This is a genomic window from Streptococcus sp. 1643, assembly GCF_006228325.1.
Taxonomy (GTDB): domain Bacteria; phylum Bacillota; class Bacilli; order Lactobacillales; family Streptococcaceae; genus Streptococcus.
In genome coordinates this window covers 1,459,606-1,574,948 of record NZ_CP040231.1, presented here as the reverse complement: position 1 = coordinate 1,574,948, position 115,343 = coordinate 1,459,606, and the positions used below count along the sequence as shown (strand labels likewise).

Here is a 115,343-nt window from a genome sequence, read left to right as displayed (position 1 = left end):
AGAAAACAATGAAAAGCGCGTGCGAGAGCTGATTGATATGGGATGTTATACTCAGGTTAATAGTTCTCATGTTTTGAAACCAAAACTCTTCGGAGAAACCTATAAATTTATGAAAAAGAGAGCCCAGTATTTCTTGGAACGAGATCTGGTTCACGTGATAGCAAGTGATATGCACAACTTGGAACACAGACCTCCTCATATGGAGGAAGCCTATGATATCATTGCCCAAAAATACAGTGAAGATAAGGCTAAGGAACTTTTTAAGGATAATCCCCGAAAAATAATAATGGATCAATTGATTTAGGAGAAAAAATGAAAGAACAAAATATGATGGAAATCGATGTATTTCACTTGCTTAAAATCCTTTGGAAACGAAAATTGTTAATTGCTTTAGTAGCATTCGTGACAGGAGCAGTAGCATTTGCCTACAGTAGTTTTATTGTGAAGCCGGAGTTTACGAGTACGACCCGAATTTATGTGGTCAATCGTAATCAGGGAGATAAGCCAGGTTTGACCAACCAAGACTTGCAAGCTGGATCTTACTTGGTAAAAGACTATCGTGAAATTATTCTCTCGCAAGACGTTTTAGAGAAGGTTGCGACTGATTTGAAACTAGAACTCCCTCCAAAAGGTCTAGCTAGTAAAATCAAGGTAACAGTTCCAGTGGATACGCGTATTGTATCGATTTCTGTTACAGACCGTGCACCTGAGGAAGCTAGTCGTATCGCCAACTCTTTGAGAGAGGTTGCGGCTCAAAAGATTATCAGCGTCACTCGGGTTTCGGATGTGACAACGCTTGAAGAAGCACGCCCAGCAACATCGCCATCTTCGCCAAATATTCGTCGCAATACCATGGTTGGATTCCTTGCGGGAGCGGTTGTGATGGTTGTCACAGTTCTCCTTGTTGAGATTTTGGATACACGAGTGAAACGTCCAGAAGATATTGAGGACGTGTTGCAAATTGCACTATTGGGAGTAGTTCCAAATTTGGATAAATTGAAATAGGAGAGAAAAATGCCAACGTTAGAGATTGCACATAAAAAACTGGATCAGGCAAGAAAAGCAGAAGAGTACTATAATGCCCTTCGTACCAATATTCAATTGAGTGGGAATAACTTGCAAGTGATTTCTATTACGTCTGTCAAACCAGGAGAAGGGAAATCAACAACTTCTACCAATATTGCTTGGGCTTTCGCGCGTGCAGGCTATAAGACACTGTTGATCGATGCGGATATCCGTAATTCAGTCATGTCAGGTGTCTTTAAATCACGGGAAAAGATTACAGGATTAACAGAGTTCTTGTCAGGCACAACAGACCTATCACAAGGTTTATGTGAAACCAATGTTGAAAATCTGTTTGTCATTCAAGCGGGCTCTGTATCACCAAACCCAACAGCTTTGTTACAAAGTGAAAATTTTGCGACCATGATTGACACCTTACGCAAGTACTTTGACTACATTGTCGTAGATACTGCTCCGATTGGAGTTGTTATCGATGCAGCGATTATCACGCAGAAGTGTGACGCTTCTGTTTTAGTAACTGCTGCTGGTGAAACAAATCGTCGTGATGTCCAAAAAGCTAAAGAACAACTCGAACAAACAAGCAAACCATTTCTAGGAGTAGTTCTAAATAAATTTAATACTTCAGTTGAAAAATATGGCTCCTATGGAGCATATGGAAACTATGGGAAAAAGTAGGGAATCTTGTAGTTGGAGAATTATCTAAGGGGATTATTACAAGGGGGAGTTTTAGGTGAAACAAAACAAGATCATCTATATTGCCTTCAAAAGGTCTATGGATGTATTTATCGGCTTGTTTGGAACGGTATTTATAGTTTTACCCTGTTCTCTGGTCATCTTTATAATCTATAAAATGAAAGGTTACAAAGGAAGTATATTTTTTACACAGTGCAGAGCAGGTCTCAGAGGGAAAAAATTTAAAATCATTAAGTTTAGGTCGATGGTCGAGAACGCAGAAGAAATTCTGATTTCGAATAAGGAACTTTATGAAAAGTATAAAAAGAATAGCTATAAATTGCCACCAAATGAGGATCCACGACTTACAAATATTGGAGATTTTATAAGAAAAACAAGTATTGATGAGGTTCCACAGTTTATAAATGTACTACTAGGTGATATGAGTCTTATTGGTCCAAGACCAATTCTTGAAAATGAACTAGACGAATATACCGAGGATGAACAGGAAATTTTATTGTCTGTTCGTCCTGGGATTACAGGAATATGGCAAGTTTCTGGTAGGAGTGGAGTATATTATCCTGAACGTTGTGAGATGGAATTATATTATCCTAGAAATCAGTCTTTACGGTTAGATATCAAAATCTTCTTTTTGACCATTAGAAGAGTGTTATCCCGTGAAGGAGCTCATTGAGAATTCAAACTGAGTCGGCATAAAGTGAAATATATAAAGATAAAATTGAATACAAAAAGGATATCTTTGGTATTCAATTTTATCTTTTTGGGTCAGGATAGTTTTAGTGAAAATCTATTTTGGCTGGATATTTTTTAATAGAGAATGATTACAATTTTGATTAAAAGGTAGTTGAGCTAGTTATGGATGAAGGGAATTGAATTAGGATATAGAAATGTCTAAAACGTATAGAATCATAGTTGCAACACATAAACGATTTCAAATGCCAGAGGATAAGGACTTGTATATCCCTATCCAAGTTGGTAGTGAAGGTAAGGAAGATTTAGGTTATCAATCAGATAATCAAGGAGTCCATATTTCTCACCTTAATCCTTATTATTGTGAATTAACAGGATTATATTGGGCTTGGAAAAATTTAGAATGTGATTATCTTGGGTTGGTACATTACCGTAGATATTTCACATCAAAACGACACTCATATAGAGAATCAACTAGTATGGATGATATTATTCTTTCAAAGTCAGAAGTTAAAAACTTGCTGTCAAAATATGATGTTGTCGTTCCTAAAAAACGGAAATATTATATTGAAACGCTATACTCTCACTATGCACATACTCACGATGCCAATCATTTAGACGTGACACGCCAGATTGTTAGCGAGTTGAGACCAGATTATATCGATGCTTTTGATCAGGTCATGAAACAACGTAGTGGCTATATGTTCAATATGTTTATCATGTCCAAAGAAAATGTAGCAGCCTATTGTGAATGGTTGTTCCCAATTATCGATGAACTCTATAGAAGATTGGACATTACAGACTATTCTGCTTTTGACGCTAGATTATTTGGTCGTATCAGTGAACGCTTGTTCAATGTTTGGTTGGCAAAACAAGATTTGCGGGTAAAAGAGATTCCGTTCATTTATATGGAAAAAATTGATTTGATTCAAAAAGGGAAGTCCTTTTTACAAGCAAAATTCTTTGGAAAAAAATATGGACAGAGTTTTTAGATAGGGATGAATAATAAGAATGAAATTAGTACTAAAAATAAAATCTGTACCAGAACTTTTGGCCCTTGTTGCTTTAGGGATATTTTTAACGGTTTCGATATTAAATGTAACTTTTTATGCTCGGTATCTGCCTGGAACAGTTTATAAATTAGCGATAGCTTTTTCCCTCTGTCTTTTGGTTATAAAAGAGTCGTTTAAGAGAAAATATGATTATAGAGCTCTCATTGGTTTGTTTGCAACGATTTTAATTTATTTTATAGTAGGGAAAATAACAGCTCTCAGTTCAGAACTTCCTGTAAGTATATTATTTATTTATACTTTACGAGATGTTCCCTTTAAGAAGGTGGCGAAAACTTCATTAGTCGTTAGTATGTGCCTGTTGTTTTTTGTTATCATAAGCGCAAGATTAGGAATCATAACGAACTATGTAGAAATTTCTGGTCCTCGAGTGCGGACCTACCTAGGTTTTAGATATGCTCTATTTCCTTCGATTTTACTGATGAATATAGTTGCTATTGTGTTTTATTTAAAGCAAAACAAAATCCAATACTGGCAATGGTTACTGTTGGCTCTTTCTGTTTATTGGGTATATGATCAAACGGATTCTCGTTTAACATTTTATAGTTCCTGTGTATTGCTGACATGCAGTTTGTTAATAAAATGGTTTCCGAAACTATTTTCAAAGTTAGGATATGTGTTTAAAGCTTTTAAACCAACCTTTATTGTAAATGCAGTTATTAGTTTTTGGATCTCCGTTACCTATCTAAATTCAAGTCATTCTTTTATCAATGATCTTCTTTTTAAAGTGAATCATATGTTAGGTGGTCGGATATACTTGGCTAATAAATCTTTAAATCTCTATGGTTTTGGATTTTTTGGACGACCAGTTTACTGGAATGGGAATGGTCTGACTGTTGAAGGTGTTAGAAACTATCAGACCTATCTGTATGTGGACAATTTGTACGTCCAAATTTTACAGAGATTTGGTCTACTCATCCTGGGATTAATGGTCTCAGTTCTATCTTTGACACTACTTAAAGTCATTAAGAAACGCCAGTGGATTCTTGCTCTGATTTTGATATTAATGAGTTTTCACTCTATGGTTGATGATTTGAATTTGTATCTTCATAACAATATTTTTTGGATATTGGTAGGTGTTTTAATAAACCCGGATTATCAGTTTTCTGATGAAAGCGATGAAGATCTAGGGGGACGTTCGTCTGAAAAAATTGTATAGTGAAATGGTAAGAAGTATTTAACAAGAACATAAAAGAGCATAGACTGGAAAGACGGTTTTATTTCGATTTATATAGGAGGAAAGTATGTCGGATATCAAAATCATTCAAGATAAGATTTTATCTATTTTGAAAGAGTTTATTAATATTTGCGAAGAAAATAACCTAACCTACTATGCTCTAGGTGGGACCTTGTTAGGAGCGGTACGTCATCAAGGTTTTATTCCTTGGGATGATGACATTGATATTGGCATGCCTAGGGAAGATTATGAAAAGTTTAAAAAAATAGCTTCAAATGTCTTGCCAGAAAACTACAAGTTTTTAAACGAAGATACATTAAATTATAAAAAAGCTTTCTCTGTGATCCGAGATGATTCTACAAAAATCATCATGAATTATAGTAAAGAAGAATTGGTAGAGAGTTTGTGGATAGACATTTTTCCGTTGGATGGTATGCCCTCTAATGTTTTAAAGAAAAAAATTCATTCTTTGAGATACTTGTACGCAAGGATGATGGTTCAACTCTCGCAATTCAATAGTTTGGTGAATCAGAAAAAAGAAAATCGGCCATTCATTGAAAAGATAATTATTGCTTTTGCGAATGCTGTTAATATTGAGAAGATTATTTCCTTTACATGGGCTCAGAAAAAATATTTACAAACGATAAAAAAATATTCGTTTGATGAAGCTTATGCAGGAAATTATACGGGAGCTTACAAATTAAAAGAGATAGTACCGAGTGATTACTTTGGAGAACCAGTTCTATTACAGTTTGAAGATCTTAAACTTTGTTGCCCTTGCAAATACAAAGAATATCTAACAGCCATTTACGGAGCGGATTATATGCAATTGCCGCCAGAAGATAAAAGGACTCTTCACCACTACGAGATTATATCACTGGGTGAAAATGAAGGGGAAGTGTAGTTTAAAGATGAAAAAAATCGCTTTAGTGAAATGGATTTTGGATGATTCTGGTGGCGGTGAACGAGTTGCTGTATCTTTGGCAAACGAACTTACAAAAAAGTATGAAGTTCATTTGATTGGAATTACAACAAAGCAGTCGGACCTTTTTTTTAAAATCAATTCTCAAGTAAAATACTCCAATTTTTTTGACCATAGAGTACGTTTGTCTAAGAATATTCTAAAAATCTCAAAAATGTTAAAAAAATATTTCATAGATAATGAGATAGAGGTTGCTTTTGGGATAGGGATATCCGCTAATGTATTTTTATCTTTGTCAGGAATAGGAATTTCTACTAAAGTAGTTTTGTGTGATCATACCAATTCAATTACGGATAATAGAGAATTTTCTCAGAAAGTCCAAAGATATGTTGGGACAAAGTTAGCAGATAAGATTATTACTCTCACGCAAGAAGATCGTGAAAATTATATAAAAAAATACGGCGTTCCTGAGGAAAAAGTTTGCTACATCTATAATTGGAAAGAGGCTTCTTTTTCAGATATCTCCTATAATAAAAATTCAACTAAAATCGTGACGGTTGGTCGTTTTGATTATCAAAAAGGATTTGATTATCTTGTTCAAGTCGCGAAAAAAGTGTTAGCGAAAAGGTCTGACTGGACTTGGGAAATCTACGGTTCCGGAAGTCAAGATGAAGTGGACAAAATCAGAAATTTAATCAACGAAAATGATTTACAGGATAAGTTAGTCATCAAAGGACTCGAAAAAAATCAGGATTTGATTTATGGAGATAAAGGGATTTATGTCATGACATCTCGCTATGAAGGTCTACCTTTAGTTCTACTGGAAGCTCAACAATACAACCTCCCAATTGTTAGTTTCAGATGTCCAACAGGACCAAATGAGATTGTTGAAGATGGAGTTAATGGTTATCTGATTGATTGTTATGATACCGATAAAATGAGTGATAGAATACTTGAATTGATGGAAGATTCGAACTTGCGAAGTTCCTTCTCCAATCATGCCAAGGATAATATGGATAAATTCGATAAGGAAAAAATTCTCAAGCAGTGGATTGAACTAATTGAGACGATTTATGAGATAAGATGAAGGATTGTTTATTAACAATTGTAATGCCTAGTTATAATACTCAGGAGTACATTTCAAAAGGGCTGGAGTCTTTTCAACAAGTGCTTCCGAATGATAAAAATAAATTTGAAGTACTGGTTGTCATGGATAATCAATAATTCTGAAAGGTCGTTAAAGGAACTATATAGAAAGATTGAGTAAAGCTCATATAAATACGTTCCTACGAAAAAATTTGCCAGATTGTCTAACTTAAATTATAGGACTAACTTTGCTTTGGGAATAATTTTTAATCCGATTTTAAATAAATACTCTGAAAAAAAAGAAAAAGAGAGGGGCGTTTAAGATGTTTATCAGCATCGTTGTTCCTGTTTATAATGTTGCAGACTATCTGCATTTTGCGATAGAAAGCTTAATTAAACAGACCTATCAAAACTTTGAGATAATCCTTGTAAATGATGGTTCCACAGATAATTCTCCTATATTATGCGAAGATTATGCAAAGCAATATGAAAATATCCATGTTTTCCACAAAGAAAATGGTGGATTATCTGATGCACGTAACTTTGGAGTGGCAAAAGCCAACTCAGACTGGATTTTCTTTTTAGATCCGGATGATTATCTTGAAGCATATACTCTAGAGTTAATCGTGAAAATTCAGGAAACACACCAAGCAGACTTGATTTCAACAAAGGTAAAAGCTACTTCAAAATATAATGCTTATACTTCTTATCGATTACAAGACTCAGACTATAAAGATTTGGCTCCGATTACAAAAGAAAAGGCTCTGGAACTAATGTTGGATGACAAAGTTGCAACGGTTTCTGCCTGTGCTAAGCTTTATAAAAAAAGCATATTGGAACGCGTTCCATTTCCAGTCGGGAAAATCTATGAGGATTTTTATGTTGTAGCAGAACATCTTGCCTTAGCTGAAAGAATCGTGATCAGTCCACTTGAAACCTACAATTACTATCGTAGGGAAGGGAGTATAGTTCGTTCAACTTTTACTGAAAAAAGATATGAGTTCTTTGAAGCTGTTGCAAAAAATGAGGAAGTTATTAAAAGAGAGTACATTCAGAGTCCAGAATTAAAGCAAGCTTTGCAAGCTAAAAAATTATTAGGTGGTTTTGTAGTAATTGGTGCAAAAGCTGACTCAGGCTTAAAAGATTTTTCAAAAGATAAAGAGTTGTTGAGAGTCGAAATGAGTGACTTGTTAAAAAATAATAAGTTATCATGGAAGATAAAACTAAAACACCTTATTTTTATTTTTAGCCCTAAATTGTATTTGTTGCTACGATAGTCTCGTACATAGATCCAATTTAATTTGCAACAAGTGTCAAAAAAATGTAGGAAAGAGGAAATATGAAAGAAGTTTTTAGAATAATTGACCATTATAAGTATGACCAGTCAAGCTTTTTGTTTTCACTGATTAATTCTAAATTGGATGACTTGAAATGAAAGTATTAAAAAACTACGCCTACAATCTTTCTTATCAGTTATTAGTGATTATACTCCCAATCATTACGACTCCCTACGTAACACGGGTCTTTTCTTCGGATGATTTAGGGACGTATGGATACTTTAATTCTATTGTCACCTACTTTATTCTCTTAGCGATGCTAGGAGTTGCTAACTATGGTACTAAGGTCATTTCAGGACATCGTAATGAGATTAAAAAAAACTTTTGGGGAATCTACTCTCTGCAATTAGGGGCAACAGTTCTTTCTCTGTCCTTATATGCTCTTCTTTGTCTGACCCTTCCCTCTATGCAAAATCCGGTAGCCTACATTCTAGGCTTGAGTTTAGTTTCAAAAGGTTTAGACATTTCCTGGCTCTTTCAAGGGCTAGAAGATTTTCGAAAGATTACTGTTCGAAATATCACAGTTAAACTCGTTGGAGTCATTTCAATCTTCCTCTTTGTCAAATCTGCAAATGACCTATATCTCTATGTTTTTTTGCTAACCATATTTGAACTTTTGGGGCAACTAAGTATGTGGTTACCTGCTAGGGAGTTTATCGGTAGTTCTCATTTTAGCATAGAATATGCTAGGCATCATTTAAAGCCGGTCATATTATTATTCCTTCCTCAAGTAGCTATTTCTTTGTACATTACGCTGGATCGTACCATGCTTGGAGCCTTAGCTTCTACAAAAGATGTAGGGATTTATGACCAGGCCCTAAAATTAGTAAATATCCTTCTGACCTTGGTAACTTCCTTGGGAAGCGTTATGTTGCCTCGTGTCGCGCATTTGTTAGCGACAGGTGATCATAAGGCAGTCAATAAGATGCATGAAATGTCCTTCCTCATTTATAATTTAGTCATTTTTCCGATGATGGCAGGAATCTTGATTGTCAATGATGACTTTGTTCAGTTTTTCCTTGGTCAAGATTTTCAGGATGCACGTTATGCAATCGCCATTATGATCTTCCGTATGTTCTTTATCGGTTGGACCAATATCATGGGAATACAGATACTGATACCTCACAATCAAAATAAAGAATTCATGATTTCAACAACAGCTCCCGCAATAATCAGTGTAGGTTTGAACTTACTATTCCTTCCTAAACTTGGATATATCGGAGCAGCCATTGTTTCTGTTTTGACAGAGGCGTTGGTATGGGCGATACAATTATACTTTACCCGTAGATACCTAAAAGAAGTTCCACTTATCGGATCTTTGACAAAAATTATTCTAGCATCAGCTATCATGTATGGTATCTTGCTAGGTTTAAAAACAGTTATACATTTTTCACCAACCATAAATGTTATAGTATTTGCAGTGCTTGGTGGAATCATTTATCTTTTTGCAATTCTATCTTTGAAAGTGGTAGATATAAAAGAATTAAAACAAATAATTAAAAAATAATGGAGTTAACAATGTACGATTATCTTATCGTTGGTGCTGGTTTGTCTGGAGCAATCTTCGCACACGAAGCTACAAAACGCGGTAAAAAAGTTAAAGTGATTGATAAGCGTGATCACATCGGTGGAAATATCTACTGTGAAAATGTTGAGGGCATCAATGTCCACAAGTATGGTGCCCACATTTTCCATACTTCCAATAAAAAAGTATGGGAATATGTTAACCAATTCGCTGAGTTTAATAACTATATCAACTCGCCAGTGGCTAACTACAAGGGGAGTCTTTACAATCTTCCTTTCAATATGAATACCTTCTACGCTATGTGGGGAACCAAGACACCACAAGAAGTCAAGAACAAGATTGCCCAGCAAACGGCTGATATGAAAGATGTTGATCCCAAGAACTTGGAAGAACAAGCCATCAAGTTGATTGGTCCAGATATCTATGAAAAGTTGATCAAGGGCTACACAGAAAAACAATGGGGACGTTCTGCTACTGATCTTCCACCATTCATCATCAAACGCTTGCCAGTTCGTTTAACCTTTGATAATAATTATTTTAATGACCGTTATCAAGGGATTCCAATTGGGGGTTACAACGTAATAATCGAAAATATGCTAAATGAAGTAGAAGTAGAACTTGGAGTGGACTTTTTTGCCAATCGTCGAGAATTAGAGGCTTCTGCTGAAAAGGTCGTATTTACAGGGATGATTGACCAGTACTTTGACTACAAACACGGGGAGTTAGAATACCGTAGTCTTCGTTTTGAGCATGAAGTTCTAAATGAGGATAACTATCAAGGAAACGCAGTTGTAAACTATACAGAACGAGAAATTCCTTATACTCGTATTATTGAGCATAAACACTTTGAGTATGGTACTCAGGAGAAAACGGTTATTACTCGCGAATACCCAGCTGATTGGAAACGTGGAGATGAACCCTATTATCCAATCAATGATGAGAGAAATAATGCTATCTTTGCTAAATATCAAGAAGAAGCGGCGCAGAATGATAAGGTTATTTTCTGTGGACGTTTAGCAGATTATAAATACTACGATATGCATGTGGTAATCGAACGTGCATTGGATGTGGTAGAGGAAGAACTAGGGAGTATCTAAGAACATCACAGATAAAGGGGAGAAAAGGTGAAATATTATCTGAAGGATTCATTTCTGCATAATGAATACGAAAAGAATGCAGGAAATAAGGCACGAAATGACGTGGAAGCTATTCTAATCTCAGAGGGTTATAAGGGGTTGGAACTCAAGGTTGAGAATTGGTATAAGATGAATTTCTTTAAAGCTCAGCAACACAAATATCGGGCAATCAAGTCTGTGTTTGATCAGTTAGGATCTGGAGATGAATTGCTGATTCAGTTCCCGATTATCCACCATACATTTTTCATCTCACAACTCATTAAGCAGGCGCAAAATAGAGGAGTCAAATTCTATCTTGTGATCCATGATATTGAAACCTTACGTCATGTAGGAAATTCAGCAGTGAAACTTCGTCATAAAGTGAGAAATTACTTCCAAGAGAAGGCGGCTCTTACATCAGTGGATGGCATTATCGTTCATAATGATATCATGAAAAATGCCTTGACAATTCAAGGCATACCATCAGATAAAATGGTTAGCTTGGAGATTTTTGACTATCTGATTCCGAACTTTGAGGAAAAAAGTGTTCCCCAAAAAGAAGAAGCGATTATCATCGCCGGAAATCTAATTCCAACAAAATCAGGCTATCTTTATAATTTGCCAGAACAGCCAGCCTATAATCTCTATGGAATGGGGTACGATGAAAGTCGTGCATTGAAAAATACCACCTACTTTGGTTCCTTTATGCCAGATGACCTCCCAAATGCTCTTCAAGGTAGTTTTGGTTTGGTGTGGGATGGTGATAGTTCAGAAACTTGCAAAGGTTCTTTCGGAAATTACCTACGTATTAACAACTCCCACAAGGCTTCTCTTTATTTGGCTTCGGGCTTTCCTCTAGTTGTTTGGAAAGAGTCTGCCCTTGCGCATTTTGTGCTAGATAAGCAATGTGGTATAGCAATTGATTCTCTACATGACCTCCAAAAGGCACTGGACGATTTGACAGATCAAGATTACATGGAACTGTCGGCTAATGCCAGACAAGTAGGAGTAGCGATTCGAAGTGGAGATTATCTGAAATCGGCCATTTCTAAATTGAAGTAAGAATTTGAAGCTACTCATTGATCAGTTCGTTAGAAAGATTACTTCATTATGAAAGGTATTATTCTTGCAGGTGGTTCGGGAACACGCCTGTACCCACTTACTCGAGCTGCGTCAAAACAGCTGATGCGGTTTATGATAAACCCATGATTTATTATCCTTTGTCAACCCTAATGTTGGCTGGAATCAAGGACATTTTGATTATCTCAACACCATAGGATTTGCCCCGTTTTAAGGACTTGCTCTTGTATGGTTCCGAATTTGGGATCAAGCTCTCTTATGCGGAACAACCTAGTCCCGATGGACTTGCTCAGGCTTTTCTTATCGGTGAGAAATTTATCGGTGACGATAGTGTTGCCTTTGCTTTTGCCAAGCTCATAGTTGAGTTGAGGGGACGTTTGGCCTTGGCAGGAAACTTGCTGGAGTCTACAGGGATTACTTCGACATCACTGTCTTTAAGAATCTCGACAGCAAAGTCATACCAAGTGATATCTTCAGTTGAGTCATTTGATAAGTGGTAGTAGCCAAATGCTTTTTGATTTTCAGTCAAGTAGGTCATGAACTCAGTCAAGGTACGTGTCCAAGTTGGGCGGCCGTGTTGGTCGTTGACAACAGTGAGAGTTTTATGGATTTTGGCTAGATTTTGCATGGTAAAAACAAAGTTCTTTCCATAATTTCCAAAGACCCAAGCAGTGCGGATGATGTAATACTGTGACGTAAGGTTTTCAACGAGTTCTTCACCCATTCGCTTGGTACGTCCGTACTCTGTCTGCGGATCAGGTAGGTCATCGACTTCCCATTCTTGTCCGGCGGGTTTCTTCCCATCAAAGACGTAGTCTGTCGAGATATAGACCAGAGTAGCTCCGTATTTCTCAGAGACCTTGGCTACATTTTCAGTTCCAGTTACGTTGATGGCAAAATCCAGTTCTTTCCCCTCGTCTTCTGCAGCATCAACAGCAGTGTAGGCTGCACAATGATAGACCAGAGTTGGCTTGACTTCAGCAAATACCTTCTCAACCATTTCAGCATTCGTGATATCCATTTCGGCCACATCAACTGCAACATAGTCTACATTTCGTTCATCTAGTAAATAACGTAGTTCGGTACCGAGTTGACCATTTGCACCTGTAATTAATATCATTGTCTTCTCCTTAACTTTTCTTCTATCTAATCATAGCAAAAAAAATGATAAAAAATCTGATTTTCGGCCCTTATTTTGCTGGTTTAAGATATAAAAATATAGTATTAGAGAATCATAATTTTATAATAGAAAACTTATTTTTCAGAATTTACCAAAGTAATTCAAAAATTCTGAAAATTATATTGACATGTTTCTGAAAAGGGACTATAATGGGGTGAAAGTTTTAAAGGAGAAAACAATGAAAAGTTCAAAACTACTTGCCCTTGCGGGTGTGACGTTATTGGCAGCTGCGACTCTTGCGGCTTGCTCTGGATCAAGTTCAAATGCTAAAGGTGAGAAAACATTCTCATACATTTACGAAACGGATCCTGATAACCTAAACTATTTGACAACTGGTAAGGCAGCTACAGCAAATATTACTAGTAACGTTATCGATGGCTTACTTGAAAATGACCGCTATGGTAACTTTGTACCATCTATGGCTGAGGATTGGTCTGTATCTAAGGATGGATTGACTTACACGTATACACTCCGAAAGGATGCAAAATGGTATACATCTGAAGGTGAGGAGTATGCAGAAGTTAAAGCTCAAGACTTTGTAACTGGTCTTAAGTATGCTGCTGATAAGAAATCAGATGGTCTTTACCTGGTTCAGGAATCTATCAAGGGATTGGATGCTTACGTCAAAGGAGAAATTACAGATTTTTCTCAAGTAGGAATCAAAGCTCTTGATGATTATACCGTTCAATACACATTGAACAAGCCAGAAAGTTTCTGGAATTCTAAGACAACAATGGGTGTTCTGGCTCCTGTTAATGAAGAATTTTTGAACTCTAAAGGGGATGACTTTGCTAAAGGTACGGACCCAAGCAGCATTCTCTATAATGGACCATTCTTACTCAAATCAATCGTAGCCAAATCATCAGTCGAGTTCGAAAAGAATCCAAACTATTGGGACAAAGACAATGTCCATCTTGATAAAGTGAAATTATCCTTCTGGGATGGTCAAGATACTAATAAGCCAACTGAAGCTTTCAAAGACGGTAGCTTTACAATGGCTCGCCTCTTCCCAACAAGTGCTAGTTACTCAGAGACTGAAAAAACATTCAAAGACAATATCGTTTATACCCAACAAGATTCTACTACTTATTTAGTAGGCACAAATATCGATCGCCAGTCTTATAAGTACACTTCTAAGACAACAGATGAGGAAAAAGTATCAACCAAGAAGGCACTTTTGAATAAGGACTTCCGTCAAGCTATTGCATTTGGTTTTGACAGAACAGCCTACGCTTCTCAAGTAAATGGTGCAAGCGGGGCTACTAAACTGCTTCGTAACTTATTTGTTCCTCCTACATTTGTACAGGCAGATGGGAAAAACTTTGGGGAATTAGTTAAGGAAAAATTGGTGACCTATGGAGATGAGTGGAGTAACGTAAACTTGGATGATGCCCAAGATGGACTCTACAATCCTGACAAAGCCAAAGCAGAATTCGCTAAAGCTAAGACAGCCCTTCAAGCGGAAGGTGTGAAATTCCCAATCCACTTGGATATGCCTGTAGATCAAACAAATACAACAAAAGTTCAACGTGTTCAATCTTTTAAACAGTCAGTTGAAGAAAATCTAGGATCAGATAATGTGGTTATCGATATCCAACAGCTCCAAAAAGACGATGTTCAAAACATTACCTACTTCGCTGAAACTGCGGCTGGAGAAGACTGGGATATCTCAGATAACGTGGGTTGGTCTCCAGACTATATCGATCCATCTACTTATCTTGATATTATCAAGCCTTCTGTAGGAGAAAACACGAAAACATATCTAGGATTTGATTCTGGGACAAACAACGCTGCGGCTAAGCAAGTTGGTTTAGAAGACTACGAAAAAATGGTTGTGGAAGCTGGTGAAGAAACTACTGATGTTTCAAAACGTTATGAGAAATATGCTGCTGCCCAAGCTTGGTTGACAGACAGTGCCTTGCTCATTCCAACAACTTCTCAAACTGGTCGTCCAATGTTGTCTAAGATGGTACCATTTACACTTCCATTTGCATACTCTGGTAACAAGGGTATGAGCGAAGCCCTTTTGTACAAATATCTAGAAGTACAAGATAAGGCAGTGACAATAGAAGAATACCAAAAAGCTCAAGAAAAATGGTTGAAAGAAAAAGAAGAGTCAAATAAAAAGGCCCAAGAAGATCTCGCAAACCATGTGAAATAACTTTAAAAAAGTGAAGGATTTAGCCATCGACATGATGATTAAGTCCTTTTTGCCTAAATTATTTTTCTAATTTTATCTCCATGATATCTGTAATAGGTTTATTTAGTATAGATATTACAGAATTTTTTAATATTGAAAACACTCATAAAATTTTAAATACGTTATTTACCTCAAATTTATCAGTAAATGAAATCATATAAAATAACTAAAAGAACTTAGAATGCCTTGAAAAAGTAATAAAAAGTCGCTTTCAATTTGCAAGAAGCGCCCGTCTGAAAAAGTGGTAAATGATTAATTTTATATTTTATTTAATATACTCTTAGTGAACTGCACCCCAAAAATTAGATAGCAAAAATCTAACTTTTGGGGTGTTTTATTATGAAATTGAGTTTTGAAGATAAAGTTCAAATCTATGAACTAAGAAAACAAGAACAAAGATTTAGACATCTTTTAAAAAAATTTGGTGAGGATGCTTCTTGTCTAAGGTACATGGTGAAATTAATTGACTATTATGGAATAGGAATCGTCAAAAAAGAAAGGACGAATTTCATCCTTTCTAGATCTAGCTTTTCTTCAACCCACTACAGTTGACAAAGAGCCTTTTTATTTGTATGAATGTCAAAAAGAGAGAACAATATTTGTTCTCTCTTGATGTGTGTTATTCAATCTTTACTACAATTGACAATAAAACAAGTTTTAGTAAATGATTAGACTTGTATTAGAGTTTAGTCTAGACAAGAATATATAACTTTATCATCGAAATTTAAAATTCTTCTTAATGGTTGTACATCTTATTTTAACCAAAAATCATCTAGTTTTTCTTAACAAAGAAGAAGATTTTAGTAATAATTAATGATATGGGCTTTAACCCCACAGTAGATTATGGTTAGATCAGTGATAACACCGTGCTTAAGAGTGCTTGCAATACTTTTAAACTGGGTTTAACTACTGTCTTCGTGGTTGTACTTGGGGTGTTTGATTTTGCACATTAGTTCTTGGGTTTGGTTGTTGAGTATTGTTCTCGCTCGCACCCGAATTTGGAGTTGTTGTACTTGATTGTGTACTAGAAGTCTCTGAAGTTGAGCTAGAGCTTTCAGTTGTCGGACTTTCAGTTGTCGGGCTTTCAGGTGTTTGACTTTGCTGAGGAGCAGGAGTAGTCCACGCAGGACGTGCACCTTTTTTAAAGACGAATTCTCCACCTCTGTAGAGTCCTTCTGGCATAGTCCAGTCGCCAGGATGATCATCTTCAGATAGATAAGTCATCATCGAACGGTAAACCTTAGCAGCAACATAGAAGCCATCACCAACAATAGGAGTCAGGCGGTTCGAGTAACCAGTCCAAACGGCCATTGAATATTTACGAGTATAGCCAACGAACATTTCGTCTGGAGCTACATAACCTGTGTTCTTGACGTAGTTTTCAATCTCATCATCTGTGTAGTTTGATGTACCAGTTTTACCAGCTTGTGGCAACCATGGGAGGTAGGCTCCTCGACCAGTTCCATATGCTAGGACAGTTTTCATCATATCCGTCATCATATAGGCTGTTGTCTCTTTCATGGCACGAGTACCAGGATCAGAGAATTCTTTTGAACTGCCATCACTGAAGACAATTTTGTTGATATACATCGGCTTGCGGTAGATACCACCGTTAGCAAAAGCTGCGTAAGCAGCAGCCATCTTTTCGCTACTTGCTCCATACTTTTTGTTAGATTCAGCTGTATTACTTGAAATGGCATTTGCATAGTGCATATCTGGATAGTCAATACCAAGTCCATTTAGGAAGGTTTTGGCTCTGTCTAAACCAACTTTATTCAAGGTTTCTACGGCTGTAACGTTCCGTGATTGTTGGAGCGCATATTGGATGGTGATATTTCCAAAATAACTTCTATCCCAGTTGTAAACAGGGGTATCTGTTCCAGGATAGTTGTAAGGAACATCATGTACAATCGAAGCAGTTGAATCGTAGATGTCATACTCTAAGGCAGGAGCATAGTCTGTGATTGGCTTCATGGTAGAACCCCAGTCACGGTTGGTTTCAACAGCTTGGTTGATTCCGAAGGAAACATTGCTTGATTGGTGACGAGAACCTAACTGAGCAATAACTTTCCCGTTTGTCACATCCACAATCGTTGAAGCTACTTGCATTTCATCATCTGGATAGTTGACATACTCGTCGGTATTGTAGATATCCCAGAGATGTTGTTGAACTTTAGGATCAACGTTGGTGTAGACATCCATACCAGTCGTTAAGAGGTTGTAGCCTGTTTCTTGTTCGACTTGATCGATCACCTCTTTGAGATAGTTGTCCATGTATGGAGGATAACTATTAGCCGATTTTAGACTTTGAAGTCCGTCTGTGATCGGAGTATTAATCGCTTTTTCATATTGCTCAGCTGTAATGTAACCTTGCCCCTTCATCTCAGAGAGGACGAGATTACGACGTTCTTGAGCAGCTTCTGGATGCGAGTATGGATCATACTGGTTTGGCGCCTGAGGCATCCCGGCAAGGAGAGCCAGTTGAGGAATACTTAAATCTTTGAGATCCTTGCCATAGTAACTTTGGGCAGCTGTCTGCATTCCGTAATTACCGTTTGACATGTAAACCTTGTTGATGTAGTATGTCAAGATCTCTTGTTTAGTCGCTTTTTGTTCTAGCTGAACGGCTAACCAAGCTTCCTGAGCCTTACGAGAAAGGGTTTGGTCAGAAGTTGACGTAGAGAAATAGGTTAACTTGATCAACTGCTGTGTCAAGGTGGAAGCTCCTTGCAGACCTCCACCACCACGAAGGTTTCGTAGGGTAGCACCTAGGATACGGATCGTGTCGATTCCTCGGTGATTAAAGAACCGATGGTCCTCAATCGAAACAATAGCGTTGACCAAATCGGTCGGTATTTCGTTTGCTTGGGCATTGACACGACGTTCCGATCCAAGATCAGCGATAAGCTCGTCATTGCTATCATAGATCTTACTTGACGTTGTAGCAACTAGTTTACTTTCAGAAAGTTCTGGAGCCTTGCTAACATAGTAGAGGAAGAGACCTCCACCAAGCATTACAGCTGCGATAAATACAGTTAAGAGACTGATGCTGACATACTTAGCTATTCGCAGAAAAGTTTGTTTGTTCATCTTGTTTTACCACCTAGTAAATGTTCTTTGATAATGTCGAGATAGGGAATTTGAGGAAAGGCACCCGGCTCAATCCTATATCCATTTTCTCGAATATATCCAAGTGGCATTGACTTCTGTCCCTTATCTTGATGATAGAAACGGATGAGGTCAATAGCCGGCAATAAGTAGGTTTCTTGCTGAGAAGAAAAGTGAAGGAGTACAAAGCAGATTCCTTGCTGGGCAAGGACTTGTTCCATATGCTGGATCTGATGGAGATGAAAATTCTTCATCGGTATCGCATGTTTTTGCCTGGTTTCCTTTGCTTCAAAGTCGATGTAGTATCCATCATAAACCCCTGAATAGTCAGTAGTTGAGGCTTGTCTAAAGTAGGCTTCAACGATCTTGGCTCGACTTCGTTGGGGATAGTCGACACGTACGATTTGGATGGGAGTCGGTTTCTTGTGAATAACAGCTAACCCATGCGACAAATAGTAGTCGTTCGTAGCATTGATCATCTTTTCAAAAGACATTCCCCGATTTGCGAAATTTTTAGTTTGTGACAGGGGTGCTTGTCTCTTTTGAGATGAAATTTTATGTGGATAGTTGACCATAATTCTCCTTATTGGTACAATAACATCACTCTATTATATCATAAATTTACAAAGAAAGGGTTAAAAATGACATCAGCCTTGATTTTAGGCTATTCAGCCTTCGACCTTGGTCTCTTTAATGACAAGGATGTTCGCGTTGATATTATCAAAACAGCCATTCGGAGAGACCTGGAACGTCTAGCAGAGGATGGGGTGAACTGGCTTGTCTTTACAGGGACCTTGGGCTTTGAGTACTGGGCGCTTCAGGTGGCAAAAGACATGAAAGCAAACTATGGATTTCAGCTGGCGACCATTTTTGATTTTGAAACCCATGGCAGTAATTGGAATGAAGCAAATCAAGCGAAATTGAGTGAGTTCAAGCAGGTTGATTTTGTCAAATACGCCTATCCACAATATGAGCACAAGGGACAATTACGCGATTATCAAATATTTCTGCTGGAAAATACAGATACTTGTTACCTTTTTTACGACGAAGAAAACGAAACCAAGTTACGATATTTTTACCAAATGATGAAAAATCAAGCGGACTATGTTACAAGAAGATTAACATTTGAGGACTTGAATGAAATAGTAGAAAATTTTTCTGAAAAGTAAGCCTTTGACCTTGATTTTTACTTGTCTTTTTTTATATAATAATACTAGTAACCCAGAATGGAGAGAGACATGGCAAGTATTATATTTTCAGCGAAAGATATTTTTGAACAAGACTTCGGACGTGAAGTTCGTGGATACAGCAAAGCAGAGGTAGATGAATTCCTAGACGATGTGATTAAGGATTATGAAACCTACGCAGCTTTGGTCAAATCCCTTCGTCAAGAGATTGCTGATTTGAAAGAAGAATTATCTCATAAACCACAGGTAGCGCCAACTCAACCAGACTCTATTGAAGTAACAGCTTCTACTTCAATGACAAACTTTGATATTTTGAAACGCTTAAATCGTCTCGAAAAAGAAGTATTTGGTAAGCAAATCTTAGACAACCAAGATTTATAATTGACTAAGGAATGAGTGCAATTTTTGGATAATCGCGTGAAGAGGTTCTCTATTCATGAGGAAAGTCCATGCTAGCACAGGCTGTGATGCCTGTAGTGTTTGTGCTAGGCGAATCCATAAGCCTAGGGACGAGAAATCGTTACGGCAGTCGAAATGGCTAAGTCTTCGGATAGGTCAGAATAGGCTTGAAAGTGCCACAGTGACGGAGTCTTTCTGGAAACAGAGAGAGTGGAACGCGGTAAACCCCTCAAGCTAGCAACCCAAATTTTGGTCGGGGCATGGAGTGCACGGAAACGAACGTAGTACTCTGACTGCTAGCAGATTTATGCTGTTAGCGGTAGACAGATGATTATCGAAGGAAGTGGTCCTAGTCACTTCTGGAACAAAACATGGCTTATAGAAAATTGCATATAGGTTGGGGCTGAGAAATCTTTCTCAACCTCATTTTTTAAAGTGAATAAGAGAAAGGTCTTGCAAGACTAGAAATGAAAGAACAATTTAATTTAATCGCAACTGCTGCGGCGGGTCTTGAGGCTGTCGTTGGACGTGAGGTGCGGGACCTTGGTTATGATTGCCAGGTTGAAAATGGGCGTGTCCGCTTCCAAGGAGATGTGAAGGCAATCATTGAGACCAATCTTTGGCTTCGTGCAGCGGATCGCATCAAGATTGTAGTCGGAAGTTTTCCAGCTAAGACCTTTGAAGAGCTTTTTCAAGGTGTTTTTGCTCTAGATTGGGAAAATTATCTCCCGCTAGGAGCACGTTTCCCGATATCAAAGGCAAAATGTGTGAAGTCTAAACTTCATAACGAGCCTAGTGTTCAGGCTATCTCTAAGAAGGCTGTTGTGAAGAAATTACAAAAACACTATGCCCGCCCAGAAGGAGTTCCCTTGATGGAAACGGGTCCCGAGTTTAAGATTGAGGTATCTATCATGAAAGATGTGGCAACTGTCATGATTGACACGACAGGCTCCAGTCTCTTTAAACGTGGTTATCGTACGGAAAAGGGTGGGGCGCCTATCAAGGAAAATATGGCAGCGGCCATTTTACAACTATCTAACTGGTATCCAGACAAGCCCTTGATTGATCCAACCTGTGGTTCAGGAACTTTCTGTATCGAGGCGGCTATGATTGCTAGAAAGATGGCTCCTGGCCTTCGCCGTTCCTTTGCTTTTGAGGAATGGAACTGGTTCAGCGATCGGTTAATCCAAGAAGTTCGCACAGAGGCGGCTAAGAAAATTGATCGTGAACTTGAGTTGGACATTATGGGCTGTGATATAGATGCTCGCATGGTGGAAATTGCTAAGGCAAATGCTCAAGCAGCAGGTGTCGCAGGTGATATCACCTTTAAGCAAATGCGGGTACAGGACTTGCGCACTGACAAGATTAATGGCGTTATCATTTCCAATCCACCATATGGGGAACGTTTGTCTGATGATGCAGGAGTTACCAAGCTCTATGCTGAGATGGGACAAGTCTTTGCACCACTGAAAACGTGGAGTAAATTTATCCTGACGAGTGACGAAGCTTTTGAAAGCAAGTATGGAAGTCCAGCTGATAAAAAGCGAAAACTGTATAATGGGACCTTAAAAGTGGATTTGTATCAATACTTTGGTCAGCGTGTCAAACGCCAAGAGGTAAAATAGAAAGGTGAACTCATGAGTAAGAAAAGACGTGATCGTCATAAAAAAGGACATCAAGAACCACAATTCGACTTTGACGAAGCAAAAGACTTGACTGTTGGTCAAGTCATTCGTAAGAATGAAGAGGTTGAAGCAGGAGTATTGCCTGAGGACAGTATCCTAGACAAATACATCAAACAGCACCGTGAAGAAATCGAAGCCGACAAGTTTGAAACTCGTCAGTTTAAAAAAGAAGAGCCAGCTTCTACTCAAAACCTAGAGGAAATGATCCAAGAAGTTCGTGAATCAAGTGAACCTTCTGATCAGGTAGACGATTCAGACGTGGTTGCTGAAGAATCTATTGAAGAGATAGAAAATGAAGAGACTACTCAGTTTGTTCCACCGCTTCAAGATGAAGAAAGTGCTGAAATAGAGCCTCTCGTTTTAACAGAAACAGAGCCTAAGGAAATAAATGAGGAACAAGAAGAGGAGACCTATACACCTCTATCACGTTCGGCTCAAACAGAACCTGAAACAGGCTCTAAGAAGAAAGGTGTCATCATCATTGCTTCAGTAGTCGCTGCAATTCTTGTTCTTGCTGGAACATATTATGTCTATCGTCAAGTGTCTCGTTCAAACCAAGAGATTCAGTCTTCTCAAGCAGCCTCTTCGGATGATCAAGGGACACAAACAGCTTTGAAAGACTTCAATGATCTCTATGATACTTTCTATACAGATGCTAATAAGACAGCTCTGAAAAACAGCCAGTTTGATAAATTGAGCCAATTGAAAACCTTGCTAGATAAGTTAGAAGGTAGCCGTGATTATACACTAGCTAAGTCAAGATATGATAGCCTAGCAACTCAAATCAAGGCCATTCAAGATGTTAATGCCCTCTTTGAAAGCCCAGCAATCACTGACGGTGTCTTGGATACCAATGCGAAAGCCAAAGCGGATGCTAAATTTACAGAAATCAAGACAGGGAACACAGAACTAGACAAACTCTTGGATAAGGCCATTAGTCTTGGTAAGAGCCAACAAACCAGTGCTTCCAGCTCAAGTTCAAGCTCTAGCACGAGTCAAGCAAGCTCAAGCTCAGCTACAGAAAGCAATGCAAGCAGTACGACCCCTTCAACAAGCACTACGGCACCGGCTAGAGACACGAATGGTGGTTTGTCTGGCGATGGGGTTAATCTTCAAAGAAGTGCTAGTCGTGTACCTTACAACCAATCAGCTGTAGACGATAGCAACAACCCTGCTTGGACCTTTGCGGATGGTGTATTGGAACAAGTCCTAGCAACATCACGTGCTCGTGGCTATATCACTGGAAATCAATACATCCTAGAACGTGTCAATATCGTAAACGGAAATGGTTATTACAACCTCTATAAACCGGATGGAACCTATCTCTTCACCCTCAACTGTAAGACGGGTTACTTTGTAGGGAATGGTTCTGGTCACGCTGATGACTTGGACTACTAGGACTCCGTTACAAAATTCTTTCCTTTCATAGGTAAAAATGATAAAATAAAACATATTAAACAAGAGGAGTGTCACATGACAAAAGCTAACTTTGGTGTCGTTGGTATGGCCGTAATGGGTCGTAACCTTGCCCTAAATATCGAATCTCGTGGTTATACAGTTGCCATTTACAACCGTAGTAAAGAAAAAACAGAAGACGTAATTGCTTGCCATCCTGAAAAGAACTTTGTGCCAAGCTATGACGTTGAAAGCTTTGTAAACTCAATCGAAAAACCTCGTCGTATCATGCTGATGGTTCAAGCTGGACCTGGTACAGACGCAACCATCCAAGCCCTTCTTCCCCACCTTGACAAGGGTGATATCTTGATTGATGGAGGAAACACTTTCTACAAAGATACCATCCGTCGTAATGAAGAACTAGCAAACTCAGGGATCAACTTTATCGGAACTGGAGTTTCTGGTGGTGAAAAAGGTGCCCTTGAAGGTCCGTCTATCATGCCTGGAGGACAAAAAGAAGCCTATGAATTGGTTGCGGATGTTCTCGAAGAAATCTCAGCTAAAGCACCAGAAGATGGCAAACCATGTGTGACTTACATCGGTCCTGATGGAGCTGGTCACTATGTGAAGATGGTCCACAACGGTATCGAGTATGGTGACATGCAATTGATCGCAGAAAGCTATGACTTGATGCAACACTTGCTTGGCCTTTCTGCAGAAGACATGGCTGAAATCTTTACTGAGTGGAACAAGGGAGAGTTGGACAGCTACTTAATCGAAATCACAGCTGATATCTTGAGCCGTAAAGACGATGAAGGTCAAGATGGACCAATCGTAGACTACATCCTGGATGCTGCAGGAAACAAAGGAACTGGTAAATGGACTAGCCAATCAGCTCTTGACCTTGGTGTGCCATTGTCACTGATTACGGAGTCAGTATTTGCTCGCTACATCTCTACATACAAAGAAGAGCGTGTACATGCTAGCAAGGTCCTTCCAAAACCAGCTACTTTCAAATTTGAAGGAGACAAGGCTGAGTTGATTGAAAAGATCCGTCAAGCCCTTTACTTCTCAAAAATTATCTCTTACGCACAAGGTTTCGCACAATTGCGTGTAGCTTCTAAAGAAAATAACTGGAACTTGCCATTTGCGGACATTGCATCTATCTGGCGTGATGGCTGTATCATCCGTTCTCGTTTCTTGCAAAAGATCACAGATGCTTACAACCGCGATGCTGATCTTGCAAACCTTCTCTTGGATGAGTATTTCTTGGATGTTACTGCTAAGTACCAACAAGCAGTGCGTGATATCGTAGCTCTTGCTGTTCAAGCTGGTGTACCAGTGCCAACCTTCTCAGCAGCTATTACTTACTTTGATAGCTACCGTTCAGCTGACCTTCCTGCTAACTTGATCCAAGCGCAACGTGACTACTTTGGTGCCCACACTTACCAACGTAAAGACAAAGAAGGAACATTCCACTACTCTTGGTATGACGAAAAATAAGTAGGTCTGCCATGGGGAAACGGATTTTATTACTTGAGAAAGAACGAAATCTCGCTCATTTTCTCAGTCTGGAACTCCAAAAAGAGCAATACCGTGTTGATCTGGTTGAGGAGGGGCAAAAAGCCCTCTCCATGGCTCTCCAGACAGATTATGACTTGATTTTACTGAATGCTCGTCTGGGGGATATGACGGCCCAGGATTTTGCAGACAAGCTGAGTCGGACAAAACCGGCCTCAGTGATCATGGTCTTAGACCATCGCGAAGAATTGCAAGACCAGATTGAGACAATCCAGCGCTTCGCCGTTTCTTACATCTATAAGCCAGTGATTATTGATCAGCTGGTGGCTCGTATTTCAGCGATTTTCCGAGGTCGGGACTTTATCGACCAACACTGTAGTCAGATGAAGGTCCCAACGTCTTATCGCAATTTGCGTATGGATGTAGAACATCATACCGTTTATCGTGGCGAGGAGATGATTGCTCTAACGCGCCGTGAGTATGACCTTTTGGCCACTCTCATGGGAAGCAAGAAGGTCTTGACTCGTGAGCAGTTGTTGGAAAGTGTTTGGAAGTACGAAAGTGCGACAGAAACCAATATCGTGGATGTTTATATCCGTTATCTACGTAGCAAGCTTGATGTAAAAGGTCAAAAAAGCTACATTAAAACCGTGCGTGGTGTTGGATACACCATGCAAGAATAGAAAAGCAGTTGCAGTTGTGTAACTGCTTTTTTTGAGAAATTTCTATATATTGACATACAATAAAGTCTTTGCTACAATCAGTTTTGGAGGATACGTCTAATGAAAATAGTAAAAAAAATGATGCAAATCGCATTAGCAGTCTTTTTCTTTGGTTTGCTAGCAACAAGTGCAGTATTGGCGGATGATACTGATTCAGAAGGCTGGCAATTTGTCCAAGAAAATGGTAGAACCTACTACAAGAAGGGGAACCTCAAAGAAACCTACTGGCGAGTGATTGATGGGAAGTACTATTATTTTGATCCTTTATCTGGAGAGATGGTTGTCGGCTGGCAGTATATACCTGCTCCACACAAAGGGGTTACGATTGGTCCTTCTCCAAGACAAGAGATTGCTTTTAGACCAGATTGGTTTTACTTTGGTCAAGATGGGGTACTACAAGAATTTGTTGGCAAGCAAGTGTTAGAAGCAAAAACTGCTACAAATACCAACAAACATCATGGGGAACAATATGATAGTCCAGCAGAGAAACGAGTCTATTATTTTGAAGACCAACGAAGTTATCACACCTTAAAAACTGGTTGGATTTCTGACGAAGGGCATTGGTATTATTTACAGGAGGATGGTGGCTTTGATTCTCGCATCAACAGATTGACTGTTGGGGAGCTAGCACGTGGTTGGGTCAAAGATTATCCTCTAACCTATGATGAAGAGAAGCTAAAAGCGGCTCCATGGTACTACCTAGACCCAGAAACTGGTATTATGCAAACTGGTTGGCAATATCTAGGTAATAAGTGGTACTACCTCCGCTCATCGGGATCTATGGCGACTGGCTGGTATCAGGAAGGCTCCACTTGGTACTATTTAGATGCTGAAAATGGTGATATGAAAATGGGCTGGCAATACCTTGGTAACAAATGGTACTACCTTCGTTCATCAGGATCTATGGCGACTGGCTGGTATCAGGAAGGTTCGACTTGGTATTATCTACATACAAGTAATGGCGATATGAAGACTGGTTGGTTCCAGGTCAATGGCAAATGGTACTATGCTTACAGCTCAGGTGCTTTAGCAGTGAATACGACCGTAGAAGGCTATTTTGTCAACTATAATGGCGAATGGGTCCAATAATGAAAGAGGCGATTGTGAAGGAAACAATCGCTTTTTTTGTGAAAATATAATAAAATAGATAGGAGAAAATACTACTGTATGAAATGAGACGGTCTTTCCGTCTGGTTAAAGGAAAACATGACAAAAAAAGTTGGTGTCGGTCAGGCACATAGTAAGATTATTTTAATAGGAGAGCACGCTGTCGTCTACGGCTATCCAGCTATTTCTCTGCCTCTCTTAGAGGTGGAAGTGACCTGCAAGGTGGTCCCTGCTGAAAGCCCGTGGCGTCTTTATGAGGAGGATACCTTGTCCATGGCGGTTTATGCTTCGCTGGAGTATTTGGATATCAAAGAAGCCTGCATTCGATGTGTGATTGACTCGGCTATCCCTGAAAAACGTGGAATGGGTTCGTCAGCGGCTATCAGCATAGCAGCCATTCGAGCTGTTTTTGACTACTATCAAGCCGATCTGCCTCATGATGTACTAGAAATCTTGGTCAATCGGGCTGAGATGATTGCCCATATGAATCCAAGCGGTTTGGATGCTAAGACCTGTCTCAGCGACCAGCCTATTCGCTTTATCAAGAACGTAGGATTTACAGAGCTTGAGATGGTTCTATCCGCCTATTTAGTCATTGCAGATACAGGCGTGTATGGTCACACTCGTGAAGCAATCCAAGTAGTTCAAAGTAAGGGCAAGGATGCCCTACCGTTTTTGCATGCCTTGGGAGAATTGACCCAGCAGGCAGAAGATGCGATTAGAAGAAAAGATGCTGAGGGACTGGGACAAATCCTCAGTCAAGCGCATTTACATTTAAAAGAAATTGGTGTCAGCAGCCCTGAGGCAGACTCCCTCGTTGAAACGGCTCTTAGCCATGGTGCTCTAGGTGCCAAGATGAGTGGTGGTGGACTAGGAGGCTGTATTATCGCCTTGGTAGCCAATCTGGATCAAGCGCAAGAACTAGCAAAACGATTAGAAGAGAAAGGAGCTGTTCAGACATGGATCGAAAGCCTGTAACAGTACGTTCCTACGCAAATATTGCCATTATCAAATATTGGGGAAAGAAAAAAGAAAAAGAAATGGTTCCTGCGACCAGCAGTATTTCTCTGACTTTAGAAAACATGTACACAGAGACGACCTTGTCGCCTCTACCGACGGATGCGACTGCTGATGCCTTTTATATCAATGGTCAACTTCAGAGTGAGGCCGAGCATGCCAAGATGAGCAAAATCATTGACCGCTACCGTCCGGCTGGGGAAGGTTTTGTCCGTATTGATACTCAAAACAACATGCCGACTGCGGCTGGCTTATCATCCAGTTCTAGTGGTTTGTCCGCCTTGGTCAAGGCTTGCAATGCTTATTTCCAGCTTGGTTTGGATCAGAGTCAGTTGGCACAGGAGGCTAAGTTTGCCTCAGGTTCTTCCTCTCGTAGTTTTTATGGACCACTGGGTGCTTGGGATAAGGATAGTGGGGAAATCTACCCTGTAGAGACAGATCTGAAACTAGCTATGATTATGTTGGTGCTAGAGGACAAGAAAAAACCAATTTCTAGCCGTGATGGGATGAAACTTTGTGTGGAAACCTCGACGACCTTTGATGACTGGGTGCGCCAGTCTGAGAAGGATTATCAGGATATGCTGGTTTATCTCAAAGAGAATGATTTTGTCAAGGTTGGGGAATTAACGGAGAAAAATGCCCTTGCTATGCACGCTACGACCAAAACAGCATCCCCAGCCTTTTCTTATCTAACGGATGCGACTTATGAAGCGATGGACTTTGTCCGTCAACTTCGTGAACAAGGCGAAGCCTGCTACTTTACCATGGATGCCGGTCCCAATGTCAAGATTCTCTGTCAGGAGAAAGACTTGGAGCATTTATCAGAAATTTTCGGTCAACGTTACCGCTTGATTGTGTCAAAAACAAAGGATTTGAGCCAAGATGATTGCTGTTAAAACTTGCGGAAAACTATACTGGGCAGGTGAATATGCTATTTTAGAGCCAGGACAGTTGGCCTTGATAAAGGCGATACCTATCTATATGAGGGGAGAGATTGCCTTTTCTGATAGCTACCGTATCTATTCAGATCTGTTTGATTTTGCAGTGGACTTGACGCCAAATCCTGACTACAGCTTGATTCAAGAAACGATTGCTCTAGTGGAAGATTTCCTCGTTTATCGTGGGCAAGCCTTGCAACCTTTTTCCTTGGAAATTCGTGGAAAAATGGAACGAGAAGGGAAAAAGTTTGGTCTAGGCTCTAGCGGTAGTGTCGTTGTCTTGGTGATCAAGGCCCTGCTGGCTCTGTATAATCTTTCAATTGATCAGGATCTCTTATTCAAGCTGGCTAGCGCGGTCTTACTCAAGCGACGAGACAATGGTTCTATGGGAGACCTTGCCTGTATTGTGGCAGAAGATTTGGTTCTCTACCAGTCATTTGATCGCCTAAAGGTGGCTGCTTGGTTGCAAGAAGAAAGCTTGGCGACGGTTTTGGAGCGTGACTGGGGCTTTTCTATCTCACAAGTGCAACCGGGCCTAGAATGTGATTTCCTAGTGGGATGGACCAAGCAAGTGGCCGTATCGAGTCAAATGGTCAAGCAAATCAAGCAAAACATAGGCCAGAATTTTTTAACTTCCTCAAAAGCAACGGTATCTGCTTTGGTAGAAGTCTTGGAGCAGGGGAATGCAGAAAAAATTATCGAGCAGCTGGAAACAGCCAGTCAGCTTTTAGAAGGTTTGAGCCTAGATATATACACACCTTCGCTGAGACAGTTGAAAGAAGCCGGTCAAGATTTGCAGGCTGTTGCCAAGAGTAGTGGCGCTGGTGGTGGTGACTGTGGCATTGCCTTGAGTTTTGATGTGCAATCAACTGAAACCATAAAAAATCGCTGGGCCGATCTGGGGATTGAGCTCTTATACCAAGAAAGGATTGGACATGACAACAAATCGTAAGGACGAGCACATCCGCTATGCCCTTGAGCAGAAAAGTTCCTATAATAGCTTTGATGAGGTGGAGTTGATTCATTCTTCCCTGCCTCTTTATGACCTGGATGAGATTGATTTGTCTACAGAGTTTGCAGGTCGAAAGTGGGACTTTCCTTTTTATATCAATGCCATGACAGGTGGGAGTGATAAGGGGAGAGAAATCAATCAAAAACTGGCTCAGGTGGCAGAAGCATGTGGGATTTTGTTTGTGACGGGCTCTTATAGCGCAGCCCTCAAAGATCCAACAGATGCCTCTTTTTCTGTCAAGACTAGCCATCCAAATCTCCTCCTTGGAACCAATATTGGATTGGACAAGCCTGTTGAGTTAGGCCTTCAGACTGTAGAAGAGATGAATCCTCTTCTCCTCCAAGTGCATGTTAATGTCATGCAAGAATTACTCATGCCCGAAGGAGAACGAAAGTTCAGAAGCTGGCAATCGCATCTAGCAGATTACAGTAAGCGCATCTCTGTTCCTCTTGTTTTAAAAGAAGTCGGTTTTGGTATGGATGCCAAGACCATCGAGAGAGCCTCTGAACTGGGTGTTCGAACGGTTGACCTATCAGGTCGTGGTGGCACCAGCTTTGCCTATATCGAAAACCGTCGCAGTGGTCAGCGTGATTACCTCAATCAATGGGGGCAGTCTACTATGCAAGCCCTTCTTAATGTCCAAGACTGGAAAGATAAGGTTGAACTTTTGGTCAGTGGAGGTGTTCGGAACCCACTTGATATGATTAAGTGCTTGGTCTTTGGAGCCAAGGCTGTGGGATTGTCACGAACCGTTCTGGAATTGGTTGAAACCTACTCGATCGAGGAAGTGATTAGCATCATCCAAGGCTGGAAAGAAGATCTACGTTTGATCATGTGTGCCCTTAATTGTGCCACCATAGCGGATTTGCAAAACGTAGACTATATTCTTTATGGCAAACTCAAAGAAGCAAATGGTCAGATCTAAAGAGGTCGGGAAAAGAATCCCGCCCTTTTTTGTATCTCTTTGTCAAGCGCTTTTTCCATCCTCAGACCGAGGTGACTTTTTTGAATTGTGATAAAATAGAAAAGAGAGGATGCAGCTATGAAAAAATTTCAAATCTTTTTATTTATTGAAGCCTGTCTGTTGACGGGGGCTCTGATTTTGATGGTATCAGAGCATTTTTCGCGTTTTCTGCTGATTCTGTTCCTCTTTTTACTCTTGCTCCGCTATTATACAGGGAAAGAGGGCAACAACGTCTTCCTCCTTGTAGCGACTATTCTTTTCTTTTTCATCGTCATGCTCAATCCCTTTGTGATTTTAGCTATCTTTGTGGCAGTGATCTACAGTCTCTTTCTTCTCTATCCAATGATGAACCAAGAAAAAGAGGAGACGGATTTGGTCTTTGAAGAGGTGGTGACAGTTAAAAATGAACGAAACCCTTGGTTTGGCAATCTCCATCATTTCTCTAGTCACCAGACCTGCCAGTTTGACGATATCAATCTCTTTCGCCTCATGGGTAAGGACACCATTCATTTAGAAAGAGTTATCCTAACCAATCATGACAATGTCATCATCCTCCGTAAAATGGTCGGAACGACTAGGATTATCGTACCTGTAGATGTTGAAATCAGTCTAAGTGTCAACTGTCTCTATGGAGATTTAACTTTCCTCCATCAACCCAAGCGAGCCCTTCGCAATGAACACTATCATCAGGAAACCAGAGACTATCTCAAGAGTAACAAGAGCGTCAAGATTTTCCTAACTACTATGGTTGGCGATGTGGAGGTGGTCAGAGGATGAAAAAGCAATCCTATCTATTAATCGGGCTGACTTCTCTCCTCTTTATCCTCTTTTTGACCAATAGTCTACTTGATATTCTTAATCTTGATTGGTCCTATTTGATACAAGATATTGAGAAAACAGAAAAGTTAATCTTCTTAGTCTTGGTCTTTAGCCTTTCCATGACCTTCTTTTTTGTCCTCTTTTGGCGGGTGATGGAAGAAATTTCTCGCAGAAAAATGCAGGTCAATCTCAAGCGCTTGTTAGCGGGGAAAGAGCTTGTTTCTTTTGCAGATCCAGACTTGGAAGCCAGTTTTAAGTCCTTGTCTGGCAAGCTCAACCTCTTGACAGAGGCTGTTCAAAAGGCTGAAAATCAAAGCCTAGTTAAGGAAGAAGCACTCATCGAGAAAGAACGGAAGCGGATAGCACGTGATTTACACGATACGGTTAGTCAGGAGTTGTTTGCGGCCCATATGATTTTATCAGGTGTCAGTCAGCAGGCTTTGAAGCTTGATAGAGAAAAGATGAAGACCCAGTTGCAAAGTGTCGCAGCCATCCTGGAGACAGCCCAGAAAGATCTACGGGTCTTGCTCTTGCATTTGCGACCAGTTGAGTTGGAAGAGAAGAGTTTGGTTGAGGGGATTCAAATCCTCTTAAAAGAGCTTGAGGACAAGAGTGATCTCGAGGTAAGTCTCAAGCAAAATGTATCTAAATTGCCCAAGAAGATTGAAGAACATATCTTCCGTATTTTGCAGGAGTTGATTAGCAATACCCTCCGCCATGCCCAGGCATCTTGCTTAGATGTTTACCTCTATCAGACAGATGTTGAATTGCAGTTGAAGGTGGTGGACAATGGAATTGGCTTCCAGTTAGGGAGTTTAGATGACTTGAGTTATGGACTGCGAAATATCAAGGAGCGGGTCGAAGATATGGCAGGAACGGTTCAACTCTTGACAGCTCCAAAGCAAGGGCTGGCGGTTGATATCCGTATTCCCCTGCTAGACAAGGAATCATAAAGGAGTAGAGATGAAAATTTTACTGGTAGATGACCATGAAATGGTTCGATTGGGCTTGAAAAGCTACTTTGACCTCCAAGGGGATGTAGAAGTTGTGGGGGAGGCGGCCAATGGGGCTCAAGGGATTTCCTTGGCCTTGGAATTGCACCCAGATGTCATTGTCATGGATATTGTCATGCCTGAGATGAACGGGATTGATGCAACCTTGGCTATCCTCAAAGAATGGCCTGAAGCCAAGATTTTGATTGTGACCTCTTATCTAGACAATGAAAAAATCATGCCTGTCTTAAATGCTGGGGCTAGGGGCTATATGCTCAAGACTTCAAGTGCAGACGAATTACTGAACGCTGTTCGTAAGGTTGCTGCTGGAGAGCTTGCTATTGAACAAGAGGTCAGCAAGAAGGTCGAATACCACCGCAATCATATAGAGCTTCATGAGGAACTGACTGCGCGTGAACGAGATGTCCTACAACTCATCGCCAAGGGCTATGAAAATCAGCGCATCGCAGACGAACTCTTTATCTCTCTCAAGACGGTCAAAACCCATGTGTCTAATATCCTAGCCAAGCTTGAGGTCAGCGATCGCACCCAGGCGGCGGTCTATGCCTTTCAGCACCACTTGGTGGGGCAGGAGGATTTTTAGATGAGTCTTGCAGATTTACTTGTGGAGCTAGAAGCGACAAAAGATCCGCATAAAGCAGGCCCCATGGAAGCCTATATGCGCCATCAGTTTTCCTTTCTAGGTGTTGCAGCTCCTGAAAGAAATGCACTCTATAAAAAGTATTTTCCAGAAGCGAAAAAAACAAAGATTATCGATTGGGATTTTGTAGACACTTGCTGGGAAAAGGAACCTAGAGAATACCAGTATGTGGCAGCCAACTATTTGAAGGCCATGCAGTCTTATTTGACGGAGAACGATTTGCCTAAGATTGAGCGCCTGGTCGTGACCAAGTCCTGGTGGGATACGGTAGATATTCTAGATAGAGTAGTTGGGAGTTTGGTGGCTAACCATCCGGAACTTGAAGAAGTGCTTTTAAAATGGAGCCTATCAGACAATATCTGGCTGAGACGAGTCGCTATTGACCACCAGTTGTTAAGAAAAGAGAAAACGAATGTCCAATTGATGGAAAAGATCCTGCTCAATAATCTGGACCAGACAGAATTTTTTATCAACAAGGCCATCGGTTGGGCTTTGCGAGACTACTCAAAAACCAATCCGGAATGGGTAGCAAGCTTCATCGAAAAAAACAAGGAAAGAATATCTGAACTTAGTATCAGAGAAGCCAGTAAGTACCTCTAGAGTCATTGAAAAGCGCATTCATTACTTGAAAATTAACCGTAGTTTATGCTATAATAGACTGTATTTAAAAAATTTTAAGGAGAAATGACAGAATGTCTGTATCATTTGAAAACAAAGAAACAAACCGTGGTGTCTTGACTTTCACTATCTCTCAAGACCAAATCAAACCAGAATTGGACCGTGTCTTCAACTCAGTAAAGAAAACTCTTAACGTTCCAGGTTTCCGTAAAGGCCACCTTCCACGTCCTATCTTCGACCAAAAATTTGGTGAAGAGTCACTTTACCAAGACGTTATGAACGCTCTTTTGCCAAATGCTTATGAAGCTGCAGTAAAAGAAGCTGGTCTTGAAGTCGTTGCACAACCAAAAATCGATGTGACTTCAATGGAAAAAGGTCAAGACTGGGTTATCACAGCTGAAGTCGTGACAAAACCTGAAGTTAAATTGGGTGACTACAAAAACCTTGAAGTATCAGTAGATGTAGAAAAAGAAGTAACAGACGCTGACGTTGAAGAACGTATCGAACGTGAACGCAACAACTTGGCTGAATTGGTTATCAAGGAAGCTGCTGCTGAAAATGGGGACACTGTTGTCATTGACTTCGTTGGTTCTATCGACGGTGTTGAGTTCGACGGCGGAAAAGGCGAAAACTTCTCACTTGGACTTGGTTCAGGTCAATTCATCCCTGGTTTTGAAGACCAATTGGTTGGACACTCAGCTGGCGAAACTGTTGACGTTGTCGTAACATTCCCAGAAGACTACCAAGCAGAAGACCTTGCAGGTAAAGAAGCTAAATTCGTAACAACTATTCACGAAGTAAAAGCAAAAGAAGTTCCAGCTCTTGACGATGAACTTGCAAAAGATATCGACGAAGAAGTGGAAACTCTTGACGAATTGAAAGAAAAATACCGCAAAGAATTGGCTGCTGCGAAAGAAGAAGCATACAAAGATGCCGTTGAAGGCGCAGCAATCGATAAAGCTGTAGAAAACGCTGAAATCGTAGAACTTCCAGAAGAAATGATCCACGAAGAAGTTCACCGTTCAGTAAATGAATTCCTTGGAAACTTGCAACGCCAAGGGATCAACCCTGACATGTACTTCCAAATCACTGGAACTACTCAAGAAGACCTTCACAAACAATACGAAGCAGAAGCTGAGTCACGTACGAAGACTAACCTTGTTATCGAAGCAGTTGCCAAAGCTGAAGGATTTGACGCTTCAGAAGAAGAAATCCAAAAAGAAATCGAGCAATTGGCTGCAGACTACAACATGGAAGTGGCACAAGTTCAAAACTTGCTTTCAGCTGACATGTTGAAACACGATATCACTATTAAAAAAGCTGTTGAATTGATTACAAGCACTGCAACAGTAAAATAATCTTAAAAGATAAAAAGCCCACCTGACTAGGTGGGCTTTCTGCTACACTATTTTCCAAAAATCTCTTTGAGGTCTGCATCTGTAATCCCAATCATGGCTGGGATGCTAGACCAGTTTTCCTCGGTGAGGATGTAGGATAGAGGAGAATCCTCTTGATTTGTTGTTTCGCTAGGGGCTGGGCTGGTTTGGTCAGCTACTTCAACCAGATCCTTGAAGCGCTCAATCAGATAGGTCTTACGGGCAGTCCCGATATGCTTGACTGCATAGTCAAAGGCCTGTAATTCACCAAGAAGGATGAGTTTGCTCTTGGCCCGTGTAATAGCTGTATAGATGAGATTGCGTTCCAGCATGCGCTTGCTGGAACTGGTGATGGGAAGGATGACAACGGGAAACTCACTTCCCTGCGACTTATGGATACTCATGGCATAGGCTAGACGAATCTTGTACCATTCGTTTCGAGGATAGATGACCTCATTGCCATCGAAATCAATGACAATCTCATCTTGTTTGGACTCGGTGTATTTTCCAGGAATCAAATCTGTGATGTAACCTAGGTCTCCATTAAAGACATTGACTTCGGCGTCGTTGACTAGGTGAATGACCTTGTCCCCTGTTCGATAGTGACACTGAGTTGCTTCAAAGCTCACTTGTCCTTTTTGCAGAGGATTGAGCAGGTCTTGCATGAGTTGGTTGATGGCGTCAATGCCAGCAGTTCCTCGGTACATAGGCGCTAGCACCTGAATATCGCGAGCCGGGATACCACTTCTGAGGGCAGCACCGAGGATTTTCTCAATGGTAGCTGGGATATGGCCACTAGCGATTTCAAAGTAGGAACGGTCTGCCTTTTTCTGGGTAAAGTCAGCTGGCAAGATGCCTTGTCGAATCTGACTTGCCAAGGTGACGATAGTTGATTCCTCGCTCTGACGATAAATCCGTTCCAAGCGAGTTTGAGGAATCAGGGGTATCTGGAGCAGGTCAGCCAAGACTTGTCCAGGGCTGACAGAAGGTAGCTGGTCGCTATCCCCCACGATGAGGATTTTACTGTTTGAAGAGATGTTGGAGAAGAGTTGGTTGGCTAGCCAAGTATCCACCATAGAAAACTCATCTACAATGATAAAATCGGCATCCAGATAATCTTCCAGATGGCTGGTATCATCGTCTCCCGTCATCCCCAAATGGCGATGTATGGTCGCGCTTGGCAATCCTGTCAATTCATTCATGCGCCGAGCCGCTCGACCAGTTGGGGCAGCGAGAAGAATAGGTAAGTTACTTTTCTTCTTGAAATCGAGTCCTTCTAAGAGGGCATAAACAGCGATAATCCCATTGATAACAGTCGTCTTACCAGTACCAGGTCCACCTGTCAGGATAAAGACCTTGTTCTGGATAGCGTCACAGATAGCCTGCTTTTGAATGTCATCGTACTGAATCCCCAGTTTTTGCTCGACAGTAGAGATATGCTTGTGAATGGTTTCCAAATCCTGACTTTTCTGCTTTCCTTTTTCAAGGATACGAACCAAGTGACTGCGAATGCCTTCTTCGGCGAAAAAGAGGCTGTTATCAAAGATTTTGGTATCAATCTGCTGGACCTTGTCTTCTTCGATCAAATGAGATAATTCCTGAGCGACTTGGCTGGGATCCAGTTCCACGGGACGGGAAGATTCGAGGAGAGTCAGGGTCTGTTCCAGCAAATCTCGGGCTTCCATATAGGTATCGCCTGTATCCATACATCCCTGAAAAAGACTGTGAACAAGGCCAGCACGGAAGCGTTCAGGAGCCTGACTTTCGATGCCTAGTTCGGCAGCTAATTGGTCAGCAATGGTAAAACCCAAGCCCTTGATATCCTCAACCAGTTGGTAGGGATAGTTTTCGACAATATCCAGCGTTTCTTCCTTGTAAAAGTCTTGAATCTGAAAGGCCAGTTTATTGGGAATGCCGTAGTTAGCTAGTTTTGCCAAGACCATTTCTGTCCCATAGTTGAGACGGAGGGTGGAGACAAAAGCCTCACGGTTTTTGGCAGAGAGTCCAGAAATGCTTTCCAGCTTTTCAGGATGCTCCAGAATTTCGTCTATGGTATTGTCACCATAGCTATCAACGATTTTCTGGGCAGTTTTGAGTCCAATTCCTTTGAAATGGCTACTGGAAAAGTACTTGACGAGGCCCTTGCTAGTTGGTTTTGCCCGCTCATAACGGCTGATCTGCAGCTGTTCCCCATACTTGGAGTGCTGAACGATTTGTCCCCAAAAAGTGTAGTCTTCCCCTTCAATCACGTCCGCCATGGTTCCTGTAACGATGATTTCAAAATCGTCAAAGTCCTCCGCATTGGTATCTTCGATATCTAGGAGGAGGATGCGATAAAAATTACTAACATTTTCAAAAATAATCCGTTCAATGGTGCCTGAAAAATAAACTTCCATAGGTTTCCTTTACATGAGTTCGTGAGAGTTGTACCCTTAGTTTCTTTCAACAAGCTAGGAGACTAAAAGGTCTGCTTCTCGCAATAGAAAAAGAGGCTGAGACTTAGCATTCTCGGCCTCTTCCTTATCTTAAAAAGTTCCGATACGGTTAAGTGGCCAGAAACGGAATTTTGCTTCACCTTTTATATCGCTGGCCTTGAAGGTACCGACATGGCGGCTGTCGCTAGAGACTAGACGATCGTCACCAAGGAGAAGGTATTCGCCTTGAGGGACAGTAAAGCTGAATCTGGTATTGGAATTGACATCGACCGTAAAGGCTTGTGCTTTTTGAGCAAGTTCTCTAAAGTAAACTCCCTTATTGCCTTCAAATCCTTTTCCAGTATAGGTGTTCTGCAACTTTTCTGTTTTGAACAAGTTGAGGTACTCAGCTAGGTAAGGTTCATTCGTTTCTTCACCGTTGATAAAGAGTTTGTCATTTTCGTAGCGGATGGTATCTCCAGGCATGCCGATAACCCTTTTAACAATGTCTTTATTTCCGTCTTCCTCATGCGCAACCACAATGTCGAAGCGGTCAATTGGGAGGTGTTTAACAACGAAGAGAACTTCTCCGTCAGCTAAGGTAGGGTCCATAGAGTGTCCTTCCACACGGACATTGCTCCAAAGAAAGATACGGCTAAGACCGACCAGTGCGATAATCAGGAAGAAAACTCCCCATTCTTTTATAAATGATTTTAAATAGTTCATGGTTTACCTCTATAGAAGTTTTTTGGCTTTTTCAGTATTTTTAAAATGCAGTTTGGCACAGAAACGAAGTCCTTTCATGCCATAGGCTTGAAGGATTTTGCTTGCAACCTTATCAGATGCAGTTCCAGCGCCACTTGGCAGTTGGTAGCCCAGTTCTCGTCCAAGATTTTCCAAGTTTTCGAGGAAGAGGTCACGAGCGATGATGGAGCTAACTGCAACAGCCAGGTATTTTCCCTCGGCTTTTTCTTCTAAGCTAATTTTGTTTGGAAAACGGTTGGCTTCTTGCGCCAAGTACTTGTTATAGTTTTTAGGACTTGTAAAAGCGTCAATCACGATTTTTTCTGGCTGGACTCCTTTTTGAAGGAGAAGAAAGATAGCCTGATTGTGAAGGGCAACCTTTACAGAAACAGCATTGTAACGCTCACCGATAACTTCATTGTACTTGCTAGGTGAAAGGAGGAGCGCTTGGTGCTGGATTTTTTCCTTGAGGATTGGGGCAATCTGACGAATCTTTTGGTCTGTCAGAGTCTTAGAATCCCCCACACCCAGTTTTCGCAAGAAGTCATGCTGGTCAGGTGTTACGAAGGAAGCCACGACAGCCAACCCACCAAAGTAGGAACCATTTCCCACCTCATCGGTCCCAATCATAGGAAAATCTTGACCACTGGTTTCCTCTACAACCTGATAGCCAAAGAAACCGGCGTACTGCTCAGCAGCTTCGCCCTGCAGGAGGACTTTTCCAGAAGTATAGATGGAAACCGTTGCCTGAGGAAAGCGCAAAAAATAGCGGATATAGGGATTTTTACTAGGACTGAGAGCCTTCTGATACTGACTTAAAAAGCTCTGAATTTCCTGTTCACTTGGTGTGAGTGTGATACTTGCCATAGTCTCTATTGTACCACAAAAGCAGGAGAATTGGTAAAAACTGACAAAGTTAGCGAAATTTGGTATAATATCGTGAGGTGAATTTTATGGCAAATCTAAATCGATATAAGTTTACATTCGGAAAAAAGACATTAACCTTGACAACCGAGCATGACAACCTCTTTATGGAGGAAATTGCCAAGGTTGCGACTGAAAAATACCAAGCAATTAAAGAACAAATGCCTGGGGCGGATGATGAAACCATTGCGCTTCTTTTGGCGGTCAACTGTCTGTCTACACAGCTCAACCGTGAGATTGAATTTGATGACAAGGAGCAAGAGTTGTTAGAACTCCGCCACAAGTTGATTGCTGTCAAACAAGAACAGAGCAAGATTGAGGACTCCCTATGATTTCAATCCTACTCTTATTGGTTCTGGCTTGGGGCTTTTACATCGGCTACCGTAGAGGTTTGGTTCTGCAAGTTTATTATTTCCTCGTTGCAGTGATTTCAGCCTTTGTTGCGGGACAGTTTTATAAATCATTGGGAAATTACTTCCACTTACTTGTCCCTTATGCCAATCCTCAGGAAGGACAGGGAACCTTTTTCTTCCCTTCAGACCAGCTGTTTCAGCTAGACAAGGTCTTTTATGCGGGTCTAGCCTATCTTTTAGTTTTCGGAATTTGTTATAGTATCGGACGTTTTGTCGGTTTGTTCCTGCACTTGATTCCAACTAAAAAGCTTGATGCCAAATGGTTGCGTATCGGATCAGGCCTTTTGTCTCTATTGGTAACCTTATTTGTATTGCAAATGGCTCTGACCATTCTTGCAACAGTGCCTCTGGCAGTCATTCAAAATTCACTCGAAAAAAGTATAGTAGCCAAACACCTCATCCAAAGTGTCCCTTTTACGACAAACCTTATCAAACAACTCTGGGTGACAAATTTAATCGGATAAAAAGGGCGGGATTTTTCCTAGCCCTTTGTTTACAGATTGGACGACTAGGTCAAAACCTCTAGTTGCTATAATCTTGTAAACAAGCATACAAGGAAAGAATATGAATACAAAAATACTAGAAACCTTAGAATTTAATAAAATCAAAACCTTGTTTGAACCGCATCTCTTGACAGAACAAGGACTAGAGGAGCTAAAAGGCTTGGCTCCAACTGCCAAGGTGGATAAGATCAAGCAAGCCTTTACAGAGATGGAGGAAATGCAAGCCCTATTTGTGGAGCAACCCCACTTTACCATCCTAGCGACACGTGAGATTTCAGCTGTCTGCAAGCGTCTGGAGATGGGGGCGGACCTCAATATTGAGGAGTTCCTGCTCCTCAAACGAGTCTTGCTTGCTAGCAGAGAGTTGCAAGGTTTTTATACCAATCTCGAAAACGTACGCTTGGAGCAGTTGGCGAGATGGTTTGAAAAACTGCATGATTTTCCACACTTGCAAGGGGGTCTTCAAGCCCTAAATGATGCAGGATTTATCGAAAATTTCGCCAGTGAAGAGCTAGCACGCATCCGTCGAAAAATCCATGATAGCGAGAGTCAAGTTCGAGATGTCTTGCAAGACTTGCTCAAGCAAAAAGCGCAGATGTTGACGGAAGGCATTATCGCTAGCAGAAATGGTCGTCAAGTCTTACCAGTCAAGAACACCTATCGCAATAAGATTGCAGGTGTTGTCCATGACATCTCTGCTAGTGGGAATACGGTTTATATCGAGCCACGTGAGGTGGTCAAGCTGAGCGAAGAAATCGCTAGTCTGCGAGCAGACGAACGCTATGAGATGATTCGTATCCTGCAGGAGCTCTCAGAACGGATCCGCCCTCATGCTGCTGAGATTGCTAATGACGCTTGGATTATCGGCCATTTAGACTTGATTCGTGCCAAGGTGCGTTTCATCCAAGAAAGACAAGCAGTTGTTCCTCAACTTTCAGAGAACCAAGAGATTCAACTCCTTCATGTTCGCCATCCTTTGGTCAAAAATGCTGTCGCGAACGATGTACACTTTGGTAAGGAATTAACAGCCATTGTCATTACAGGTCCCAATACTGGTGGGAAGACCATCATGCTCAAAACCCTGGGCTTGACTCAACTCATGGCCCAATCTGGTTTGCCCATTTTAGCTGATAAAGGAAGTCGTGTCGGTATTTTCGAGGAAATCTTCGCAGATATTGGAGATGAGCAGTCTATTGAGCAGAGCTTGTCTACCTTCTCCAGCCACATGACCAATATCGTAGATATTCTTGGCAAGGTCAACCAGCACTCGCTCTTGTTACTAGATGAGCTTGGGGCAGGTACCGATCCGCAGGAAGGAGCAGCCCTTGCTATGGCTATTCTGGAGGATCTTCGTCTGCGTCAGGTCAAGACCATGGCGACGACCCACTATCCAGAGCTCAAGGCCTACGGTATCGAAACAGCCTTTGTGCAAAATGCCAGTATGGAGTTTGATACAGCCAGCCTGCGTCCGACCTATCGCTTTATGCAGGGAGTTCCTGGTCGTAGCAATGCCTTTGAAATTGCCAAACGTCTGGGCTTGTCAGATGTCATCGTAGGAGATGCCAGCCAGCAGGTCAATCAAGATAATGATGTCAACCGTATCATTGAGCAATTAGAAGAGCAAACGCTTGAAAGTCGCAAACGCTTGGACAATATCCGTGAGGTGGAGCAAGAAAACCTCAAGATGAACCGAGCACTCAAAAAACTTTACAACGAACTCAATCGCGAGAAGGAAACTGAGCTCAACAAGGCGCGTGAACAAGCTGCTGAAATTGTGGAACTCGCTCTAAATGAGAGTGACCAGATTCTCAAGAATCTTCACAGTAAGTCTCAACTCAAACCCCACGAAATCATTGAGGCCAAGGCTGAGCTGAAAAAACTGGCTCCTGAAAAAGTCGACTTGTCTAAAAACAAGGTCCTTCAAAAGGCCAAGAAAAAACGAGCTCCGAAGGTGGGGGATGATATTGTGGTCCTCAGTTATGGACAACGTGGAACCTTGACCAATCAACTTAAGGACGGCCGTTGGGAAGCCCAAGTTGGTTTGATCAAGATGACCTTGGAAGAGAAAGAATTTGACCTTGTTCAGGCCCAGCAAGAAGCCCCAGTCAAGAAAAAACAAGTCAATGTCGTGAAACGTGCATCTGGTCGTGGCCCACAAGCCAGACTGGATCTTCGTGGCAAACGGTACGAAGAGGCCATGAATGAGCTGGACGCCTTTATCGACCAAGCCCTGCTCAATAACATGGCGCAAGTCGACATCATCCACGGTATCGGTACGGGAGTCATCCGTGAGGGCGTCACCAAATACCTGCAAAGAAACAAGCATGTCAAGAGTTTCGGCTATGCTCCACAAAATGCTGGAGGCAGTGGCGCCACCATTGTAACCTTTAAAGGATAGAGAGAAGAAGGATTCACTCTTTCTGAAAAAAGAAGTGAAAAGTCAAAAAATTTCATAGAATATATTGACAAGGGCTAACTTTTCTTGTAGAATAATAAAAAATAAAATACCAACACCGAATGAAGTTTAATAGAAGTGGAGAAAGGTTTGTTTTCCATGACTGTAAATGGACGGAACTCTGGAGAGACCGTAAAGGCACCGAAGGGGCAAGGCAGGTAACTGCTCAAACTCTCAGGTAAAAGGACAGAGCTAGGATAGACCGCTTTTTGGCATTTATCTAAGCATTCCAGAGTACATGTATCTTGCATGTACTCTTTCTTTTGGGGTTGAAAGATAGGAGAAGGACATGTTAGAATTGCTTAAAGCGCTTGATGCTTTTGCTTGGGGGCCTCCCCTCTTGATCTTATTGGTCGGAACGGGTATCTATTTGACCATCCGACTGGGCCTTTTGCAGGTTACTCGTCTCCCTAAGGCCTTTCAGTTGATCTTTACCAAGGACAAGGGGCACGGCGATGTGTCGAGCTTTGCTGCTCTCTGTACGGCTCTAGCAGCCACAGTTGGTACGGGAAATATCATCGGGGTAGCGACAGCCATTAAGGTTGGAGGATCAGGGGCCCTCTTTTGGATGTGGATGGCGGCCTTCTTTGGGATGGCGACCAAATATGCCGAAGGATTGCTGGCCATCAAATACCGTACTAAGGATGCAAATGGAGCTGTAGCTGGAGGACCCATGCATTACATCCTTTTGGGGATGGGAGAAAAGTGGCGTCCACTTGCTATCTTCTTTGCCCTAGCGGGTGTATTGGTAGCCCTTCTAGGGATTGGTACCTTTACCCAAGTCAATTCAATTACAGAATCTATCCAAAATACAGCTCAAATTAATCCAGCTATCACAGCTCTCGTTTTATCTGTTTTTGTAGGGATTGCCGTCTTTGGTGGCCTCAAATCCATATCAAAAGTTTCGACAGCAGTGGTTCCTTTTATGGCTATTGTCTATATTTTAGGAACTCTTACAGTTATTCTCTTTAATATCGAGAAAATCCCAGCCACACTTGTACTGATCTTTACTTCAGCCTTTAGTCCAGCGGCTGCGGTAGGTGGTTTTGCAGGTGCCAGTATTCGGATGGCTATCCAGAATGGTGTGGCGCGAGGAGTCTTTTCTAATGAATCTGGTCTTGGTTCTGCTCCGATTGCGGCGGCTGCAGCTAAGACTAATGAGCCTGTCGAGCAAGGCTTGATTTCCATGACAGGAACCTTTATTGATACTTTGATTATCTGTACTCTGACAGGTCTGACAATCTTGGTAACTGGTGTTTGGAGTGGTGATTTGAATGGAGTTGCCTTGACCCAGTCAGCCTTTTCAACAGTTTTTTCACACTTTGGACCTGCTCTTTTGACCATCTTCCTTGTGCTCTTTGCCTTTACGACGATCCTCGGATGGAACTATTACGGAGAGCGCTGTTTTGAGTTTCTCTTTGGTGTTCGTTTTATCTGGCTCTATCGTGTAGTCTTTGTAGTCATGGTCTTGTTGGGAGGATTTATCGAGTTGGATATGGTTTGGATTATCGCAGATATCGTCAACGCCTTGATGGCTCTGCCAAACTTGATTGCCCTCTTGGTCTTGTCGCCAGTCGTCATTGCTGAGACTAAAAAGTATTTTAAACACTAACCCAATCACACTTTTAGTGTGATTTTTTCATTTCATAGACATTTCCTATCAAGGCGATTGAAAATATATATTATCCAAGGGGGAAATTCTATGATAGACTAAATGACAATAAAATGAAAAGAGGTTTCTTATGACAACATTTACCATCCACACAGTAGAATCAGCACCAGCAGAAGTGAAAGAAGTTCTTGAAACAGTACAAAAAGATAACAATGGCTATATTCCCAACCTAATCGGTCTCTTGGCTAACGCTCCTACCGCGCTTGAAGCCTACCGAACTGTCGGAGCCATCAACCGTCGCAATAGCTTAACACCAGTAGAGCGTGAAGTAGTGCAAATCACGGCAGCCGTAACCAATGGTTGCGCTTTCTGCGTGGCTGGACATACTGCCTTTTCAATCAAACAAATCCAGATGAATGATGATCTTCTCCAAGCCCTTCGCAACCGCACTCCGATTGAAACAGATCCAAAACTAGATACTCTAGCTAAGTTTACCTTGGCGGTCATCAATACCAAAGGGCGTGTAGGAGATGAAGCCCTTAGCGAATTTTTAGAAGCAGGCTACACGCAACAAAATGCCTTGGACGTGGTTCTCGGTGTTAGTCTTGCTAGCCTTTGCAACTATGCGAACAACCTAGCCAATACGCCTATTAATCCAGAATTGCAACCTTATGCCTAGTTCGAATCAGAAAGAAAAAATGAAGGCTGAGCAATCCAGTCTTCATTTTTCTATGCTATTTTAAGCGCTTTTATGCTATACTAATAATAACATGATTATTGGAGGCTAGGATGAAAAAGCTCCCCTTAGTATTCTCTGGCTGTTTATTAGGTTTAGCAGGTGCAGGAAATCTGATTGCAGATACTTTGCCTGTTCTGTCGCATTTATTGAGTCTGACTGGTCTAGTGTTGTGGATTTTCTTTCTTGTTGTTCATCTTTTTAATTGGGAAGAAACCAAGAAAGAATTGACCAGGCCCCCTCTTTTATCTGGGATGGCCACTTTTCCTATGGCTGGGATGATTTTATCGACCTATGTCTTTCGCGTATTCCCTGCTCTTCCTATAGTAGCACAAGGGATCTGGTGGTTTTCATTTCTCTTGGATTTGGCGTTGATTGCTACTTTTACCATCAAATTTGCCTGTCCAGGTCGGAGGGTTAATGCGACTCCTAGCTGGACGGTACTCTATGTAGGGATAGCAGTAGCAGCCTTGACCTATCCTCTGGTAGGCATTATTGAGATTGCCTATGCGACCTTGAGTTTTGGTTTTGTCTTGACCTTCTATCTCTATCCGCTTATTTATAGCGATTTAAAGAAACATCCACTCCCAATGGCCTTGCTTGGACAGGAAGGAATCTACTGTGCTCCCTTTTCTCTACTCTTAGCTTCCATAGTTCGAGTTGGAGGAGCAGGTCTACCGACTTGGCTCTTGATTGTCATGATTTTGGCATCTCAATCCTTCTTTTTCTTTGTTTTAACTCGCTTGCCTAATATTTTAAAACAAGGATTTCAACCAGCCTTCTCAGCCCTAACCTTCCCAACCATTATCACAGCTACTTCGCTCAAGATGGCTCAGGGAATTTTGAAACTTCCATTTCTGGATTATCTGGTATTGGCTGAAACCGTTATTTGTCTCACTATTTTATTCTTTGTCTTGGGTGCTTATCTGATTTGGTTACGAAAAAAGGTCTAGCTAGAAATAGCTAGGCCTTATTTTTATGGTTTGATAACTTCAGCTCCACCCATATATGGACGAAGAGCTTCTGGAATGGTTACAGAACCATCTGCATTTTGATAGTTCTCAAGAATAGCAGCAACCGTACGTCCAACTGCAAGTCCAGAACCGTTCAAGGTGTGAAGGAGTTTCACCTTGCCATCGGCTTCATCACGGTAACGGATTTGGGCACGACGAGCTTGGAAATCTTCTGTATTTGAACAACTTGAGATTTCACGATAGGTATTTTGGGCGGGAATCCAAACTTCCAAGTCATAAGTCTTGGCAGCTGAGAAGCCCATATCTCCAGTAGAGAGCGCAACGACACGGTATGGAAGGTTGAGTTTTTGAAGAATATTTTCAGCGTTTGCTGTCATTTTTTCCAATTCTTCGTATGATTCTTCTGGTTTGGCAAATTTGACCATTTCAACCTTGTGGAATTGGTGCAGACGAATCAAACCACGTGTATCACGACCAGCAGAACCAGCCTCAGAACGGAATGATGGACTCATAGCGGTAAAGTAGATTGGTAGGTCTTTACCGTCAAGGATTTCATCACGGTAGTAGTTTGTCAGAGGCACTTCAGCCGTAGGAATAAGGACATAATTAGTGTCTTTCAATTCAAAAGTATCTTCCTTGAATTTTGGATATTGACCAGTACCAAACATAGAATCATGGTTAACCATGTATGGTGTGATGACTTCAGTATAGCCCTCTTTTCCATGCTCGTCCAACATAAAGTTGTAGATAGCACGTTCCAAACGAGCCCCAAGTCCTTTATAGAAGAGGAAGCGAGCACCAGTAACTTTTGCTCCACGTTCCCAGTCAAGGATACCCAAGTCTTCACCAAGATCCCAGTGAGCTTTTGGTTCAAAGTCAAACTCGCGCGGAGTTCCCCAACGGCGAACTTCCACATTATCGTCCTCATCAGCTCCAACAGGAACGCTGTCAGCTGGGATGTTTGGAAGAGTCGTGGTAAATTCTGTCAACTTAGCATCGATTTCCCCCAATTCAGCATCCAAGGCTTTGACTTCAGCAGATAGGGTTTGCATAGCAGCAATCTTGTCATCGGCATTTTCCTTGTTGCGCTTGGCTTGGGCAATCTCAGCAGAAACTGTGTTACGTTCTGCTTTTAGAGTTTCAACCTTGACCAAGATGTCACGACGTTTAGCATCTATTTCTTTCATCTCATTTAAGATAGCAGCATCTACACCACGTGTAGCTAATTTTTCAGCGACAGCATCAAAGTCTGTACGAATACGTTTAATATCTAACATAAGAACTCCTTTATGAAAAAAGCACACCTGACAAAGCGTTGGAGTGGCAGGGCCACGGTTCCATCCAACTTCACAGGTGTGCACTTGATTGTATATGTAATTGTGAACAACGGTAGAATTTCACCTATCCCTCCTATCTGCTCGCAGCACCCGCAGACTTTCTGAAAGAAGAGGATAACCTACTTATCCGTTGCTATGATTATACTAAAGTTTCTACTTTTTTGCAAATAGATTTTTGAATTTTTGACCAATGGTCTGGAGTAGAGTCGGAAGTTTCACGACCTTGTCGTTTCCTAATTTTTCCCGAGCGATTTTGAGGATAGCACCAGAGTCTTTGGAAGCAAAGAGGAATTTTCCTTGATCAGTAAAGACTTCAAAGTGGCGGCTGATCTTGCGACCACTTACGTTGGCTCCGATTTGCTGAATGCTGGACCAGGGGATTTGGATATATTGTTCGACATTGACATCAGGATAAAACTCTAAGGCTTGATCCCCGACTAGAAATTTTCCAACTTTTCCAGAGATAGAGAGGTAAGATGTCCCAGTGGTTTGGAGGTCAATGACTTGATTGAGTGATTGGGCCATGATTAGTCTTCCTTACTTTCACCGAAAAAGGCATGATAGAGAGCCTTGATGGCTGCTTTTTCTTGCTCTTTATTGACAACAAACATTATGGAAACTTCACTTGAACCTTGGGACATCATCTGGATGTTGATTTTATTCTCAGACAAAGCACGTGTTGCAGTAGCAGTTACCCCGATATGGCTCTTCATCTTTTCTCCGACAATCATAATGATTGAGAGGTCATGTTCGATTTCAGCATGGTCCACTTCAGCTTTTTGAACGAGTTGACGTAGAATTTCTTCTTCTTTGATAGGAGTTAATTCACGGGAGCGGAGGATGATTGAAAGATCGTCGATACCTGTAGGCATGTGTTCCCAACCGATGTTGAGGTCCTCAAGGATTTGCAGAACCTTGCGACCAAACCCGATTTCGCGGTTCATGAGGTATTTAGACATGTTGATGCTGACGAATCCTGAGTCACCCGCAATTCCTACTACTGGGAATTTATCACTACTGTGTTCTAAAACAATGCGTGTTCCTGGGTGGTCTGGGTTGTTGGTATTCTTGATGACAAGAGGAATTTTTCCGCGGTAGGCAGGTAGAAGGGCTTCGTCATGAAGGACTGAAAATCCAGCGTAAGCCAACTCACGCATTTCACGGTAGGTTAATTCAGGAATAGAGTGTGGTTGGTGGATAATACCAGGATGGGCAGCAAAGATACCATCTACGTCTGTAAAGTTCTCATAGAGATCAGCCTTAACACCTGCTGCAATGATAGAACCTGTGATATCTGAACCACCACGTGAAAAAGTACAGATTTGATTTTCCTTAGTCACACCAAAGAAACCAGGGATGACAAGGACTTCGTTGCTATCAGCCAAGCCTTCAATCTTGTCATAACTAGATGGAATGATACGTGCGTTTCCAGGTTCACTTGTGACAACAATTCCAGCTTCTCTTGGGTGAACATAGCGTGCATCGATACCGTTTTGGTTAAAGTAGGCTGCAATCAATTTGGCATTGTTATTTTCTCCAGCCGCTAGGAAGGTATCATAGAGAAATTCATTGTCCTCTATAGGAAGAGTTGCCAAGGCCCGAATACTTTTAGAGATTTTTTCTAAAACAGCAGGTTTTAACCCTAGTTCACTAACCATAGCGGCATAACGGTCAATGATCCAGCTTTGGCTAGCACTGATGTCATTTCCAGCCACATAGTCGCGATAGTATTTAATCAAGGCATCAGTTACCTTAGTATCTTCAGCATTGCGTTTGCCGGGTGCAGAAACAACTACAAAACGGCGTTCTTTATCACTTTTAACAATATTTAAGACTTTTTCTAACTGACCAGCAGAGGCAAGCGAGCTTCCGCCAAATTTTACAACCTTCATAAGGACTCCTCAAGTAAGTATTTTATACGATTATAGCAGAAAGAGGGGCATTTTTCAATGAAGAAAATAACTTCCTATTATAATAGAAGAAAACACTAACTTATTCTGAAAAGCGATAACAGTTTAAAAGTAAGAGTGTCAAATTTTACTCACACTCATAAATGATGGGAAAATAATCAGCTGAGACACTTTCCTTTAGTTTTTCCTTGCCTCTTTATCCAAAAAAAGGTATACTTTGATGATAAAACAATTTCATTGCCTTATAAAAGAAAAGGAGAAGCTATGAATCATATCTTATATCAGATCGTAGATGATCTGGCTATCATTACTTTGAATCGTCCCGAAGTGGCAAATGGTTTTCATATCCCAATGTGTGAGGAAATTTTAGAAGCTTTGACTCTAGCGGAGCAGGATCAAGCTGTGCAGTTCATCTTGATTAATGCGAATGGAAAGGTCTTTTCAGTTGGAGGAGACTTGGTTGAGATGAAACGCGCAGTAGACGAAGATGATATCCCTTCTTTGAATAAGATTGCAGAATTAGTCAATACAATTTCTTTTAAAATCAAGCAAATTCCTAAACCTGTTTTGATGGAGGTAGATGGAGCGGTTGCTGGTGCTGCAGCAAATATGGCAGTAGCAGTCGATTTCTGTCTAGCGACTGACAAGGCAAAATTTATCCAAGCCTTTGTCGGAGTTGGATTGGCGCCAGACGCTGGTGGGATTCATCTCTTGAGTCGTAGCATCGGGGTAACACGGGCTGCACAACTTGCTATGACAGGTGAAGCCTTAACTGCTGAAAAAGCGCTAGAATGGGGCGTGGTATACCGTGTTTGTGAAGTTGACAAATTAGAAAAAACAAGAGAACAAGTTCTGAAAAAATTAAGAAGAGGTTCAGCAAACTCATACGCAGCGATTAAAAAGCTAGTTTGGGAAAGTCAATTTAAGGATTGGCAGAATTATGCTGAATTAGAATTGGAATTACAAGAATCGTTATCTTTAACTGAAGACTTTAAAGAAGGGGTTCGAGCACATTCTGAAAGAAGAAGACCAAAATTTACAGGAATGTAAAAAAATACTTGCACAATTTTTTGAAGTTTGATATACTTCTTTTATCAAATGCTTTGATTGTGAAAGTTTTTTAGAGGGAGGGAAACGATTTGGACTACCAACAAGTAAATGATTATCTAACATCTATTTTTAATAACGTCCTTGTGATCGAGGAGGTTAGCTTACGAGGTAGTCGATTCAAAGACATCTCCATCAAAGAAATGCACACGATTGATGTGATTGGGAAGTTCCCGGAGGCAACGCCAAGTAAGGTTTCAAAAGAACTGATGGTAACTCTTGGGACAGTGACGACGAGTTTGAATAACCTGGAAAGAAAAGGTTATATTGAGCGTATTCGTTCTGATCAGGATAGACGTGTAGTGTATCTGCATTTGACAAAGAAAGGTCGGTTAGTCCATCGTCTTCATAGACGTTTTCACAAGGCAATGGTCGAAAAAATCATCGATGGCATGAGTCCTGAGGAAATAGAAGTTATGGGTAGAGGATTAATCAATCTTTATCAATTTTTGGAGGATTTGAAATAATGGCTTTTGCAAAAATAAGCCAGGTTGCTCATTATGTTCCAGAGCAAGTGGTCACTAATCATGACTTAGCCCAAATCATGGACACAAGCGATGAGTGGATTTCAAGTCGGACAGGAATTAAACAGAGACATATCTCAAAAACAGAGTCTACAAGTGATTTGGCGACAGAAGTAGCTAAGAGCTTGTTGGCTAAAGGGAACTTAACAGCGGATCAGATTGATTTTATCATTGTAGCGACGATTACTCCAGACTCGATGATGCCTTCCACGGCAGCTCGAGTTCAGGCAAATATCGGAGCGCATAGAGCTTTCGCCTTTGATCTGACAGCAGCTTGTAGTGGCTTTGTATTCGCTCTCTCAACTGCAGAAAAGTTTTTAAGTTCTGGACAGTTCAAAAAAGGGATTGTTATCGGGGCTGAAACCTTATCCAAGGCAGTTGATTGGTCAGATCGTTCGACAGCTGTTCTCTTTGGGGATGGTGCTGGAGGGGTTCTCTTGGAAGCGAGCGAAACACGTCACTTCCTTGTGGAAAGTCTCTATACAGATGGCTCTCGGAGCGAGTGTTTGACCTATGGTCAAACGGCTTTGGCTTCTCCTTTCTCAGATCAAGAAGCAGTTCCTGCTTTTTTGAAAATGGATGGACGAGCAGTTTTTGATTTTGCAAATCGTGATGTTGCTAGATCGATCAAAGAAACCATTGAAAATGGTCCAATCGCAGCATCGGAATTGGATTATCTCCTGCTTCATCAGGCAAATATCCGCATTTTGGATAAGATGGCAAAGAAAATCGGCGTAGACCGAGACAAACTTCCTGCCAATATGATGGAGTATGGAAATACCAGTGCAGCAAGTATCCCGATTTTGCTCTCAGAGTGTGTGGAGAATGGTATGATTCGTTTAGATGGTAGCCAGACGATTCTCCTATCAGGCTTCGGTGGAGGTTTGACATGGGGCACACTCATTCTTACAATCTAGGTAATCATGTGGTTAACACATAGTTATAAATTTTTTATATTTTAAAGGAGTCCTATCATGGCAGTATTTGAAAAAGTACAAGAAATTATCGTTGAAGAACTTGGGAAAGACGCATCAGAAGTAACACTTGAATCAACTTTTGATGATTTGGATGCAGATTCATTGGACTTGTTCCAAGTAATCTCTGAAATCGAAGATGCTTTCGATATCCAAATCGAAGCAGAAGATAATTTGAAAACAGTTGGTGACTTGGTTGCCTACGTTGAAGAGCAAACAAAATAATTAACATATTACTAGAAGGAGTTGGGGAAACCCACTCCCTCTTGTTTAGGTAATAGTTTGAAACTCAAATGATAAACTCATCGAACTATTACGTAAGCAAAGAATGATGGAGGCACTATGAAAACACGTATTACAGAATTATTGAACATTGATTATCCTATTTTTCAAGGAGGAATGGCCTGGGTTGCAGATGGTGACTTGGCTGGTGCAGTATCAAAAGCTGGTGGTCTAGGGATCATTGGTGGTGGGAATGCACCTAAAGAGGTCGTAAAGGCTAATATCGATAAAATCAAATCACTTACGGACAAACCTTTTGGTGTTAACATCATGCTCTTGTCACCTTTTGTAGAAGACATCGTTGATCTCGTGATTGAAGAGGGGGTCAAGGTGGTTACAACTGGTGCAGGAAATCCAAGTAAATACATGACTCGTTTCCATGATGCAGGAATTACAGTTATTCCTGTTGTTCCAAGTGTTGCTTTGGCAAAACGCATGGAAAAAATTGGTGCAGATGCAGTTATTGCAGAGGGAATGGAAGCCGGTGGACATATTGGTAAATTAACAACCATGACCTTGGTTCGCCAAGTTGCTGCAGCCGTTTCAATTCCGGTTATCGCAGCTGGAGGAATTGCCGACGGTGAAGGTGTCGCTGCAGGATTTATGCTTGGTGCAGAGGCTGTTCAAGTTGGTACGCGTTTTGTAGTAGCCAAGGAATCTAACGCCCATCCAAAATACAAGGAAAAAATCTTAAAAGCGCGTGATATCGATACGACTATTTCAGCTCAACATTTTGGACATGCTGTTCGCGCCATTAAAAATCAGTTGACACGTGACTTTGAACAGGCTGAAAAGGATGCCTTTAAACAAGAAGATCCAGATTTAGAAATCTTTGAGCAAATGGGAGCTGGTGCTCTTGCTAAAGCCGTTGTTCATGGAGATGTAGAAGGTGGATCCGTCATGGCAGGTCAGATCGCTGGTTTGGTTTCTAAAGAGGAAACTGTCGAAGAAATCCTAAAAGATCTATACTATGGTGCAGCCAAAAAAATTCAAGAAGAAGCCTCTCGTTGGGCAGGAGTTGTAAGAAATGACTAAAACAGCCTTTCTATTTGCAGGTCAAGGTGCTCAGTATCTAGGAATGGGGCGTGATCTCTATGATCGCTACCCTATCGTCAAGGAAACCATTGATCAAGCCAGTCAGGTTTTGGGTTATGACCTACGTGACTTGATTGATAAGGAAGAAGCCAAGATAAACCAGACTCGTTATACGCAGCCAGCTATTTTAGCGACTTCGGTTTCTATCTACCGACTATTGAAAGAAAAGGGTTACCAGCCGGATATGGTAGCAGGATTGTCTCTTGGGGAATATTCTGCTCTTGTAGCAAGTGGTGCCTTGGACTTCGAAGAGGCAGTTGCCTTGGTTGCTAAGCGTGGTGCTTATATGGAAGAGGCGGCGCCTGCAGGCTCTGGAAAGATGGTTGCCGTCCTTAATACTCCAGTTGAAGTGATTGAGGAAGCTTGTGAAACAGCCTCTAAAGTTGGAGTAGTGACTCCAGCTAACTACAACACCCCAAGCCAAATCGTTATCGGTGGTGAGGTGGCTGCGGTTGATCGCGCAGTTGAACTCTTGCAGGAAGCAGGAGCAAAACGACTGATTCCTTTAAATGTATCTGGTCCTTTCCATACAGCTCTTCTTGAGCCAGCCAGTCAGCAACTAGCTGGAGCTCTTGAAGGAGTGAATTTCTCTGACTTTACTTGCCCACTAGTCGGCAATACGGAAGCTGCTGTTATGGAAAAAGATCGAATCCAAGAGCTTTTGACGCGTCAGGTCAAAGAACCTGTTCGTTTTTATGAAAGTATTGCTGTGATGCAGGATGCTGGGGTAACCCACTTTATTGAAATTGGTCCGGGTAAGGTCCTATCATGCTTTGTCAAAAAAATCGATAAAACAGCTCAGCTAGCTAACGTTGAAGACCAAGCAAGCTTGGATGCTTTGTTAGGAAACTAATGATCCCTTCTCCCACAAAATACAACAGGAAACAGGAGAAATAGAATGCAACTTACAAACAAAAATGTCTTTGTAACAGGTTCAAGTCGTGGTATCGGACTTGCCATTGCTCACAAATTTGCTCAACTAGGCGCTAATGTAGTTTTGAATAGTCGTGGAGCAATCTCAGAAGAATTGCTGGCTGAGTTTTCAAACTACGGCGTCAAAGTAGTACCGATTTCAGGTGATGTTTCAGACTTTGCAGATGCCAAGCGTATGGTAGATCAAGCGATTGCAGAACTCGGTTCTGTTGATGTCTTGGTCAACAATGCTGGGATCACTCAAGATACGCTTATGCTCAAGATGACTGAAGAAGACTTTGAAAAAGTGATTAAGATCAACTTGACAGGTGCTTTCAACATGACGCAAGCAGTCTTGAAACAGATGATCAAGGCACGTGAAGGTGCGATCATCAACATGTCGAGTGTGGTCGGTTTGATGGGAAATATCGGACAAGCCAACTATGCGGCTTCTAAAGCGGGTTTGATTGGGTTTACCAAGTCAGTAGCACGTGAAGTTGCCAATCGTAATGTGCGCGTAAATGCTCTTGCACCAGGAATGATCGAGTCAGATATGACAGCTGTTTTGTCTGATAAGGTCAAGGAAGCGACATTGGCACAAATCCCAATGAAACAGTTCGGTCAAGCAGAACATATCGCAGATGCTACAGTGTTCCTGGCTGGACAGGATTATTTGACTGGACAAGTTCTCGCTGTTGATGGCGGACTTAGCATGTAAAAAATAAGGAAAGATATAGGTAAGACAGATGAAACTAAATCGAGTTGTAGTAACAGGTTACGGATTGACCTCTCCTATCGGAAATACTCCAGAAGAATTTTGGAACAGTTTGCAAACTGGAAAAATTGGAATTGGAGAAATCACTAAGTTTGACCACAGCGAATTTGCTGTGCACAATGCGGCAGAAGTCCAAGATTTCCCATTTGATAAATACTTTGTTAAAAAAGATACCAACCGTTTTGACAACTATTCTTTGTATGCCTTGTATGCAGCTCAAGAAGCGGTGACAAATGCAAATCTTGATGTAGAAGCAATCGATAAAGATCGCTTTGGTGTCATCGTTGCTTCAGGTATCGGGGGAATTAAAGAAATCGAAGATCAGGTTATCCGCCTTCATGAAAAAGGTCCAAAACGCGTTAAACCAATGACACTTCCAAAAGCCTTGCCAAATATGGCTTCAGGAAATGTTGCCATGCGTTTCGGAGCAAACGGTATCTGTAAATCAATCAATACAGCCTGTGCCTCATCAAACGATGCCATTGGGGATGCCTTCCGTTCTATCAAGTTTGGTTTCCAAGATGTCATGTTAGTTGGTGGATCAGAATCATCTATCACTCCTTTTGCTATCGCTGGTTTCCAAGCGTTGACCGCCCTATCAACTACAGAGGATCCAACTCGTGCTTCTATCCCATTTGACAAAGATCGTAACGGATTTGTGATGGGAGAAGGTTCAGGGATGTTGGTTCTTGAAAGCCTTGAACATGCTGAAAAACGTGGCGCAACTATCTTGGCTGAAGTAGTTGGCTATGGTAATACCTGTGATGCTTACCATATGACTTCACCTCATCCAGAAGGTCAAGGTGCGATTAAGGCTATGAAGTTGGCTTTGGAAGAAGCAGAAATTTCTCCAGAGCAAGTGGCTTACGTCAACGCCCACGGAACTTCAACTCCTGCTAATGAAAAAGGAGAAAGTGGTGCGATCGTAGCTGTCCTTGGTAAAGAAGTACCTGTATCTTCAACCAAGTCCTTTACAGGACACTTGCTTGGTGCTGCAGGGGCAGTAGAAGCCATCGCTACAATTGAAGCCATGCGTCATAACTATGTACCAATGACAGCTGGAACAAGCGAGTTATCAGACTATATCGAAGCGAATGTCGTTTATGGACAAGGCTTGGAGCAAGAAATCCCTTATGCTATTTCAAACACTTTTGGTTTTGGTGGACACAATGCGGTTCTTGCTTTCAAACGTTGGGAGAATAAATAATTATGAATTTAAATGAGATCAAGGACTTGATGGCGCAATTTGACCAATCAAGTTTGAGAGAATTTTCTTATAAAAATGGAACGGATGAATTGCAGTTTAGTAAGAATGAAGCAAGAATGGCTTCTGAAGCACCAGCTCAAGTTGCTCCAGTGCCAACTACAGTAGCTGCAAATCCAGTAGTTTCTGCCCCTTCAACTCCAGTAGAGAGTGCAGTGGAAGAAGCTCCAGCACCAGCTGAAACGACGGTTGCTCCAGAGGGTGATGTCGTTGAGAGTCCACTTGTAGGGGTGGCTTACTTGGCTGCTGGACCAGATAAACCTGCCTTTGTCACAGTCGGAGACAGTGTTAAAAAAGGTCAGACTTTGGTGATCATCGAAGCCATGAAAGTCATGAATGAAATCCCTGCACCTAAGGATGGTGTGGTGACAGAAATTCTCGTTTCAAATGAAGAAATGGTTGAGTTCGGTAAAGGATTGGTACGCATCAAATGATCGATATTCAAGGAATCAAAGAAGCTCTACCCCATCGCTACCCCATGCTCCTAGTGGATCGTGTCTTGGAAGTGAGCGAGGATACCATTGTTGCCATTAAAAATGTGACCATCAACGAACCTTTCTTCAATGGTCATTTTCCACAATACCCAGTCATGCCAGGTGTTCTTATCATGGAGGCCTTGGCTCAGACTGCTGGTGTCTTGGAATTGTCTAAGCCTGAAAACAAAGGAAAGCTGGTCTTCTATGCTGGCATGGATAAGGTTAAGTTCAAGAAGCAAGTTGTACCAGGTGACCAATTAGTCATGACGGCTACTTTTGTTAAACGTCGTGGTACGATTGCTGTGGTTGAAGCAAAGGCTGAAGTAGATGGTAAGCTTGCAGCGAGTGGTACTCTTACCTTTGCAATTGGAAACTAAGGAGGATCTCCATGTTTCGTAAAATTTTGATTGCCAACCGTGGTGAGATTGCGGTTCGCATTATTCGAGCTGCGCGTGAATTGGGCATTGCAACCGTAGCAGTCTATTCAACCGCTGATAAGGAAGCTCTTCACACACTCCTAGCGGATGAAGCTATCTGTATCGGACCTGGTAAGGCGACAGAGTCTTATCTCAATATCAATGCGATTTTGTCTGCTGCAGTCTTGACAGAAGCAGAAGCCATCCATCCAGGTTTTGGATTTCTTAGCGAAAACTCCAAGTTTGCCACGATGTGTGATGAAGTGGGAATTAAGTTCATCGGCCCTTCTGGTGCTGTGATGGATACCATGGGAGATAAGATCAATGCGCGTGAGCAAATGATCAAGGCTGGGGTTCCAGTTATCCCAGGATCTGATGGTGAAGTTCACACGGCTGAAGAGGCGCTTGCAGTTGCAGAAAAAATTGGCTATCCAGTCATGCTTAAGGCATCGGCAGGTGGTGGTGGAAAAGGGATTCGTAAGGTTGAAAAGGCAGAAGACTTGGTCGCAGCCTTTGAAACAGCATCCAGTGAAGCCAAGGCCAATTTTGGAAATGGCGCTATGTATCTTGAGCGTGTGATCTATCCAGCTCGCCATATTGAGGTTCAGATCCTTGCGGACCAAGAGGGTCATGTTGTCCATCTTGGTGAACGGGACTGTTCACTCCAACGGAATAACCAAAAGGTCTTAGAAGAAAGTCCGTCCATTGCGATTGGCAAAACCCTTCGTCATGAAATTGGTGCTGCAGCCGTTCGTGCAGCAGAGTCTGTTGGCTATGAAAATGCAGGGACGATTGAATTTCTTCTCGATGAAGCGAGTGGCAATTTCTACTTCATGGAAATGAATACTCGTGTGCAAGTTGAACACCCAGTCACAGAGTTTGTTTCAGGTGTCGATATCGTGAAAGAGCAGATTCGCATTGCTGCCGGGCAACCTTTACCTTTCAAACAAGAAGATATTGTCCTACGAGGTCATGCTATCGAGTGCCGGATCAATGCAGAAAATCCAGCATTTAACTTTGCTCCAAGCCCAGGTAAAATTACCAATCTCTATCTACCAAGTGGTGGAGTTGGCTTGCGCGTGGACTCAGCAGTTTATCCAGGTTATACCATTCCCCCTTACTATGATAGTATGATTGCCAAAATCATTGTTCATGGGGAGAATCGTTTTGATGCTCTTATGAAGATGCAACGGGCACTTTATGAACTTGATATTGAAGGAGTGCAAACCAATGCAGACTTCCAGTTGGATCTGATTTCAGACCGCCGAGTTATCGCTGGTGATTACGATACTTCCTTCTTGATGGAAACTTTCTTGCCAAAATACCAAGAAAAAGAATAGACTTTCAAACAGTATGAGAACTAAAAGGGGGAGTTATGGCTCTATTTAGTAAAAAGGATAAGTATATTCGGATTAATCCTAACCGTTCCGTAAGGCAGAAACCACAAGCCAAGCCTGAGGTTCCGGATGAACTCTTCTCCCAGTGTCCTGGTTGTAAACACACCATTTACCAAAAGGATCTTGGGAGCGAACGAATTTGTCCCCATTGTAGCTATACTTTCCGTATTTCAGCTCAGGAACGCTTGGATTTGACGATTGATTCTGGTAGCTTTGTGGAGATGTTTACAGGTATTGAAACTCAAGATCCATTAAACTTTCCTGGCTACCAGAAAAAACTTGCAACAATGCGTGAAAAGACAGGTTTGGATGAAGCAGTACTAACTGGTACAGCTAGCATCAAGGGACAAAAAGTTGCCCTTGGGATCATGGATTCTAACTTTATCATGGCTTCTATGGGAACAGTTGTGGGTGAAAAAATCACGCGCTTGTTTGAGTATGCAACGGTAGAAAACTTGCCAGTCGTTCTCTTCACAGCCTCTGGTGGAGCCCGTATGCAAGAAGGAATCATGAGCTTGATGCAGATGGCTAAAATTTCTGCGGCAGTTCAACGCCATTCCAAGGCAGGACTTTTTTACCTAACTATTTTAACCGATCCGACAACAGGTGGGGTGACAGCTTCTTTTGCTATGGAAGGTGATATTATCCTAGCGGAGCCACAGAGTTTGGTTGGTTTTGCTGGACGTCGTGTTATCGAAAATACAGTTCGTGAGACCTTGCCGGATGACTTCCAAAAGGCAGAATTTCTGCTTGAACATGGATTTGTTGATGCAATTGTCAAACGGAGAGAATTGCCTGAAACAATTGCTAAATTAGTAAGATTGCATGGAGGAAGTCGCGGATGAATATTGCAAAAATAGTCAGAGAGGCACGCGAGCAGAGTCGCTTGACTGCACTTGATTTTGCCAATGGAATCTTTGACGAGTTTATCGAATTGCATGGAGATCGCTCTTTCCGTGATGATGGTGCGGTTATCGGTGGAATTGGCTGGTTAGGTGAACAAGCAGTAACTGTCGTTGGTATCCAAAAGGGGAAGAGTCTTCATGACAACCTCAAACGAAATTTCGGACAACCTCATCCAGAAGGTTATCGTAAGGCCTTACGCTTGATGAAACAGGCAGAAAAGTTTGGTCGTCCAGTTGTGACCTTTATCAATACGGCGGGTGCTTACCCAGGTGTTGGAGCCGAGGAACGTGGACAAGGTGAAGCAATCGCCCGAAACCTGATGGAAATGAGTGATCTCAAGGTTCCAATCATCGCGATTATTATCGGTGAAGGTGGATCTGGTGGGGCCCTAGCTCTAGCCGTAGCTAACCGTGTCTGGATGTTAGAAAACTCAATCTACGCCGTACTTAGCCCGGAAGGATTTGCCTCTATCCTTTGGAAGGATGGAAGTCGTGCTATGGAAGCAGCGGAATTGATGAAAATCACTTCGCATGAACTTCTAGAAATGGGAATCGTAGACAAGGTAATCTCAGAAGCAGGGCTGTCAAGTAAAGAACTGCTAGGTTGCGTTAAAAATGAATTGCGTGTAGAACTAGATAGGTTGCAAGAACTACAACTCGACCAACTTATCGAAGAACGTTACCAACGCTTTAGAAAATACTAAGAAATTTTAAAAGCTAGAACTATGTGTTCTAGCTATTTTGATAATAGAGCATGGATAAACATGAATACTCTAGATAAATAAGAAAATAATCAATGGTATATCCTATATATTGCCCTAATAGAGAGTTTATCATTAGGAGAGAAAGAATGAAAAAGACAATACATTTAGGAATCTGTATGATTTTAATGTTCCTGTACATTTATTTAACGCCATTAGGAGCTATAACTCTAGCTAGGACCTTTGGTTTAGGAATGGACAGCTATATAATCTTCCTAGTTGGAGAAGTGTTGCTTATTTTCTTTTTATTCGTTTTGTGGTTGAAAAAGAAGAAGATGCTCTTTATCTTCGACAAAAAGGGTTGGCGCTGGTCTTATCTCGCTTTCTTGGTAGCTTGTTTCCTTATCTATTCTTTTTTAAATGGATTTAGAATGCAGAATATTCGATTGATTGACTATAGCTTTATTTTCCAAGACCTTCTTTCAGAACTATACTTAAACGGAAGAGAAACGACTCTATCAAGTCTTATATTTTTAATCTTTAACATTTCAATTGTACCTGTTGTTGAGGAGACAATCTATAGGGGTTATTTTATGAATACCTTCTTTCCGAAGTCGGAGTTTTATTTGGATGTGATCTTGTCTTCTTTCATCTTTGGGCTTAGTCACTTAGTTCTATCCCATCGTGACCCCATCAGTCTCCTAATGTATAGTATTCTTGGTCTTCTATTTGCAGTTGCTTATCGAGTTACGGGTAGTCTTCGATTTACCATTGTTTGTCATAGTTTCTATAATGCGATTCCTTATGCTCCGTCGCTCTTATTTTATATCTATTATTTGATTTTTAGATAGTAGGAAGTAAAGAAAAAGTGTTTGATACTTGTCAAACACTTTTTCTAATTTGATGGGAAGATAGAGAAATCTCTTTTATCAATTTCTTATTTCTCAATGAGTAAAGCTACTGTTTAGGATAAAAAATTGACAGTTGAGGAGACGGACTATAAAATAGACAAAAAGATATATACTGTAGATGTAAGCTTACAAAAATTTATTTTAAGGAGCTACTTGATAGGACAGGTACAGAAACATTTACAGTTCTTTCATCTGAGGACTTAGAGCAAGTTTCAGGTGGTGGTATGATTTGGTTAGTTGATGATAGACATTGGCCTTCGCCATATGCATATAGTTTGGCGACAGAATGGAGTACAATACTGAATCATGCGACTAGACGTGCTTATGGTATTGGCTATTGATAAATTAAAGGGGTAAGTATGAAAAAACTAGGGCATTTGGGAGTCTATACATCACTGGTATTTCTATCGGTTTATCTACCAGAGTTAGGGATTATGCATCTAACTAAGTTTTTAGGATGGGGGATAGATGGCTATTCTATCTTTTTAACAGTTGAAGTAATGGCTCTTTTGCTATTATTAATCTACTGGCTCAAAAAGAAAGAGATGCTCTATATTTTTGAAAAAAAGGGTTCAAAGAAGTCAAGATTCTTTTACCTTGTAGTTGCTCTAGTGGCTACTTATTTTGATCGTCAATTGGTGGATGCTTTTCAGTTACAGTTTCATCACCTAATTGATAACAAGTATATCTTTCAAGACCTTCTTTCGATTCTATACTCCAATGGGCAACCAACTTTTCTATCAACTGTTCTCAGTTTTAGTTTAACAGTAATCGTCGCACCTATATTAGAGGAACTGATTCATAGAGGGTACTTTATGAATACCTTCTTTCCCCAGTCCAAGTACTATCTGGATGTTATCCTATCTGCTCTTATCTTTGGACTTAGTCATTTGATCCTAACTCACCGAGATCCTATCAGTTTGATTATTTATAGTTTAGGCGGTCTCTTCTATGCCCTTGTCTACCGATGGACAAAGAACTTAAAAATTACCATCCTGTGCCATAGTTTTTTCAACTTTCTCATTTATGCAAAACCCATCTGGATTTTTGTTTATAATTATATCTATTATCATTTTTTTAGATAGTAGGAGACAAAGAAAAAAGTGTTTGATAATTGTCAAACACTTTTTCTATTTACTGTTCTTCTGTTACAAACTGGCTGAGCAGTCCGTTGATAAAACGGGCAGATTTTTGATCTGAGAAGTCCTTTGCAAGCTCAATAGCTTCATTGACAGCAACCAACTGAGGGGTGTCAAATGAAGTGATTTCAAAGACTCCCAAGCGAAGGAGGTTTCTCTCCACGAGTGTTAAACGCTCGATGGTCCAACCTGCTTTTAAATGCTGTGTGATTTGCTTGTCTAGTTCTTCCTTTTTAGCCTGAACACCAGAAACTAGCTCTGTCAAAAAGGCTGGAAGTTGCACATCCGTATCTTCACGATCATGAGTATAGGCGAAACGACAAGCAGTTTCGACATCCGTACCGAACTCAAGGCTCATGAGAGCTTGAAATGCGCATTTACGGAGTTGGCGTCTAGATTCTAATAGTGGACTAGTCATTGAGGAAGTCCTCGTCAAATAGATCTTTCAATTCTGGTTTTGGTGTTTTATCTGGAACGATACCTGCAACGTGAATATTGATAGCAGCGAGTTCTACATCAGCCATATTGCGGACGGCATCTTTGACAGCTTTTTGGATAGCAACCGCTACCTTAGGAACTTTTACTCCGTACTCTAGGTAGAGGTAGATATCAGCTGTGAGCTCTTCGTCCACGTTTTTAAGATAAACACCACGGCCAAGAGAAAGTTTTGAAAGGGTGTCAGATACTGATTTGTTTGAAAAAGAGTGAACACCCTCTACTTTTGCAGTAGCAATAGCAATGATTTTTTCAAGTACACGTGGGGCGATAACGATTTCGCCAAGTTGTTCTTCAATTCCCATAGAATGACCTCTTTCTAGAGATTAGGCACGAGAAACGTAAGTTCCTTCTGCAGTGTTGATAACGAGTTTTTGTCCTGCTTCGATGAAGTCTGGAACGTTTACGACAAGTCCAGTTTCCATCGTTGCTGGTTTACCAGAACCTGTAACCGTAGCACCTTTGATAGATGGTTGAGTTTCTGCAACTGTCAATTCGACAGTAGTAGGAACGGTAACACCGATCACTTCAGTTCCGTAGAATTGGATCTTCACATCAGAGTTTTCAAGGATGTAAAGCAATTCGTTTTCAACGTTGACTACAGGAATTTCGTATTGGTCGTAAGTTTCTGTGTTCATGAAGTAGGCTGTGTCATCCATTTTGTACAAGTATTGAGCTGGGACAGTCTCGATGATAGCTTGTTCAAATTTTTCCTCTGGACGGTAGCTTGTGTCAAATGTAGAACCAGTACGGACATCACGCAATTTCATACGCATGATTGTGTTTCCTTTACCTGGTTTGTGGTGGCTAGCTTCCAAAACGCGGATCAATTTTCCGTCAGCTGTTTCAAAGGTCATACCAGCCTTTAATTTACTTGCTTCAATCATGTTTTTACCTCTTTAATAAAATAATTTACTCTTTATTGTACCATAAAAGACAACATTACTCAAATGTCAGAAGGAGCTTAATTAGTTGACTGGTACGATATTTCCATCTTCGTCTTTAGTAACGAGGACGTATTTTCCATCGACTTCGATGTAAAAATTCTTGCTAGTAGCTTGCCCAGCATTTTGAGCAGGTGCTTGATTTTGGACTTGTTGGCTTAGTTGACCACCGAGAGTTTGGCCAAGATTCATGCCCATAAACATGTTCATCCCATTGCCATTTCCTTCGTTTGCAGCTGCAGCAATAAGCGCTTCGTTGCGAGCACGGCGTTCTTCGATTTCAATCGTGTTGTACTTCATTGCCACGAGCTCGCTATCAAGCTTGCGAACGATATCAAGACTTTCTTGGTCGTAGCTGAGGTCCTCAAGCAAGATGTTAGTTGCTTCAATCCCGTAGAGACCTGTCCAAACCTTGTTGACCTCTTGTTTAGCGAGTTCGTTAAAGGTGTCTTGGTTGGCATTGAGACTATAGATATCAACCTTGTTTTCGTTGGTGTATTTGGCGATGGCAATCGCAATTTTTGGTGCGATATTTTGACGGAGCGTTCCTTGAGCTACATCTTGGAGAGTAAATGGCTGTCCGTCAGTAATTTGACGGCTAACAGAGCTCACGTAGAAGAGGACTGGGTCTGCTATTTTTACATCAAACAAGCCATAGAAACGGATGTTAAGCAGTTGTTGGTAACGTTCACTGAAGTATTCGACCGCATTTTGTGTGCCGAACTTATTACCTGCAATAGGTTGCATGCGGATAAAGATGATTTCTTGTTGGGTGATGACTTGTCCACCAAAAGAGAAACGGTTTTTAAAGTTTTCCCAAGTGCCTTTTAAACCACCTTTTTCAAGGAGCCAGGCGTTATCACCAGCTTGCCATTCGTGGCTACCAGCTTCGAGGACCTCACCAATGAAGGTACCGTTGTTTACCAAAATAGCGGTATAACCTTGAGGAACGATAACCACACTGCCATCTGACAAGAGGCCTGTATTTTGATTGCTGTGACGAGAACGTCCATCTGGGTCTTTTGTGAGTAATTGTCCCTTGATGGCCAAGGCGTCGCCAGAGACATTATCTGGAAGGACGATGGCTTCCTTGAATTTACTATCATTAAAACTATTTAAGCCTGCTGATAAGGCTGCACGTATAAATCCCATAATTCCTCCTAATTATAAAGCTCGTCTTCATCCACAACATCATAGGTATCCAGTACCCATTGGTTTGGACTGCGAGAGAGATTGGCACCACAGTAGTCGCACTCGCTAACTGCAGAGATTTTCAATGGGGCGCCACAGTTTGGACAGTGGTCGCTCACAACTTCGTCTGGATTGACTGCTTGCGTTTGGCTACCGTGTTGACGGATAAAGTTCAATTGATACACGGTGAAGAGATCTTTTTTAGGGTCTCCTTCAAGGACACGGCGAGTCTCATCGTCAATGACATAGTCACGCAAGGTAGATGACAGGATCACCACTAAGGTGTCGTTTCCGTCAGGATTTTCAATGAACTCCTTGATGCGAACATTTTCGATACAAACTTTCTCTAAAACATTGGTTGTTTTAGCTCGAATATGGTCTTCGAGTTGGGTGCTATGTTGAGAGTAGAGACTGGTACTTTCCAAAGCGCGGACAGAGTTCCAATTTTTCTCAGTCCAGGCAACTTGCAATTTAAGGTAGACTTCCTTAACCCAAGATGTGAAGGCTTCCGCGTCAAAGTTTGGATCTCCGTATTTCAAACGACTAATGGCCAGTGTGTTGTGTTCAACTCGACGATGGAGCGTTTGAGAATCATTACTAGTGTAGGTTGAATTCGAATCTCCAGACTTATTCTGCAAGGATTTGACGATAACAACTAGTATGATTCCTCCGACTAATATGAACATAAATCCTAGATAGGGAGAGCTAGCAGAACTGTCAGAGGATGATCCATATCCAGAGCGGTAGTAGTGGAAAGATGAGCCACCAGAACGACTTCCACCTCCACTTGAGCGGCTACTACTTCTGGAGCTACTGCGGCTGCTCCCTCCACTTCTGGAATGTCCTACACCCGCATCAACGATTTGAGGCACGGATAGAAAAACAAGTAATAAACAGGTCATTAAAAGAGCGTAAAACTTTTTCATGTGTCTCCTAACTATATGATTGAAAAGGTAGCTGTCTAGACTACTGGGTGACTACTAGCGAATTACTCACTTTCTTTCAACTTGGCCAATTCCTGTGCAAGGAGTTTAAGGGCAACTTGTGGATTGGCTTGCCCTTTGGTTGCCTTCATAAGGAATCCTGTGAAGGCCTTGTCTGCGTTGCGTTTGCCTGACTTGAAGTCGGCAACGGCAGCTTCGTTATCCGCAAAGACTTGGTGGATGATTGGAATCAGAACATCTGGATCTGAGATTTGCACCAAGCCTGCTTTTTCCACGTATTCACGCGCGCCACCGCCATTTTTAGCCAGGTGGACAAAGACTTTCTTGGCAATCTTAGAAGAAATCGTACCATCTTCGATGATGGCAATCATTTCTACTAAGTTTTCTGGTGTCAATTCGATTTGTTCCAGTGTTTTGCCTTCAGCATTCAAGAACTGAGCAACTTCACCTTGAAGCCAGTTAGAGACTTGTTTGGCATCACCACCGAGTGCAACAGCTTTTTCAAAGAAGTCAGAAGTGACCTTATTTGCAGTCAACTGGCTAGCATCGTAGTCTGACAAGCCAAGGTCAGCAACGTAGCGCGCACGGCGTTCCTTTGGAAACTCTGGCAGTTCTGTTCGCATTTCCTCAATCCACTCGTCTGAGATTTCAAAGAGTGGTAGGTCTGGTTCTGGGAAGTAGCGGTAGTCTGCAGCACCTTCTTTGACACGCATGAGGATGGTTGCCTTGTTAGCTTCATCGTAACGACGTGTTTCTTGGCGAATTTGACCACCTGAGCGAAGGATTTCAGCCTGGCGTTGGACTTCGTATTCAAGACCCTTACGAACGTTTGAGAAGGAGTTGAGGTTTTTCAACTCAGTCTTGGTACCGAATTTTTCTTGACCATAAGGACGAAGGGAGATATTGGCATCCACACGCATGGAACCTTCTTCCATCTTAACGTCAGAAATGCCAGCGTACTGGATGACTTCCTTTAGGGCAGTTAGATAAGCATAGGCTTCTTCTGGGGAACGCATGTCCGCTTCAGATACAATCTCAATCAAGGGCACCCCTTGGCGGTTGAGGTCAACATAAGAGTAGCCATCTGTACCGTGGGTGTTTTTACCAGCGTCTTCTTCCAAGTGGGCGCGTTCGATACCGATTTTCTTGGTCGTACCGTCTTCTAGCTCCACTTCAATCCAGCCGTTGTAGCCGATTGGCTCATCAAACTGAGAGATTTGGTAGGCTTTAGGATTGTCAGGATAGAAGTAGTTCTTGCGGTCAAAGTGCATCTTCTTATGGATGTCCATGTTAAGAGCGAGTGCAGCCTTGATACCAGCATCGACAACCCCTTTATTGAGAACTGGCAGAACTCCTGGGAAGGACCAGTCAATCACGTTAGTGTTGGCATTTTGGTCATTTCCAAAGTGGGCAGAAGTAGGTGAGAAGATTTTTGAATTGGTGTTGAGCTCTACGTGGACTTCAAGTCCAATGACTGTTTCAAAGTTCATTAGTTATCACCTCCAAAAATCACGGGTTGTTGTTTGTGGTAGTCTGTTGTTGCTTCAAAGGCAGCAGCAACTTGGTAAATGGTTTCCTCAGAGTATTTAGGACCGATCAATTGGAGACCGACTGGGAGACCTTGAGCAAATCCAGCAGGAATAGAAATTCCTGGAAGACCAGCTAAGTTGACTGGGATGGTCAAAAGGTCAGCCAAGTACATGGCAACGGGGTCATGGTTGAGGGAGTCCAAGTCATAGGCAACGCTTGGAGCAGTTGGTCCTAGGATTAAATCGTAATCCGCAAAGACGTTTTCGAAATCTTGGATGATGAGGGTACGAACTTGTCCAGCCTTCTTATAATAGGCATCATAGTAACCTGATGAAAGGCTAAATGTTCCAAGCATGATACGGCGTTTCACTTCTTCACCGAAACCTTGGCTACGGCTGTTTACATAGATTTCATCAAGGTTGCTTGCATCTTCTGCGCGGTAGCCATAACGGATACCGTCAAAACGTTGCAAGTTTGATGAAGCTTCTGATGAAGCAATGATGTAGTAAACGGCAACACCGTATTTTGAGTGAGGAAGGCTCACTTCTTCGACGATAGCGCCAAGTTTCTCAAAATGTTTGGCTGCCTTGATGATTGTTTCTTTAACTTCTGGGTCAATTCCTTCACCGAGGTATTCCTTAGGCAAAGCAATTTTCATGCCCTTGATGTCTTGGCCGATTTTTGAAGTAAAGTCAGCGATGCGGACAGGAGCAGAAGTAGAGTCTTTAGCATCTTCGCTGGCAATCGCATTGAGCAAGAGGGCATTTTCTTTAACAGTTGGTGCAAAAGGTCCAATCTGGTCTAATGAGCTACCGAAGGCAATGAGACCGAATCGAGAAACCGTTCCGTAGGTTGGCTTGAGACCAACGATCCCGTTGAAGGCAGCAGGTTGGCGGATAGAACCACCAGTATCAGATCCAAGAGACAAGCGAACTTGTCCTGAAGCTACAGAAGCCGCAGAACCACTTGATGATCCACCAGGAACTTTGCTGTGGTCCCAAGCATTTTTTGTTGCGCCGTAGTAGGAAGTCTCACCAGAACCACCCATGGCAAATTCGTCCATGTTGGTTTTTCCGACAACAATCATACCCTTAGCTTTGGCATTGGCAACGGCTGTCGCATCAAAGATAGGCTCGTAGTTGTAGAGCATTTTTGAGGCAGCAGTTGTAAGGATACCGTCGGTAGAGATATTATCCTTAACAGCCAGTGGAATTCCAGAAAGGACATTATCCGCGTCAATTCCAGCTTCATCAATGGCTTTAGCTTGAGAAAGGGCTTGTTCTTCAGCGATAGTGACAAAAGCATTGATAGCTTTCTCGCGAGACTTGATACCTTCAAGCGTGGCTTGTGTCAATTCAGTAGCTGAAATCTCCTTAGATACAAGGAGGTTGTGCAAGTCTTCAATAGTTTTGTTATTAAAAGTCATTAGGCATCTCCTCCATCATCTAGGATAGCTGGTACCTTGATATAGTAGTTTTCTTTTTCAGGTACGTTTTTAAACAAGCGGTCACGGTCTGTTCCTTCTTCGGCCACATCAGGGCGGAGTACGGTCTTGCGGTCAGCCATGGTTGTAGTAGGTGCGACACCAGTTGTGTCGACTTCTCCCAGCAACTCAACCATGTCTACAATCTTAGACAAGGTTGTCGCAAAGGCAGCAGTTTCTTCTTCAGAGAATTTTAATTTTGAAAGATTGGCAACGTGTGTTACCTCTTCTTGCGTAATTTTCATCTTGCATCCTTTCGTGAAATGATGATTTTTAGTCTGTTCTATTTTACCATATTTTCCTATAAATAAGGGAGCCAAACTGAAAAGAAATAGAAATTGAAAAATCGCTTTTAATTCGCTATAATGGTTAAACTAGAGAATAGAAAAAATAAGAGTTAGGATAGAAATATGTTCCATCAATTTATCACCAGATCTCAAACGGTTCCTCCTCCCATTTCGCTCTTTTGGTATGGGATTATGATGATCCTATTAGTGCTTTGTATTTATGGAGCACTTGCTTATCACAATAATCCGAAATTTGTTCGCTTGTTTAAGGGGATTCAGATCCTCCAGTTGCTAGCCCTATATAGTTGGTATGTTGGCTTTGGGATTCCATTTTCTAATAGCCTTCCATTTTACCATTGCCGTTTGGCTATGTTTGCGGTGGTTTTCTTGCCAGATAAATGGCGGAGCAAGCAATATTTTGCCCTCTTAGGTGCAAGTGGAGCTGTCTTTGCTTTGGTTTACCCGGTTTTTGACCCCTATGATTTCCCCCATATCACCAGTTTTTCATTTTTGATTGGGCACTATGCTCTTCTAGTGAATTCCTTGTTTTACTTGATGAATCACTATGACAAGACCTTGCTCAAGAAGTATATGATCGTAGCCTATACCTTTATCCTCAATCTCTTTCTAGTTGGGGTAAATCAGGTGACGGGTGGAAATTATGGTTTGTTAAACAAGACCCCTTTTATTCCAGATGCGCCCTTGTGGTTAAAATACCTTCTTGTGTCTGTCATCCTTTCGCTGGCTCTGGTTCTCTTTGATATCTTGTTCAAGAAACGGTGGAAAAAGAGAAATCAGGCGCAATCTGTGCTCTAGCTTGCCTTTTCATCGGATGAGCAATTGAAAAACTCCCCAAAATCCGATATAATGGAGAGTTGAAAGGAATAGTAAAATCCAATGTAAACATCATTCTTAGCTACTGAAACAACTAAAAATAGAAAATCAAAGAAAGAGAACTTATGACTATTCAAGAAGAAATCAAGAAACGCCGTACCTTTGCCATTATCTCTCACCCGGACGCCGGGAAAACAACCATCACTGAGCAGTTGCTCTACTTTGGGGGCGAGATTCGTGAGGCTGGTACGGTTAAAGGAAAGAAAACAGGGACTTTTGCCAAGTCTGACTGGATGGATATCGAGAAACAACGTGGGATTTCGGTCACGTCATCAGTTATGCAGTTTGACTACGATGGCAAGCGCGTGAATATCCTCGACACACCAGGGCACGAGGACTTCTCAGAAGATACCTATCGTACCTTGATGGCGGTGGATGCTGCGGTCATGGTCGTGGATTCTGCCAAGGGTATCGAGGCCCAAACCAAGAAATTGTTTGAGGTTGTGAAGCACCGTGGCATTCCAGTCTTTACCTTTATGAACAAGCTGGACCGTGACGGTCGTGAGCCACTGGACCTCTTGCAAGAACTAGAAGAAGTCCTTGGCATTGCGAGCTATCCTATGAACTGGCCAATCGGGATGGGGAAAGCCTTTGAAGGCTTGTACGACCTCTATAACCAACGCTTGGAGCTTTATAAAGGGGATGAGCGTTTTGCTAGTCTAGAAGATGGAGACAAGCTCTTTGGAAGTAATCCTTTCTATGCTCAAGTTAAGGACGATATCGAACTGTTGCAAGAAGCAGGAAATGAATTTTCAGAAGAAGCTATTCTTGCAGGAGAACTGACTCCAGTCTTCTTCGGTTCAGCCCTCACTAACTTTGGGGTGCAGACCTTCCTTGAGACCTTCCTTAAGTTTGCTCCAGAACCACATGGTCACAAGAAAACAGATGGCGAAATTGTGGATCCTTATGACAAGGATTTCTCAGGATTTGTCTTTAAAATCCAAGCCAACATGGACCCTCGTCACCGTGACCGTATCGCCTTTGTTCGTATCGTATCAGGTGAATTTGAGCGTGGAATGAGTGTCAATCTGCCTCGTACTGGGAAGACTGCCAAGCTTTCTAATGTCACCCAGTTTATGGCGGAAAGTCGTGAAAATGTCACTAATGCTGTTGCAGGTGATATCATCGGGGTTTACGATACCGGTACTTATCAAGTTGGAGACACTTTGACGGTTGGAAAAAACAAGTTTGAATTTGAACCGCTACCAACCTTTACCCCTGAAATTTTCATGAAAGTTTCTGCTAAGAACGTTATGAAACAAAAATCCTTCCACAAGGGGATTGAGCAACTGGTGCAAGAAGGAGCCATTCAGCTTTATAAGAATTACCAAACTGGTGAGTACATGCTAGGAGCTGTCGGACAACTCCAGTTTGAAGTCTTTAAGCACCGCATGGAAGGCGAATACAATGCAGAAGTAGTCATGAGCCCAATGGGTAAAAAGACCGTTCGTTGGATCAAGCCTGAGGACTTGGACGAGCGCATGTCCTCAAGCCGCAATATCTTGGCCAAGGACCGTTTTGACCAACCAGTCTTTCTCTTTGAAAATGACTTTGCCCTTCGCTGGTTTGCGGACAAGTATCCAGACGTAGAGTTGGAAGAGAAGATGTAACTCAGCACCAACAATTGGAACTAAAGTTCCTAATTGTTGGACGCTAGTCGCTATTTGGCGAACTAGCTAACTGCCTTACTAACTACGTTTGGCAAATAGAATCGATTTGCCAAACTCCGTGTCGTAGTGTAAAATAGGTTTACCGAAACGCTTCACTAGGCAAAGTCCGCGAATGGCATCGATTCGTGGACTTTGCCGTCGTAACCACGTTTTACAAATGAAATCGATTTGTAAACTCAGTGTCGTAATCTAACAATCGGTATCCGCTATGGCGGTCTACCTAAACGCTTTACTAGAAAAAGTCCGCGAATGGTTTCGATTCGTGGATTTTTTCGTTGGAAAGGATAGAAAGTTACCTCGGCTACCGGCCTCATTGATTCATTTGTGAAACTGCCTTTAAATACTCTATTCCTAAAAGTCTGTGGATGCTATTGATTCATGGACTTTTTCTATATTTTGAATAAAAATCAATTCCCTGAGTGATTGGAATTATTTGATCAATTTTTAAAGCATTTAGAAATGGTTAAAAATAAATAAAATATATTAACAGAACAATAAAATGGAAATTATATTGAAAAAACAGAATAGATTTGAAATAAAGTCATTTTTGAAATCATTTTCTTTCTTTAGAGCGTGTTATAGATATTGAATTGTCGGTATATTTGGTATATAATAAAAAGATAGTATTTTATAGGTGAATAGATCTTTTTCAAGTTGAGGGGATGAACATGTTTTTTAGACGCCAGAAGGGTGAATATAGAGAAACAGACCGTGTAACTCGGTTCAAATTAATCAAATCAGGGAAGCATTGGCTACGGGCCTCGACTTCCCTTTTTGGCTTATTTAAGGTGATGCGTGGAAGCGCAGATACAAGCCAAGTAAAGATTGAAATGGTCGAAAAGCAAGAAGGTCAGAAGTTGACTGGCTTGGATGTCTTGAAAGGGATAGCAGCTACGGGGACGATCTTAGGTGGTTTTGCTGCGACGCAAACGCGTGTTTATGCCAATGATGCAGTCGCTGTTGAAAAGACTGTCGAATCAAAAGATACCCTGGCGACGAGAGATTCAGTAGTGCTAGGGACGACACAGGATCATCAAGATGCTGCTAGCTTGTCTTTGTCTACCAGTCAAAGCCAGTCATTGTCAGAATTCAATTCGCAGAGCGCCAGTCAATCTGCCTCTACGAGTCAGTCTGTCAGTGCCTCAAGCTCTTCTAGCATGAGCCAGTCGATGAGCGACTCTGCTTCTACTAGTCAGTCCTTTGCAAACAGTCAAAGTGTAACTGCTAGTTCAAGTGAATCCCTTGGGACACAAAATCAAGCGAATAGTAATCTGTCAGAGAGAGCTTCAGTTGGTGTTCAAAGTCAGTACCAAGCAAGTGAGTCAGCTCGGGAGACAGTGAAAGAATCACAACCTTCAAAAGAACTAAAAGCAGTTGATTTTTCTACAGAATCCTTGCCTCAAAGTGAGTCTGGTCTTGTAAAGAATGAAGATGTGACGGCTGAATCGAGTCTGACTATGACTTCTGTAGCCTTGACAGAAAAGCAAAGTGAAGAAAAACGGAAGAAATTAGAGGCCTTGTCTGCTGAGATTGGGCAGTTTCTAGCTCAAGCTCAGGGACTTCCAAACTCTGATGAGGCAATTGCCAAGGCTAGTCTAGCGAAGAATGAGATAGCAGAAGCCTTGAAAGGGGAGGTTTCTGATTTTACTTCTATTTTGAATAAGGCTACAGAAGCTCGAAATAGTATTGCAAATGCTGTGTTACGTGCCAACTCTGGACTTCGTGACAGCAGAAACGGACAAGCTTTGACCCAAGCTTCAAATACCGCTAGCTTCAGAGCTGCTAGGGATACAGAGAAGCCAGAACTTCAGAAAATAACCGTTACAGGTGGCGCAGTTCTAGAAGGACAAAAATTTAAAATTTATCGAGAAGAAAATTTTTCTGCGACCATTGAGTTTACTGATAACAGTGGTCGAATTGAACATGCAAAATTTGTTCCTACTGCTGTTCCCGCGGCCTATCCGGCTACTTCAACTGTTGTCTCATTCACTACGAGTAATGGTCAAAGTATCAGCATGATTGTTCCGACAAATAAACTAGCCAAAGATGGAAATGCTACAGCATCAAATCCTTTCACCGTTTCAATCACGGGTTCTGTTGGAAAAAATCAAGCAGTAAATAGTTTGTGGACTCGTTATGTTTTCACCTATAATCAGGAAGGTAATTTTAGCGGAAATACTACTGACGTAGGTCTTGTAAAAGATTTAACAGCCAACCCTGCCGCAATTCAATTTGAAGTCCATGCTCAGTCTGAAAAGTACGAACCAGCTATCAATGCTGAGGTGAATCGAAACTTTACTCTAACGGCCAATTCAGGGACTGTTTCTGTTGGTGAAGCCAGTCAGTACATCACGAATGCTACAGGGACACCAGAATTACCTACTACAGGAATTACTAAGGGAACTAGAACAACCTATACTTGGAAATCTGGAACCAATACGAATTTGTCTGCTGGACGGCATACTTTGACAGCGGTGGTAACTTATCCAGATGGAAGTACGGATGAAGTAGAGATTCCTATTGAGGTTCGCCCTCAGACACCTAGAATTGAGGAACGGTTCCTTAACGAAAAAGGTGGTCTCACAAATCAAGCGATTACGGTAGATGGGGTTGCTCCAGGTGGGACAGTTACTTTAACAATTGCAGGTGAAACATTTACCAAACAGGCAACGGGGAGTTCTACCAGTGTAACCTTTACTGCAACTGACTTGAAGAAAGTATATGATCTCAATGGAGGACGACTTCCAAGTGGACCAGTGACTGCTAGTACGACAGTAGATGGTTTGGTTTCAGATACATTTAATGGGCAAATCACGCCAAATCAAGCGTCAATTTCAGTAAGTAATAGCCAATCAGCGTCCGTAAGTTCGAGTCAATCGGCTTCAGCGAGCTCGAGTCAATCTGCCTCAGCGAGCGCAAGTCAGTCTGCTTCAGTAAGTTCGAGTCAGTCCGCTTCAGCGAGTGCGAGTCGATCAGCTTCAGTGAGCGCAAGTCAGTCTGCCTCAGTAAGTTCGAGCCAATCAGCGTCAGCGAGTGTCAGCCAATCAGCTTCAGTGAGCGCAAGTCAATCAGTATCTGCAAGTTCGAGTCAGTCAGCCTCAGTAAGCTCAAGCGAATCAGCCTCAGCGAGCGCAAGTCAGTCTGCCTCAGTGAGCTCAAGCCAATCAGCCTCAGCGAGCGCAAGTCAGTCTGCTTCAGTCAGCTCGAGTCAATCGGCCTCAGTAAGCTCAAGCCAGTCAGCGTCAGTGAGTGCCAGTCAATCCGCGTCAGCCAGCGCTAGCCAGTCAGCGTCAGTCAGCTCAAGCCAATCCGCGTCAGCAAGTTCGAGTCAGTCCGCATCGGTGAGCTCAAGCCAGTCAACTTCAGTGAGTGCTAGTCAATCCGCTTCAGTAAGCTCCAGTGAGTCAGCGTCTGTAAGCTCCAGCCAATCAGCATCAGTAAGTTCGAGCGAATCCGCGTCAGTGAGCGCTAGTCAGTCAGCTTCAGCAAGTTCGAGTCAATCGGCTTCAGTAAGCTCCAGCCAATCTGCTTCAACGAGCGCAAGTGAATCAGCATCATTGAGTGCAAGTCAGTCAGCTTCAGCGAGTTCGAGTCAATCTGCATCTTCAAGTGCTAGTCAGTCAGCGTCAGTGAGCGCAAGTCAGTCAGCCTCAGTAAGCTCAAGCCGATCTGCATCAGTAAGTGCCAGTCAATCCGCTTCAGTAAGCTCGAGTCAATCTGCATCATTGAGTGCCAGTGAGTCAGCATCTGTAAGCACAAGTGAATCAGCTTCAGTAAGTGCTAGCCAGTCTGCATCATTGAGTGCCAGTGAGTCAGCATCAGTAAGCTCGAGTCAATCCGCTTCAGTAAGCGCAAGTGAGTCAGCATCGGTAAGTTCGAGTCAATCAGCCTCAGCCAGCACGAGTCAGTCAGCTTCAGTAAGTGCCAGCCAATCTGCTTCAACGAGCGCAAGCCAGTCAGCGTCCGTAAGCTCAAGTCAGTCAGCTTCAGCAAGTTCGAGTCAATCGGCTTCAGTAAGCTCCAGCCAATCTGCTTCAACGAGCGCAAGCCAATCAGCCTCAGCCAGCACGAGTCAGTCCGCATCAGCAAGTGCAAGTCAGTCAGCGTCCGTAAGCTCCAGCCAATCTGCTTCAACGAGCGCAAGCCAATCAGCCTCAGCCAGCACGAGTCAGTCCGCATCAGCAAGTGCAAGTCAGTCAGCGTCCGTAAGCTCCAGCCAATCAGCCTCAGCGAGCGCCAGCCAGTCCGCCTCGGTAAGCTCAAGTCAATCTGCTTCAGCAAGCTCAAGTCAATCCGCTTCATCCAGCGCTAGCCAATCCGCTTCTGTAAGTTCGAGTGAGTCAGCGTCTGTAAGCTCCAGCCAATCTGCTTCAACGAGCGCAAGTGAATCAGCATCATTGAGTGCAAGTCAGTCAGCTTCAGCGAGTTCGAGTCAATCTGCATCTTCAAGTGCTAGTCAGTCAGCGTCAGTGAGCGCAAGTCAGTCAGCCTCAGTAAGCTCAAGCCGATCTGCATCAGTAAGTGCCAGTCAATCCGCTTCAGTAAGCTCGAGTCAATCTGCATCATTGAGTGCCAGTGAGTCAGCATCTGTAAGCACAAGTGAATCAGCTTCAGTAAGTGCTAGCCAGTCTGCATCATTGAGTGCCAGTGAGTCAGCTTCAGTAAGTGCCAGCCAATCTGCTTCAACGAGCGCAAGCCAATCAGCCTCAGCCAGCACGAGTCAGTCCGCATCAGCAAGTGCAAGTCAGTCAGCGTCCGTAAGCTCCAGCCAATCAGCCTCAGCGAGCGCCAGCCAGTCCGCTTCAGTAAGCTCCAGTGAGTCAGCGTCTGTAAGCTCCAGCCAATCAGCATCAGTAAGTTCGAGCGAATCCGCGTCAGTGAGCGCTAGTCAGTCAGCTTCAGCAAGTTCGAGTCAATCGGCTTCAGTAAGCTCCAGCCAATCTGCTTCAACGAGCGCAAGTGAATCAGCATCATTGAGTGCAAGTCAGTCAGCTTCAGCGAGTTCGAGTCAATCTGCATCTTCAAGTGCTAGTCAGTCAGCGTCAGTGAGCGCAAGTCAGTCAGCCTCAGTAAGCTCAAGCCGATCTGCATCAGTAAGTGCCAGTCAATCCGCTTCATCCAGCTCAAGTCAATCTGCTTCAGCAAGCTCAAGTCAATCCGCTTCATCCAGCGCTAGTCAATCTGCCTCAGTAAGTTCAAGCGAATCAGCCTCAGCGAGCGCTAGCCAATCAGCTTCAGCGAGCGCAAGTCAATCAGCATCTGTAAGCTCGAGCGAATCGGCTTCAGTAAGTTCGAGCCAATCTGCTTCAACGAGCTCGAGTCAATCTGCATCATTGAGTGCCAGTGAGTCAGCATCTGTAAGCACAAGTGAATCAGCTTCAGTAAGTGCTAGCCAGTCTGCATCATTGAGTGCCAGTGAGTCAGCATCAGTAAGCTCGAGTCAATCCGCTTCAGTAAGCGCAAGTGAGTCAGCATCGGTAAGTTCGAGTCAATCAGCCTCAGCCAGCACGAGTCAGTCAGCTTCAGCAAGTTCGAGTCAATCGGCTTCAGTAAGCTCCAGCCAATCTGCTTCAACGAGCGCAAGCCAATCAGCCTCAGCCAGCACGAGTCAGTCCGCATCAGCAAGTGCAAGCCAGTCAGCATCCGTAAGATCAAGCCAATCAGCCTCAGCGAGCTCCAGCCAGTCAGCATCCGTAAGCTCGAGTCAATCAGCGTCTGTAAGCACAAGCGAATCGGCTTCAGTAAGCTCCAGCCAGTCAGCATCTGCAAGTGCAAGTCGATCAGCTTCAGCGAGCGCAAGCCAATCAGCATCGGTAAGTTCGAGTCAGTCTGCATCTGCAAGTTCGAGTCAGTCTGCATCTGCAAGTTCGAGTCAGTCCGCATCTGCAAGTTCGAGTCAGTCCGCATCGGTGAGCTCAAGTCAATCAGCCTCAGCAAGTGCAAGTCGATCAGCTTCAGCCAGCGCAAGCCAGTCCGCATCGGTGAGTGCGAGTGAGTCCGCCTCAGTCAGCTCGAGTCAGTCTGCATCGGTAAGCTCCAGCGAATCTGCTTCAGTGAGCGCGAGCCAGTCTGCCTCAGTCAGCTCCAGCCAGTCAGCATCCGTAAGCTCTAGTCAATCCGCATCTGCAAGTGCTAGTCAGTCAGCATCAGTAAGTGCCAGCCAGTCCGCTTCAGCAAGCGTAAGTCAATCCGCTTCAGCCAGCGCAAGCCAGTCTGCATCGGTGAGTTCGAGCCAATCGGCATCTGTAAGCTTAAGTCAGTCTGCCTCAGCGAGCGCAAGTGAATCTGCATCTGCAAGTGCAAGTCGATCAGCTTCAGCCAGCGCAAGTGAGTCAGCATCAGCAAGTGCTAGCCAGTCTGCTTCAGTAAGTTCGAGTGAGTCTGTATCGGCAAGTTCGAGTCAATCGGCTTCAGTAAGCTCAAGCCAATCTGCTTCGGTAAGTTCGAGCGAATCTGCCTCAGTGAGCTCAAGCCAATCTGCCTCAGTAAGCACAAGTGAATCAGCTTCAGCGAGCACGAGTCAATCTGCCTCAGTGAGCTCCAGCCAATCGGCATCAACAAGTACTTCAACTTCTGCAAGTATGCTAGCAGCCGAGTTAGCATTGGAAAGTGCTTCGATCTCAGCAAGTACATCAGTGAGCGAATCTACTTCAACGAGCGCATCACTCTCAGCTAGCATGTTCGCCAGTGAATCGACTCTAGCAAGTACTTCGGTTTCAGCAAGTATGTCAGTGAGCGAGTCAACGTCGATTAGCACTAGTCTCTCGACTTCAGATTCTATTAGTAGTTCTGCATCAGCAAGTACTCTGGCATCTACTTTAACAAGCACCTCTCTCTCAATGGCAAACATTGCAAACCAAGGTCAATCCGCTTCAAGCAAGCCGAGACAAGTCTTACCAAATACAGGAGCGTCGACTTCGGTAGCATCTGCTTTGTTGGGAGCATTGGCAGCTGTGACAGGTATCGGTCTTCTTGCCAAGAAGGATCAGAATGACGATCAAGAAAGTCATTGATAAGATATAAAAATCAATGAATAAATAGTAAAATGGAAAACCTTTGAAAACATGATTTTTCAAAGGTTTTTTCTATATGTGAGAAGGGGAAAATCCTCTTTCGAGTTTGAAATAAACTAGGGGAAAAGGTATAATAGGAAGGTGAGATAATCATCGAAAAAATCAGAACTACAGTAGTAGAAAAGTAGCCAAAAGAATGTGAAAAGAAAAGGGGACGAAATGAAAAAAGAGCTTCAAAAAGCCATTGTACTCGGTGGTGATAATGCATATATGGACAAGATTGAGACAACAATCAAGTCAATCTGTGCCCATAACCGAGCAGTGACTTTTTATGTTTTCAATGATGATTTGCCATCTGAATGGTTTCAGCTCATGGAGAGACGTCTAGAGCCTCTAGCCTCAAAAATCGTCAATGTCAAGATTAGTCATCATGGCTTAAAGGAGTATCATCTTCCCTTGGCTCATCTAAGTTACGCGGCTTACTTTCGTTATTTTATTCCTCAGTATGTCAGCGAAGACCTAGCCTTGTACCTGGATTCGGATATCATCGTTAGATCAAACCTAGATCAACTCTTTTTAGAAGATATGGTGGACTGGCCGGTAGCTGCTGTAGCAGATGCTCTAGTTCCTAGCACTTTTAATTCTGGTGTCTTGCTGATTAATGTGGCCCTCTGGCGTCAAGAAAAGGTGACGGAGCACTTGTTGAGCTTGACAGACCAACTGCATGACCAAGTTTTTGGTGATCAGGGCGTGTTAAATCACCTTTTTGAAGGTCGTTGGAAATCGCTGCCAGCTACCTATAATTTTATGGTTGGTATGGATACAGTGGCTCGAAATTACCAGATGGATTCTTGGTATAGGGACTCTCTTGCTACTGAGAAGACAGCCAAGATTATCCATTATACAGGGGACAAGCCTTGGTACCAAATCAACCTCAATCGTTTGAGGGAGGACTGGTGGTTTTACTACGGACTAGAGTGGCCTGATATCGTCATGAAAAAATGTGATTTCCATAAAGGATTGGCATCTTTAGTTCAAGCTCCCCAGTATGCGACCGCTATTTTTACCAATACATGTCACATAGAGAGAATCGAACACCTGATCCAAGAATTGCCCGATGTAGAGTTCTCTATCCTAGCTCATACCAATTTTGCGCCGGAAATCATGAACTTGCAATCGCATCTGAATGTACGCCTCTATCCTTACTTTAATCCCATGAATGTCAAAAAAGTCTTGGAAAAGATTGACTTTTACTTGGATATCAATCATGAGGATGAAATTGCAAACATTATCCAAGAGGTGCAGCAAAGAGAAATCCCTATATTTGCTTTTGAAACCACTAGTCATGACTCGAGTGGTTACAGTCACGTATACTCACCAGCAGCCGTAGATCAAATGATCGAGTCTATCCGCACGCTTTTGGAATCAAAGAAGCAGTCGTTGTAAACTGAAGGAAACTAAATGAAAAAAACAATTGTTCTCGCAGGAGATTATGCCTATATTCGCCAGATTGAAACAGCGCTCAAGTCTCTCTGCTACCATAATAGCCATGTCAAGGTCTATATCTTTAATCAGGATATTCCTCAGGAGTGGTTCCGCGCTCTCAGACCGATAGTAGAGCAAATGGGCGGTGAATTAGTGGATGTCAAGATGCTTGGCGCCCAATTTCAGATGAACTGGAGCAATAAACTGCCCCATATCAATCACATGACCTTTGCCCGTTACTTTATCCCTGATTTTGTCGAAGAGGACAAGGTTCTTTACTTGGATAGTGATTTGGTTGTGACAGCTGATTTGACGGCTCTCTTTGAAATGGACTTAGGAGAAAACTACCTGGCTGCCGCGCCATCTTGTTTTGGAGTTGGGGTTGGTTTTAATGCAGGTGTACTCTTGATCAATAACAAAAAATGGCGGGCAGAATCTGTGAGACAAGAGCTAGTTGAGTTGACGGAGCGGGAACACCAACATGTGAGTGAAGGAGACCAGTCCATCCTCAATATGCTCTTTCATGACAGCTATGCTCCTCTGGATCAGAACTATAATTTCCAGATTGGTTTTGATAGTGGGGCTGCCTCACATGGACATGAGTTCATCTTCCAGATTCCCCTAGAGCCCCTGCCAGCCATCTTGCATTTCCTTTCTCAAGACAAACCTTGGAACACTCATTCGGTTGGGCGTTTGCGTGAGGTTTGGTGGTACTATCATCTGATGGAGTGGTCGGTCATTACTGAAAAATGGCGTCAGGCTGGAATTGACTATCCAGTCACAGTCTATCAGCCAGCTATGTCTTGTGTTAATTTGACTAACTCCTGGCATCTTGAGAAAATCGACTATCTGGTTCAAGCCTTGCCAGAGGTGCATTTCTACATTGCAGCCTATACAACGATGGCACCGGAACTCATGCTCTTGTCACGTTTTGAAAATGTGACCCTCTATCCCAACACCTTCCCTCTCTTGGTTGAGAAACTGATCCAGCAGACAGATGTCTACCTTGATATTAACCACGATGACAAGTTGAGTGTTGTTTATGACTATATTTCACACTTTGAGAAACCGATCTTGACTTTTGACAATACCCAGTCGCGGGAACTACCTGAAAGTGCCTATGCAGGTATTTTCTCAGCAGAAAGACCGGAAGAAATGGTAGCAGCTCTGACAGCTTATCTGGACGAAAAAACTCACGAAAACTGATATAGAGATTTGAATGTACTAAGATAAAAAGGCTTGATGGGCCTCGTGTGACAGGACAGAAAGATAAAAAGAAAAGGAGGAGCTAGTGAAAGAATTTCGTTCATCGATAGCAGTAAAAAAAGGGATGCACACCCTGTTTTTGCTCTTTATTTATGTGCTCGGGAGTCGTCTGGCTCTTCCTTTTGTTAACCTCAATAGTCGGGATTTTCTCGGAGGAAGCGCAGCCTATTTGGACTTTTCAGTAGCTCTGACTGGTGGAAATCTTCGCAGCCTCTCTCTCTTTTCCATCGGGCTTTCACCTTGGATGTCAGCTATGATCTTGTGGCAGATGTTTTCCTTTTCAAAGAAACTGGGCTTAAACTCAGTTTCTTCGGAAGTTCAGGATAGACGGAAAATGTACTTGACGTTAGGGATTGCCTTGATTCAGGCCTTGGCCTTGACGACAAACCTCCCTGTCCAAGCCCCCTACAATCCCTTCTTGGTCTTTCTCCTCAATACCAGCCTTTTGGTTGCGGGGACCTTCTTCTTAGTTTGGCTGTCGGACATCAATGCGTCTATCGGAGTTGGAGGCCCTGTCGTCATTTTATTGGCAAGTATGGTGGCTTCACTCCCTCAGGACATCATCCAATCGGTCCAAGTTCATAAGATCTCTCCTTGGTTGCTTTTCCTGTTGCTGATACTTGGCGTCCTCTTTACCTATCTCGTCGTTCTCTTTTACAGAGCGCGATACCGCATCCCTATCAATAAAATCGGGCTCCATTCTCGCTTTAAACGCTATTCCTATCTGGAAATCACGCTCAATCCTGCAGGTGGCATGCCTTATATGTATGTGATGAGTCTCATGGGCTTGCCTTCTTATCTCTTGCTCTTGCTTCAACATCTGGATAAGGGCAATCCGCTCTACCCTGCCCTACTGGAGCAGTATGCGATGGGGAAACCCTTGTGGATCTATGCTTATATCCTTATCCTCTTTGTCTTTAGCATTGCCTTTGCCTTTGTTAATGTGAGTGGTCAACAAATCGCAGATCGGATGAAGCAATCAGGAGATTACATCTATGGGGTCTATCCGGGTGAGGATACCAGTCGCTTTATCAACCGTTTGGTTCTCCGATTTGCTCTGATAGGTGCAGTCTTTAACGTTACCTTGGCTGGACTTCCGATATTGTTTGTCTTGAAGGATGAGAGTCTGTTAAAAGTCAGCATGATTCCCGGACTCTTTTTAATTTTGAGTGGTATGTTGTTTACGATTCATGATGAATTGCAAGCGCTCCGACTAAATGAAAGGTATCAGCCACTATTCTAGGAGGTTTTGATGTATTACTTTATTCCAGCCTGGTATGGCAAGGAACGTCCCTGGCATGCCGATTTGACACCTTGGTATTTTTCTCATTTTAAGCTAGAATTTGATGACACCTTCAATCAGATTCGCTTGATGCAACGCCAAGGGGTCCCTGCCCAGGTCCTCCTTTTGTCCTATCAGCCTCATCTTCGCTATTTTCTCCATCGCCAAGGTATTTTAGAAGCACAGGTTTATTCCTTATTTGATGAATTGCAGGATTTTCATGAGATTCGACCACAGATCTTGCAACTCAGAGATATTGAGTGGGATGAGGACTGCGAGTTTGTTTACAGTCCCTTTACCATTCTGGTGCTGAAGGATGGCAAGCCCTATGCCCAGGTAGAGCACGGGATAGAAGGTTTTATCAGTACGATTCAGTATTTCAAGGAAGATGGGTTCTTGTCTGCCAACTACCTGATGGATGATCGGGGGCTGGTTTCCAGTGTGATTTACTACGAAGATGGTCAGGCTATCTACCAAGATTACCTCAATCCCAAGGGACTGTGGCAGTTTAGAGAGCATTTGCAAGATGATGGCCGTATCGAGGTCAATCCTATCTTTGCTTTTCGCTTCCAACAAGAGGCTTACCAAGATATGGGGGAATTGATTGCGGAGTTTTTTGAGAAGAAAATAGCTCAACATCCTGAGGAAGGAGCGACCTATTTTCTGCCTGCGTGTGACCAGCACAATTCTTTCCTTTTAGAACGATTGCCTCACCAAACTACCAAGGTTCTCAGCCTTTTTATCGGACGAAATCCCCAAGAGCAATTACCACAACTGGCAGGTCTGCTGGATAAGGTGGACCTTGTTCTGGTTGACAGGGAGGATACCCTGCGCTTGGCTCAGTCTGCCTTTTCAGAACAAGCAATGAAGTTTCGTCATTTATCGCCTTTTGATACGCGCTTGGAGCTGGGAAAGAGTCAGACTCGGAAGGAGTCGCTTCTCTACTATCAACTGGACTTTGAGCAGGGGATAGAGGACCAGGCTCTCTATCAGGTCTTGCGTTTCCTTTCTGAAAACAAGGATACAGAGCTGGTCTTTGGAGCCTTTGCTGCTAGTCAAGAAGAAATGAAGCGGCTGGAAACACGTGTTTCTGAGATGATTGCAGAGCAGTTTCAAGACCAGGAACTGGAGAAGGAAGTTGATTATCAAGGAGCTGAAAATCCACTTGAGGACAATCGCCATCAGAGCAAGCGCTATTCGTTTGTCAATATGAGGGATGAATCGGAGTTAATCAAGCAGCTGGAATTTGTTCGTTTGATTGTCGATTTGAACAGTCAGCCTCTTCTTTATACTCAGATCGCGGGGATTAGTGCTGGTATCCCTCAAATCAATAGGGTCAAAACAGAGTATGTCAGCCATCAGAAGAATGGCTATCTGTTGGAAAACACTGCTGATTTTGCGCAAGCTGCCCATTACTATCTCGATAGTTTGCAGGTGTGGAATGATGCTCTGATCCATTCGATTGAAAAGATAAAGGAACATACCGGGGAGCAATTCCTAATCAAGCTAGAAAAGTGGTTGGAGGAGGTGACTCATGGAAAAGAAGTATAAGATCTTGCAAATCGGTCCAGAGGATTGGCGAGATACACTTGCCCTACCAGCCCAACTAGACTGGTATCATGTCCCTCCCAACACACCGTCTGCCATCCAGAAAATCATGGATGAGAATGACTTAGATCACTTTCATGCTGTCATTCTCACGGATGGGGCTTATCTAGTAGATTTGCTACCTTTTGCATCTAGCTTGGAACCCTATACAGTTTTCTATCCAGAACAGTTTGCAAGTCAGGATGAAGGTCTTCAAAACCTCATCAAACAGCACTGCATGCAGGCGATGGACCTGTCAGACCGACAGGGCTTTGTTCGAGACCTCTCCACCTCCCTCTTTGAAGGTGGTTATGGGGACAAGCTGAGTCCAGCTACGATACGGATTCATCCGAATTTCCAAGGCTCAGTCTCCTATCAAGGATTTGAGCATCTGGAGTTAGAAGGAGATTTTGGCAAGACCTATACCCAGCTAGCCTCTTGGGCCTATAATCAGACTGTTCAAGCCCTTTCGCCAATCGAACTCTGGCTCGAATATGAAAAGAGTGGACCAGTGGACTTGCGCTTGCGTTTGCGAAAGATCCCAGCAGGATCCATCTCAGAGATAAAACAGGATATTCTCCTTGAGGAAGCAGACTTTGCCTCAGCAATCATAGTGGAGCAAGACTATGATGCTTATCTGAGTATTTCTCTTGAAGCGCGTGGTCAAGGGAAGGTCAACATCGGCAATCTCCACCAACGCTGGAGCCGGAAACAGTTTGGAAAGTTTGTTCTCGGAGGCAATATCCTGCATGACAAAAAACGTGAGGAAATCAACTATTTCTTTCACCCGGGGGATTTCAAACCTCCTCTAGCAGTCTATTTCTCAGGTTATCGTCCGGCGGAAGGTTTTGAGGGTTACTGGATGATGAAGAATCTCAGATGCCCCTTTCTCCTCTTTTCGGACCCTCGATTAGAGGGTGGAGCCTTTTACCTAGGAACTGAGGAGTTGGAAGACAACATACAAGCAACCATCCAACACTATCTAGACTACCTAGGCTTGGATAGAAGTGACTTGATCCTATCTGGGCTGTCAATGGGAACCTTCCCTGCCCTCTACTATGGAGCCTACTTTGAACCCAAGGGAATCGTAGTCGGAAAACCCTTGACCAATCTAGGAACCATCGCACAGCGGGGCCGACTAGAGGCGCCAGGAGTCTTTCCGACTAGCTTTGATGTCTTGCACCTTCAGACAGGAGGAGTGAGCCAGAAAGACATGAAGGACTTGGATCAACGTTTTTGGACCCGATTTAAACAAGCTGATTTTTCCCAGACGACCTTCGGCCTTTCTTACATGAAGGACGAGGATATGGATAGTAGTGCCTATGACCAGCTAGTGGAGACACTTTGTCAGACAGGAGCCAAGATTTTGTCCAAAGGAACCGCAGGTCGACACAATGATGATACAGGAACAAACGTTGCCTGGTTTATTCATTTTTACAAGATGATACTAGAAGAATACGGAAGAGGTGAGACATGATTATCATCAAGAGAGAGGATATTAGGTGGGGTGAGATGGGAGCCACTTATCTTTATGGTAGCCAGATCACCTATCATGCAGACGGTCATGTTACCCTGAAAAATCCTTTGCTGGCTTCAGGTGAAACCCTTAAAACCTGGTTTTCTAGTGTCAATTACCAGGCTACTAGAAGTCAGCCCAGCCTCCCTCTTCTTAAGAAAAATCACACCTACCGTCTCTCTATGAAGATGCAGGTTCAACCAGCCAATGGTCTCTATCTCAAACTGACTTTTTTAAACCGTTATGAGGTAATCATCGAGGAGAAGATTGAAAGACAATTTTCCTTTAGCTTCACCTATCCTGAAGCGGCCTACACCTACCGCCTTTCCTTGATTAGTGCAGGTTTTGAGGCTCTTGACTTTGTTTCGTTTTCTATTGAGGAGGATGCTGGTGTTTAATCGTTTGTATCAGGAAAGACAACTGAGAAAGGTCAAGAAGCTTTTAAGCCAAATCAACGCTCTCAAAGAAGAGATGGCTGCCCTCAGTGATGAGGAAATGGCTGCAAAGACAGAGGAGTTTCGCCAGCGTCTTGCCCAGGGAGAAACCTTGGATGAGCTATTGGTAGAAGCCTATGCCCTTGTTCGTGAGGCCGATAAACGTGTCTTGGGTCTCTTTCCCTATGATGTGCAAGTCATGGGTGCCATTGTGATCCATCAAGGAAATGTGGCAGAGATGAATACGGGTGAAGGCAAGACCTTGACTGCCACCATGCCCCTCTACCTCAATGCCCTAACGGGAAAAGGCAGCATGCTGGTCACGACCAATGACTATCTGGCTAGACGGGATGCAAGCGAAATGGGCCCAGTCTACCAATTTTTAGGTCTAACTGTCGGTCTTCCCTTTTCAGAGGACCCAAAAGAGGACTTGACTGCGGAAGAGAGAAGAAAGATCTACACCTCGGACATCGTCTACACGACCAATAGTGTCCTGGGATTTGACTATCTCAATGACAATCTTGCCTCCACTCGTGAGGGGAAATTCCTGCCTCCCTTTAACTATGTCATCATTGATGAGATCGATGACATTCTACTCGATAGTGCCCAAACTCCCTTGATTATCGCAGGTTCTCCCCGCGTCCAGTCTAACTATTATAGGATGATTGATACCCTAGTGACGACCTTGGTTGAGGGAGAAGACTACATCTACAAGGAAGAAAAAGACCAGGTTTGGTTGACCCGAAAAGGTGCCCAGACGGTCGAAGGTTTCCTAGGAATCGATCATCTCTATAAGGAAGAGTATGCTAGTTATGTTCGGCATCTGGTCTATGCTCTTAGAGCCCATACGCTCTTTACTAAGGACAAGGACTATCTGGTTCGAGGGCAAGAAATGGTCTTGTTAGACAAGGGAACAGGGCGTTTGATGGAAATGACCAAGCTTCAAGGAGGTCTCCACCAAGCTATCGAAGCCAAGGAACATGTGAAGCTCTCTCCTGAAACCAGAGCTATGGCTTCGATCACCTACCAGAGTCTCTTTAAGATGTTTCGTAAAATCTCAGGTATGACAGGAACTGGAAAGGTGGCAGAAAAAGAGTTTTTTGAAACCTATAACATGTCTGTCATTCGCATCCCAACCAATCGCCCACTTAGGCGAATGGACCATCCGGACAATCTCTATGTGACCCTCCCTGAGAAAGTGTATGCTTCTCTCGAAGCTATCAAGACCTACCACGCCAAAGGCAATCCACTCCTGATCTTTGTCGGATCTGTAGAAATGTCCCAGCTTTACTCGTCCTTGCTCTTGCGAGAGGGGATTTCTCACAATGTCCTTAATGCCAATCATGCGGCGCGTGAAGCCCAGATTATCGCAGAGTCTGGACAGATGGGGGCAGTGACCGTTGCGACTTCTATGGCAGGTCGAGGGACAGATATCAAACTCGGTCCAGGTGTTGCAGAATTGGGTGGTTTGATTGTGATTGGTACCGAGCGGATGGAGAGCCAACGAATTGACCTGCAAATCAGAGGTCGTTCTGGTCGCCAGGGTGATCCAGGCATGTCTCAATTTTTCGTATCGCTTGAAGATGATGTGATCAAAAAGTTCGGGCCGTCTTGGGTTCACGACCTGTATCAAGACTACCAAGTGGAAGATATTAGCAAACCTATCCTACTCAAGGCTCGCAAGTACCGCAATCTCGTCAGAAAAGCCCAAGAGGCTAGTGATAGTGCCAGTCGCTCTGCACGCAGACAAACCTTAGAGTATGCGGAAAGCGTCAATATTCAGCGTCAGATGGTCTACAAAGAAAGAGATCGCTTGCTGGATGGGAGCCGTGATTTAGAGCATATCCTTGAGGACATACTGGCAGACTATACCAAACAAATCTCAGAAAAAGCCTATAGCAGCCCCCAAGAACTCTTTCACTTCATCGTGACCAATATTAGCTTCGGGATGAGAGAATTACCAGCTGATTTGGATTTAGCTGATGCAGATCAGATTCGGGAGTTACTAGAGAAAATAATAGCCAAGGAAATCGCAGCTAAAAAGGAAGTCCTCCAACCTCACCAGCTCTATGACTCTTTTCTGAGAATATCCATGCTCAAGGCTATTGATGACAACTGGGTTGAGCAAGTAGACTATCTCCAACAGCTCAGTCTAGCAATCGGGAGCCAGTCTGCTTCTCAAAAGAACCCTATCGTGGAGTACTATCAGGAGGCCTATGCTGGCTTTGAAACCATGAAGCAACAAATCCGTACAGATATGGTACGCAATCTTCTCATGGGGATTGTGGAAGTAACGCCCAAAGGTGAGATTCTCACCCATTTTCCATAAAAAGAGGATCATATGACAATTTACAATATAAATCTAGGAATCGGTTGGGCGAGCAGTGGTGTCGAATATGCCCAGGCCTACCGAGCAGGGATTTTTAGAAGTTTAGACCTAGCATCTAAGTTTATCTTTACCGACTTGATTTTAGCAGACAATATCCAGCACTTAACGGCCAATATCGGCTTTGCGGATGATCAGGTAATCTGGCTTTACAATCATTTTACAGATATCAAGCTAGCACCGACCAGTGTTACAGTTGACGAGGTCTTAGCCTCTTTTGGTGGCCTTGAGAGTCATAGGGAGCAGGATGGCAAGGTCTTGCGCGTCTACTTTTCAGATGAGGATAAGTTTGTGACCTGCTACTTGGTAGACTCGGCTAAGAATCTAGTACAGCATGCAGAGTATGTATTTGGGGGAAACTTGATTCGCAAGGATTATTTCTCCTACAAACGCTACTGTACAGAATATTTCGCGCCTAAAGACCAAGTGGCTAGACTCTATCAACGAAGCTTTTTCAATGAAGACGGCAGCACCGCTTACGATATCTTGCTGACTGAAGGTCAGGAAGAGGTCTATCGATTTAAGGACCGGATTCTGTACGGAAAGCCAGCCCTTATGCGCTATTTTATGCAAAGTTTGAACTTGAGCAAGTCTGATTTGGTCATCTTGGATAGGGAAACAGGGATTGGTCAGGCTGTTTTTGAAGAAGCACAAAAGGCCCATCTAGCAGTTGTCGTTCACGCAGAGCACTATAGTGAAAATGCTAGTAACGAAGACTATCTCCTTTGGAACAACTACTATGAGTATCAGTTTACAAATGCGGACAAGGTCGATTGCTTTATCGTATCCACGGATCGGCAGAAGGAAGTTCTCGAAGGTCAATTTGCCCAGTACAGTCAGCATCGTCCACGAATCGTCACGATTCCAGTTGGGAGCATTGATCAGCTGACGGAGCCTGCTAGGGAACGAAAGCCCTTTTCTCTCATTACTGCTTCGCGTCTGGCCAAGGAAAAACACATTGACTGGCTCGTCAAGGCGGTTATCCAAGCGCATCAAGTCCTCCCTGAGCTCACCTTTGACATTTATGGCAGTGGGGGTGAGGAGTCCCTTTTAAGGGAAATCATCACGGCTCACCAAGCGGAGAACTATATCCAGCTCAAGGGGCATGCAGACCTGGCTCAGATCTATCCCCAGTACGAAGTCTATCTGACAGCCTCAACCAGTGAAGGCTTTGGTCTGACCTTGATGGAGGCAGTTGGTTCAGGCTTGCCCCTGATTGGCTTTGATGTGCCTTATGGAAACCAGACCTTTATCCAGGACGGTCAAAATGGTTACTTGATCCCAAGTTCGGATGACCATGTTGAAACGGCGATTAAAAGATCCTTTGCAGAAAAGATCTGCCAGCTCTATCAGGAAAATCATTTGCCAGATATGAGAATAGCATCTTATGACCTAGCTAGAGAATTTTTAACAGACAAAGTAAGGGACAAGTGGAAGAAAACGATAGAGGAGGTCCTGCATGATTCAACTATTTGATCGATATGGCCAGGAAAGCCGAGATTTACATGAAAGTCTAGAAGCTGCTGGTCTGTCCCATGTCACAGTTGTGATCGAGCCAGACGGCTTTCTCCCAGATGGGATTCTTTCTCCCTTTACCTACTATCTAGGTTACGAGTCGGGAAAAGCTCTTTATTTCAACCAAGTAGGCGTACCTGAGTTTTGGGAGATTGCGGGCAATAACCAGTCGGCGCATATCCTAGAGGATTCTCGGGAGAGGGGCGTGATTCACTATGTGGATGCTCCTCAGGCCCGTCTGATCAAGCAAGTCGACTGGAAGGACCTATCCGGTCGCATCTACCAAGCAGACCACTATAACCGATACGGAGCCTGCTTTGCCAAGACCACCTATAGTGCAGATGGGCAGGCTATCCTGACCAAGTATCAGGATGCAAAGGGACAGGAAATTGTCCTAGAAAATCATGTGACAGGCGATATCCTCCTAACCTTGCCCGGACAAGCCCTGCGCCATTTTAAAAATCGAGTGGAGTTCACGATCTTCTTTTTGCAAGACTTGGGAATCGACACTCGCCACCTTCTCTTTAATACTCTAGCTACCTCTTTCTTGGTCTCATATCATTATCCAGACAAGAGCGGACAGGATATCTTGGTTTGGCAAGAACCGCTAGATGATTGCCTTCCTGGGAATATGCAGCTGCTCTTGGAGCAAGAGGGGCTGAGAGCCAAGCAGATCCTCATACCAGATAAGGCTACCTATGAACAGGCCTTGGCCTTGACCAATCCAGCCTATCATGACAAGTTTGTCCATCTAGGTTATCATTATCAGTTCAAAAGAGAAAACTTCGTTCGACCAGATGCCTTGATCCTTACCAACTCAGATCAGATCGAACATATCGAAACCCTGATTGAGTCCTTGCCAATGGTGACCTTCCGAATCGCGGCAGTGACTGAAATGTCATCCAAATTGCTGACCTTGCTTTCCTATCCCAATGTCGTTCTCTATCAAAACGCCAGTCCGCAAAAGATTCGAGAACTCTACCAGCTGTCTGACCTCTATCTAGATATCAATTACGGAAACGAGCTTTTGGATGCTGTCCGTCAAGCCTTCGAGCACAATATGCTCATCCTAGCCTTTGACCAAACAGCTCATAACAGACCTTACACAGCTCCAGAACACCTCTTTGATGTGCAGGCTGTTGGAGACATGATTGCGAAGATTCAAGAAGCTCTCAGCAGTCTTGACAAGATGGGCCAAGCCCTTGGACATCAAGGTCGTCATGCCAACTATGTGGACTTGGCTACTTACCAAGAGAGGATGGAAAGGATAATAGGGGAAGGACATGACTAAAAAAGATTTATTTTACAAGGATGTCGAAGGACGCATGGAAGAGTTAAAGCAAGGAGCGCTTAAGAAAGAAAAGCCTACCCGAGGAGAAAAGATCAGTAAAACCTTCTCCATTTTACTCGGCTTGCTCATCCTTCTTACCCTGATCTTTACATTATTAGGAATCTTGAGGTGAAATGATGGAAGTTTTGATGATTATAGGAATAATCCTAGCCGTCGCCTTGATTGTCCTGGTTCTCATCCAACCTCGCCAAAGCCAACTCTTTTCCATGGATGCGACTAGCAATATCGGAAAACCAGGCTACTGGCAGAACAACCGCTTGGTAAAAATTGTAACCCTCTTGCTCAGTCTAGCCCTGTTTGTCTTGCTCCTTATTTTTATGATAGTGACCTATCAGTAAGGATGCAGTTCCATTCACAGATGAGGAATACTAAACACGAAAAAAAGATCCAAGCAAATCGGAGGATAGAATGGAAGAACTAATGAATGAAAAAATTATCGAAATCGTGCATTAAACCAACGATATGATTCCAGTAGAGTGGGATGATCTTTATATCAATTTTGAAATAGATAAGACGCTTAGTGGTGGTGTGTATTTTCTTTAAATATAAAGGAGAATATCATTATTACATGGATATTCCATCTTTATTTAACATTTCTGAAGACGACTTTGATAAGGAATTTTTTGAATTATTTGATTTAGGTGGTGAGATGAAGAAGATATTCATCGAGAACGGTCTCGCAGAGTGGTCTGCCTTTACAATTAAGGTGGATGAAAACAATAAAGCCTCTTTGGACTTCGACTATGCACCATGGCTCGAAAGTGGTTTTGGACCAAGTGCTAGAACTTCTTTTTTTCAATATAAATACTTGGGCCAGCAACCTGACAACGAAAAAGAGCTAGAACAGTTCAAGGCAATGGAAGCCTTCCAGCAGGAGCATAATGGCAAATAGAAAGTATAATCATGGAAATAGAAAACACAGTGTCAATTTGGATTGGCAACTTTGATACTAAATTAGAATTAGATGAGTTTATAACTTTGAAATATGATGATGAAGGAGAGGCGATTCCTTCAATGTTTTATCATCAATATAACATTGATATTGATGATATTGATGATTATCTAATTGAAAAAGAAGTTTTTGAAACCAGCTTTACAAATTTGTTTGACATGCTAAAGGGCGCATCCTATGACAACATTATTGTAAAGAATTTAGAGCAAAAAGGCATAAAAGCCAATATCGCACCCAATAATACGTTGATTTTGATATATAATTATCAGTTTGATAGCAATGTTCCACAAACAAGTAACACAGAATTTGTAGCGACTGTACGGTACAAATAATTAGAAGAGTGAAATGAATCGATCTACAATTTTACGGAGTAATTGGAGGGCTTAGATTCACAATTTCTAAAATCAGGAAAGAGGATAAAATGTTAGTAAACTTTATAAAAGTGGCAGATATGCCCAAAGATGTTATTGAAAAATATAAAAATCAAGTTCCAGCTGAGTTGGTTCAAATTTGGCAGGAGGATGGTCTGGGAACCTTTTTAGATGGTTATTTGAAGGTGATTAATCCAGAGGATTATCTTGAACTTCTCCAAGATAGTTATTTCAGAGGAGATGTCGCTTTTCCTATGTTTGTAACAGCATTTGGAGATATTATTACTTGGGAAGAAAATGCCTACGTGGGAATTGTCCAATATAATATTCAGGATTTGGATATTATTTGTAAGGGTATGGATTTATTTATTCGATTTTTAGATAACGAATATATTACAAAAAAATTTGAACTGGATTTATATAGACAGGCTGTGTTAAAACATGGTCCCTTGTCTTATAACCAATGTTTTGGTTTCGTTCCACTTCTAGCATTAGGTGGCTTTAAAGATGTAGACCACATGGATAAGGTAAAAGTCTTGGAACACATTTACCTCATGTACCAGCTGACAGGTGGTGTGATGGACGACTAGGAGTTGCTATTTCTTTATTGAGAATAGTACGAGAGGAAGAACTTCCCTTCCAAATACAAAACACAAGAACCTCAGAGGAAGTCCTCTGAGGTTCTTTGCGTTCTAGTTTCCATATTTCTGGTAAAAATCGACCTTGACCTGGATAAAGGTTTCGGCTTCGCGTAGTAGTTGCAGGAGGGTGGCACGGGTTTCAAACTCCTCACGTGTTTTAGGGAGACTCCGATTGCGGAAGACTTGCAGATAGCGTTCGATGTCATCAAGTAGGTCATGAGCAGGATTGGTCTGGCTTAGCTGGGCAGCAATCTTTGAAAAGAGCTGGGCCAAGATCAAACTCTCACTTGCGGCCAAATGACAGGTATTGATCTGCTGGGCCATATTTCGCAGGATACGACTTTGTCGCTGTCTCATCTCAAAGTAGTGGATGTGATAGTCCGTCTGGTGAAAGAGGTGGTCCGAGTGATCCAGGTAGACCAGTTTGAGGGCTTCATCGAGGAGGTTGTCTAATTGGTCAACGAGTTGGGCTTGATTGCGCCCGTCTCCTCTTGACAGATAGTATTTAAAGCGAAGCAGGATGTCTTTTAACTTTTCCTCGACCTGAAGGTGGTAGCTTTGGATGGCTTTCTCACGAGAGGGCATATAAAGGTTGACCAATAGAGCAAAGCTTGTCCCGATGAGAAAGAGGAGCACTTCATTGAGCAAGAGAGCTGGAGAAGTAGACTCCTGTACCAAGAGATGACCGACCAAGACACTGCTAGGGGTGATGCCGATTTCCCAGCCCATTTTGTAAGAAAGAGGGACATAGAGAGCCAGATAGAGGCCCAGACTCCAAATGTGAAAGCCCGTCAGCTGAAAGGCTAGAACACCGATAGCGAGCGCTAGGAGCATAGAAAAGAGGCGGTTACGTGCTAATTTCAGCGTGCTTCTGCGCGTGTCGGAGAGGCTTAAGAGGGCGATAATTCCAGCTGAAACTGCTGATGATAAATCTAAAAAATAAGCGAGAAAACAAGCGAGACAGGTCGCTAAGATCAGTTTTGTTGTACGTTGAGTGAGGGACATGAAAATTTCCTAAACTAATAGAGTCAAGTGTTTAACAAGGAATCAGAGACTAGAGACGAAGTTTTCGGTTTGTAGCATACTCGGCAACCGCTGTAAAGAGGACATCTGTTGAAGAGTTCAGGGCTGTTTCGCAGGAGTCTTGCACGACCCCAATCACAAATCCGACTCCGACAACCTGCATAGCCAAGTCGTTGGAAATCCCAAAGAGGCTACAAGCGACAGGAATAAGGAGAAGGGATCCCCCAGCAATTCCAGATGCCCCGCAGGCAGAAATGGCAGCCACGACACTGAGCACAAATTCTGTCCCAAAGTCTACCGAGATTCCGAGTGTATTGACCGCAGCCAGAGTCAGGATGTTAATGGTAACGGCAGCGCCAGCCATATTGATGGTTGAACCAAGCGGGATAGAGACAGAGTAGGTGTCAGGATTCAGTCCCAAGTCTTGGCAGAGTTTCATATTGACAGGGATATTGGCGGCAGAGCTACGAGTGAAAAAGGCTGTAATACCACTGATACGTAAGCATTTCAAAACAAGGGGATAGGGATTTTTCCTCATAAAGAGAAAAGCGATGAGTGGGTTGACGATGAGAGCTACAAAGGCCATGGTAACAATCAAGAGTCCTAGGAGGACACCGTAATTAGCTAGACTGGCAATGCCCTTGTCAGAGATGGTCTTGAACACCAAGCCTAAAATTCCAAAGGGAGCTAGGTTGATAATCCATTCTACGATTTTAGAGGTGACATCCGCCATGGTTTTCAGCAATTCTTTACTATGTTTACTTGCCTCTCTCATAGCCAGACCAAAGACGACTGCCCAAGAGAGAATCCCGATATAATTGGCCTCAACAATGGCATTCAAGGGATTGTCCACCAGTTTGAGCAAGAGGTTGCTGAGGACTTGACCAATACCATCAGGAGCAGCAACTTCTGTATTTGCACTGGTCAGGGTGATTTGCACAGGCAGTAAGAAACTAGCTAGAACAGCCACCAATGCAGCAGCAAAGGTTCCAAGCAAATATAGGAAAATAACAGTCTTCATATTGGTATTTTGTCCCTTTTGATGTTGGGAAAGGGCATTGGCAACAAGGGCAAAAACCAAAATAGGAGCGATGGCTTTCAGTCCACCTACAAAGAGGTCTCCAAGCAGACCAATTCCTGTAAGGTTTGGGAAGAGCATCCCCAATGTCGCTCCAAAAATCATTCCAATAAGGATTCGTTTGATGAGGCTTGCCTTGGTCCAGGCTCTAATGATTCGTTTCATAGCAGTCTCCTTCAAATGTATTGTTTATAATTATAGTATAAATATGCTATAGAGGCAAGTAATATTTTGAAAATAGAGCCGATAATTGAATAATTATGAAAGAAAAGAGAAGGACGATTTTATGGTATAATAGGAAAAAGGAGTTTTATATGCAAGATTTTTTTCAACGCTATTTTGATAGACTTGATTTAACAACCATGTTAGAGAATCTCTTGACCAAGGTGATTTCTCTTTTGATTTTGTTTTTACTATTTTATATAGCTAAAAAGATGCTTCATGCGACTGTACGAAAGATTGTCAAGCCCTCGCTTAAATTTTCCAATCGAGATGCAGGAAGACAAAAGACTATCTCCCGTTTGCTGGAGAATGTCTTTAACTACATTCTTTATTTCTTTCTGCTCTACTGTATCCTGTCTATTTTAGGACTGCCAGTTTCCAGCCTCCTTGCCGGTGCGGGGATTGCTGGGGTAGCCATTGGTATGGGGGCGCAAGGCTTTCTATCCGATGTCATTAATGGCTTCTTCATCCTTTTTGAACGCCAACTTGATGTGGGTGATGAAGTGGTTCTCACAAACGGACCGATTACCGTTTCTGGAAAGGTCGTTAGCGTAGGGATCCGTACAACGCAACTGCGAGGTGACGATCAAGCCCTTCACTTTGTCCCCAATCGCAATATCACCGTCGTCAGTAATCTATCTCGTACTGAATAGGCCGGCTATTTTAGCAGATTTGTGGTACAATAGAAGGAGTTTGGTAAAGGAGAGAGTATGCTATTTGTAGAGAAAAAATTAGGTCACGATTGTACATGGATAGACCTTGATGTGGACAAGATTAAAAACATGGAAGACCTTTCGGATGTCTATGGATTGGACAAGGAAACCATCGAGTATGCTCTGGATAGAAATGAGCGTGCTCACATGGACTATCACCGTGAAACGGGAACGGTAACCTTCATTTATAATGTTCTTGACTTAGAAAAAGACAAAGAATATTATGAAGCGATTCCGATGACCTTTATCGTTGAAAAACAACGGCTGATCACAATTAGCAACCACAAGAATAGTTATGTGATTAAACGTATGGCAACCTACCTTGAAAGCCATGAAGTTGTTTCAATCTACAAATTTCTTTTTGCCAGTTTAGAGATTATTAGCAATGCTTATTATCCAGTTATTGAAGAAATGGATAAAAGTAAGGATGAAATCAGTGCACTTCTTCGTCAAAAAACAACTAAAAAAAATCTTTTTGCCCTCTCTGACTTGGAAACTGGTATGGTTTACCTGACTGCTGCTGCCAAACAAAATCGTCTCCTCTTGGAACACATCCAAGGGCATGCTCTTTATCGCAATTTTAATGAGGTAGAAAGAGAGCAGTTTGACGATGCCATGATTGAAGCTCATCAGTTGGTTTCGATGACAGACTTGATTTCTCAAGTTTTGCAACAACTCTCAGCCTCTTACAACAACATCCTAAATAATAATCTAAATGATAATTTGACAACTTTGACCATTATCTCAGTCTTGCTAGCTATCCTTGCGGTTATTACAGGATTCTTCGGAATGAATGTTCCCTTACCGTTTGCAGATGAACCAAATGCTTGGATTTATATTTTGATAGCTAGTCTCATTTTATGGGTAGTCTTAGCCCAATATTTAAAGAATATTGCTAGAAATTAAAAAGAAAAGGAGCCAGAATGGCGATTGAAAATTACATGCCAGACTTTGCTGTGGAAGCAGTTTATGATCTGACAGTCCCAAGCCTGCAAGCGCATGGTATCAAGGCTGTTTTGGTCGATTTAGACAATACCCTCATTGCTTGGAACAATCCTGATGGGACGCCAGAGATGAAGCAATGGCTACATGACCTTCGGGACGCGGGCATTCGCATCATCGTAGTCTCAAATAATACCAAAAAACGGGTTCAACGTGCAGTTGAGAAATTTGGGATTGATTATGTTTATTGGGCCTTGAAGCCTTTCACATTTGGGATTGACCGTGCCATGAAGGAATTCCACTATGAGAAAAATGAAGTGGTCATGGTCGGCGACCAGCTCATGACGGATATACGAGCAGCCCACCGTGCAGGTATTCGCTCGATCTTAGTCAAACCCTTGGTCCAACACGACTCCATCAAAACGCAGATTAACCGAGCTCGCGAGCGCCGTGTCATACGAAAAATCACTGAAAAGTACGGACCGATTACATATAAAAAAGGAATTTAACTATGGAAGAAATTCTCTGTATTGGTTGTGGAGCAACCATTCAGACGACAGACAAGGCTGGTCTTGGATTTACTCCCCAGTCGGCACTTGAAAAAGGTTTGGAGACTGGCGAAGTCTATTGTCAACGCTGTTTCCGTCTCCGCCACTACAATGAAATCACAGATGTCCAGTTGACGGACGATGATTTCCTCAAACTCTTACACGAGGTGGGAGACAGTGATGCCTTAGTGGTTAATGTCATAGATATTTTTGACTTTAATGGCTCTGTCATCCCAGGCTTACCGCGCTTTGTATCGGGCAATGATGTTCTCTTAGTTGGAAATAAAAAAGATATCCTGCCCAAGTCAGTTAAACCGGGCAAGATTAGCCAGTGGCTCATGGAACGTGCCCACGAAGAAGGTCTTCGCCCCGTCGATGTCGTCTTAACTTCAGCTCAGAATAAGCATGCTATTAAGGAAGTCATTGACAAGATTGAACACTACCGTAAGGGACGCGATGTCTACGTAGTTGGTGTGACCAACGTTGGAAAGTCAACTCTCATTAACGCTATTATCCAAGAAATCACAGGTGACCAAAATGTCATCACGACTTCGCGTTTTCCGGGGACAACCTTGGACAAGATTGAGATTCCGCTTGACGACGGATCTTATATCTACGATACACCGGGGATTATTCACCGCCACCAGATGGCCCACTACTTGACGGCTAAAAACCTCAAGTATGTCAGCCCTAAAAAGGAAATCAAGCCCAAAACCTATCAGCTCAATCCTGAGCAAACCCTGTTTTTAGGTGGTCTTGGACGCTTTGACTTTATATCAGGAGAAAAGCAAGGATTTACAGCTTTCTTTGACAATGAACTCAAACTCCATCGTACTAAGCTTGAAGGCGCTAGTGCCTTTTATGACAAGCATCTGGGAACTCTTCTCACACCACCAAATAGCAAGGAAAAAGAAGATTTTCCAAAACTAGTCCAACATGTATTTACCATCAAGGACAAGACAGACCTAGTCATCTCAGGACTAGGCTGGATCCGCGTAACAGGCACCGCCAAAGTCGCCGTCTGGGCACCAGAAGGCGTCGCCGTCGTCACACGAAAAGCAATCATTTAAAATAAAATCACTGAGCGAACAAAGTGAGCTCATACGGAGATAGTTATTGCCGTGGTGTGATTGCCAATCTTTAGATTGGCAAGGGGCACAATTGAGACCTAGGCTCAATTGTGAGGTCAGGAAATCCATTTTTCAAAGATGAAGTCTTTGAAAAATTAGTTCCGACCGTCCCTCACCACCTAAAATAACTATCCAAAAAGGAAGAAAGAATATGTCATTAACATCAAAACAACGTGCCTTCCTCAACAGTCAGGCACACACCCTCAAACCCATCATCCAAATCGGGAAAAATGGTCTCAACGACCAAATCAAAACCAGCGTCCGTCAAGCCCTCGACGCCCGCGAATTGATCAAGGTTACTCTCTTACAAAACACAGATGAAAACATCCACGAAGTAGCTGAAATTTTGGAAGAAGAAATTGGTGTGGATACTGTCCAAAAAATCGGACGCATCTTGATTTTGTTTAAACAATCCAGCAAGAAAGAAAATCGCAAGATTTCCAAGAAAGTCAAAGAAATCTAAAAAAGACATTCCAAGGAACGGTTTTTACAGAGAATTAAAGGAAGACGAGCCTATGGCAATCGAATTATTGACTCCCTTTACCAAGGTAGAGTTGGAGCCAGAAATCAAGGAGAAAAAACGCAAACAAGTCGGGATTTTAGGGGGAAATTTTAACCCTGTTCACAATGCCCATCTTGTTGTGGCGGACCAAGTACGACAACAGTTAGGACTGGACCAGGTCCTGCTTATGCCCGAATACCAACCACCTCATGTAGATAAAAAGGAAACCATCCCCGAGCACCACCGTCTCAAGATGCTTGAGTTGGCGATTGAGGGAATTGAAGGCTTAGCCATTGAAACTATTGAGCTGGAGCGCAAGGGCATTTCTTACACCTACGACACTATGAAGATTTTGACAGAGCAACATCCAGATACGGATTATTACTTCATTATCGGGGCTGATATGGTGGACTATCTGCCTAAATGGTACCGAATTGATGAGCTGGTCGACATGGTTCAGTTTGTTGGAGTTCAGCGCCCGCGCTACAAGGCAGGGACTTCCTATCCAGTTATCTGGGTGGATGTGCCTCTCATGGACATCTCGTCCAGCATGGTGCGTGACTTCATTGCCCAAGGTCGGAAACCTAACTTTCTCCTACCTCAGCCAGTGCTAGACTACATCGAGAAGGAGGGGCTTTACTGATGGCATACCAAGACTATATCAACTGCTCCCGTGAGATTTTGTTGGAAAAAATGGCAGAGCTTCTGCCTGAAAAACGCTTAACTCATTGCTTGGGTGTGGAGCATGCAGCCATAGAGCTTGCGAAGCGATTCGGAGTTGATGCTGAGAAAGCGGGTCTAGCAGGCCTCCTTCATGATTATGCTAAAAAGCTGTCAGATCAGGAATTTCTAGACTTGATTGACCGTTACCAATTAGACCTTGACCTCAAAAACTGGGGCAATAATGTTTGGCATGGTATGGTTGGCATCTACAAGATTCAGGAAGATTTGGATTTGCGTGATCCGGAGATCCTAAGAGCTATTGAAATCCATACAGTCGGGGCTGGTCAGATGACCGATTTAGACAAGGTCATCTATGTAGCAGACTACATCGAGCACAATCGTGCCTTTCCAGGAGTGGACGAGGCACGTGAGATTGCTAGTCTATCGCTCAATAAGGCTGTGGCCTATGAAACAGCGCGAACTGTGGAGCATTTAGCTCATCAGGGATTCCCCATCTATCCCCAAACCCTTGAAACCTATAACGCATTTGTGCACTATTTGAAAGAGGACTAAATGAACGAAAAAGAATTACTAGAACTAGTCGTGAGAGCGGCGGATGAGAAGCGTGCGGAGGATATCCTCGCACTTGATGTACAAGATTTGACCAGCGTGACAGACTACTTTGTCATCACGAGCTCGATGAATAGCCGTCAGTTGAACGCAATCGCTGATAACATTCGTGAAAAAGTAGCAGAAGCTGGTGTTAAAGGCAGCCATGTCGAAGGCGATGCAGCTGGAGGTTGGGTCTTACTAGACCTCGGTGGTGTCGTTGTGCATATCTTCTCAGAAGAAATGCGTGCCCACTATAACCTAGAAAAACTGTGGCATGAGGCGGAGTCTATAGATATTTCTGAAGCCTTGGCCTAGTAGATGAACTCAGTTGCAGTCAACTGGGTTTATTTGCTTATTTTAGAAAAAATGGATAGAAAGGTGAGAGCGTTGTGTTTTGTTCATCTCGAAACTGAACATGAGCTAAAAGCTGCGAGAAAAAGAGTAACTTCCTTTGTATCTGACGATACAGCAGAAAGTTTCCTATTTTCTCCTTGCTTTTAACGCTCTTTGTATCTTAGAAAGGATTTGAACCCGTCCTGTAATCGCCGGAAAATAGATAGCCTTCCTTGGAGCTCGGCTCCATCGTCAAGCTCCTAATTTTCATTCCGATTACGGGCGGACTTGGTATCATGATTATGGCAACTTACGAAACCTTTGCGGCTGTTTACGATGCTGTGATGGATGATAGTTTATATGATAAATGGACGGATTTTTCTCTGCGTCATTTGCCTAAGACCAAGGAGAGAAAGAAGCTTTTGGAATTGGCTTGTGGAACAGGTATCCAGTCTGTCCGCTTTTCTCAGGCTGGCTTTGATGTGACAGGACTTGACTTGAGCGCGGATATGTTGAAGATTGCGGAGAAGAGAGCTGCTTCAGCCAAGCAAAAGATTGATTTTATTGAAGGCAATATGCTGGATTTGTCCAAGGCAGGTCAATACGACTTTGTCACGTGTTATTCGGACTCTATCTGCTACATGCAGGATGAGGTAGAGGTAGGAGACGTCTTTAAGGAAGTCTATAATGCCCTCAATGAAGACGGAGTTTTCATCTTTGACGTGCATTCAACCTACCAGACGGATGAGGTTTTTCCAGGCTATTCTTATCATGAAAATGCGGAAGATTTTGCCATGCTTTGGGACACCTATGAGGACGAAGCACCTCACTCCATCGTGCATGAGTTGACCTTCTTTATCAAGGAGGCTGACGGTTCCTTTAGTCGCCACGATGAAGTGCATGAGGAGCGGACCTATGAGGTCTTGACCTATGATATATTGCTGGAACAGGCCGGTTTCAAGTCTTTCAAACTCTATGCGGACTTTGAGGACAAGGAACCAACAGAAACTAGCACCCGTTGGTTTTTTGTCGCGCAGAAGTAGGAGATTTCTATGATCATCACAGGTATTATCGCGGAGTTCAATCCTTTTCATAATGGGCACAAATACCTGCTGGAGCAGGCGGAGGGACTGAAAATCGTTGCCATGTCTGGAAATTTCATGCAACGAGGAGAGCCGGCTATCGTGGACAAGTGGACACGGACCCAGATGGCGCTGGAAAATGGCGCAGACTTGGTCGTGGAATTGCCCTTTTTAGTTAGTGTTCAGGCAGCTGATTTCTTCGGTCAAGGAGCTGTGGATATCTTGGCTCGCTTGGGGATTGATACTCTAGCTTTCGGGACGGAGGAAGTTCTGGATTATCAGAAAATTGCTGACCTATACACGGAGCAAGGTGCTGAGATGGAGAATTTTGTGGAAAATCTGCCTGATTCCCTCTCCTATCCTCAGAAAACCCAAGCCATGTGGAAGGAATTTGCAGGTCTGGATTTTTCTGGCAACACGCCCAATCATGTTCTTGCTCTGGCCTATGCAAAGGCAGTTGCGGGACGAAACATCAAGTTGCATCCGATTCAGCGTCAAGGAGCGGGTTATCATTCTGTGGACAAGGATGTGGACTTTGCCTCGGCGACAGCCCTTCGTCAGCATCAATCAGACCAAGGTTTCTTAGAACGCTTTATGCCTTCTGTTGCCCTCTTTGAGCAGACCAGTAAGGTGAGCTGGGATGACTATTTTCCCTTGCTCCGCTATCAAATCTTGTCAAATTCAGACCTAACCGCCATCTATCAGGTCAATCAAGAAATGGCTGTACGCATCAAGGATGCCATCAAGACGGTCCAGTCTGTGGAGGAATTGGTCGAGGTAGTTGCGACCAAACGTTACACAAAAGCGCGTGTCAGACGCCTCTTGACCTATATTTTGGTGCAGGCCAGAGAAAGTGATTTGCCAGAAGCCATCCATGTCCTAGGATTTACAGAAAAAGGCAGACAACATCTCAAGTCTCTGAAAGAGCAGGTCCATCTAGTCAGCCGAATTGGCAAAGAACCTTGGGATACCATGACCCAAAAGGCAGATCAGATTTACCAACTAGGACAGCCAAGCATCGTAGAGCAGAATTTCGGCAGAGTCCCGATTAGAATAGAAACAAACTAAGTCTACTGAAAGGTGGACTTTTTTAGAAGATTTTCGAATAAAGAGATAGAAAAGAAAAATCTTGTACAATTTCCTGACAATTTTTTTCTTTTCGTGTATAATAGTGGAAAAGAGGTAAAACGAGGTATGGTTATGGAAGCAGTTCTTTACTCAACATTCCGAAATCATTTAAAAGACTACATGAAGAAGGTAAACGATGAATTTGAGCCTTTAACGGTGGTCAATAAAAATCCAGATGAGGATATTGTAGTCCTTTCAAAGAGCGAGTGGGATAGTATTCAGGAAACCCTGAGAATCGCTCAAAACAAGGGACTTTCTGACAAGGTCTTGCGAGGAATGGCTCAAGTCCGAGCTGGAAGTACTCAGGTACATGTGATTGAGGAGTGAGAAATGCTGCTCAAGTTTACAGAAGATGCCTGGGCAGATTATTGCTATTGGCAAAACCAAGATAAGAAAACATTAAAAAGAATCAATAAACTAATCAAGGATATTCAACGCGATCCTTTTTCAGGAATAGGTAAACCAGAGCCACTCAAGTATGACTACCAAGGAGCTTGGTCACGGCGCATTGATGCAGAAAATCGCTTGATTTATATGATAGATGGAGATAGCGTGGCTTTCTTGTCCTTCAAAGATCATTACTAAGTCTACTGAAAGGTAGGCTTTTTTGCTTCGTTTTTCGTGGAAATTTAAATTTTTAAAGATTCTTAATTTTACTTGAAAATCTAAGGGATTTCTTCAAAAATTCACACAAAACTCTTCAATTTGGGTTTGTGGAAATCGGTTTTTTATGATAGAATATTAAGGAATGTATGTCATTCGATAAACAATTTAATGAGGTAAAAACATGGAAATCATGACACTTGCGATTGCTGTTTTTGCCGTCATCATTGGTTTAGTCATTGGATATGTCAGCATCTCAGCTAAGATGAAATCATCTCAAGAAGCTGCAGAGTTGATGCTTCTAAATGCTGAACAAGAAGCAACTAATTTACGAGGACAAGCTGAGCGCGAAGCGGATTTATTACTAAATGAAGCTAAGAGTGAAAGCAAGTCTCTTAAAAAAGAAGCACTATTGGAGGCCAAAGAGGAAGCCAGAAAATACCGTGAAGAAGTGGACGCTGAATTTAAGTCAGAACGTCAGGAACTCAAGCAAATTGAAAGTCGTTTGACGGAACGTGCAACGAGTCTTGACCGCAAAGACGACAATTTGACGAACAAAGAAAAAACACTTGAACAAAAAGAACAAAGTATTTCTGATAGAGCAAAAAACCTTGATGCACGTGAAGAGCAATTAGAGGAAGTCGAAAGACAAAAAGAAGCTGAACTTGAACGTATCAGCTCCCTTTCCCAAACTGAGGCTCGAGATATTATCTTGGCTCAAACAGAGGAAAACTTGACCAAGGAAATTGCTAGCCGCATTCGTGAGGCTGAGCAAGAAGTGAAGGAACGTTCAGACAAGATTGCGAAAGATATCTTGGTTCAGGCTATGCAGCGTATCGCTGGTGAGTATGTAGCGGAGTCAACAAACTCTACAGTTCATCTACCAGACGATACCATGAAGGGACGCATTATCGGTCGTGAAGGTCGAAACATTCGTACCTTTGAAAGTTTGACAGGGGTCGATGTGATTATCGACGATACACCGGAAGTGGTAACCTTGTCAGGATTTGATCCGATTCGTCGTGAAATTGCTCGTATGACCATGGAAATGTTGCTCAAGGATGGCCGTATCCACCCAGCTCGTATCGAGGAGTTGGTGGAGAAAAACCGTCAGGAGATTGACAATAAAATCCGTGAATATGGGGAGGCTGCTGCCTATGAGATTGGTGCGCCGAACCTCCATCCAGACTTGATGAAAATCATGGGACGCTTGCAGTTCCGTACTTCTTATGGACAAAATGTCTTGCGTCATTCGATTGAGGTTGCTAAGTTATCTGGTATCATCGCCAGTGAACTTGGTGAAAATGCAGCTCTTGCCCGTCGTGCTGGATTCCTTCACGACATCGGGAAAGCTATTGACCGCGAGGTTGAAGGTAGCCACGTTGAGATTGGTACGGAATTGGCTCGTAAGTACAAGGAACACCCAGTTGTGGTCAATACCATTGCTAGCCATCACGGGGATGTCGAAGCCGAAAGTGTCATTGCAGTAATCGTTGCTGCAGCAGATGCCTTGAGTGCAGCGCGTCCAGGTGCTCGTAGTGAGTCTCTTGAAAGCTATATCAAGCGTCTCCATGATTTGGAAGAAATCGCCAATGGCTTTGAAGGAGTGCAAAATAGCTTTGCCCTTCAAGCAGGACGTGAAATCCGTATCATGGTAAATCCAGGACAAATCAAAGACGACAAAGTCACAATCTTGGCTCACAAAGTTCGTGAGAAAATTGAAAATAATCTCGATTACCCAGGAAATATCAAGGTAACCGTGATCCGCGAACTTCGTGCAGTAGATTATGCTAAATAAATAAGAAAGAGCAGTTGAAATATTACTGCTTTTTTGTTACACTAGATAGAAAGACTGTAGAAGGATAACTGACGCTATCATCAGTATCCGAGAGAAATTTTACTTTATTTCACAGACTAACTAAAGGAGACATAATGGCAGACCGAGGCTTGCTAATCGTTTTTTCTGGTCCTTCAGGAGTTGGGAAAGGAACGGTTAGAAGAGAGATTTTTGAGAGTTCTGAGAATCAATTTCAATACTCTGTATCGATGACGACGCGTGCGCAACGTCCTGGTGAAGTGGACGGGGTGGACTATTTCTTCCGTACTCGTGAAGAGTTTGAAGAGCTAATCCGTCAAGGTCAGATGTTGGAATATGCAGAATATGTCGGTAACTACTATGGAACTCCTCTAACCTATGTCAATGAAACTTTGGACAAGGGAATCGATGTCTTTCTTGAGATTGAAGTCCAAGGAGCACTTCAGGTTAAGAAAAAGGTTCCAGATGCTGTCTTTATCTTCTTAACACCACCAGACTTGGATGAATTGCAAGATCGTTTGGTAGGTCGTGGAACAGATAGCGCTGAAGTGATTGCCCAACGAATCGAAAAAGCTAAGGAAGAAATTGCTCTCATGCGTGAGTATGATTATGCCATTGTCAACGATCAGGTGCCCCTCGCTGCTGAACGTGTCAAGCGTGTGATCGAAGCAGAACACTTCCGTGTGGACCGTGTTATTGGTCACTATCAGGAGATGTTGCCAAAATCTCCAACTACTCGATAAACTATAGGAAACAGGTACAAGCAAATGATGTTAAAACCCTCTATCGATACCTTGCTGGACAAGGTACCATCAAAATATTCACTCGTAATCTTGGAAGCAAAGCGTGCCCACGAACTAGAAGCAGGCGCGCCAGCAACTCAAGAGTTTAAGTCTGAAAAATCAACTCTTCGTGCTTTGGAAGAAATTGAGTCTGGAAATGTAACCATTCACCCAGATCCAGAAGGAAAACGTGAAGCGGTTCGTCTCCGTATCGAAGAAGAAAAACGCCGCAAAGAAGAAGAAGAAAAGAAAATCAAAGAGCAAATCGCTAAAGAAAAAGAAGATGGTGAAAAAATTTAAGGTTGGGGGGACTCAATCTTATTTTTTCTATTGCAAGAATGTACTGACAAGGAGGAGGTGAGAAGATGGCAATCGTAAAGATTATTGTGGATGTTCCCCTTATGCAGACGGACCAGCCCTATAGTTATAAGGTCCCTGAGGAATTTGTAGAGATGCTGGAAGTCGGTATGCGGGTTCATGTCCCCTTCGGCAAGGGTAATCGTTTGATACAAGGGATTGTGCTTGGCCTGGAGTCCCAGTCGGATGAAGAGATGGAAGGTCAGGACTTGAAGGAGATTGCAGAGGTGCTAGACTTTTCTCCCGTCTTGACTCAAGAGCAACTCTGGCTGGCTGAGGAGTTACGCAAGTCTGTCTTTTCTTATAAAATCTCCATTCTAAAAGCCATGTTGCCGGGATTTTTAAACTCCAGTTATGATAAGATTCTTTATCCTTTAGAAGGTCTCAGTCAGGCAGACCGAGAGCGTTTGTTTGGTTCAGAAGCTTCGCTAGCCTTTTCTTCTCTAGATTTGGCCAAACAGGCAGAAATGATGCGCTTGACTAGAAAAGGGCTACTCCGTTTAGAATACCAGGCAGTCGATCAAAAGAAGGTCAAGACCCAGTCTTGGTATGAGGTTGATGCTACTCAGCTAGAGCGGATTGAGATTTCTGCGCGTGCTAAGAAAAAGGCAGAGCTGAGAGATTATCTGCTGTCTCATCCTGAAAGTGCTCCTCTGGCTAGCTTGTTAGAATCCTACTCACGGGAGCAAGTCAACTTTTTTGTGGAGCAAGGAGCTTTAACTCTAGTCCAAAAGGAAGTGCAACGTTCAGCTGCTTATTTTGAAGGCATTGAAGCAAGTACACCTTTGGAGCTGAACCCAGAGCAAAGACAAGCTCGCGATGCGGTTGTCAGTGCTATTGGTAGTCAACAGCCTCCATTCCTCCTTCAAGGGATTACAGGAAGTGGGAAAACGGAGGTTTACTTGCAGATTATCCAAGGAGCCTTGGATAAGGGTAAGACGGCTATTTTGCTGGTGCCTGAGATTTCTCTGACGCCACAAATGACGGAGCGTTTTATTGCTCGATTTGGTGAGAAAGTAGCCATTCTTCACTCAGGCCTGTCCAATGGTGAAAAGTACGACGAATGGCGCAAGGTTGAGCGTGGCGATGCCCAAGTTGTTGTTGGCGCTCGATCAGCTATCTTTGCTCCTTTGAAAAATCTAGGTGTTATAATTATCGACGAAGAGCATGAAGCTAGCTACAAACAAGACAGCAATCCCCGTTATCATGCTAGAGAGGTCGCCATTCTACGGGCCCAGTACAATCAAGCAGCCCTAGTCCTTGGCTCAGCGACACCGAGCTTAGAAAGCCGTGCGCGGGCTGGAAAAGGCGTCTATCAACACTTACGCCTGACCCAACGGGCCAATCCTTTGGCCACTATTCCTGAGGTTCAAGTGATTGACTTTCGTGACTATATCGGGCAGAATGAGACGTCAAACTTTACGCCTCCTTTGCTAGAGGCCATCCAAGACCGTTTGGATAAAAAAGAGCAGGTAGTCCTCATGCTCAACCGTCGGGGTTATTCTAGCTTTGTTATGTGTCGGGAGTGTGGGACGGTAGATAGCTGCCCCAACTGTGACATTTCTCTGACTCTCCACATGGATACCAAGACCATGAACTGCCATTACTGTGGCTTTTCCAAGGGAATTCCTCATGTCTGTCCCAACTGTCAGAGCCGCAGTATTCGCTACTACGGTACGGGGACTCAGAAAGCATATGATGAACTAGCAGATCTCTTTCCTCAGGCTCGCATTCTACGGATGGATGTGGATACGACCCGTAAGAAAGGCAGTCACCAAGCTCTTCTTGACCAGTTTGGCCGAGGGGAAGCAGATATCTTGCTGGGAACTCAGATGATTGCTAAGGGCTTGGATTTTCCAAATGTGACCCTAGTCGGAGTGCTTAATGCGGATACGGCCTTAAATCTGCCAGATTTCCGTTCCTCTGAGAGAACCTTCCAGCTCTTAACTCAGGTGGCTGGTCGCGCAGGTCGTGCAGAAAAGGCTGGGCAGGTTTTGATCCAGTCTTACAATCCTGAGCACTATGCCATTCGTTTTGCAAAAGATCAGGACTATGAAGGCTTTTACGCCTATGAAATGAGCATCAGGCGCCAACTCGGCTATCCGCCTTATTATTTCACTATTGGGATTACCCTCTCTCACAAGAAAGAAGAAGAGGTTGTCAAACGTGCCTATGAAGTCATGGGAATTTTGCGCTCAGGTTTATCGGAAACTAGTAAAATCCTTGGACCAACGCCTAAACCCATCGCACGTACCCACAACCTTTATCATTATCAGATTTTGATTAAATACCGTTTAGAAGATGAGCTGGGACCAACTCTCAATCGAGTTTTGGCCTTGACTCAAGAACGGGAAAATAGCGAGCTCCGTCTCAGCATTGACCATGAGCCGCAGCAATTTTTATAAGAAGGAGAAGAAATGACAAAACTAATCTTTATGGGGACACCCGACTTTTCAGCAACAGTTTTGAAGGGGTTGTTATCAGATGACCGTTACGAGATTCTAGCTGTTGTAACCCAGCCAGATCGCGCTGTCGGTCGTAAAAAAGTCATCCAAGAAACCCCAGTCAAGCAGGCTGCCAAAGAAGCAGGCCTTCCCATCTACCAACCTGAAAAATTATCTGGAAGCCCAGAGATGGAAGCCATTATGAAGCTAGGGGCGGATGGGATTGTGACCGCTGCTTTTGGGCAGTTCCTCCCAAGTAAACTTCTTGATAGCATGAACTTTGCGGTCAACGTTCACGCTTCCCTCCTTCCAAAACACCGTGGTGGTGCACCCATTCATTATGCCTTGATTCAAGGGGATGAGGAAGCTGGTGTGACCATTATGGAGATGGTTAAGGAAATGGATGCAGGAGATATGATTTCTCGTCGTAGCATTCCTATCACAGATGAGGACAATGTCGGCACCTTGTTTGAGAAATTAGCGATTGTTGGTCGTGACTTGCTTTTGGACACCCTTCCTGGCTATATTGCTGGGGAGATCAAACCTGTGCCTCAGGACCCAAGTCAGGTCACTTTCTCGCCAAATATCAAACCAGAGGAAGAAAAGTTGGACTGGAATAAGACTAACCGTCAACTCTTCAACCAAATCCGTGGCATGAATCCATGGCCTGTTGCCCACACTTTTCTCAAGGGAGACCGCTTTAAAATTTATGAAGCTCTACCAGTAGAAGATCAGGGAAATCCAGGTGAGATTCTGTCTATTAGCAAGAAGGAATTGATCGTCGCAACGGCAGAAGGTGCCCTATCTCTCAAGCAAGTCCAGCCAGCTGGAAAGCCTAAGATGGACATTTCTTCCTTCCTCAATGGAGTTGGACGGACATTGACTGTAGGAGAACGATTTGGTGACTAAAGTAGAAACGGCTAGAAGTCTTGCTCTAGCAGTGCTAGAGGATGTTTTGGTTAACCAAGCATATTCCAATATTGCCTTAAATAAACACCTCAAGGGCAGTCACCTCTCAGTAGCAGATAAGGGGTTGGTGACAGAGATTATCTACGGAACGGTAGCCCGAAAACTCACTCTGGAATGGTATCTGTCCCACTTTATCGAAGACAGAGATAAGTTAGATAACTGGCTCTATATCCTGCTCCTTCTGAGCGCCTACCAACTTCGGTATCTGGATAAGGTTCCTAATCACGCTGTTGTTAATGAAGCGGTAGAGCTAGCCAAAGCCCGTAAAAAAGGCAGTGAGAAATTGGTCAACGCCGTCCTGCGTCGTATCTTACGAGAAGGCTGGCCAGATATTGACAGCATTAAGCGAAAAAATAAGCGTGATTCCTTTACCTATTCTCTCCCAGTTTGGCTAGTATCTAAACTCAAGGAAGAATACGGTGAAGAGCGAGCACAAGCCATCTTTAAAAGTCTCTTGGTGCGCAACAAAGCCAGTATCCGTGTAGCTGATTTGAGCCGAAAAGAGGAAATCAAAGCTTTGTTAGAAGCGACCGATTCCCCTTTGGCGGCCACTGGTCTGGTCAAGGAGCAAGGCCACTTTGCAGGACATGATTTGTTCGCAGAAGGGGCTATAACCATCCAAGACGAGTCCAGTCAACTGGTTGCTCCGACTCTTGATCTACAAGGCCATGAACAGGTCCTGGATGCCTGTGCTGCTCCGGGTGGAAAAACAGCCCATATGGCTTCTTACCTCACGTCCGGTAAGGTGACGGCTTTGGATCTTTATGATCATAAGTTGGACTTGATCCAAGAAAATGCAGAGCGTTTGGCTGTGGCAGATCGAGTGCAAACGCAAAAATTGGATGCCAGAAAAGTGCATGAGTTTTTTGAAAAGGACTCTTTTGATAAGATTTTAGTAGATGCTCCTTGTTCTGGGATTGGACTTTTACGTCGCAAACCAGACATCAAATACAATAAAGAAACGGCAGATTTCACCTCCTTACAGGAAATTCAGCTGGAAATATTAGGTAGTGTTTGTCAAACACTACGAAAAGGTGGTATAATAACGTATAGTACCTGTACTATTGTCTCTGAGGAGAACTTTCAAGTCGTCAAGGCGTTTTTAGAAAGTCATCCCGAGTTCGAGCAGGTTAAACTAGAACACGAATGTAAAGATATCCTGAAAGATGGCTGTATCCTGATTACTCCAGAATTGTATGGAAGTGATGGATTCTTTATTAGCCAATTTCGCAAGATATCAGAATAGGAAGGAACTGACACAATGGAAATAGCATTATTAACAGATGTTGGTCAGAAACGGACAAATAATCAGGACTATGTCAATCACTTTGTCAACCGAGCAGGACGAACTATGATCATCTTGGCTGACGGGATGGGAGGCCACCGTGCAGGAAATATCGCTAGTGAGATGGCGGTAACAGATCTCGGTGTGGCTTGGGTGGATACCCAAATTGATTCAGTCAATGAAGTTCGTGAGTGGTTTGCCCACTACCTGGAGATTGAAAATCAAAAAATTCATCAACTAGGTCAGGACGAAGCATACAGAGGCATGGGAACAACGCTAGAAGCTATTGCTTTTATTGACAACCAAGCTATCTATGCTCACATTGGAGATTCTCGTATCGGTTTGATTCGTGGAGAAGAATACCACCAGTTGACCAGTGACCATTCCTTGGTCAACGAATTACTTAAGGCTGGTCAATTGACTCCAGAAGAAGCAGAAACTCACCCTCAAAAGAATATCATCACCCAGTCTATCGGACAAAAAGATGAAATCCAGCCAGATTTTGGGATGATTACACTGGAGTCAGGGGATTATCTCTTGCTCAATAGTGATGGTTTGACCAATATGATTTCGGCAAGCGAGATTTATGATATCGTAACCAGCGATATTTCCCTAGCAGACAAGGCGGCAACCCTCATTCGTTTCGCTAACAATGCAGGAGGTTTAGACAACATTACGGTTGCCCTTGTTTACATGAACGAGGAGGCAGCAGAATGATCCAAATCGGCAAGATTTTTGCCGGGCGGTATCGGATTGTCAAGCAGATTGGTCGAGGAGGCATGGCAGATGTTTACTTGGCCAAGGATTTGATCCTAGACGGGGAAGAAGTGGCAGTGAAGGTCCTGAGGACCAACTACCAGACAGACCCTATTGCTGTGGCACGTTTCCAACGTGAAGCGAGAGCCATGGCGGATCTGGACCATCCTCATATCGTTCGGATAACAGATATTGGTGAGGAAGATGGTCAACAGTACCTAGCTATGGAATACGTAGCAGGTCTTGACCTCAAGCGTTATATCAAAGAACACTATCCTCTTTCAAACGAAGAAGCAGTTCGAATTATGGGACAAATCCTCTTGGCCATGCGCTTAGCCCATACTCGAGGAATTGTTCACCGGGATTTGAAACCTCAAAATATCCTCTTGACACCTGACGGCACAGCCAAGGTCACGGACTTTGGGATTGCCGTAGCCTTTGCAGAGACCAGTCTGACCCAGACAAACTCAATGTTAGGCTCTGTTCATTATTTGTCACCTGAACAAGCGCGTGGTTCTAAAGCGACCTTCCAGAGTGATATCTATGCAATGGGGATCATCTTCTATGAAATGCTGACGGGACATATCCCTTATGATGGGGATAGTGCAGTTACGATTGCCCTCCAGCATTTCCAGAAGCCACTTCCGTCCGTCATAGCTGAAAACCCATCTGTCCCTCAGGCTTTAGAAAATGTTGTCATCAAGGCGACTGCTAAGAAGCTGTCAGACCGTTATCAGTCTGTTTCAGAAATGTATGTGGACTTGTCAACTAGCTTGTCTTATAATCGTCGCAATGAACCGAAGCTGGTCTTTGATGATGCGAGTAAGGCAGACACTAAGACTTTGCCTAAAGTTCCACAAAGTACACTGACATCGATTCCTAAAGCTCCGGCGCAGGAAGAACGCCCTCAACCAAAGAAACCGACTCAACCAGTGGCAGAACCGGTTCCAGCGCCAAAGCCAGCTAAGAAACGGAAATTTAAGGCTCGCTATATGATTCTTTTGGCCAGTCTTCTATTGGTTGCGGCCTCTTTAATCTGGATTTTGTCTAGAACACCTGCAACGATTCCCATTCCTGATGTGGCTGGACAAACCGTTGCAGAGGCCAAAGAAGCACTCAAAAAATCCAAGTTTGAAGCTGGTGAAGAGAAATCGGAGGCTAGCGATACAGTAGCGGAAGGACGCGTTATTCGAACGGATCCAGAAGCTGGTAGTGGCCGAAAAGAAGGAACCAAGGTCAATTTGATTGTTTCTTCTGGTAAGCAATCCTTCCAATTGAGCAATTACGTCGGACGCAAGTATACGGAAGTCGTAGCTGAACTCAAGGAGAAGAAGGTTCCTGAAAATCTAATCAAGATGGAAGAGGAAGAATCCAGCGAAAGTGAACCTGGAACCATCCTTAGACAGACTCCTGCTTCGGGTTCGACTTATGATCTCTCAAAAGCTACTACGATTACCTTAACAGTAGCTAAGAAGGTGACTAGTGTCAGCATGCCGAACTACGTCGGTTCAAGCCTCGAGTTTACAAAGAATAACTTGACTCAGATTGTCGGTGTGAAGGAAGCAAATATTGAGGTTGTTGAAGTATCGACTGCTCCTGAAGGAACGGCAGAAGGAACTGTTGTAAGTCAAACGCCAAGAGCAGGAGAACTGGTTGATCTTGCAAGTACGCGTATCAAACTTTCCATCTACAAACCAAAAACACCACCGTCAACTTCATCCTCTAATCCTGCCCAACGTGGGAACCAGGGTTCTCCTACAAGTCCAAACCAGGGGAACCAACAAGGAAATCAACAAGGGCACACTCCTTCTAGCAGTTCATCCAATAATGAAGGATCTCACGAAAGTTCCCGAGATTAAACGAATCTTTGTCATCATTTCATGACAAAGATTTTTTTTCACAAGATTTTGTGATAAAATATAGGGAGTAGAAAAAGGAGGAGAAAATGGACGAATCGAGAGAGTTGAATGCCGTCATTGATGTGATTATGCTAGCAGGAACCATTCTCCTGAAAAGTGGCTCAGAGATTCATCGGGTTGAGGATACTATGATCCGTATTGCCCATTCGCAGGGAATAATGGATTGCAATGTTCTTGCCATGCCCGCAGCTATTTTCTTTTCTATTGAAAATACCAATATTTCTCGGATGAAACGGGTGACCTCATCCTCCTATAACATTGAAAAAGTCTGTGATGTCAACCAAGTATCTCGAGAACTTGTGAGTGGCCAGATTGATCTTTCTACAGCCTTTACAAAGCTCAAAGAAATCAGCAATCAAGCCCTTCCTTATACCAAGTTCCAAGTGACCGTAGCAGCGACCCTCAGTGCCCCTTTCTTCTCGATTATGTTTGGGGGCAATGTTTATGACGCTTTTGGTGCGGCTATTGCAACCTTATTTGGATTTTCCTTCTCTCTCTATGTCGAGAAGTTTGTCCGCATTCCTTTTGTAACGGCCTTTGCAGGTGCCTTTGTTTTCGGCTTGATCGCCCAGTTCTGGGCCCGCTATACAGGATTTCCTTCGACGGCAGACCTGATTATAGCAGGAGCGGTCATGCCCTTTGTTCCAGGGATTGCTCTGACAAATGCGGTACGGGATATCATGACCAACCATATCAACTCTGGTATGAGCAAGATGTTTGAATCTCTGCTCATTACCCTCGCTTTAGGGGCTGGCACCTCTGTCGCCCTGGTTTTGATGACATAAGATGACTCTAACAAGTATTTTGCTCCAAGCAGTGGCGAGTTTACTCGCCATTATCACCTTTCTAATCGTACTGAATGTTCAACGCTCTATGCTCCTACCTGGTGGTGTTTTGGGAATGGGCGTTTGGCTCCTCTATCTCGTCCTCAAAGAACCAACCAATGTTATTGTCGCGACCTTTATCGCAGCAGTAATTGGCTCTTGCATCAGTCAGATTTTAAGTATTGTCTATAAGACACCAGCGGTGGTCTTTGTCTTGGCTATTCTTGCCCCCTTGGTGCCAGGTTATTTATCCTATCGAACGACAGCTTTCTTTGTGACAGGCGATTACAGCCATGCAATTGCTAGCGCGACTTTGGTGGTTATGTTAGCTCTTGTTATTTCTATTGGAATGGCAAGTGGAACGGTAATTCTAAAGCTTTATTACTACATCCGAAAACAACGAGGAATCTCTTCCTAATACAATCAAAGCAAAGACTTGATTTGTTGAATCAAGTCTTTTTTCTCTCTTTTGTTCCTATTTGTGATAAAATAGAATGAAACGATTTTTTACAATGAATGAAAAAACAGAGGTAAATATGACAATCGGTATTGATAAGATTGGTTTTGCGACCAGTCAATATGTCTTGAAATTACAAGACTTAGCAGAAGCGAGGGGAGTTGACCCCGAAAAATTTAGCAAGGGACTCTTGTTAAATGAAATTAGTATTGCTCCACTGACTGAGGACATTGTTACCTTGGCAGCTAGTGCAAGCAACTCTATTTTAACAGACAAAGAAAAAGAAGAAATCAATATGGTCATCGTGGCGACTGAGTCAGGGATTGACCAGAGTAAGGCAGCGGCAGTCTTTGTTCATGGCCTATTAGGCATTCAACCTTTCGCCCGTAGCTTTGAAAT

General features: G+C 42.8%; 108 protein-coding genes, 1 other RNA gene, 3 pseudogenes and 1 riboswitch (2 of these 113 only partly in view). Of the genes and pseudogenes, 93 read left to right on the top strand and 19 right to left on the bottom strand.

All coding sequences use genetic code 11. The features are described 5' to 3' along the window. From cps4B to FD735_RS08185, 13 genes and pseudogenes are all read left to right on the top strand, one after another. A protein-coding gene (cps4B, locus tag FD735_RS08250; RefSeq protein ID WP_139658945.1) for a capsular polysaccharide biosynthesis protein Cps4B crosses the window boundary here: on the top strand, positions 1–304 show its 3' portion. The gene continues 428 nt to the left of window position 1, outside the view; only the last 304 of its 732 coding nucleotides appear in the window; its start codon lies off the left edge, out of view; its stop codon occupies positions 302–304. An 8-nt stretch (positions 305–312) separates the two neighbouring features. Then, positions 313–1,005 carry a capsular polysaccharide biosynthesis protein CpsC gene (gene cpsC, locus FD735_RS08245; protein WP_139658944.1) on the top strand — a complete coding sequence of 231 codons (693 nt, stop codon included), beginning with the start codon at positions 313–315 and terminating at the stop codon, positions 1,003–1,005. A 9-nt stretch (positions 1,006–1,014) separates the two neighbouring features. Beyond that, positions 1,015–1,698 carry a tyrosine-protein kinase gene (locus FD735_RS08240; RefSeq protein ID WP_139658943.1) on the top strand — a complete coding sequence of 228 codons (684 nt, stop codon included), beginning with the start codon at positions 1,015–1,017 and terminating at the stop codon, positions 1,696–1,698. A gap of 55 nt (positions 1,699–1,753) precedes the next feature. Further along, on the top strand, positions 1,754–2,389 hold the full coding sequence (locus FD735_RS08235; protein ID WP_139658942.1) for a sugar transferase: 636 nt from the start codon (positions 1,754–1,756) through the stop codon (positions 2,387–2,389). Positions 2,390–2,603: 214 nt separating this feature from the next. Continuing rightward, positions 2,604–3,398, top strand: coding sequence for a DUF4422 domain-containing protein (locus FD735_RS08230; RefSeq protein WP_139658941.1), 795 nt, complete (start codon positions 2,604–2,606; stop codon positions 3,396–3,398). A gap of 19 nt (positions 3,399–3,417) precedes the next feature. Next, positions 3,418–4,635, top strand: coding sequence for a polymerase (locus FD735_RS08225; protein ID WP_139658940.1), 1,218 nt, complete (start codon positions 3,418–3,420; stop codon positions 4,633–4,635). Between the two features lie 85 nt (positions 4,636–4,720). After that, complete coding sequence (locus FD735_RS08220) at positions 4,721–5,557, top strand: phosphorylcholine transferase LicD (RefSeq protein ID WP_139658939.1); 837 nt, start codon at positions 4,721–4,723, stop codon at positions 5,555–5,557. A gap of 7 nt (positions 5,558–5,564) precedes the next feature. Next, on the top strand, positions 5,565–6,662 hold the full coding sequence (locus FD735_RS08215) for a glycosyltransferase family 4 protein (RefSeq protein ID WP_139658938.1): 1,098 nt from the start codon (positions 5,565–5,567) through the stop codon (positions 6,660–6,662). A 322-nt stretch (positions 6,663–6,984) separates the two neighbouring features. Beyond that, on the top strand, positions 6,985–7,938 hold the full coding sequence (locus tag FD735_RS08205; protein ID WP_139658937.1) for a glycosyltransferase family 2 protein: 954 nt from the start codon (positions 6,985–6,987) through the stop codon (positions 7,936–7,938). 154 nt (positions 7,939–8,092) lie between these two features. Then, positions 8,093–9,505 (top strand): flippase, encoded by a 1,413-nt coding sequence (locus tag FD735_RS08200; RefSeq protein ID WP_139658936.1) that lies wholly within the window; start codon positions 8,093–8,095, stop codon positions 9,503–9,505. Positions 9,506–9,516: 11 nt separating this feature from the next. Then, complete coding sequence (gene glf, locus FD735_RS08195; protein ID WP_139658935.1) at positions 9,517–10,620, top strand: UDP-galactopyranose mutase; 1,104 nt, start codon at positions 9,517–9,519, stop codon at positions 10,618–10,620. A gap of 27 nt (positions 10,621–10,647) precedes the next feature. Next, positions 10,648–11,700, top strand: a complete 1,053-nt coding sequence (locus FD735_RS08190; RefSeq protein WP_139658934.1) for a galactofuranosyltransferase — start codon at positions 10,648–10,650, stop codon at positions 11,698–11,700. A 48-nt stretch (positions 11,701–11,748) separates the two neighbouring features. After that, positions 11,749–12,056: pseudogene (locus FD735_RS08185) on the top strand (sugar phosphate nucleotidyltransferase); the annotation flags it as partial. Here FD735_RS08185 and rfbD read toward each other — a convergent pair. Beyond that, positions 12,008–12,838, bottom strand: a complete 831-nt coding sequence (rfbD, locus tag FD735_RS08180) for a dTDP-4-dehydrorhamnose reductase (RefSeq protein ID WP_139658933.1) — start codon at positions 12,836–12,838, stop codon at positions 12,008–12,010. The pseudogene FD735_RS08185 and the gene rfbD overlap by 49 nt on opposite strands. Positions 12,839–13,076: 238 nt before the next feature. Here rfbD and FD735_RS08175 point away from each other — a divergent pair, with 238 nt between their 5' ends. Then, on the top strand, positions 13,077–15,059 hold the full coding sequence (locus FD735_RS08175; RefSeq protein WP_139658932.1) for a peptide ABC transporter substrate-binding protein: 1,983 nt from the start codon (positions 13,077–13,079) through the stop codon (positions 15,057–15,059). A gap of 378 nt (positions 15,060–15,437) precedes the next feature. Further along, positions 15,438–15,593: pseudogene (locus FD735_RS09965) on the top strand (IS3 family transposase); the annotation flags it as partial. A gap of 411 nt (positions 15,594–16,004) precedes the next feature. On the opposite strand, the gene pbp1a reads toward FD735_RS09965, so the two are convergent. Together pbp1a and recU are read right to left on the bottom strand one after the other, a co-directional pair. Continuing rightward, the gene (pbp1a, locus tag FD735_RS08165) at positions 16,005–18,188 is read right to left on the bottom strand and encodes a penicillin-binding protein PBP1A (protein WP_139658931.1); all 2,184 of its coding nucleotides are present in this window, start codon (positions 18,186–18,188) and stop codon (positions 16,005–16,007) included. Further along, a complete protein-coding gene (recU, locus tag FD735_RS08160) occupies positions 18,185–18,781 on the bottom strand; it encodes a Holliday junction resolvase RecU (RefSeq protein ID WP_000248756.1) in 597 nt (198 codons plus the stop codon). The genes pbp1a and recU overlap by 4 nt, the downstream gene beginning before the upstream one ends. Before the next feature lie 66 nt (positions 18,782–18,847). Here recU and FD735_RS08155 point away from each other — a divergent pair, with 66 nt between their 5' ends. The 17 genes from FD735_RS08155 to tig all read left to right on the top strand — a co-directional run bounded on the left by FD735_RS08155 (position 18,848) and on the right by tig (position 34,601). Then, entirely contained in the window at positions 18,848–19,375 is a 528-nt protein-coding gene (locus FD735_RS08155) for a DUF1273 domain-containing protein (protein ID WP_139658930.1), read from the top strand. Positions 19,376–19,444: 69 nt separating this feature from the next. Further along, entirely contained in the window at positions 19,445–19,774 is a 330-nt protein-coding gene (gene gpsB, locus FD735_RS08150; protein WP_033630347.1) for a cell division regulator GpsB, read from the top strand. Positions 19,775–19,794: 20 nt separating this feature from the next. After that, positions 19,795–20,176: RNase P RNA component class B (gene rnpB / locus FD735_RS08145), an RNA gene on the top strand. 83 nt (positions 20,177–20,259) lie between these two features. Then, complete coding sequence (locus FD735_RS08140; protein ID WP_139658929.1) at positions 20,260–21,417, top strand: class I SAM-dependent RNA methyltransferase; 1,158 nt, start codon at positions 20,260–20,262, stop codon at positions 21,415–21,417. A gap of 12 nt (positions 21,418–21,429) precedes the next feature. Continuing rightward, positions 21,430–22,875, top strand: coding sequence for a cell division site-positioning protein MapZ family protein (locus FD735_RS08135; protein WP_139658928.1), 1,446 nt, complete (start codon positions 21,430–21,432; stop codon positions 22,873–22,875). 75 nt (positions 22,876–22,950) lie between these two features. Beyond that, on the top strand, positions 22,951–24,375 hold the full coding sequence (gene gndA / locus FD735_RS08130; RefSeq protein WP_061587344.1) for an NADP-dependent phosphogluconate dehydrogenase: 1,425 nt from the start codon (positions 22,951–22,953) through the stop codon (positions 24,373–24,375). Between the two features lie 11 nt (positions 24,376–24,386). After that, positions 24,387–25,076, top strand: coding sequence for a response regulator transcription factor (locus FD735_RS08125; RefSeq protein ID WP_070567257.1), 690 nt, complete (start codon positions 24,387–24,389; stop codon positions 25,074–25,076). Positions 25,077–25,175: 99 nt separating this feature from the next. Next, positions 25,176–26,204: a choline-binding protein CbpF gene (gene cbpF, locus FD735_RS08120; RefSeq protein WP_139658927.1), complete on the top strand. Its 1,029-nt coding sequence runs from the start codon at positions 25,176–25,178 to the stop codon at positions 26,202–26,204. Positions 26,205–26,321: 117 nt separating this feature from the next. Continuing rightward, the gene (mvk, locus tag FD735_RS08115; protein ID WP_139658926.1) at positions 26,322–27,200 is read left to right on the top strand and encodes a mevalonate kinase; all 879 of its coding nucleotides are present in this window, start codon (positions 26,322–26,324) and stop codon (positions 27,198–27,200) included. After that, entirely contained in the window at positions 27,182–28,135 is a 954-nt protein-coding gene (gene mvaD / locus FD735_RS08110; protein WP_139658925.1) for a diphosphomevalonate decarboxylase, read from the top strand. Before mvk ends, mvaD begins: the two co-directional genes overlap by 19 nt. Further along, positions 28,122–29,129, top strand: a complete 1,008-nt coding sequence (locus FD735_RS08105) for a phosphomevalonate kinase (RefSeq protein ID WP_139658924.1) — start codon at positions 28,122–28,124, stop codon at positions 29,127–29,129. Before mvaD ends, FD735_RS08105 begins: the two co-directional genes overlap by 14 nt. Next, the gene (fni, locus tag FD735_RS08100) at positions 29,113–30,114 is read left to right on the top strand and encodes a type 2 isopentenyl-diphosphate Delta-isomerase (RefSeq protein ID WP_139658923.1); all 1,002 of its coding nucleotides are present in this window, start codon (positions 29,113–29,115) and stop codon (positions 30,112–30,114) included. The genes FD735_RS08105 and fni overlap by 17 nt, the downstream gene beginning before the upstream one ends. A 117-nt stretch (positions 30,115–30,231) precedes the next feature. Beyond that, on the top strand, positions 30,232–30,930 hold the full coding sequence (liaF, locus tag FD735_RS08095) for a cell wall-active antibiotics response protein LiaF (protein WP_070567246.1): 699 nt from the start codon (positions 30,232–30,234) through the stop codon (positions 30,928–30,930). Beyond that, positions 30,927–31,925, top strand: a complete 999-nt coding sequence (locus FD735_RS08090; protein WP_139658922.1) for a sensor histidine kinase — start codon at positions 30,927–30,929, stop codon at positions 31,923–31,925. The genes liaF and FD735_RS08090 overlap by 4 nt, the downstream gene beginning before the upstream one ends. A gap of 10 nt (positions 31,926–31,935) precedes the next feature. Beyond that, positions 31,936–32,568 (top strand): response regulator transcription factor, encoded by a 633-nt coding sequence (locus FD735_RS08085; protein ID WP_139658921.1) that lies wholly within the window; start codon positions 31,936–31,938, stop codon positions 32,566–32,568. Continuing rightward, positions 32,569–33,225: a DNA alkylation repair protein gene (locus tag FD735_RS08080; RefSeq protein WP_139658920.1), complete on the top strand. Its 657-nt coding sequence runs from the start codon at positions 32,569–32,571 to the stop codon at positions 33,223–33,225. 92 nt (positions 33,226–33,317) lie between these two features. Next, on the top strand, positions 33,318–34,601 hold the full coding sequence (tig, locus tag FD735_RS08075; protein ID WP_129313660.1) for a trigger factor: 1,284 nt from the start codon (positions 33,318–33,320) through the stop codon (positions 34,599–34,601). A 47-nt stretch (positions 34,602–34,648) separates the two neighbouring features. On the opposite strand, the gene FD735_RS08070 is transcribed toward tig, so the two are convergent. The 3 genes from FD735_RS08070 to rnhC form a co-directional block, all read right to left on the bottom strand. Further along, positions 34,649–37,015: an ATP-dependent RecD-like DNA helicase gene (locus FD735_RS08070; protein WP_139658919.1), complete on the bottom strand. Its 2,367-nt coding sequence runs from the start codon at positions 37,013–37,015 to the stop codon at positions 34,649–34,651. 129 nt (positions 37,016–37,144) lie between these two features. Further along, a complete protein-coding gene (gene lepB, locus FD735_RS08065; RefSeq protein WP_125391488.1) occupies positions 37,145–37,759 on the bottom strand; it encodes a signal peptidase I in 615 nt (204 codons plus the stop codon). A gap of 9 nt (positions 37,760–37,768) precedes the next feature. Next, a complete protein-coding gene (gene rnhC / locus FD735_RS08060; RefSeq protein WP_125391487.1) occupies positions 37,769–38,644 on the bottom strand; it encodes a ribonuclease HIII in 876 nt (291 codons plus the stop codon). 86 nt (positions 38,645–38,730) lie between these two features. Between rnhC and zapA the strand changes: the two genes are divergently transcribed. From zapA to FD735_RS08030, 6 genes are all read left to right on the top strand, one after another. Continuing rightward, on the top strand, positions 38,731–39,033 hold the full coding sequence (zapA, locus tag FD735_RS08055) for a cell division protein ZapA (RefSeq protein WP_000002028.1): 303 nt from the start codon (positions 38,731–38,733) through the stop codon (positions 39,031–39,033). Continuing rightward, positions 39,030–39,578, top strand: a complete 549-nt coding sequence (locus FD735_RS08050) for a CvpA family protein (protein ID WP_139658918.1) — start codon at positions 39,030–39,032, stop codon at positions 39,576–39,578. The genes zapA and FD735_RS08050 overlap by 4 nt, the downstream gene beginning before the upstream one ends. Positions 39,579–39,678: 100 nt before the next feature. Beyond that, positions 39,679–42,015 (top strand): endonuclease MutS2, encoded by a 2,337-nt coding sequence (locus FD735_RS08045; protein ID WP_139658917.1) that lies wholly within the window; start codon positions 39,679–39,681, stop codon positions 42,013–42,015. 168 nt (positions 42,016–42,183) lie between these two features. Further along, positions 42,184–42,272, top strand: a riboswitch (glycine riboswitch). Positions 42,273–42,361: 89 nt separating this feature from the next. After that, a complete protein-coding gene (locus FD735_RS08040; RefSeq protein ID WP_139658916.1) occupies positions 42,362–43,684 on the top strand; it encodes a sodium:alanine symporter family protein in 1,323 nt (440 codons plus the stop codon). Between the two features lie 130 nt (positions 43,685–43,814). Next, positions 43,815–44,363 (top strand): carboxymuconolactone decarboxylase family protein, encoded by a 549-nt coding sequence (locus tag FD735_RS08035; protein ID WP_025171447.1) that lies wholly within the window; start codon positions 43,815–43,817, stop codon positions 44,361–44,363. A 110-nt stretch (positions 44,364–44,473) separates the two neighbouring features. Next, positions 44,474–45,373, top strand: coding sequence for a TDT family transporter (locus FD735_RS08030; protein ID WP_045617636.1), 900 nt, complete (start codon positions 44,474–44,476; stop codon positions 45,371–45,373). Between the two features lie 23 nt (positions 45,374–45,396). On the opposite strand, the gene serS is transcribed toward FD735_RS08030, so the two are convergent. From serS to FD735_RS08015, 3 genes are all read right to left on the bottom strand, one after another. Further along, positions 45,397–46,671, bottom strand: a complete 1,275-nt coding sequence (serS, locus tag FD735_RS08025) for a serine--tRNA ligase (protein WP_070696630.1) — start codon at positions 46,669–46,671, stop codon at positions 45,397–45,399. 213 nt (positions 46,672–46,884) lie between these two features. Continuing rightward, a complete protein-coding gene (locus tag FD735_RS08020) occupies positions 46,885–47,256 on the bottom strand; it encodes a DUF956 family protein (RefSeq protein ID WP_125840350.1) in 372 nt (123 codons plus the stop codon). Between the two features lie 2 nt (positions 47,257–47,258). Beyond that, positions 47,259–48,623, bottom strand: a complete 1,365-nt coding sequence (locus FD735_RS08015; RefSeq protein WP_084922091.1) for an aspartate kinase — start codon at positions 48,621–48,623, stop codon at positions 47,259–47,261. Between the two features lie 282 nt (positions 48,624–48,905). Here FD735_RS08015 and FD735_RS08010 point away from each other — a divergent pair, with 282 nt between their 5' ends. The 15 genes from FD735_RS08010 to FD735_RS07935 all read left to right on the top strand — a co-directional run bounded on the left by FD735_RS08010 (position 48,906) and on the right by FD735_RS07935 (position 61,465). Next, the gene (locus FD735_RS08010) at positions 48,906–49,691 is read left to right on the top strand and encodes an enoyl-CoA hydratase (protein WP_084944338.1); all 786 of its coding nucleotides are present in this window, start codon (positions 48,906–48,908) and stop codon (positions 49,689–49,691) included. 89 nt (positions 49,692–49,780) lie between these two features. Then, on the top strand, positions 49,781–50,215 hold the full coding sequence (locus FD735_RS08005) for a MarR family winged helix-turn-helix transcriptional regulator (RefSeq protein ID WP_033630318.1): 435 nt from the start codon (positions 49,781–49,783) through the stop codon (positions 50,213–50,215). After that, positions 50,215–51,189, top strand: coding sequence for a beta-ketoacyl-ACP synthase III (locus FD735_RS08000; RefSeq protein ID WP_139658915.1), 975 nt, complete (start codon positions 50,215–50,217; stop codon positions 51,187–51,189). Before FD735_RS08005 ends, FD735_RS08000 begins: the two co-directional genes overlap by 1 nt. A 57-nt stretch (positions 51,190–51,246) precedes the next feature. Then, complete coding sequence (locus tag FD735_RS07995) at positions 51,247–51,471, top strand: acyl carrier protein (protein WP_000257840.1); 225 nt, start codon at positions 51,247–51,249, stop codon at positions 51,469–51,471. A gap of 117 nt (positions 51,472–51,588) precedes the next feature. Then, the gene (gene fabK / locus FD735_RS07990) at positions 51,589–52,563 is read left to right on the top strand and encodes an enoyl-[acyl-carrier-protein] reductase FabK (RefSeq protein WP_000857451.1); all 975 of its coding nucleotides are present in this window, start codon (positions 51,589–51,591) and stop codon (positions 52,561–52,563) included. After that, positions 52,556–53,476: an ACP S-malonyltransferase gene (fabD, locus tag FD735_RS07985; RefSeq protein WP_139658914.1), complete on the top strand. Its 921-nt coding sequence runs from the start codon at positions 52,556–52,558 to the stop codon at positions 53,474–53,476. Before fabK ends, fabD begins: the two co-directional genes overlap by 8 nt. Before the next feature lie 45 nt (positions 53,477–53,521). After that, positions 53,522–54,253: a 3-oxoacyl-[acyl-carrier-protein] reductase gene (gene fabG / locus FD735_RS07980; protein WP_049484271.1), complete on the top strand. Its 732-nt coding sequence runs from the start codon at positions 53,522–53,524 to the stop codon at positions 54,251–54,253. Between the two features lie 28 nt (positions 54,254–54,281). Beyond that, the gene (gene fabF, locus FD735_RS07975) at positions 54,282–55,517 is read left to right on the top strand and encodes a beta-ketoacyl-ACP synthase II (protein WP_000774052.1); all 1,236 of its coding nucleotides are present in this window, start codon (positions 54,282–54,284) and stop codon (positions 55,515–55,517) included. Between the two features lie 2 nt (positions 55,518–55,519). Continuing rightward, positions 55,520–56,008, top strand: coding sequence for an acetyl-CoA carboxylase biotin carboxyl carrier protein (gene accB, locus FD735_RS07970; RefSeq protein WP_001052303.1), 489 nt, complete (start codon positions 55,520–55,522; stop codon positions 56,006–56,008). Then, positions 56,005–56,427: a 3-hydroxyacyl-ACP dehydratase FabZ gene (gene fabZ / locus FD735_RS07965; protein WP_000565515.1), complete on the top strand. Its 423-nt coding sequence runs from the start codon at positions 56,005–56,007 to the stop codon at positions 56,425–56,427. The genes accB and fabZ overlap by 4 nt, the downstream gene beginning before the upstream one ends. Before the next feature lie 11 nt (positions 56,428–56,438). Continuing rightward, complete coding sequence (accC, locus tag FD735_RS07960; protein WP_000488663.1) at positions 56,439–57,806, top strand: acetyl-CoA carboxylase biotin carboxylase subunit; 1,368 nt, start codon at positions 56,439–56,441, stop codon at positions 57,804–57,806. A gap of 35 nt (positions 57,807–57,841) precedes the next feature. Next, the gene (accD, locus tag FD735_RS07955) at positions 57,842–58,708 is read left to right on the top strand and encodes an acetyl-CoA carboxylase, carboxyltransferase subunit beta (protein ID WP_001173379.1); all 867 of its coding nucleotides are present in this window, start codon (positions 57,842–57,844) and stop codon (positions 58,706–58,708) included. Further along, entirely contained in the window at positions 58,705–59,472 is a 768-nt protein-coding gene (locus FD735_RS07950; RefSeq protein WP_139658913.1) for an acetyl-CoA carboxylase carboxyl transferase subunit alpha, read from the top strand. The genes accD and FD735_RS07950 overlap by 4 nt, the downstream gene beginning before the upstream one ends. A 146-nt stretch (positions 59,473–59,618) precedes the next feature. Further along, the gene (locus tag FD735_RS07945; RefSeq protein WP_139658912.1) at positions 59,619–60,320 is read left to right on the top strand and encodes a CPBP family intramembrane glutamic endopeptidase; all 702 of its coding nucleotides are present in this window, start codon (positions 59,619–59,621) and stop codon (positions 60,318–60,320) included. Positions 60,321–60,739: 419 nt separating this feature from the next. Continuing rightward, positions 60,740–61,465 carry a CPBP family intramembrane glutamic endopeptidase gene (locus tag FD735_RS07935; protein ID WP_139658911.1) on the top strand — a complete coding sequence of 242 codons (726 nt, stop codon included), beginning with the start codon at positions 60,740–60,742 and terminating at the stop codon, positions 61,463–61,465. Between the two features lie 49 nt (positions 61,466–61,514). Here the strand turns inward: FD735_RS07935 and nusB are convergent, their stop codons facing one another. The 8 genes from nusB to gatC all read right to left on the bottom strand — a co-directional run bounded on the left by nusB (position 61,515) and on the right by gatC (position 68,351). Further along, positions 61,515–61,937, bottom strand: coding sequence for a transcription antitermination factor NusB (gene nusB, locus FD735_RS07930; protein WP_000203659.1), 423 nt, complete (start codon positions 61,935–61,937; stop codon positions 61,515–61,517). Then, positions 61,930–62,319 carry an Asp23/Gls24 family envelope stress response protein gene (locus FD735_RS07925; RefSeq protein WP_000510584.1) on the bottom strand — a complete coding sequence of 130 codons (390 nt, stop codon included), beginning with the start codon at positions 62,317–62,319 and terminating at the stop codon, positions 61,930–61,932. The genes nusB and FD735_RS07925 overlap by 8 nt, the downstream gene beginning before the upstream one ends. A gap of 21 nt (positions 62,320–62,340) precedes the next feature. Next, a complete protein-coding gene (gene efp, locus FD735_RS07920) occupies positions 62,341–62,901 on the bottom strand; it encodes an elongation factor P (RefSeq protein WP_000568640.1) in 561 nt (186 codons plus the stop codon). An 81-nt stretch (positions 62,902–62,982) separates the two neighbouring features. Continuing rightward, positions 62,983–64,110 carry an SPFH domain-containing protein gene (locus tag FD735_RS07915; RefSeq protein ID WP_139658910.1) on the bottom strand — a complete coding sequence of 376 codons (1,128 nt, stop codon included), beginning with the start codon at positions 64,108–64,110 and terminating at the stop codon, positions 62,983–62,985. 8 nt (positions 64,111–64,118) lie between these two features. Next, the gene (locus FD735_RS07910) at positions 64,119–65,075 is read right to left on the bottom strand and encodes a zinc-ribbon domain-containing transport protein (protein WP_139658909.1); all 957 of its coding nucleotides are present in this window, start codon (positions 65,073–65,075) and stop codon (positions 64,119–64,121) included. 62 nt (positions 65,076–65,137) lie between these two features. After that, positions 65,138–66,583 carry an Asp-tRNA(Asn)/Glu-tRNA(Gln) amidotransferase subunit GatB gene (gatB, locus tag FD735_RS07905; protein WP_139658908.1) on the bottom strand — a complete coding sequence of 482 codons (1,446 nt, stop codon included), beginning with the start codon at positions 66,581–66,583 and terminating at the stop codon, positions 65,138–65,140. Further along, complete coding sequence (gene gatA / locus FD735_RS07900) at positions 66,583–68,049, bottom strand: Asp-tRNA(Asn)/Glu-tRNA(Gln) amidotransferase subunit GatA (RefSeq protein ID WP_139658907.1); 1,467 nt, start codon at positions 68,047–68,049, stop codon at positions 66,583–66,585. The genes gatB and gatA overlap by 1 nt, the downstream gene beginning before the upstream one ends. Next, positions 68,049–68,351, bottom strand: coding sequence for an Asp-tRNA(Asn)/Glu-tRNA(Gln) amidotransferase subunit GatC (gene gatC / locus FD735_RS07895; protein WP_000705412.1), 303 nt, complete (start codon positions 68,349–68,351; stop codon positions 68,049–68,051). The genes gatA and gatC overlap by 1 nt, the downstream gene beginning before the upstream one ends. 165 nt (positions 68,352–68,516) lie before the next feature. Here gatC and FD735_RS07890 point away from each other — a divergent pair, with 165 nt between their 5' ends. The 17 genes and pseudogenes from FD735_RS07890 (at position 68,517) to FD735_RS07810 (ending at position 92,705) form a co-directional block, all read left to right on the top strand. After that, on the top strand, positions 68,517–69,209 hold the full coding sequence (locus FD735_RS07890) for a TIGR02206 family membrane protein (protein ID WP_139658906.1): 693 nt from the start codon (positions 68,517–68,519) through the stop codon (positions 69,207–69,209). A 143-nt stretch (positions 69,210–69,352) separates the two neighbouring features. Further along, positions 69,353–70,897 carry a peptide chain release factor 3 gene (locus tag FD735_RS07885; RefSeq protein ID WP_000155101.1) on the top strand — a complete coding sequence of 515 codons (1,545 nt, stop codon included), beginning with the start codon at positions 69,353–69,355 and terminating at the stop codon, positions 70,895–70,897. Positions 70,898–71,625: 728 nt separating this feature from the next. Continuing rightward, entirely contained in the window at positions 71,626–77,970 is a 6,345-nt protein-coding gene (locus FD735_RS07880; RefSeq protein ID WP_139658905.1) for an accessory Sec-dependent serine-rich glycoprotein adhesin, read from the top strand. 219 nt (positions 77,971–78,189) lie between these two features. Beyond that, positions 78,190–79,416 (top strand): glycosyltransferase, encoded by a 1,227-nt coding sequence (locus FD735_RS07875; RefSeq protein WP_139658904.1) that lies wholly within the window; start codon positions 78,190–78,192, stop codon positions 79,414–79,416. Positions 79,417–79,431: 15 nt separating this feature from the next. Beyond that, positions 79,432–80,661 (top strand): glycosyltransferase, encoded by a 1,230-nt coding sequence (locus FD735_RS07870; RefSeq protein ID WP_139658903.1) that lies wholly within the window; start codon positions 79,432–79,434, stop codon positions 80,659–80,661. Between the two features lie 85 nt (positions 80,662–80,746). Beyond that, positions 80,747–81,964 (top strand): accessory Sec system protein translocase subunit SecY2, encoded by a 1,218-nt coding sequence (gene secY2 / locus FD735_RS07865; RefSeq protein ID WP_139658902.1) that lies wholly within the window; start codon positions 80,747–80,749, stop codon positions 81,962–81,964. A 9-nt stretch (positions 81,965–81,973) separates the two neighbouring features. Further along, positions 81,974–83,554: an accessory Sec system protein Asp1 gene (asp1, locus tag FD735_RS07860; RefSeq protein ID WP_139658901.1), complete on the top strand. Its 1,581-nt coding sequence runs from the start codon at positions 81,974–81,976 to the stop codon at positions 83,552–83,554. Then, positions 83,538–85,067 (top strand): accessory Sec system protein Asp2, encoded by a 1,530-nt coding sequence (gene asp2 / locus FD735_RS07855; RefSeq protein ID WP_139658900.1) that lies wholly within the window; start codon positions 83,538–83,540, stop codon positions 85,065–85,067. The genes asp1 and asp2 overlap by 17 nt, the downstream gene beginning before the upstream one ends. After that, complete coding sequence (gene asp3 / locus FD735_RS07850) at positions 85,064–85,504, top strand: accessory Sec system protein Asp3 (protein ID WP_000583890.1); 441 nt, start codon at positions 85,064–85,066, stop codon at positions 85,502–85,504. The genes asp2 and asp3 overlap by 4 nt, the downstream gene beginning before the upstream one ends. Then, positions 85,497–87,869: an accessory Sec system translocase SecA2 gene (gene secA2, locus FD735_RS07845; RefSeq protein WP_139658899.1), complete on the top strand. Its 2,373-nt coding sequence runs from the start codon at positions 85,497–85,499 to the stop codon at positions 87,867–87,869. Before asp3 ends, secA2 begins: the two co-directional genes overlap by 8 nt. Positions 87,870–87,881: 12 nt before the next feature. Continuing rightward, a complete protein-coding gene (gtfA, locus tag FD735_RS07840; RefSeq protein WP_139658898.1) occupies positions 87,882–89,402 on the top strand; it encodes an accessory Sec system glycosyltransferase GtfA in 1,521 nt (506 codons plus the stop codon). Next, a complete protein-coding gene (gtfB, locus tag FD735_RS07835) occupies positions 89,386–90,732 on the top strand; it encodes an accessory Sec system glycosylation chaperone GtfB (protein WP_095726228.1) in 1,347 nt (448 codons plus the stop codon). Before gtfA ends, gtfB begins: the two co-directional genes overlap by 17 nt. Then, positions 90,725–90,904, top strand: a complete 180-nt coding sequence (gene asp4, locus FD735_RS07830) for an accessory secretory system protein Asp4 (protein WP_000161925.1) — start codon at positions 90,725–90,727, stop codon at positions 90,902–90,904. The genes gtfB and asp4 overlap by 8 nt, the downstream gene beginning before the upstream one ends. A gap of 1 nt (position 90,905) precedes the next feature. After that, entirely contained in the window at positions 90,906–91,130 is a 225-nt protein-coding gene (locus tag FD735_RS07825; RefSeq protein ID WP_049479127.1) for an accessory secretory protein Asp5, read from the top strand. Between the two features lie 124 nt (positions 91,131–91,254). Continuing rightward, a pseudogene (locus tag FD735_RS07820) lies at positions 91,255–91,684 on the top strand (TIGR01741 family protein). 11 nt (positions 91,685–91,695) lie between these two features. Beyond that, the gene (locus FD735_RS07815) at positions 91,696–92,076 is read left to right on the top strand and encodes an immunity 22 family protein (protein ID WP_139658897.1); all 381 of its coding nucleotides are present in this window, start codon (positions 91,696–91,698) and stop codon (positions 92,074–92,076) included. A gap of 89 nt (positions 92,077–92,165) precedes the next feature. Beyond that, positions 92,166–92,705, top strand: a complete 540-nt coding sequence (locus FD735_RS07810; RefSeq protein ID WP_049479125.1) for a T6SS immunity protein Tdi1 domain-containing protein — start codon at positions 92,166–92,168, stop codon at positions 92,703–92,705. 102 nt (positions 92,706–92,807) lie between these two features. Here the strand turns inward: FD735_RS07810 and FD735_RS07805 are convergent, their stop codons facing one another. Both FD735_RS07805 and sstT read right to left on the bottom strand, forming a co-directional pair. Further along, on the bottom strand, positions 92,808–93,761 hold the full coding sequence (locus FD735_RS07805) for an aromatic acid exporter family protein (protein ID WP_070657731.1): 954 nt from the start codon (positions 93,759–93,761) through the stop codon (positions 92,808–92,810). A gap of 49 nt (positions 93,762–93,810) precedes the next feature. Continuing rightward, positions 93,811–95,022 carry a serine/threonine transporter SstT gene (sstT, locus tag FD735_RS07800; RefSeq protein WP_139658896.1) on the bottom strand — a complete coding sequence of 404 codons (1,212 nt, stop codon included), beginning with the start codon at positions 95,020–95,022 and terminating at the stop codon, positions 93,811–93,813. Between the two features lie 149 nt (positions 95,023–95,171). Here sstT and FD735_RS07795 point away from each other — a divergent pair, with 149 nt between their 5' ends. From FD735_RS07795 to FD735_RS07680, 23 genes are all read left to right on the top strand, one after another. Then, positions 95,172–95,732: a mechanosensitive ion channel family protein gene (locus tag FD735_RS07795; RefSeq protein WP_139658895.1), complete on the top strand. Its 561-nt coding sequence runs from the start codon at positions 95,172–95,174 to the stop codon at positions 95,730–95,732. Between the two features lie 57 nt (positions 95,733–95,789). Continuing rightward, complete coding sequence (locus FD735_RS07790; RefSeq protein WP_000899715.1) at positions 95,790–96,698, top strand: magnesium transporter CorA family protein; 909 nt, start codon at positions 95,790–95,792, stop codon at positions 96,696–96,698. A 17-nt stretch (positions 96,699–96,715) separates the two neighbouring features. Further along, positions 96,716–97,243 carry a YqeG family HAD IIIA-type phosphatase gene (locus FD735_RS07785; protein ID WP_139658894.1) on the top strand — a complete coding sequence of 176 codons (528 nt, stop codon included), beginning with the start codon at positions 96,716–96,718 and terminating at the stop codon, positions 97,241–97,243. Between the two features lie 2 nt (positions 97,244–97,245). Then, positions 97,246–98,352 carry a ribosome biogenesis GTPase YqeH gene (yqeH, locus tag FD735_RS07780; protein WP_000391189.1) on the top strand — a complete coding sequence of 369 codons (1,107 nt, stop codon included), beginning with the start codon at positions 97,246–97,248 and terminating at the stop codon, positions 98,350–98,352. Between the two features lie 211 nt (positions 98,353–98,563). Continuing rightward, positions 98,564–98,875 (top strand): ribosome assembly RNA-binding protein YhbY, encoded by a 312-nt coding sequence (gene yhbY, locus FD735_RS07775; RefSeq protein ID WP_000060169.1) that lies wholly within the window; start codon positions 98,564–98,566, stop codon positions 98,873–98,875. A 52-nt stretch (positions 98,876–98,927) separates the two neighbouring features. Then, a complete protein-coding gene (locus FD735_RS07770; protein ID WP_000963713.1) occupies positions 98,928–99,557 on the top strand; it encodes a nicotinate-nucleotide adenylyltransferase in 630 nt (209 codons plus the stop codon). Further along, on the top strand, positions 99,557–100,150 hold the full coding sequence (gene yqeK, locus FD735_RS07765) for a bis(5'-nucleosyl)-tetraphosphatase (symmetrical) YqeK (protein ID WP_139658893.1): 594 nt from the start codon (positions 99,557–99,559) through the stop codon (positions 100,148–100,150). The genes FD735_RS07770 and yqeK overlap by 1 nt, the downstream gene beginning before the upstream one ends. Next, positions 100,151–100,504 (top strand): ribosome silencing factor, encoded by a 354-nt coding sequence (gene rsfS / locus FD735_RS07760; protein WP_139658892.1) that lies wholly within the window; start codon positions 100,151–100,153, stop codon positions 100,502–100,504. It begins immediately after the preceding gene. A gap of 320 nt (positions 100,505–100,824) precedes the next feature. Then, a complete protein-coding gene (locus FD735_RS07750; RefSeq protein WP_061428021.1) occupies positions 100,825–101,565 on the top strand; it encodes a class I SAM-dependent methyltransferase in 741 nt (246 codons plus the stop codon). 9 nt (positions 101,566–101,574) lie between these two features. Next, on the top strand, positions 101,575–102,672 hold the full coding sequence (locus FD735_RS07745; RefSeq protein ID WP_139658891.1) for a nucleotidyltransferase: 1,098 nt from the start codon (positions 101,575–101,577) through the stop codon (positions 102,670–102,672). 132 nt (positions 102,673–102,804) lie between these two features. Next, complete coding sequence (locus FD735_RS07740) at positions 102,805–103,059, top strand: type II toxin-antitoxin system Phd/YefM family antitoxin (protein WP_176553065.1); 255 nt, start codon at positions 102,805–102,807, stop codon at positions 103,057–103,059. Positions 103,060–103,062: 3 nt separating this feature from the next. Next, positions 103,063–103,317, top strand: a complete 255-nt coding sequence (locus FD735_RS07735; RefSeq protein WP_139658890.1) for a Txe/YoeB family addiction module toxin — start codon at positions 103,063–103,065, stop codon at positions 103,315–103,317. 202 nt (positions 103,318–103,519) lie between these two features. Further along, entirely contained in the window at positions 103,520–105,133 is a 1,614-nt protein-coding gene (locus tag FD735_RS07730; protein WP_000404963.1) for a ribonuclease Y, read from the top strand. A gap of 134 nt (positions 105,134–105,267) precedes the next feature. Beyond that, a complete protein-coding gene (gene gmk, locus FD735_RS07725; protein WP_000775041.1) occupies positions 105,268–105,894 on the top strand; it encodes a guanylate kinase in 627 nt (208 codons plus the stop codon). Between the two features lie 24 nt (positions 105,895–105,918). Then, positions 105,919–106,233, top strand: a complete 315-nt coding sequence (rpoZ, locus tag FD735_RS07720; protein ID WP_002874282.1) for a DNA-directed RNA polymerase subunit omega — start codon at positions 105,919–105,921, stop codon at positions 106,231–106,233. A 65-nt stretch (positions 106,234–106,298) separates the two neighbouring features. Beyond that, positions 106,299–108,695 (top strand): primosomal protein N', encoded by a 2,397-nt coding sequence (locus tag FD735_RS07715; RefSeq protein WP_139658889.1) that lies wholly within the window; start codon positions 106,299–106,301, stop codon positions 108,693–108,695. Between the two features lie 12 nt (positions 108,696–108,707). Continuing rightward, positions 108,708–109,643: a methionyl-tRNA formyltransferase gene (gene fmt, locus FD735_RS07710; protein ID WP_139658888.1), complete on the top strand. Its 936-nt coding sequence runs from the start codon at positions 108,708–108,710 to the stop codon at positions 109,641–109,643. Beyond that, complete coding sequence (gene rsmB, locus FD735_RS07705) at positions 109,636–110,949, top strand: 16S rRNA (cytosine(967)-C(5))-methyltransferase RsmB (RefSeq protein WP_061428025.1); 1,314 nt, start codon at positions 109,636–109,638, stop codon at positions 110,947–110,949. Before fmt ends, rsmB begins: the two co-directional genes overlap by 8 nt. Positions 110,950–110,964: 15 nt before the next feature. Next, a complete protein-coding gene (locus FD735_RS07700; RefSeq protein WP_139658887.1) occupies positions 110,965–111,705 on the top strand; it encodes a Stp1/IreP family PP2C-type Ser/Thr phosphatase in 741 nt (246 codons plus the stop codon). Next, positions 111,702–113,603 carry a Stk1 family PASTA domain-containing Ser/Thr kinase gene (gene pknB / locus FD735_RS07695; RefSeq protein ID WP_139658886.1) on the top strand — a complete coding sequence of 634 codons (1,902 nt, stop codon included), beginning with the start codon at positions 111,702–111,704 and terminating at the stop codon, positions 113,601–113,603. Before FD735_RS07700 ends, pknB begins: the two co-directional genes overlap by 4 nt. An 86-nt stretch (positions 113,604–113,689) precedes the next feature. Beyond that, a complete protein-coding gene (locus FD735_RS07690; protein ID WP_139658885.1) occupies positions 113,690–114,448 on the top strand; it encodes a threonine/serine exporter family protein in 759 nt (252 codons plus the stop codon). Position 114,449: 1 nt separating this feature from the next. Beyond that, complete coding sequence (locus FD735_RS07685) at positions 114,450–114,905, top strand: threonine/serine exporter family protein (protein ID WP_000176909.1); 456 nt, start codon at positions 114,450–114,452, stop codon at positions 114,903–114,905. Between the two features lie 118 nt (positions 114,906–115,023). Next, positions 115,024–115,343, top strand: the 5' end (the start) of a protein-coding gene (locus FD735_RS07680) for a hydroxymethylglutaryl-CoA synthase (RefSeq protein ID WP_139659115.1). The gene runs 853 nt beyond the window's last position; the window shows 320 of its 1,173 coding nt (coding positions 1–320); it begins with the start codon at positions 115,024–115,026; its stop codon lies beyond the right edge, outside the window.

Excerpts from the sequence above, each read along its gene's own strand:
- cpsC (WP_139658944.1), top strand. The coding sequence starts at position 313 with ATGAAAGAACAAAATATGATGGAAATCGATGTATTTCACTTGCTTAAA.
- FD735_RS08240 (WP_139658943.1), top strand. The coding sequence starts at position 1,015 with ATGCCAACGTTAGAGATTGCACATAAAAAACTGGATCAGGCAAGAAAA.
- FD735_RS08230 (WP_139658941.1), top strand. The coding sequence starts at position 2,604 with ATGTCTAAAACGTATAGAATCATAGTTGCAACACATAAACGATTTCAA.
- FD735_RS08225 (WP_139658940.1), top strand. The coding sequence starts at position 3,418 with ATGAAATTAGTACTAAAAATAAAATCTGTACCAGAACTTTTGGCCCTT.
- FD735_RS08220 (WP_139658939.1), top strand. The coding sequence starts at position 4,721 with ATGTCGGATATCAAAATCATTCAAGATAAGATTTTATCTATTTTGAAA.
- FD735_RS08215 (WP_139658938.1), top strand. The coding sequence starts at position 5,565 with ATGAAAAAAATCGCTTTAGTGAAATGGATTTTGGATGATTCTGGTGGC.
- FD735_RS08205 (WP_139658937.1), top strand. The coding sequence starts at position 6,985 with ATGTTTATCAGCATCGTTGTTCCTGTTTATAATGTTGCAGACTATCTG.
- FD735_RS08200 (WP_139658936.1), top strand. The coding sequence starts at position 8,093 with ATGAAAGTATTAAAAAACTACGCCTACAATCTTTCTTATCAGTTATTA.
- glf (WP_139658935.1), top strand. The coding sequence starts at position 9,517 with ATGTACGATTATCTTATCGTTGGTGCTGGTTTGTCTGGAGCAATCTTC.
- rfbD (WP_139658933.1), bottom strand. The coding sequence starts at position 12,838 with ATGATATTAATTACAGGTGCAAATGGTCAACTCGGTACCGAACTACGT.
- FD735_RS08175 (WP_139658932.1), top strand. The coding sequence starts at position 13,077 with ATGAAAAGTTCAAAACTACTTGCCCTTGCGGGTGTGACGTTATTGGCA.
- pbp1a (WP_139658931.1), bottom strand. The coding sequence starts at position 18,188 with ATGAACAAACAAACTTTTCTGCGAATAGCTAAGTATGTCAGCATCAGT.
- recU (WP_000248756.1), bottom strand. The coding sequence starts at position 18,781 with ATGGTCAACTATCCACATAAAATTTCATCTCAAAAGAGACAAGCACCC.
- FD735_RS08155 (WP_139658930.1), top strand. The coding sequence starts at position 18,848 with ATGACATCAGCCTTGATTTTAGGCTATTCAGCCTTCGACCTTGGTCTC.
- gpsB (WP_033630347.1), top strand. The coding sequence starts at position 19,445 with ATGGCAAGTATTATATTTTCAGCGAAAGATATTTTTGAACAAGACTTC.
- FD735_RS08140 (WP_139658929.1), top strand. The coding sequence starts at position 20,260 with ATGAAAGAACAATTTAATTTAATCGCAACTGCTGCGGCGGGTCTTGAG.
- FD735_RS08135 (WP_139658928.1), top strand. The coding sequence starts at position 21,430 with ATGAGTAAGAAAAGACGTGATCGTCATAAAAAAGGACATCAAGAACCA.
- gndA (WP_061587344.1), top strand. The coding sequence starts at position 22,951 with ATGACAAAAGCTAACTTTGGTGTCGTTGGTATGGCCGTAATGGGTCGT.
- FD735_RS08125 (WP_070567257.1), top strand. The coding sequence starts at position 24,387 with ATGGGGAAACGGATTTTATTACTTGAGAAAGAACGAAATCTCGCTCAT.
- cbpF (WP_139658927.1), top strand. The coding sequence starts at position 25,176 with ATGAAAATAGTAAAAAAAATGATGCAAATCGCATTAGCAGTCTTTTTC.
- mvk (WP_139658926.1), top strand. The coding sequence starts at position 26,322 with ATGACAAAAAAAGTTGGTGTCGGTCAGGCACATAGTAAGATTATTTTA.
- mvaD (WP_139658925.1), top strand. The coding sequence starts at position 27,182 with ATGGATCGAAAGCCTGTAACAGTACGTTCCTACGCAAATATTGCCATT.
- FD735_RS08105 (WP_139658924.1), top strand. The coding sequence starts at position 28,122 with ATGATTGCTGTTAAAACTTGCGGAAAACTATACTGGGCAGGTGAATAT.
- fni (WP_139658923.1), top strand. The coding sequence starts at position 29,113 with ATGACAACAAATCGTAAGGACGAGCACATCCGCTATGCCCTTGAGCAG.
- liaF (WP_070567246.1), top strand. The coding sequence starts at position 30,232 with ATGAAAAAATTTCAAATCTTTTTATTTATTGAAGCCTGTCTGTTGACG.
- FD735_RS08090 (WP_139658922.1), top strand. The coding sequence starts at position 30,927 with ATGAAAAAGCAATCCTATCTATTAATCGGGCTGACTTCTCTCCTCTTT.
- FD735_RS08085 (WP_139658921.1), top strand. The coding sequence starts at position 31,936 with ATGAAAATTTTACTGGTAGATGACCATGAAATGGTTCGATTGGGCTTG.
- FD735_RS08080 (WP_139658920.1), top strand. The coding sequence starts at position 32,569 with ATGAGTCTTGCAGATTTACTTGTGGAGCTAGAAGCGACAAAAGATCCG.
- tig (WP_129313660.1), top strand. The coding sequence starts at position 33,318 with ATGTCTGTATCATTTGAAAACAAAGAAACAAACCGTGGTGTCTTGACT.
- FD735_RS08070 (WP_139658919.1), bottom strand. The coding sequence starts at position 37,015 with ATGGAAGTTTATTTTTCAGGCACCATTGAACGGATTATTTTTGAAAAT.
- lepB (WP_125391488.1), bottom strand. The coding sequence starts at position 37,759 with ATGAACTATTTAAAATCATTTATAAAAGAATGGGGAGTTTTCTTCCTG.
- rnhC (WP_125391487.1), bottom strand. The coding sequence starts at position 38,644 with ATGGCAAGTATCACACTCACACCAAGTGAACAGGAAATTCAGAGCTTT.
- zapA (WP_000002028.1), top strand. The coding sequence starts at position 38,731 with ATGGCAAATCTAAATCGATATAAGTTTACATTCGGAAAAAAGACATTA.
- FD735_RS08050 (WP_139658918.1), top strand. The coding sequence starts at position 39,030 with ATGATTTCAATCCTACTCTTATTGGTTCTGGCTTGGGGCTTTTACATC.
- FD735_RS08045 (WP_139658917.1), top strand. The coding sequence starts at position 39,679 with ATGAATACAAAAATACTAGAAACCTTAGAATTTAATAAAATCAAAACC.
- FD735_RS08040 (WP_139658916.1), top strand. The coding sequence starts at position 42,362 with ATGTTAGAATTGCTTAAAGCGCTTGATGCTTTTGCTTGGGGGCCTCCC.
- FD735_RS08035 (WP_025171447.1), top strand. The coding sequence starts at position 43,815 with ATGACAACATTTACCATCCACACAGTAGAATCAGCACCAGCAGAAGTG.
- FD735_RS08030 (WP_045617636.1), top strand. The coding sequence starts at position 44,474 with ATGAAAAAGCTCCCCTTAGTATTCTCTGGCTGTTTATTAGGTTTAGCA.
- serS (WP_070696630.1), bottom strand. The coding sequence starts at position 46,671 with ATGTTAGATATTAAACGTATTCGTACAGACTTTGATGCTGTCGCTGAA.
- FD735_RS08020 (WP_125840350.1), bottom strand. The coding sequence starts at position 47,256 with ATGGCCCAATCACTCAATCAAGTCATTGACCTCCAAACCACTGGGACA.
- FD735_RS08015 (WP_084922091.1), bottom strand. The coding sequence starts at position 48,623 with ATGAAGGTTGTAAAATTTGGCGGAAGCTCGCTTGCCTCTGCTGGTCAG.
- FD735_RS08010 (WP_084944338.1), top strand. The coding sequence starts at position 48,906 with ATGAATCATATCTTATATCAGATCGTAGATGATCTGGCTATCATTACT.
- FD735_RS08000 (WP_139658915.1), top strand. The coding sequence starts at position 50,215 with ATGGCTTTTGCAAAAATAAGCCAGGTTGCTCATTATGTTCCAGAGCAA.
- FD735_RS07995 (WP_000257840.1), top strand. The coding sequence starts at position 51,247 with ATGGCAGTATTTGAAAAAGTACAAGAAATTATCGTTGAAGAACTTGGG.
- fabK (WP_000857451.1), top strand. The coding sequence starts at position 51,589 with ATGAAAACACGTATTACAGAATTATTGAACATTGATTATCCTATTTTT.
- fabD (WP_139658914.1), top strand. The coding sequence starts at position 52,556 with ATGACTAAAACAGCCTTTCTATTTGCAGGTCAAGGTGCTCAGTATCTA.
- fabG (WP_049484271.1), top strand. The coding sequence starts at position 53,522 with ATGCAACTTACAAACAAAAATGTCTTTGTAACAGGTTCAAGTCGTGGT.
- fabF (WP_000774052.1), top strand. The coding sequence starts at position 54,282 with ATGAAACTAAATCGAGTTGTAGTAACAGGTTACGGATTGACCTCTCCT.
- accB (WP_001052303.1), top strand. The coding sequence starts at position 55,520 with ATGAATTTAAATGAGATCAAGGACTTGATGGCGCAATTTGACCAATCA.
- fabZ (WP_000565515.1), top strand. The coding sequence starts at position 56,005 with ATGATCGATATTCAAGGAATCAAAGAAGCTCTACCCCATCGCTACCCC.
- accC (WP_000488663.1), top strand. The coding sequence starts at position 56,439 with ATGTTTCGTAAAATTTTGATTGCCAACCGTGGTGAGATTGCGGTTCGC.
- accD (WP_001173379.1), top strand. The coding sequence starts at position 57,842 with ATGGCTCTATTTAGTAAAAAGGATAAGTATATTCGGATTAATCCTAAC.
- FD735_RS07950 (WP_139658913.1), top strand. The coding sequence starts at position 58,705 with ATGAATATTGCAAAAATAGTCAGAGAGGCACGCGAGCAGAGTCGCTTG.
- FD735_RS07945 (WP_139658912.1), top strand. The coding sequence starts at position 59,619 with ATGAAAAAGACAATACATTTAGGAATCTGTATGATTTTAATGTTCCTG.
- FD735_RS07935 (WP_139658911.1), top strand. The coding sequence starts at position 60,740 with ATGAAAAAACTAGGGCATTTGGGAGTCTATACATCACTGGTATTTCTA.
- nusB (WP_000203659.1), bottom strand. The coding sequence starts at position 61,937 with ATGACTAGTCCACTATTAGAATCTAGACGCCAACTCCGTAAATGCGCA.
- FD735_RS07925 (WP_000510584.1), bottom strand. The coding sequence starts at position 62,319 with ATGGGAATTGAAGAACAACTTGGCGAAATCGTTATCGCCCCACGTGTA.
- efp (WP_000568640.1), bottom strand. The coding sequence starts at position 62,901 with ATGATTGAAGCAAGTAAATTAAAGGCTGGTATGACCTTTGAAACAGCT.
- FD735_RS07915 (WP_139658910.1), bottom strand. The coding sequence starts at position 64,110 with ATGGGATTTATACGTGCAGCCTTATCAGCAGGCTTAAATAGTTTTAAT.
- FD735_RS07910 (WP_139658909.1), bottom strand. The coding sequence starts at position 65,075 with ATGAAAAAGTTTTACGCTCTTTTAATGACCTGTTTATTACTTGTTTTT.
- gatB (WP_139658908.1), bottom strand. The coding sequence starts at position 66,583 with ATGAACTTTGAAACAGTCATTGGACTTGAAGTCCACGTAGAGCTCAAC.
- gatA (WP_139658907.1), bottom strand. The coding sequence starts at position 68,049 with ATGACTTTTAATAACAAAACTATTGAAGACTTGCACAACCTCCTTGTA.
- gatC (WP_000705412.1), bottom strand. The coding sequence starts at position 68,351 with ATGAAAATTACGCAAGAAGAGGTAACACACGTTGCCAATCTTTCAAAA.
- FD735_RS07890 (WP_139658906.1), top strand. The coding sequence starts at position 68,517 with ATGTTCCATCAATTTATCACCAGATCTCAAACGGTTCCTCCTCCCATT.
- FD735_RS07885 (WP_000155101.1), top strand. The coding sequence starts at position 69,353 with ATGACTATTCAAGAAGAAATCAAGAAACGCCGTACCTTTGCCATTATC.
- FD735_RS07880 (WP_139658905.1), top strand. The coding sequence starts at position 71,626 with ATGTTTTTTAGACGCCAGAAGGGTGAATATAGAGAAACAGACCGTGTA.
- FD735_RS07875 (WP_139658904.1), top strand. The coding sequence starts at position 78,190 with ATGAAAAAAGAGCTTCAAAAAGCCATTGTACTCGGTGGTGATAATGCA.
- FD735_RS07870 (WP_139658903.1), top strand. The coding sequence starts at position 79,432 with ATGAAAAAAACAATTGTTCTCGCAGGAGATTATGCCTATATTCGCCAG.
- asp1 (WP_139658901.1), top strand. The coding sequence starts at position 81,974 with ATGTATTACTTTATTCCAGCCTGGTATGGCAAGGAACGTCCCTGGCAT.
- asp2 (WP_139658900.1), top strand. The coding sequence starts at position 83,538 with ATGGAAAAGAAGTATAAGATCTTGCAAATCGGTCCAGAGGATTGGCGA.
- asp3 (WP_000583890.1), top strand. The coding sequence starts at position 85,064 with ATGATTATCATCAAGAGAGAGGATATTAGGTGGGGTGAGATGGGAGCC.
- gtfA (WP_139658898.1), top strand. The coding sequence starts at position 87,882 with ATGACAATTTACAATATAAATCTAGGAATCGGTTGGGCGAGCAGTGGT.
- gtfB (WP_095726228.1), top strand. The coding sequence starts at position 89,386 with ATGATTCAACTATTTGATCGATATGGCCAGGAAAGCCGAGATTTACAT.
- asp4 (WP_000161925.1), top strand. The coding sequence starts at position 90,725 with ATGACTAAAAAAGATTTATTTTACAAGGATGTCGAAGGACGCATGGAA.
- FD735_RS07825 (WP_049479127.1), top strand. The coding sequence starts at position 90,906 with ATGATGGAAGTTTTGATGATTATAGGAATAATCCTAGCCGTCGCCTTG.
- FD735_RS07815 (WP_139658897.1), top strand. The coding sequence starts at position 91,696 with ATGGAAATAGAAAACACAGTGTCAATTTGGATTGGCAACTTTGATACT.
- FD735_RS07810 (WP_049479125.1), top strand. The coding sequence starts at position 92,166 with ATGTTAGTAAACTTTATAAAAGTGGCAGATATGCCCAAAGATGTTATT.
- FD735_RS07805 (WP_070657731.1), bottom strand. The coding sequence starts at position 93,761 with ATGTCCCTCACTCAACGTACAACAAAACTGATCTTAGCGACCTGTCTC.
- sstT (WP_139658896.1), bottom strand. The coding sequence starts at position 95,022 with ATGAAACGAATCATTAGAGCCTGGACCAAGGCAAGCCTCATCAAACGA.
- FD735_RS07795 (WP_139658895.1), top strand. The coding sequence starts at position 95,172 with ATGCAAGATTTTTTTCAACGCTATTTTGATAGACTTGATTTAACAACC.
- FD735_RS07790 (WP_000899715.1), top strand. The coding sequence starts at position 95,790 with ATGCTATTTGTAGAGAAAAAATTAGGTCACGATTGTACATGGATAGAC.
- FD735_RS07785 (WP_139658894.1), top strand. The coding sequence starts at position 96,716 with ATGGCGATTGAAAATTACATGCCAGACTTTGCTGTGGAAGCAGTTTAT.
- yqeH (WP_000391189.1), top strand. The coding sequence starts at position 97,246 with ATGGAAGAAATTCTCTGTATTGGTTGTGGAGCAACCATTCAGACGACA.
- yhbY (WP_000060169.1), top strand. The coding sequence starts at position 98,564 with ATGTCATTAACATCAAAACAACGTGCCTTCCTCAACAGTCAGGCACAC.
- FD735_RS07770 (WP_000963713.1), top strand. The coding sequence starts at position 98,928 with ATGGCAATCGAATTATTGACTCCCTTTACCAAGGTAGAGTTGGAGCCA.
- yqeK (WP_139658893.1), top strand. The coding sequence starts at position 99,557 with ATGGCATACCAAGACTATATCAACTGCTCCCGTGAGATTTTGTTGGAA.
- rsfS (WP_139658892.1), top strand. The coding sequence starts at position 100,151 with ATGAACGAAAAAGAATTACTAGAACTAGTCGTGAGAGCGGCGGATGAG.
- FD735_RS07750 (WP_061428021.1), top strand. The coding sequence starts at position 100,825 with ATGGCAACTTACGAAACCTTTGCGGCTGTTTACGATGCTGTGATGGAT.
- FD735_RS07745 (WP_139658891.1), top strand. The coding sequence starts at position 101,575 with ATGATCATCACAGGTATTATCGCGGAGTTCAATCCTTTTCATAATGGG.
- FD735_RS07740 (WP_176553065.1), top strand. The coding sequence starts at position 102,805 with ATGGAAGCAGTTCTTTACTCAACATTCCGAAATCATTTAAAAGACTAC.
- FD735_RS07735 (WP_139658890.1), top strand. The coding sequence starts at position 103,063 with ATGCTGCTCAAGTTTACAGAAGATGCCTGGGCAGATTATTGCTATTGG.
- FD735_RS07730 (WP_000404963.1), top strand. The coding sequence starts at position 103,520 with ATGGAAATCATGACACTTGCGATTGCTGTTTTTGCCGTCATCATTGGT.
- gmk (WP_000775041.1), top strand. The coding sequence starts at position 105,268 with ATGGCAGACCGAGGCTTGCTAATCGTTTTTTCTGGTCCTTCAGGAGTT.
- rpoZ (WP_002874282.1), top strand. The coding sequence starts at position 105,919 with ATGATGTTAAAACCCTCTATCGATACCTTGCTGGACAAGGTACCATCA.
- FD735_RS07715 (WP_139658889.1), top strand. The coding sequence starts at position 106,299 with ATGGCAATCGTAAAGATTATTGTGGATGTTCCCCTTATGCAGACGGAC.
- fmt (WP_139658888.1), top strand. The coding sequence starts at position 108,708 with ATGACAAAACTAATCTTTATGGGGACACCCGACTTTTCAGCAACAGTT.
- FD735_RS07700 (WP_139658887.1), top strand. The coding sequence starts at position 110,965 with ATGGAAATAGCATTATTAACAGATGTTGGTCAGAAACGGACAAATAAT.
- pknB (WP_139658886.1), top strand. The coding sequence starts at position 111,702 with ATGATCCAAATCGGCAAGATTTTTGCCGGGCGGTATCGGATTGTCAAG.
- FD735_RS07690 (WP_139658885.1), top strand. The coding sequence starts at position 113,690 with ATGGACGAATCGAGAGAGTTGAATGCCGTCATTGATGTGATTATGCTA.
- FD735_RS07685 (WP_000176909.1), top strand. The coding sequence starts at position 114,450 with ATGACTCTAACAAGTATTTTGCTCCAAGCAGTGGCGAGTTTACTCGCC.